This is a genomic window from Pseudomonas profundi, from assembly GCF_008638305.1.
Classification (GTDB): domain Bacteria; phylum Pseudomonadota; class Gammaproteobacteria; order Pseudomonadales; family Pseudomonadaceae; genus Halopseudomonas; species Halopseudomonas profundi.
Map to the genome: position 1 here is coordinate 57,672 of NZ_VTPZ01000011.1, position 89,328 is coordinate 146,999.

Sequence of the window (89,328 nt, forward strand, 5' to 3'; positions counted from 1 at the left end):
ATCATTACCTTTTATTGATGCCTGGATACCGAGCGAATGACGCTCAACGCAATAGCTGATTCCAGCCTGCGTAGCGGTGTCGGATCGGGCCCTGCGGAATGCTCAGACCAATGACCAGCAGACCTGCCACAACACTGGCTATTGAAGCGGAGAACGAAGCCCCGTCAAGCAGCCAGGGCGCCAATACCAGCCAGAAGCCGATTGGCAGATTGAGTATCCGTAGCGGGCGGGCTACCTCGGCCATGGCCAGTACCGACACGGTGATCAACAGCGAGCCCATGAGATGGTCGCTGCTGGCCATTTCGCTGGACGTACCGAACAACAACCGGGTGCACATGAGGGCAACGCCGAGGAGACACACCACCGCGAGCCCAGCCGGCAGATTGACGCCACGAAAACCTTTGAGGGCCATCTCGGATAACGCACCCTCGAATTCAGGCGTATCGTCCTGCCGCGCTCCGTCCATCGCGTCGCCCATGAAGAAAGTCTTCCAGAATGGCTTGCCACGCCGGCGAGCATCCTTGAGAAATTGGCCCATTGCGACCAGCTCGTCCAGGGCGTACGGCATCATTATCAGCATGGCCAACGCCTGCAGCAGACATAGCGTGCACCAAGTATTGATGAATATAGGCTGAGCGATGATAAAGAATATGCTCACCGCTCCCAGCGGCACGACCACTACGCCAAACGCTGCCACCATCCAGGGCATGGTGCGCCAGCGCCGGGCATCACCCATGACCGCCATCAGCAACTCGATCATATAGGCCATGACGCCGATGCCTGCATCGGACACGGGCCAGGCACGCGACATATCGGAGGTGATAATCGTCTCGGTTCCATCGCCGAAAAAAGGATCCCAGGCAGAGCTGGTATGACCAAGCTGGTAGCCTGCGAGATACCGCGCCAGGAGGATGCCGATCACTGCCAGCACCGCGATGGGCAGGCGTTGCAGCCAGGTGGAGGGGTTATAGTCCCATCCTGGCGGCACCGAAGCTTTTTGCATCATTCCTGACATGCTCATGCCTGGCATCATGGGTATAAGCGTGGAGAATGCTATGACCAGGCCACCAACCAGCAGCGCATTGCCGTAGCTGGCCGGAGACGGTGTCCAGAACACCAGCGGGGCGAACATCAGCCAGAGGCCAATCGTTGTGTTGGCCCAGAATGCCCAGCTCATCCGCTTCAATGAAAGAATCGATAGCACGACGATAAGCAGACCACTGATCACGTCATTCCATGTCATGAGCATGGCGCGGGTCGCGACATCGGGCAGGTCGCGCTCGGACGCCAGCCGCGCCAGATCGAAATCGTCAGGTTGGATAGACGAATAACCGAAGATGAATGGCGAACTCGCCAGCCACACGCCCAGCATCATGTTCGCAAAATGACACCAGAGCGTCGCCAGCCGGCGTCGTTCCATCATTTGCATATGTTCGGGCATGCTTTGGTCGCCGCTCATGGCGGTCTGGCGCAAGTATTCACTCTGGTGTTCCAAACGCAGGCGCTCCAGGCGAAGAAATGAATCTACTCTCTGAACCGACAGGGAGATCAGGCGAGCAGTTCCCCGGAATCCCACAACCGGGTGCTGTGTACGGCAGAGCTACGCGCTCTGAAGCCTTGTTATGGTGCTTGGGCGGGACGCGACGGAGTTGCCGCACTAATCCTTGATGCGGAGATTCTTGACCGAGTGCGCGCGCTGCTCGTCCAGCGAGTTGTAATAGGTGTTCTGGGTGGTGCTGAGGCTGTTATGCCTGAGATCCGCCTGCAGGTCCTTCATGTTCCGGCGCGGCGCGTCGAAGGTGGCGGAGGTATGCCGCAACCAATGCAAGGAGGCTGAACGCAGATGATCGACCTCGTCGTCAGTCCAGCCTTCGGCGACCATTTTTTCCAGCGTGCGGTCGAACACCTGCTGCAGCAACAGCCGTAAATGCCGATCAGAGAGCCCGCCGCGACCCTTGAGTGTGGAGAGCAGCGGTTGGTTTTCGTGTGGTGAGGGCAGGGCGGGCAACCCGAGATGGCGGCGATAGCGGGCCAGGTAGTTTTCGATGAAATCGTCACGAACGCTGATCTTCGCGGCCTTGTTGCCTTTACCCACCACGTGGAACCACCAGTTGCCTGCGGTATCCCGGCGGAAATCACCCATCGTTGGCTCCCAGTTATCGCGGCCGACCAGATCGGAAACGCGCAGGTACATGGAGAACAGGGTGGTCAGAATGAATAAGGTTCGTTCGTGGGTTTCATCTTCGTCAGCCATCTGTTCCGCGACCTCGATGACATAATTCCATTGCAACGGTGTCAGCGACCGACCAGCCACATCAAGCGTATTACGCTGTTTATAGATGGATTTCTGTTTGACGGCCCGAAAGGGATTCACTTCAGTAAGACCTTCATCGATCGCGTGCTGGAAAAAGCTGCCGCACACGGCGAATACCTGAGCGACCGAGCCCTGGGACATCTTGTAGGGCCGGCTGGCCAGCTCCTGACTGTTTGCGTCTGTCATCAGGCGGTTGCGCTTGGGCACGGTAACGCTGAAGGGGCGCCAGGCCTGGTTGACCTCGTAACGATCAGAATCGAGTTTCTTGCGGCCACCAATACGTACAAACCGCGATTTGACCATGGGGCCGACCCAGTCGGCTGGCGGTCTGAGACAGAACTCCATAAAGGCTTCGGCATCCCGTCGGCGCAGCTCTAGCAAGGGCTTTTGCGCAATGAGCAGCGCCCACAGCAGCAGGCGTTCGACGTGGGTGCGGTACGATGTATAGGTCGTGGCGTTGCCGGAGTAGGATTTCAGAAACCCGCGTACCGCCGAGTAGCCTTCAATAGCCCGGACTTCATCCGGAAAACCCGACAGATAGGCCCGTACGGCCGGTAATTCTTGGCTGACCTGGCTGAAATTCAATTCGAGGAATCGATCGTAGGTTTCGAACACTGGCGATGGGGAGTTAGGCATTCGCGGGTTTGGGCTGTTATCTGGATATGGAAGGCTCTAGACTGGGGCTTAACGAGTTTATATGCAATATCCGGGTCTAGCTGTTATCGGATATTGCATATAGGTTCTCCTGCCTGGGTATGGCCCTGTTTGAGGATGTTCATGTTTTGCCTGGTCATTAGCCAAACTGCTGGCTGTTTGTTGGAGCTCGCTCACCGGTTGGCAGCATGGCGCAAGACGCCGTGAACCCGTCCCTGGGGGCTTGTTGAAAACATCCCTGTTTTCAACACTTGCTCCATGCTGCCAACCGGCGGCCTTGATCGGGAATCGGTTTGGTGGAGAGCAAAAAGCAGTGTGTGTTCTTATTGGAATCCAGGTGCGAATCAGGCCCTGAACTCTGGATTGGTACGTATGAAGTTTTGAGGCCCGAGAATAGATCTGGCCTTAAACGGCGGGATGGCTACCGCAAGCTTTCGAGAATGCGCGTGCACGGCCACCAGATTCTAAATCTCCTCGGAGGCAGGAGCTTTTTGCAGCTCCAATAATGTAGGCATAGGCATAGGCATAGGCATAGGCGAGTTGGAATCGCGTTTGCGCCGGAACCGAGTTCTGCACGAAGCATCCGTCATAGCCGCTTATTGGTATTGCTAGCGCTTGGTCGGACCATTGCTCGGGCAGTGAGCCAAGGCTGAAATAAATTGTGTCTGGACGCTGTGCTGCTGCGAAATGGTCATACGGTTGAGCTCATTGGAACCTGAAGAGCTTGATGCGATAACTGAGATGTATCTGAGCGCTTTGAATGACCGCCGACTAAAAGAGGCGGTCCAAGAGGCGGTCCGTGATCCACACTGCATAAAGCGCCCTGATCACTCCGGCACCACCCAAATATAAAGTTCGTATAATCTATATTATGTTAAATAACGTATTGGGTGGGCCTGAGTAGCCAAAGGGTTAATGGATCAACCAGATGGTCACGTCTGTCCTCAATGAAGTACTACTGTGAGCTGTTGTGTTGAAAGACAGACTCAAAGGAAAAAATACGATGCGACCAGTCCAAGGGTAATTAGCGTAACGATCACGGCGATCAGCGCAAGCAGTCCATCCCGGGCTATGAGAGCTATGCCAAAGATTGCCAATGCGGCGCCGGCGCTGAGCGCGCTGAACGGTACCAGCTCCATAACCGGGAGCGCCAGAGAGATCAACACACAGGCAATGGCGATCATATACAGCCCTGGCCCTTTGGTGAGCATCTCCAGTCGTGGCTTGAACAGTCGATCTATGAACCGTGCCGCAGGACGGGTTCGTTGCACGGCCTTGTCGAGTTTGTTCTGTTCGATCGAACGGTTCAGCAGAATCTTCGGCAACCAGAACTTCTCACGTCCAAACAGTAGCTGACCCGCAGTGAGCACTACCATGGTACCCATCACTGTGGGCACGCCGGGAATGCCACCGATCACTGGCACCAGCGTGATCAGTCCGGCCAGAAGCAACAAGGGGCCGAATGCACGTGGGCCGATCGTTTCAAGGATAGATCCGAGTGAAGTTTGCTGTCCCTCGGATCTGTCCTCAGCTTCGGCTATACGGTCCAGGAGCTCTTGCATTGTCGTCAGGTCGCTAGCCATATCTCCACCCTCTCCCACTTAGACGCGTTTGATTTCAGTGCTCAGTGTATGGGATTCACCTGGTTCCAGAATCCTTGCGTCCGGACCTGCGTTCGCGGCTTCAATGCAGACCATTCCAAGATAGCCGTCATCAGGAAACTGACTGAGTCGTGCGCTCTTATCAATCCACGGGTTCCATACCACCGCGGATTGACTTCCGCCGCGCGAGACCATGACCCGCTGACTCTCGCCATGCTCAAGCTGAAGCGGTGACGGATGATCGTAGTAGATTCGGTCGACCTCGCCTGAGAATGTTACGGCACCGTGCTGCATGTTGGACGCGACGCCCGATACCTGGTCAACATACGAGGCACCTTCCAGCCCCCAGAGCTGAGTCGAATGAATGCTGTGTACCGGCAGGTAGGTATGCAACGCCTGGCTCAATACCTGTGGTGTGTCACCAACGTTGGTGGTGGTCAGGTTTATCGACAAGCTCTGTCCCAGCAGGAACTCCGCCTGCAGTCGCCACTTCTCGTCAGGCAATTGTTGGCTGATGGTTTTTTCAGGCAGTTCGAGCAGGAGTCGCAGCTGATGGGGCGCGCTGTTCGTGTCGGTGAGTATCCAGGGGCTGGTACGGGCTATGCCATGCGCGGGTCCTGGCCGCTCTCCAGCGAACCACGGCCAACAGATCGGAATACCACCTCGTAGTGGCTTGCCTGGTTCTTCTGGATCAACAGGGCTCATCCACAATAACGGTTCTTCCCCGGCTGGTACGCAGGACACAATGTGAGCGCCCTCCAGAGCTATCCGAGCCTGCACGGCGGGATGGTTGATCTCGAGAAATTCGCGGCCATGTATGTTGCGCACGACACTGATTTCCTTGGAAGCAACCGCCACATCTACGTTCATGAAAGATCCTTTTTGAGCTGAAACCTGTTGGAAACCGTTAGGTTAATGATAGTGCTTGCAGCACTCCACGACGCGTTTGGCCATTTCGGCGCTGTCACACTTGTCGGCTATATCGCTTAGCGATACGACGCCGATGAAATCCTTGTCGTTAGGATTAACCAGCACAACCAGGCGCTGGACTTGCTTCTCGCGCATCTGGCGTAGCACGTCGCTGATTTCGTCCTGCTCATAGCAGAACAGAATATCCCTGGTCATGATGGTGCTGATTTTGTCATCTGCAGCCTTGCCGTGCGCAAGTGTCCGCAGCGCCATATCGCGGTCGGTAATGACGCCCACCAGCGTTTCACCGTCCGCAATCGGCACAAAGCCACTCTCCTGCTCAAGCATCCTTTGTGCGACCTCGCGAATGCTGGTATCGGCATCGGTGAACTCAGGCCGTGAGGTCATTACCTGACTGACTTGCATGGGAGGTCCTCCTGCAGACGATGGGATCGGTTGAGCCCTGTGTCCTATTGGTGACTCGCGCCCCGCGGGAAAGTTGCAGCGACTGACAAGACCTGGGTGACTGCTTTGAAACCGGTGGGGCCAGCTGGATCAGGCTTGGCGGGTGTGAACACTAGCGAACGCTCGGCGGACTCTTTCGATGAGCTACAGTCGGGGTGCTGGCGTTCGGGAGAAAATCGGGGAATGAGCGATAAGGTGCAGGCGTCCCAGGATGGGACGCCTATGCCGAGAGAGGGGATTAGGAGCTGGCGTCGATACGAAAACCCACCTTCAGCACTACCTGGAAGTGCGCAACCTGGCCATTTTCGACATGGCCACGCGTCTCCTGAACCTCAAACCATTCCACGTTATGGACGGTCTTGCTGCACTGAGCGATAGCCGTACGAATGGCGTCGTCGATACTCGTTGTCGAGGAACCAACTATTTCCACTCTCTTGTACACGTGATCTGACATACGAATCTCCAATTCCGGGTTGTCGTATCTGTATGGCAAAGGATGCGATTGTTAGTTCAAACACAAGGGTGCTGCCCCGGTACCGGGGTGTAGCGCTGCCCTCGCCTGCCTAGTACCCATCGGCAACAAGCGGTACCGGGAAAGCCCACTCAGCGTTGGCGAGGGGTGTCACTGCTTGCGTTATCGCGACGATCACTCCCGGTATGCGGCTGGAAGGAGCTTTGTTGCTGCAGAGCGCGCCAGGCCTGACGAAGGAGGCGGCAGGAACCTGCCATTTGTGTTGCTGCTGCCATGGTTTTTCTCCGTAAACGTTGGGGTTTACAGATACTAGTCGCTCAATAACTTATGTCAATGAGAACGATTATCATTTTGTCGTGGCCGACAATGGCTTCATTTTTGTGAAAAAGCCCTGAATTTAGCCGGGCCAGGTTCGGTGCTGTGGGCAGCACCGAGGCGGGTTTATAAGTTCTGCAAGGGGCGTATGCTAACGGCTGGCGACCATCTTCTCGATACAGTGGCGGGAGTCGTCAGGCAGGTGGGTGAACTGAAGACCGGTCCAGTACTGGCCGCCTGCGATGCTCTCGCGACGCCATTTGCTCTCGGCGTCCAGCATGAATTCAGTGATGCCGTTTAGCGTCATCGGCAGGTTCACCTGGAGCGCGTAGGACTTGAACATCTCAATCGGTTTCTCGCTTAACAACATAAGACCTTCGATGTGCAGGTCGACGACTCGACCCAACAGATCGCCAGTATTCAGATCGTAGACCTCAAGGCTGCTGCTCACTCTGTGACGCTCCAGTTTTCGTCTTTCGTTCATTTGTTGCTCATCCACTGTGTTATGCATCACAGACTCCTGGCTGGCACTTGCTTGAGAGTTTGCGGTATTTGCCGGCGGGCTAGAAGTCGCCCGGCTGTGCTTTTAGGTCAACTCAATCACAGTTCATCGATCGGGTATAAAAGGCTGGAACCTGAGTCACATGTCAATATGCCACTATCGAAAATCAATTGCAGCCTTCCCGCCTTATGGTTGCCTTCAAATCGTCCTGAGCAGCTTCAATAGGTCGCACCTACTGTGCAGCAGCTGGTCGGCCCGCTACTCTGGGATAGTCAACCAAGCTGCCGGAGTCACCAGTGAACCTCAAAAAATACGTCCTACCGCTTGTCGCTGCCGCGAGTATGGCCGGCCCTGCCGTTGCCCATGATTATCAGGCTGAAAGCCTTTTTATCGATCACCCCTGGGCCCGCGCCATGCCTCCTACGGCCACGACGGGTGCGACCTATTTTCGGATCGATAACAACGGTGAGACGGGCGACCGCCTGCTGGGGATCGAGACCCCTGCGGCCGAGTCTGCGGAGCTGCATGAACACGTCCATGCCGAAGGTCTGATGAAGATGCAGAAGGCGGCCGACCTCAGTATTGACGCAGACGAGAGCGTTACGCTGGAGCCAGGTGGTTATCACATCATGTTGATCAACCTTCAGCAGCCGCTGGTTGATGGCGAGAAATTCCCCATGACGTTGCGTTTTGAGCAAGCGGGGACGGTGGATGTCGAGGTGGCGGTGCATAAAGAGGCGCCGGCAGCAAAGAAAAAGCCTGCCAAACCCGCACACAACCATGCACAGTGAGCAGCGCTTGGGTCAATTGGTGCGTTCAGTCACGATCGAGTAGATGAAAACGCGGCAACTGCAGCTGCCAACGGATGGCGGCCAGCCTAATCAACAGAACCGAAGACATTGCCAGTGCCACATCCAGGCCCGGCGGCAGCTTCAGCGGCGCAAGCGTGGTGTAAAGCAAGGCGCCGAGAATGCTTGCCGTGGCGTAGATTTCCTTGTGGAAAATCAGCGGAATTTCATTGCAGATGATATCGCGCAGCACACCCCCCGCTACGTCGGTCATGACCCCCATGATCACTGCAGCACTCAGGGGGACTTCCGTGGCCATTGCTACCTGCGTACCGATCACCGTGAATACCGCAAGACCAAAGGCGTCGGCGACCAGCAAACCCGTCTCATGGATAGGCCGGGTCAGACGCACCCACACCACGGTGCCTAGCGCCGCAGCTATCGCCACCAGAATGTAGCTATCGTCGCGGATCCAGACCACCGGGTGACGATCGAGAATGACGTCACGCAACGTGCCGCCGCCCAGTGCGGTGATGATCGCAATGACCAGCACACCCAGCAGATCCATCGACTTTCTGCCAGCCATGAGCGCGCCGGTGATCGCGAAGACCGCGACCCCGAACAGGTCAAATGCATAGAACCATGTCATCCGCCAGGCCCCGCACATTAATGGATTCGCCGAACGCGTCGCGATCCGGATGGCAACCAGGAGCTGGCCTGACCGGACTCGCGACGCCCTTTGCCAGAGTCTAGTCTTCCCGCGTCGGGGTACGCATGGTGACAAACTCTTCTGCGGCCGTGGGATGGATCCCAAGCGTTGCGTCGAATACCGCCTTGGTCGCGCCGGCCTTTACCGCAACGGCAAGTCCCTGGAGGATTTCGCCCGCTTCAGGACCAATCATGTGAATGCCCAGTATGCGGTCGCTATCCTTGTCGACAATGAGCTTCATGAAACTTTGCTCCCCGCGGCCGGCCAGGGTATTGCGCATGGCGCGGAAGCGGCTTTCGTAGATTTTTAGACGATGCCCCCCTGCCCTGGCCTGCTCTTCGGTCATGCCGAGCGTGGCGATATTGGGAATGCAGAACACTGCCGTGGCGATATTGTCGTAATCGACCGGGATGTATTCATCCGGTTTGTAGAGACGGCGGGCGAGCGCCATGCCTTCAGCGAGGGCCACAGGCGTCAGCTGTACGGTGTCGGTAACGTCTCCGATGGCGAAGACCGCCGGATCGCTTGTCTGATACAGCTCATCGACCGCTACAAACCCGTTGTCGTCGAGCTTGACCTGAGTATTTTCCAGGCCCAGCCCAGCCAGATTCGGACGGCGCCCGGTCGCGTAGAGCACGAGATCGGTTTCCAGCGTCTCACCATTTTTGAGCGCTACTTTCAGGCTGCCGTCATCCTGCCGGTCGATTTGCGCCACATCAGCATTGAAACGCACATCCAGCCCCTTGGCTTCAAAGGTATGCGCCATATGCTCGCGCACATCCTTGTCAAAGCCACGCAGGAACAGATCGCCGCGGTACAGCAGACTGGTTTCGCAGCCGAGGCCGTGGAAAATACTGGCGAACTCGACGGCAATATAACCGCCGCCGACAACAACCGTGCGCCGCGGCAGCTCCTTGAGAAAGAACACATCATTGGAACTGATGACGTGCTCGTTGCCCGGGAATTCGGGGATATGTGGCCAGCCCCCGGTAGCGATCAGAATACGTTCAGCGCTGTAGGTGGTATCGCCAACTATCACCGTATGCGAATCGACGAAACGTGCGCGCCCGTCGACCAGGGTCACGCCGGCGGAAACCAGCAGGTTGCGGTAGATCCCATTGAGGCGGGTGATCTCAATGTTCTTGTTCTCCAGCAGACGGCTCCAGGTGAACCCGGCCTGCTGCAGATCCCAGCCGTACCCGGCTGCATCTTCAAAGTCCTCGGCGAAATGCGCGGCGTAGGCAAACAGCTTCTTGGGCACGCAGCCGACGTTTACGCAGGTGCCGCCCAGATAAAGGTCTTCCGCTACGCCAACCCGCGCGCCCAGCGCCGCCGCCATGCGACTCGCCCGAACCCCGCCGGAACCCGCACCGATAACAAAAAGGTCAAAATCGTATTGCGTCATGCTCTGTTCCCGCTGTGCAAAAGCATCAGCATACCTGATCAATTCGCAGGGCGAGACACCCTTTGCTCTGTGCGGAGCGGTCGTGCCGACGCTAAACGGAACGCTGCAACTGAACAGTTACAGCCTATGCGTTGTCGAATTGGCGTATGTACCGGAACTGCGAAATCTCCATTCTGGGCAACCACAGCGCACAAGCCAGCACTTTTTCAGGCTCTGCACGAGGTGCAGCCAGTGACGGAGACGTAGATCGTATATCCGTAACCGCAAGGTCAGCAGACCTTGAATTCTGGAGTTGGGACTATGTCTGATCATTTCTTTTCGCACGCCCCCAAGCGGCTGCTAGCTGCCGTAACGCTTGGTGCTGCGGTAACCCTCGCGGGTTGTGCCGGCACCCCACCACCCACTACGCAACTTGCCGTCGCCAAGCAGGCGGTCACCGACGCGGATACTGCCGAGGGCGCAGAGTACGCGCCAGTGGAGTTGCGCAAGGCAAGAGAAAAGCTGTCCGAGGCCGAGCAGGCCAACCTCGATGAACAATATGACAAGGCCAGACGACTGGCTGAACAGGCCGAATGGGACGCGCGGGTAGCCGAGCGCAAGGCGCGGGCAGAAAAAGCGCGTTATACACTGCGCCAGGCAGAAGAAGGCACCAATGAATTGCGGGAAGAAAGCCTGCGCCGCAGCAATTGAACCCCGGCCCATTTGTTTGCTTTGCAAGGAGTAGCGCCATGCGTAAATATTTCGCTTTACCCGCCTGTTTCGCCGTGAGCCTGCTGGTAACGGCGTGTGCGACCCAGACCAACCCCAATTTCGACAAAGCCCAGCAGAATGTAAGTGATCTGCAGAACCATCCGGATGCCCGCCAGTATGCCGCTATCGAAACCCAGGATGCGGTGTCAACGCTCGAGGAAGCTGAAAAGGCGCTCAATAAAGGCGCGGACCAAAGCAAGGTCGACCATTTATCCTATCTGGCAGACCGCCGAGCCGAGCTGGCGCGCCAGACGATCGTCTTGCGTACGGCTGAAGAGGCATACGAAAGCCTGCCGGAAGAACGCGCGCGAACGCGACTCAAAGCCCGCGACAAGGAGATTGAACAGCTCCGCGAACAACTCAACGCCAAGGAAACCGAGCGCGGCTCGGTCGTGACATTTGAGAGCGTATTGTTTGACGTGAACAAGGCGGATCTCAAACCCGCTGCCAATTCGACCATTCGCACACTGGCAGAATTCCTGAACGACAATCCGCAGCGCAAGATCCTGATCGAAGGTTTTACCGATAGCACCGGTTCGGACGCCTACAACCTCCAGCTATCGCAGGCTCGCGCCGATTCGGTGCGTCATGCGTTAGTGCGTGAAGGCGTCGAACCGGACCGCATCGACACGGTGGGTCTGGGCAAGGCCCATCCGGTGGCCAGCAACGATACTCCCGCATCCCGAGCAATGAATCGCAGGGTTGAAGTCACCATCTCGCATGACGAACAGGAAGTGCCGTCACGCTAGATCGTCTCTGTACCGCGTAATACACGCAACACAAACGCCCGCGTCCGCCAAGGACGTGGGCGTTTGTGTCAGAGCTGTTCATGCAGCTTGGCCCGTGGTCGCGGCCCCTTCCAGGGTAGCGCCTGTTGCAGAACAGTCGCTCATTCACCTTACGAATCCAGCTCCTTGTCCCCTTTGTTCTTGCCGTCCTGTGCGGCGTGTTCGATCACGGCGTTTATTTCCGCGCCAAGCAGCAATACCGCAGCGGAGATATAAAAGAACAGCATCAATACAATGACCGCACCGATGCTTCCGTAGGTCGCGTCATAGTTTCCGAAATTCTGTACGTAATAGCCAAAAGCGAGAGAGGCGGCGATCCAGACGATAACCGCGACCACCGACCCCGGCGTGATGAAGCGGAAGCTCTGTTCCACGTTCGGCGCGATGTAATAGAGAAGCGCAACCACCAGCATCATCAGAAATATCGCGACGGGCCAACGCGCCCAGGTCCATATGGTCACCACGATATCTTGCAGGCCGACCTGCGAGGCCAACCATTCCATGACCTGCGGTCCCATGATCATCATGGCGGCTATAGCGAGCAGCACGATGGCAATACCGATGGTGTAAACGATGGATAGCAGGAAAACCTTCCACGTCGGACGCGCCTCGGTCACATCATAGGCCTTGTTCATTGCGTTCATTAGCGAACGCATCCCTGCGGATGACGTCCAGAGCGCGATCAGAATCCCGAACGACAGTAACCCGCCGTTTTGCGATTGCAGCTGATCAATCACCGGGTTTATCTGCTCCGCTGCGGTTTCAGGCAGTACTGTCGTTGCCTGCGAACGCAACCAGTCGAAAAACTGCGGCAGATGCAGGAAGCCAAGCATTGCCATCAAAAACAGAATGAAAGGAAATATCGAGAAAAGTGCCTGGTATGCCAATGCCGCAGAGTACGACGACATGTCATCCGCACCGAATTCCTTCAGAGTGCGCTTGGCCAGGGTGCCCCAACCAATGTCGCCCGTGTTCAAGATCGCCATACAATTGTCCCCGAATCAGAGTGGTTGAAGTTCTGACGACGCCCGGCGTAGGTAGTTCGGTTTGGTTAAGCCGCGACCGGCCGGAATGGCTGAGACAGAGCCATCGTGTTTGTCGTTTGAGCAATCAGCGATTACCATGCGGCCCGCACCATTGGCTGTGTAACGGAGTAAGGCTGCATGTTCAACTTGATCGCCGTCACGCTGTTGTGGGCGGTTTCCTTCAGCCTGATAGGCGAATATCTTGCCGGTCAGGTCGATAGCTATTTCTCCGTACTGACACGGATCATCCTGGCAGGGTTATTGTTTCTCGCGTTTCTGCGCCCGGCGCAACTACCCCGAGGCATGATTCCCGGCTTGCTGCTGATCGGCGCGTTGCAATTTGGCGTGACCTACATCTGTTTGTATCTGTCGTTCGAGTTGCTGACCGTACCCGAGGTGCTGCTCTTCACTATTTTCACGCCGTTATACGTCGCCCTGGCCGACAACCTGCTACAACGTCGGTTCAGCATTGGCCCGGTCGTAGCAACGCTGATTGCAGTGCTGGGCGCGGCGGTCATCCGTTATGACGGGCTCAGTGATAGTTATATTCGCGGCTTCCTGTTACTGCAGCTGGCAAACATGACCTTCGCCGCAGGGCAAATCGGCTACGCCCATCTGGTACGACACCATCAGGTCGACGTGCGTCAGCAATGGAGCGGGTTTGGATTCTTCTTTATTGGCGCCCTGGTCGTAGCCTTGCCCGCCTGGTTCTTGCTGGGTGATGCGCAAAAGCTGCCGCACAATGCCGTTCAATGGAGCGTTCTGGGTTGGCTGGGTCTGGCCGCCTCGGGCCTGGGATTTTTCTTCTGGAACCGGGGTGCGACGCAGGTCGACGCCGGCACCTTGGGCATCATGAATAACGCGCTGATCCCTGCCGGGCTTGTCGTCAATCTGCTCATCTGGAACCAGGAGGCGGATCTTCAACGGCTCCTGCTCGGCGGGTCAATCATCGGAATTTCCCTCTGGGTAAACGCGCATTGGCCTCGATGGCGCGGCGCGCGCGGCTGATAGCTGTTCGAGTGGAATGCTCTGGAATGGGCGCTACAGGGCTACCAGCAAGGAAACAAGTTCCACCCGAACAGGTGAAGCGCAGCGCGGGCCTGGTCGAAAATCCTGTGTTATGATCGGCTCGGCGAGCAACCAGGGCAGGACCAGTTATCAATCGACTCAGACTTCAGCAGTGCGCTCAGGTATTCACTGCCCCTCTTCTTCTGACCGTATCCGGCTCGGCCGGCATGCTACTGCTTGGCACTGATACTGAACAGGCAGGCGCCGCTGTTGCTGCGTCGGATCCAGTCCAGAAACTCGCATTCATTCTTGCTGCACTCACCACCTTCGCGGGCTTGATCGGCCTCGTCAGGGGACTTTTCAGATTCCTCGGCACACCCACCATGGTGGTGACGGAAAGCCGTCCATGCGAGGCGTGCAATGGCGACGCACCGCAATCGGCGCTGACCTCTGCCGAGTCCAATTGCACCTTGTGTGGATCTGTTCGCAGCCGACCTCTGTAGCGCGAAATTATCAATCGCAGCGCCGGACAGCTGCCTGGCTCGTTATCGACTGACCGGAATCCTCTGTGGACACAGCACTGGCACGTACTTTCCTGGAAATCGTTCGCGGCGGCAGTTTCATCGCCGCCGCGGAGCGTCTGCATTTGACCCAGGCGGCCGTGACTGCACGGGTCCAGTCCCTCGAAGCCCAGCTCAACTGCACATTGTTCATACGCAATCGTTCCGGCGCCAGACTGACCGCTGAAGGTGAAATCTTCGTCGTGCATGCCAATCAGATGGTTCAGGCCTGGGATGCCGCGCAACGCAATCTACCCCTGCCTGAAGGGCATCGCAGCGTTCTCAATCTCGGCGCGGAGCCGAGTCTGTGCAATCCGCTGATGCTGGATTGGGTGGGATTGTTGCGGGAGCAGATACCGACGCACACAGTACGTGCGGAGATGGGTGAAACCCACCAGCTGATGCGGCGTGTTGAGGACGGCACGCTGGACGCTGCCCTGGTTTACCAGCCCGAATACCTGCCTGGACTCCAGGTGGAAGAGTTACTGGAAGAAAAGCTCATCCAGGTGCGCCTTCCGGAAAAACCCGACCCCTATGTGTATATCGACTGGGGCGAAAGCTTTCGTCGGCTGCACGATGCCGCCTTGCCAGAACGCGTTCGCGCTCCGGTCAGCTTCAATCTGGGCCCGCTCGGTTTGCAATACATCATAGAGAACGGTGGCGCGGGCTACTTTCGCACCCGCGTGGTTCAGTCCTATCTCGACGAGGGTGTGCTCGAACGCGTGCCGCAGGCGCCCGAGTTCAGTTTTCCGACCTATCTGGTATATGCCCGCAGGCAGGAGTCCGACGCGCTGCATCGGGCGTTCAGCCTGCTCCGAGAGGTGACCCACAGCAATCGAGGCTGGTCCCGACGTCGCGATACATTCTTCTAATCGCGCCCTGCTCTGCCACCTGCGTTTTCGGGGTTCTAGAGATGCATCAACAGATCCTGATGCAACGCTGCGATCAGGTCGGTCTGGGTAACCAGCCCCACAAGCTTGCCGTCATCCATTATCGGTAACGAATGCAGCCCGTGCCGGGACATCAACGGAATCATGTCAACAATGTGCGTGCGGCTGTCTGCGCTGATCACCGGGCTGGTCATCCATTTACTTACTGGTTGATCGCGCCAGATTTTCATTCGCGCCGCAAACAGCCTGCCGGGCGAGGCGTCGACCTGCCCCATCAGATCGCCCAGGCTGACAATACCCACCAGCACTCCGTTCTGATCTATAACCGGCACGGTCTTTACATGGTGGTGACGCAGCATCTGCAGCGTCTGCAATACGCTTGTTTCCGGCGTAACCGATAGCACATCGCGTGACATGACCTGGGCGGCGCAGGTGTCGCGCATATGTCTGCGCATCGCCGAACGCTCAGTGCTGCGCACGATCTGTTGCAGATCTTCGCGGTTGATATCGACGAACTCGCCGAATTCGTCCAGAGCGCTATCCAGGTCTTCATCGGTGATACCGACTCTGCGCTCAGCGACCGGATCCATCGTGTGATGGGTGTTGCCTGGCTCGGTTGTTTTGGCATGTCTGGCGCCGGTCAAATGGTTGAACACCTGTGTACAAACCGACATGCTGAGCGCAGCAGTCATCACCGGCAGCACCAGCGCCCAACCTGGGCCTTCGATCCAGTTGCCCGCTAAAACCAGCACCAACGCCATGGCACCGCCCGGCGGATGCAAGCAGCGTAGCGGGAACATCAACAGCAGAGTCAGCCCCGCAGCCAGGCAAGCGACTGCAATACTTGCCCCGAATGCCGTAGCCAGTACCGACGCGACGGTCACTGCGACGAGATAGCTGCCGAGCAGCGACCATGGTTGAGCCAGGGCGCCGGACGGAACCGCGAGCAGCAGAATTGCAGACGCAGCCAGCGGGCCGGTCAACGCGACGACGATGTCATGTCCGAACAGGAACTGGCAAAGCCAGGCGCTGGTTCCCAGCGCCAGCACCAGGCCGACCGATAAGCGCAGCCATTCACCAGGCCGCGTTATCATCGCTTGCGGTAGCCATCCAGCGACGCGCGCCGACAGCAGAAAGAATTGTTGCAACATGGGACTCCAGAAAACGAGCTGGCCGCGCAATTCCAGACGCACGCAACCAGCCAGGCGAATCAAAAAGAGTGCAGTTCAGGCATCCAGATAAGCGACCGAAGCATGCTTCAACGGTTCCGCGACCGGCTCGACAACCTTCTCGCAGCGCCGCCCTGTCTCCAGCGTCAGCTGCTCGGCGGCGTCGGGGTCATCGGCAAAGGGAATCAGCGCAGCCTGTTCAATCCGCTCCTCGTCCATACCGCCAAGAACCAGTGTCAGGCACAGTGCGCTGAGCAGCGCAACAGAAAACAGCATCAACACACCCATCAGTTGACCGCCTGCGCAGTCTGCAGGGTTTCCTGCACGGGTGTGGGGCGGCGAATGGTCAGCCAGCAATTCGCTGCCATCAGCAGCATGCCGGCTGCGAAGGTGCCGCCGCCGATCAGGCGCACCACGTAACCCGGGTGGCTGGCCGAGAGCGCCTCGACGAAGGAATAGGTCAGGGTGCCGTCGAGATTGACCGCTCGCCACATCAGACCCTGAGTGATGCCGTTCACCCACATGGCCACGATGTACAAAACGGTGCCGATAGTCGCCATCCAGAAATGCGCATTGATCAGTCCGACGCTGTACATCTCCTTGCGGCCGTACAGCTGCGGCAGCATGTGATAAATAGTGCCGATACTGATCATTGCCACCCACCCAAGTGCGCCGGCATGCACGTGACCAATGGTCCAGTCGGTGTAATGGGACAGGGCGTTCACCGTCTTGATAGCCATCATCGGCCCTTCAAAGGTGGACATGCCGTAGAAGGCTAGCGCGACCACCAAAAACCGCAGGACCGGATCGGTGCGCAGTTTGTGCCAGGCGCCAGACAGCGTCATCATGCCGTTGATCATCCCGCCCCAGCTCGGCGCAAGCAGAATGATCGACATCACCATGCCCAGAGACTGCGCCCAGTCCGGTAACGCCGTGTAATGAAGATGGTGGGGTCCCGCCCAGATGTACAGCGCGATGATGGCCCAGAAGTGCACGATGGATAGCCGGTACGAGTAGATCGGCCGCTCTGCCCGCTTCGGTACGAAGTAGTACATCATCCCCAGGAAGCCGACCGAGAGAATAAAGCCGACCACACTGTGTCCGTACCACCACTGGATCATCGCATCGGTGGCGCCGGCATAGACCGGGTACGCCTCCGTCAAGGATATCGGTACCGAGATGTGGTTGATCACATGAACCATGCCGGTGACGATGATGAAGGCGCCGTAAAACCAGTTGCCGACATAGATATGCTTGACCGTACGCCGTGCAATGGTGCCAAAAAACAGCCAGGCGTAGGCAGCCCAGACCAGTGTCATCCAGGTCGCAATCGGCCAGATCATTTCAGCGTATTCCTTGCTCGCTGTGTAACCCAGCAGATAAGTCGCTATGATCGCCACCAGCGCCAGTTGCCAACCCCAGAATACGAATTGAGCCAGCCGGTCTGATATCAGCCGAACGCGGCTGGTGCGCTGCACCACGTAGAAGGATGTTGCGAAGAGCGCACCGCCGCCGAAGGCAAAAATCACCAGATTGGTGTGAATCGGCCGCAGTCGGCCGAAGCTGACCCAGGGCAGGTCGAAGTTCAGGGTGGGCCAGACCAGCTGAGCAGCGATAAACGCACCGGTCGTCATACCGATCACACCCCATAACAGCGTTGCGATGGTGAACTGGCGGACCACCTGGTAGTTATACGTCGCGGTTGGCTCGGCTGGACGACTCATAAATCTCCCTGGAAGTTGGTTGCAGACAGCTAGGGTCTGTTGACGTTTCATCGCGAGCCGCGTTGCTGTGTCAAATGACGCCATGCAAGGCGCGGGACGCAGGTAATGGTTGTTCCCTTGCCAAGTCCGGCAACGCCGCATGGCGTCATTTGCCACGCAACCCGTAGGGACGGGACCCGTTTAGCGCAGCACTGCGTTACTCGTCGCTCATTTGGAACAACCAAATTTCACTCCTCGCGCCTTGTTCTGCACCAAACGGGCCTTCGTCGCGGCCGCGATGAAACGTCAACAGACCCTAGAAATAGCGCAGCCAAGGCGCTGTTTCAGAAAGGCGGGTATTGTCGGCGCAGAAATGATTCACCACAAACGAATAAAAATTGTGGTTGAGTTCAATAATATTTGATTTAGATCAAGTCGCATCGAAGCAGATCGATGCTATGGGCAGGGATGGCCTGGGCTCCCCAGGGCAAAAGTAAACAGCATAGGCGGCAGGATTGCCCTGCACTTCGCGCCAGGCCCCGGCGGCAGCTGCACCGCCGGGGTTCAGGCTGCGCTCAGCTTGCTTTCAGGCCCAGACGTTTCGCCAACTTGTGCAGGTTACTGGGATCGATATCGAGCATCCGCGCCGCAGCTGCCCAGTTGTCATTCGCACGCTCCAGCGCCGCGCGAAGATGCTGGCGTTGACAGGCATCCGTGAACTGCCTGAGGCTCGCCAACTCCCCTACGCCATCGCCTGGCGTAGCGGAAAGGGAATCAGCTACCGGCTCGTTGACCTGAGCAGTGGACGCGATATCCAGATGCGCCGCTTCGAGGCTGATGATGCCCTGGCGTGAACCATTACGACCGAGCGCCTTGAGCGCGGCGCGGCTGATGACATGTTCGAGCTCGCGGACATTGCCCGGCCATTGATATCCGAGCAGCGCCTGCTCGGCTTCAGGGGAGAGACGGAGACTGCGCACGCCCAGACGGATTCGGTTCAATTCAAGAAAGTGCCCGGCCAGCAGCAGGATGTCATTGCCCCGGTCACGCAGAGGTGGGATCGGCACCGGATAGACCGACAATCGATGATAGAGATCGGCTCGGAAATCTCCGGCCGCCACGGACTCAGCCAACTTTCGGTTGGTGGCGGCAATGATCCGCACATCGACCTTGATCGGCTTGTCTGCGCCGATTCGTTGTATCTCACCATTCTGCAACGTACGCAGAAGTTTGGCCTGAATGGAAAGCGGCAACTCACCGACTTCATCCAGCAGGATGGTTCCTCCGTGCGCTGCGTCAAAGCGCCCTCCCCGGTCTGTCATCGCACCGGAAAATGCGCCCTTCACGTGGCCGAACAGTTCGCTTTCGGCCAAGGTCTCTGGCAAGGCGGCGCAGTTCACATGAATCAGCGGCTTGTCCGCGCGGCGCGAATTGCTGTGCACCCAGCGCGCGAACAACTCCTTGCCGACACCGGTCTCACCCGACAACAGCACCGGAAGCTCGGAATCAGCCACCACGCTCAGCTCTTCGAGAAGCCCGGTGATAATCGGACTGTGGCCAAGCACGTGCTCGTCTATTGCCGGCAGTCCGGGATGCTCGCCGGTTCTGGAAAGGCGCAGCGTGCGGTTTTCCTGTTCCAGTCGGGTGACCCGCACGCAGGCTTCGATCAGTGGAATCAGTGCCTGCAATTCGCGTCTCGCCGCCTCGTCGAACGTGCCGGCGCGCAGCGCATCCATGGTCAACGCGCCCCACAGGCGCCCTTCACCATACAGACTGACGCCCATGCAATCGTGCACGGGCAGCGGCTCGCCAGGTGAACTGTCAAGCAAGCCATCGTAAGGGTCGGGTAACGGGCTGTCCGGATCGAACCAGGTTGGCTCCTTTCTCGATATCAGCGCCGCCAGCCGTGGATGGCTGGCTATCTCGAAACGGCGTCCGAGCGCCTCCTGTACCAGGCCGGCAGCTGCGAGCGGCTTGAGGCAATCCTCGGATCGTTGTAGCAAAACCACGGCGCCGCACTGGAAATGCTCGCGCAACACATGGACCAGCCGCTGCATGCGCACCGCTGCGGGTAGCTCGGCCACCAGGTCAGGCAGTATCAAGGGTTCAATCATGGGTTTAATTAACCATTACAAGGGTTTTATTACCCTTTGAAGAGTGGGTACAAGCGACCCTTTTATACTAATTTTCATTGAAATTCAAATGCTTGAAACATGGCACAGCGCTTGCTCGGTGTATTGAGCAACGAACAACTCTCCCATTGAGATATCGCCATGACACCTGATTACCTGAACACTCCGCTGGGCGATCTGGCCCGCTCCATTCCCGGCGCAACCCGTGTATTTCATGCACACCGGCTGGATTTCTGCTGCAACGGGCATATAACGTTGGCCGAAGCAGCCAATCGCAAGCAGATAAACGCCCAGTCGCTCAGCGCCGAGCTGAGCAGTCTGCAGGCGGATACTTCAACCGGTACCGATTGGCAGCAGGCTGCGCCCTCGGCATTGATCGAGCATATTCTTGAGCGCTACCACGATGTCCACAGGGACCAACTGCCTGAGCTCATCCGGTTGGCTCGGCGCGTCGAGCAGGTGCATGGGCAGCGTCCGAATTGCTCGAACGGTCTGGCTGACCACCTCGACACCATGCAGCAGGAACTTGAGAGCCACATGCTCAAAGAGGAAAAAATCCTGTTTCCGATGCTGATTGAAGGCCAGCAGAACGCAGCGGCAGGTCCCGTCAGCGTCATGCGCTTCGAGCATGACCAGCACGGCGAGTCACTGGACGAGCTGATGAGGCTTACCAATGACATCACTGCACCTGTCGGTGCCTGCAACACCTGGCAAGCGCTGTACCGCGGGCTTGATGAGTTTCGCCAGGATCTGATGCAGCACATTCACCTGGAGAACAATATTCTGTTCGCCTTCAGTCCGCGTCTCGTCGACGCTCCAGCAGATAGCTGCTGCTCTGTCTGCTCTGGCAAGTGAGGAAGGATCCATGGACGGTAATACCGGCTCGTCGCGGCCCTTTGGGCAGCGGCTGGTTGATCGCTTTACAGCTGGCTTCGTCTACAGTGGCCAGAGCGGCAGGAGCAGCGGCCGACCGGCTGGCCAGAATGGCTTCGGTCGTGTCGAGTACAAGCAGGGCACCGGACCACGCAGTCCGAGGCCGGGCAAGACAGCCCGGCTTCGCCAGCGCAATGTCTGGACCTGCTGATGCCTGCCGAACGAACGCATGACCATTGATTGAGCAAGAGAGAACACTATGCAAAGCAGTAGCAGACCGATCGCCCTGTTCGGGTTGAGCTTCCGGCCTTTTTTCCTGGCCGGCGCTGCGTATGCCTTGCTCGCCATCCCCCTGTGGATCGCTGCCTTTCTGGGGTATCTCCCGGACTGGCAGCCCTCTGGCGGCTGGCTGGCCTGGCATCGGCACGAAATGTTGTTCGGCTTTTCGGTAGCCATTGTGGCCGGGTTTCTGTTGACCGCCGTGCAGAACTGGACAGGCGTGCCTGGACTGAGTGGCAAACCTCTGGTGTTGCTGGCAGGACTGTGGTTGGCGGCACGCCTGGCCTGGTTGGTCAACGCGCCCATGTGGCTTCTGCTGCCCCTGGAGTTGGCTTTTCTTCCGGCAGTTGCCATCGCCTTCGGCTGGAATCTGTGGAAGGTCCGTCAGTATCGAAATTTTCCCATTCTGGTGGTGCTCGGACTCCTCGCGCTGTGCAACCTGTGCGCAATGATCGGCATTCAGACCGCAGATGATTCTCTGCAGCGGCGCGGCGTCTTCGGCGCCCTGTGGCTGGTGGCTGCGCTCATGTCGGTGATTGGCGGGCGGGTCATTCCATTTTTCACCCAGCGAGGCCTGAATCTGCCTGCGGCATCGCCTGCTCTGCCCTGGCTGGATACAGCGCTTCTCGTGGGCAGCGTCCTTATAGCAGCGCTGATGCTCAGCGGCCGGGGGCTGGCAGCCAGCGCCTGGCAGATACCGCTGTATCTGCTGGTGGCAGCAGGACAGATTGTACGCCTGGTGCGTTGGTACGATCCGGGCATATGGCGTGTGCCACTGCTGTGGTCGTTGCACGTAGCCTACGCCTGGATGGCCGCGGCGCTGTTGGCGATGGCGATGTGGCATGCGGGCTGGGAAATCGGCCTGAGCCAGGCGACCCATCTGCTCGCCATCGGCGGGATGTCCGGCCTTATTCTCGCCATGCTGGCCCGCGTAACGCTCGGGCACACTGGCCGGCCGCTACAACCACCGAGCTACATGAATCTCGCTTTCATTCTGCTCAGCGTGGCGGTACCGGCGCGGGTCTGGCTGATCGAATGGTCTGCCCTGGCCGGCTTCTGGCTCGCCGTGCTCTGCTGGAGCCTCGCGTTTGCTCTCTACCTCTGGTACTACGCGCCTCTGCTGTGCAAGCCCCGTCCTGATGGTCGACCGGGTTAGTCAATATGCTCGCGGGCGACCGGCTTCCGGACGCCCGGTTCGTGCCTGAACAGCAACTATCCGGGTCGACTTTCTGCTAGTTCCGGGTCCTTATCCTGAACTGCCCCCTCTAAACTGCGTCTCGCGGTCAATCAATACCTCTTTATTTCCCCCGCCTGAATTTGCCCCTACCCCGGTTCGCTGCTATCACTAAAGCACGTGACTCAACTAAAGCGCCGGGGGTTCTATGCAACGCTTAGTCAGCTCCATGAAAATTATCGGCTATGCCGTACTGTTTTTTATGGTGGTTGCCATTGGTTATGCCGCATTCATGTCAATCAAATACTGGAACGGCATCTCTGTATGACTTTCAGGGGTTCCTTTGACAATCTGGCGGACTGAAAAAAATGAATAAAAGACAAACCAGAATATTCGCTATAGCCTCCACGGCGATTTCGGCTCTGGTATTTCTGATCCTCACGGTCGACAGCCATCGGCAATTTCCAGAACTTACCAACGCGGAAACCATTACGCCTCAGGTTACTCACGGCAAGGATGTATGGCATAAATATAACTGCATCAACTGCCATACCCTGTTTGGCGAAGGTGCCTATTACGCGCCAGATCTCACCAAGATTACGCAGCATAGAGGCGAGGCGTATCTGAAAGCCTATATGCGTGATCCATCCAATTTCTATGATGAAGAAATTCATCGCCGGCTCATGCCCAAGCAGGATCTGAGCGAAGAAGAGATCAACGACCTGATCATTTTTCTTGACTGGGTCGCGAACGTTGACAACCAGGGCTGGCCACCCCGTCCAATTCTGGTAACCAATAGCCTCGCGCAGCATACACCCGGAGCGGATGTGACGACTGACCCCAGCGTTACGCCGGTGGAAAGCGGATCCGACCCGCGGGCATTGGGGGAAAAGCTGTTCAACTCGGCGGTGCCCTCCTGTAACGCCTGTCATTCCACCGCGCCGGGCGTGACCATGGCGGGACCCTCCATGGCTGGCCTGGTGGGTCGTACTGAAGAGCTGCTCGCCTCCGGCGATTACGGCGGCGAAGCCGCTGACGTCGAGGGCTATATTCGCGAGTCGATTGTGAGTCCCAGCGCACACCTGGTGCCAGGCAGCATGTTTTCGGCTGACGGCGTGTCGTTCATGCCAACTACTTATCCGGAAAGCCTGACCGAAGAGCAGATAGACCACCTGGTGGCCTATTTGACCTCGCTCAGATGAATCGCGCCGCGCGCCAGAAAAAGTTGACGGAGAACAATCATGCGCTATAAATCCCAGTCGGTTGCTTATTGGTACTTTGCAGTATCGATGGGGCTATTCGGATTGCAGATGGTATTCGGCCTATTATCGGCCACCAAATATCTTGGACCGGATCCACTGTTATACGTCCTGCCTTTTGATGTGACCAAGGTAATCCATACCAACTTGCTGATTGTTTGGGTGCTTGCCGCATTCATGGGCGGTACATATTGGTTGGTACCCGAGGAATCCAGACGCGAATTGCACAGCGTCAAGCTGGCATACATTCAGCTGATACTCTGGGTACTGATGGGCGTCACAGCGATTATCGGTTACCTGTTCCGTTACGGCACCGGTAACAAGTTGCTGGAACAACCATTACCGCAGAAACTGGTCATCGTGTTGTGTATGGGTATCTTCCTTTACAACATCGGTATGACGATCAAGAAGTCCGGCCGTTTTACCACTACCGAAGGGGTGTTGTTACTCGGTCTGGTCAGTTCTGCCGTGCTGTTCATCCCTGCCCTGCTGCACTACGAAAACTACACCGTGTCGATTTTCTATCGCTGGTGGACCATCCACCTGTGGGTGGAAGGCGTCTGGATGATGATCATGGGCTCGTTCCTCGCCTATCTGCTGATCCGCCTGTCCGGCGCGGATCGCGAGGTCATGGAAAAATGGCTGTACGTGATCGTTGCACTGGTATTCATCGCAGGCATTCTGGGTACAGCTCACCACTATTACTGGGTTGGCGTGCCAACCTACTGGTTGCCCCTCGGCGGCCTGTTCAGTGCGCTTGAGCCAGCCGCGCTGGTCGGCATGGCAGTGCTTGCCTACGGTGCCATCCGCCGCTCGGGTATGGCACACCCCAACGCGCTGGCGTTGCACTGGGCGGTGGGCAGTGCTGTCTTCACCCTCTTTGGTGCGGGTCTGCTCGGCCTGGCGCACACCTGGCCGGGTATCAACAAATGGACCCACGGGACGCTGATCACCGCCATGCATGGCCATGCTGCGTTCTACGGCGCTTACGTGATGATCAACCTGGCGATGATCAGCTATGCATTGCCGGCACTGACCCGGGGTCGTCCCGAGGGAGGAACCACCATGGGCTACTGGGCTTTCTGGCTGCAGCTGGCGGGCATGTTCGGCATGACCCTGTCCTTCGCCACTGCAGGCATTGGCCAGGTCTACCTCGAACGGGTAATGGGCATGGGCTATCTGGATGCGCAGCTGAAAATTCAGGTCCACTTCCTCATGCTGATTGCCACAGGAACGATCTTCGTGACCGGGGTAGGCTTGTTCATCTACGACTTCTTCCGGTTCCCGCCACGGCTGATGATCTCGGACGACACGGAACAGCTATCGCCGCGCGAACCGGTCACTGACGATGCGAGGTCCCAGGTTTGACTGTGATGTCCACACAAGCGCCTCCGCAGCAGGGTGAGGCGCCCTTCTATATCCCCAGCGGAGACGAGGTCGAGCTGTTCGAACAGTCGCATGCGCGCAACCTGGCAGTCATGCTCAAAGGGCCGACAGGGTGCGGCAAGACCCGTTTCGTCGAACATATGGCCTGGAAACTGGGCCGACCGCTGGTCACTGTCCAGTGTCATGACGATCTGACTGCCAGTGATCTGGTCGGCCGCTTTCTGATTCGGGCCAACGACACCGTCTGGCAGGACGGGCCGTTGACACGCGCTGTACGCGAAGGCGCCATCTGCTATCTCGATGAAGTGGTCGAGGCGCGCCAGGACACCGTGGTGATACTGCACTCGCTTACCGATCATCGCCGTATCCTGCCCCTGGACAAGACCGGTGAACAGCTCGTGGCGGCTCCCGGGTTCCAGCTGGTGGTGTCCTATAACCCGGGCTACCAGCGGATGTTGAAGGATCTCAAGCCGAGTACCCGCCAGCGCTTTGTGGCAATGGATCTCGACTTCCCGCCGCCTGAGCAGGAAGCCCGGATCGTTGTTACCGAAGGCGCAATAGACGAGCCCACCGCCCACGCACTGGTAGCTCTCGCGCTACGCCTGCGAGAGTTACGTGATCATGGCCTGGCAGAGGTTCCAAGCACGCGTCTGCTGATTGCCGCCGCCAATCTGATTGCCAGCGGCATCCAGCCGCGTACGGCTTGCTACGCAGCGGTAATATCACCTTTGTCCGACGACGAATCACTGGTCGCCGCCATGCGAGACCTTGTCGACGCCACCTTTATCTGAGTAATCATGGCCGAAGCTGAAGACGTAATCACCGACGCCGCGCGCTATGCCACGATTTTCACCCGCAACCTCTGGCGTCGGTATCGTCCCCCTCCTCCGGGTCCGGTGCTGGTCACGCTGAACGACGTTGCCAGTCGCCTGGATCTGCTATGCACTGGCGTATTTGCCAATCGCTACCCGATCCGCGCTGCGCAGGCGGGAGCGCGTTCAACGCTGCTGACGCTATTGTTCAGGCGTGATCCTGCGCCGCGGACCCGCGCTGCCATACCCGCAACGGACGGCTGCAGCATCTGGCTTCCGCGCGATGCGGGCACGCCTGACATGGCGCTGGGATCATCCTGGTACCGAGTGCTTGCACTGCAACAGGCGATGCGCATTCAGCGCGGTAGCGCCACGCTCATCACGGCGAACATGAAACCGCTGGTACGCGATCTGTACCTGCTGCTCGAAGCCTCAAATGCTGACGAAGACCTAAGCCGACTGCTGCCCGGCATGCGCGGCGCGCTTGATATCGCCCGGCAGCAGGCTCTACAGAACCGACCTGAACTGGAACGGTTCTCTCCGCCACGCCAGAAACTCGAGGTATTCCTGCGTCGGCTGCTCGAGCGACCCTGTGGTGATCCGTCAGCGGATCTGCTCTGCGCCACTGCGGAGCAGTCCCTGCGGATGGCCACCAGTCTGGCGCCCGAGTTTGCCCCAGACGAACAATCCGAACGGCTGCTGGGTCTGCATCCGCTTTACCCGGATTGCTGGACCGGTGCACTCAAGCCCGCCCCGGTATTCGATGAGAACAAGACAGGTCCCGCTGGCGCGACCGACGAGACGGACCATGAGCCTGCTGCCCCCCGCAGTGCCAGGCTGGAGCGTCGGCCGACGATACGCGAAGCCAAGGAAGATGAAGACGACGATTCCGGCCCGGGTCCCTGGATGGTGCATCCTGAGGGAGGCCATGAGCATGCAGAGGATCCGATGGGCCTCAAACGCCCGGTTGATCTGGACGATGCTGCCAGCGCCGCGGAATACGGCGAGCTTGTCTCCGAGCTCCCGGAGGCCCGACTGATTTCCACCCCGGGCAGGCCCAAGGAGGTATTGCTGACTGATGATCCGCCGGAGGAGCGTGCACGACGCGTAGCGGGACGCAGTGATCCGCGCGGCAACCGGATTCGCTATCCGGAATGGGATTATCGTAGCAGCAGCTACCGCGATCCCGGTGCCACGGTGCGGCTGCTTGATGCGGTGGCCGGTCCACAGGAATGGGTCGACGAAACGCTGAGGAAGCATCGTCCGATGCTGAATTCCATTCGCCGCCACTTCGAGATGCTACGCGCAGAGCCGGTGCTGCTGCGCCGCAGGCAGGACGGCGACGATATCGATCTGGACGCCTATCTGGAGAACCACGCAGATTTTCGAGCCGGGCTTCCGCGCTCCGATGCACTCTATCAGACCCGCCGCGCCATCCGCCGGAACGTCGCGATCACCCTGCTGATCGACGTTAGCGGGTCGACTGATGCCTGGGTCTCAGGCAACAGACGAATCATTGATGTGGAGCGTGAAGCCGTTCTGCTGGTATGCATGGCATTGGAGAGCCTGGGCGAGCCCTATTCTGTCCAGGCGTTTTCCGGTGAGGGCCCCGGTGGCGTTACCGTACGTGAACTGAAGCGTTTCGAGGAGCGCTACAGCAATGCGGTAGCCCTTCGCATTTCTGCTCTGGAACCGGAACATTACACCCGCGCCGGCGCAGCCCTGCGTCACGCTACCAGCGGCCTGATGCAGCAGGCCGCCGAGCACCGTTTGCTGATCCTGCTGTCCGACGGCAAACCTAACGACATTGATGATTACGAAGGGCAGTACGGCGTCGAAGATATGCGCCAGGCCGTCAACGAAGCATCCCTGCAAGGGATTTTCCCCTTCTGTCTGACCATCGACAGACAGGCCGCAGCCTATTTGCCCAAGGTCTTCGGTGCCCATCGCTATGCACTACTGCCTTCCCCTCAACGGCTACCCGCCGTACTGCTGGAATGGATCAGGCGATTGCTGATCTAGAGCCCTGCACCCTCCAGGGCCAGGCGCGCGGTAGAAGCCATCGGTAGCCTCGGTTATCATCTACCCATAAAGAGGCATGGCTTGATGCAAATCAACTGCTTACCCTCCCACGCACGTCCAAACGCGAATCCAGATCATGCAACTGCCTGCGCAACATCATCATCGAGTCCTCCAGCATCCGATGCTGTCATCATTTCCGGCGGATGTTCAGGCGGAAATGCTGGCAGAGACCGTTTACCGGGAATACCCGGCCCAGGCCCTGATTTTCCGCCAGGGTGATCCGGCCGACCGGTTTTTCCTGGTGCTGGAAGGTGCGGTAAAACTCTTCCGCATATCACCGGATGGTAAAGAAAAGGTGGTTGAGGTTATTCAGGCAGGCCACACCTTCGCGGAAGCCGTCATGTTCATGCAGCGCCCGGTGTATCCCGTCTGTGCCGAGACATTGCAGCCCGTACAGCTGGCAGGCTTCTCGAACAAACTCATGTTGCACAGTCTGGAAAGCAATCCACAGACCTGCCTGAGACTGCTCGGGCATCTGAGTGTGCGTCTGCACCAGCGTCTCGATGAGCTGGAAAACCTGACACTGCAAAATGCCACGCAGCGCTTCGCGCTTTATCTGGTCAGCCAGATCAAGGACCGCTCCGAAGATACCGTGGAGCTGGATCTTGGTCTGCCCAAAGGCTTGATCGCTGCGCGTCTTTCCATCAAGCCGGAAACCTTGTCGCGTGCCATGGCGACACTGCGCGATCTCGGACTGATCGGCAGCCAGGGCCGTCATATCCAGATTCCCAGCGTCAGCAAGCTGCTTGCCGAGTTCGCCTGAGAGTAATCAGCAGGAAGTCGCATCCATGTTCAGGCAAATATTATGGCGCACGCTGGCTTCAGTCAGTCTCGGGCTGGGTGCGCTGGGCATCGTATTGCCGGGGCTGCCTACGACGCCATTCCTGCTGGTTGCCGCCTGGGCTGGATCGCGGGGTTGGCCTGCCCTGGAAGCCCGCCTGTTAGCACATGAACGGTATGGTCCGTTGATCCGCGACTGGCGTAATGACCGCGCGGTACCGCGTAAAGCCAAATGGATGGCTTCGCTGCTGATGCTGAGCAGCGTAATCATGATCTGGTTGCTTCCTGCCCCTGATCTCGTCCGCTGGCTGCTGCCGGTGTTCCTGCTGTGTGTTGCCATCTGGCTCTGGACGCGCCCGGAAAGCTGAAGCCTGGGGGGGGCCGGGCGCGCTGCCCGGGTTCTCAATACCCTGATGGTTAAAGCTACCTTGTTTCGAGGTAGTACATTCGACCCGCCATATTAAATCCGCTTTTAAATCAGCTGCTTACCCTCCGGCACGAAGCTTGCTTTGACATAGATCAAGAAACGAAAAACTTCGTTCACGTTCAATCCAGGAGTACATCAACATGCCCAGCAAGACTTCTGCCTTATGCCTGGCAATCACCCTTGCGGTATTACCGATCGGCGTTGCCCATGCCGAAAGCCATTCCCATGCTCACGGCCACGAAGCGCACCAGACACATGAAATGGGCGAGCACACACTGCGGCTGAACAACGGCAGCCAGTGGGAGACCGATGCCCCACTGCGTAAGGCAATGGGCATCCTGAGGCAAGACATTCACCCGTTAATGCCGGAGATTCACAATGACCGACTTTCTGACGACGGCTATGAAGCACTCGCCCAACAGGTGAATGACCAGGTGAAATACATGATCGAGAATTGCGAACTGGAAGCCGAAGCCGATGCCCAGTTACATCTCATCATTGCCGAGTTGATGGCCGGCGCCAACGCTCTGCAGGGAGAGGCCGAGGATCAGGCGCGGCGCGACGGAGCAATCCGCGTGGTGGGGGCGTTGAACAGTTACGCCGCTTACTTCAACGATGCCAGTTTCAAGAAGCTCGGTCACTGAGCCGCGGTTCGGCTGCCACGGTATACGCATGGATTGGCACGCACTGGCTTACCGGTCCATCCGTGGGTCGACCTTGGCGTAGCGCAGGCGCACTACACCCCCAGGGTTGGCGTTCAGATCACGGCTCCGAAGATTGGGCTTCCTGGGGTGGGGCTTCCTGGGGTTGGCGTGCGGCTCGGCCTGCGTTCGGAGTCGCCTGGCGGGTTTGGTGTTGCTGCGGACCCGGCGTAGCGCAGGCGCACTACACCCCCAGGGTTGGCGTTCAGATCACGGCTCCGAGGATTGGGCTTCCTGGGGTGGGGCTTCCTGGGGTTGGTGTGCGGCTCGGCCTGCGTTCGGAGTCGCCTGGCGGGTTTGGTGTTGCTGCGGACCCGGCGTAGCGCAGGCGCACTACACCCCCAGGGTTGGCGTTCAGATCACGGCTCCGAGGATTGGGCTTCCTGGGGTGGGGCTTCCTGGGGTTGGTGAGCGCCTGCTCGCCGACGGGGTTGATGTGGAATGCGGAACCTGGCGTAACGCAGGCGCGCTACACCCGCGGGTTGCATCAATGCATGGATTGCCCGTGCTGGGTAGAGGCGGCCTGCTGCAATACGTCCTGATCGATATCCTCAAAGCGCAACACTCGCCCGTCGTGCTTTTCGGCCATGGCCTGCGCTGCGGACTCATCGGCGAAACTCGCCAGCGTCGCGCCCATAGCACCTTGCAATGGAATATCGATTACGTAGTAAGCCTGCTTCGCGTCAATCAGATGTGCGTCGTCGGGCGCGCTCCACTCGCTCTGCCCCATATCGTGCACAAACAACGAAACGTCACTGATACGATTTTCCGGCTGCAGCCACCAACCGAGCATTTCTGCGGTTGAGCAGAATTTGCGTACGCCTTCGTTGCCGACGCTCTGTCCTTTCGGGCCTTCAAATTCGCTGATCACCATTCCGCAAACGTGGCATGAGTCTTCCTCATGGAAGGCCACCGGCTCACGTGTTACTTCGTCTTCCTCCTGCTTGCCACAGGCCAACAGGCCCAGACTCAGCATGGCGATTGCAGCCAGGCGGGCGCTGCGTCCGTGAAGATAGTTCATCATTCAAAAGTCCTTAGGGTCACACGACCCGGCGACGGAACAACCAATACGCCAGTAGCAGCGAAATACTTACCCACACAACCAGACATGCCCATAACAGCCAGCCCGAAACAGGCAGATCGTCACCCAAAGTCAGTACGCCGACTGCACTGCTGCCGACGTCAAAGCCAGACAGGTTGATCAGGCGGTAGATATCGGTTGGGTTGAACAGGAGCAGCCAGGGAAGCAGGTCCGGGTTGAACTTGCCCTCGCTGATAACCAGTACAGCCAGCAGCGCCAGATCGAATACCAGTACGAACAGGAACCACAACCCGAGCGCCAGACCGGCGGCTGTGGATTTTTCGCGGGCCAGGCTGCTCAGCACATAGGCCAGCGCCAGAAACACCCATCCCAGCAGGGTAGATGAAATCATGAACCGTCCGAATGCCCATATCAGCAGACTCAACTCGACATCTTCGACCAGGGCTGCAATGGCCAGCGCAGCGCATCCAAAGCCAATCAACGTGGCCAACGCCAGAATCAGCCCATGACCAAAGAACTTGCCCAGCAGTATCTGTCCGCGGCCAAGTGGATAGGTCAACAGCAACATCAGGGTCCCCCCTTCCTCTTCGCCGACAATCGCGTCATAGGCGAGCATCAAGGCGATCAGCGGCATGAGGAACGTCGCGAGACTGGCGAGACTGGCGATGGTAGCCGGGATGGAAGTAAAGCCTACCTGGCCGGAGGCGGCGGCGCCAAACCAGGCAATGCCGACGGCCAGCAGCGCGAATACAAGACTGATCGCCAGCAGCCAGCGATTGCGCAGGCCATCGCTTAATTCCTTGCGCGCAATATTCCAGATCTGGTTCATGCCGGCACCCCGTTTGCCTTGTCCATGTAGTGGCGGTAAAGATCGGTAAGCGATGGCTGGTGAATTTCAATGTCGGTCAGTTTTTCCCCTGCAAGCAGTTGCCGGAGCAGATCGAGCTTCTGATCGCCACGCGCCACGACTTCGATACCGTCGCTGCCAAGCGGCGTAGCGCCATGCCCTGCCGCGTTCCAGCGCTGCATCCAGGATTCCCGGTCGACTACGCCGCTGACGCGGATCCGCTCAGGCAACGCAGCCTCGTGACGCAAACTGGTCAGCGTGCCCACCGCCTGCAGGCGCCCACCAGCCAGAATCGCGCCGCGGTCGATATGCCGCTCAACGCCCGGCAATACGTGTGAACACAGGATGACGCTGCAGCCTTGCTGGCGGAGACCGTCAATCAGGCTATACAGGTCTTCAGTGGCGACCGGATCCAGGCCTACGGTGGGTTCATCCAGCAGCAGCAGGCGGGGCTCGCCGAGCAAGGCCTGTGCCAGGCCGAGTCGTTGGCGCATGCCTTTGGAGTAGGTCCGCACGCGGCGGTCCGCTGCATGGCTCAGCCCGACCTGCTCCAGCAACTGGTCTGTCTGACCGGGTGCGGCATCTTTCAAACGCGCAAAATGACGCAGCGTTTCGCGGCCGCTGAGTTGCCCGTAGAAGGTCACGTTCTCGGGAAGATAGCCCAGGGTGCGGCGCACCTGCGGATCGTTCGGCTCGCGGCCAAGCACGCGCACCTGCCCTTCAGTGGCGTTGAGCAGGCCGAGTATCAGTTTCATGGTGGTGGTCTTGCCTGCACCGTTGTGCCCAAACAAACCAAGGACTTCGCCTTCGCCCAGCGTGAGGTTCAACCGCTCGAGCACGGTCATGGTGCCATAGCGCTGCGTGAGATTCTGGATTTCAACTGCATTCATCGGGTGGTTTCCTGAGCGAGAGCCGGACTGTCCGCCGGTAGCTTCATTAGCGGATGGCTATCCTGCACGCCGGGCGATTTGGTTACCGGGAAAACACGTTGCACCCAGCGCAACAGTTCAATGGCCGGGCTGTTCATCAGCAAGCGCACCTGCGGATAAAGCCAGAGCAGGCGGTCGATGTTGTCGTTCGGCTCATAGGCCACATCGCCCAGCCCGTCATTATCGCGGTCCCACCCCAGGTAATCGCTCCAGTAGTTGCCCTGGCCATCGACCGACCATTCCTGGGTGCGGGTCGCCACGTATTTCACTTGCTGCTGGTTGGCCACAAAGGCGTTGCGGCTGATCTTGTTGTCTTCAGATCCAGCCGTAAGATGTATTCCTAACCCGCTGTTTTCGAAGTGGTTGTTTTCTATGGTATTGAACAGTGAATTATAGATGAACAACGCCTTGCCTTCCGCACCCGAGATCATGCTGTCGCCCGTGTCTCCCTGATGAGCATCGGACACAAAGTTACCGCTTATCGTCGAGTAGGTGATGTAGTTCATCAGAATGCCGTAGTTCTGATCATGCTCGGAGCGGTTCCCGGTAACTGTCAGCTGACGGCTCTGCATCAATGCGTAGCCGGTCCGGGTGTTACGCGTGATATTGCCGATGACAGTGTTGTCATGGGAAAACATGTAGTGCACGCCGTAGCGCAGGTCTTCGAGCGTGTTGCCCTCGATCTGGTTGCCGTTGGAGTTGCCGATGTACACGCCGTCACGTGTGTGACGTACATGGTTGTCGATAATTCGGGTGCCCTTGGTACTGAATAGATGGATACCGTTGCCGCGGTTTTGCGAGCGCATACTCTGGTCGCCCTGGATATCGTTGCCGACCACGCTCACATCACTGGCCTGATCGATCCAGATTCCGAAACCTGGTCCGCGCAGGCGATTGCCTCGCAGAGTCGCCCGATCGGCCTCCGGATGCAAAAAAATGCCAGCATCCAGCTCGGTCAGGTTCTGTCCCCAGTCCGAGAGCGTGCAGTTTTCAAGGGTCACGTCGGGCGTCTTTATCTCAACGACATGACCTGTACCCTGCCCATTCAATATTGCGCCGTCTTCGCAGCGCAGGTGGATTGGCTGATCGATGAGAAACTGGCCCTGATATTCCCCTGCAGGAAGGGACCAGCGGTTGTCACTGTCGGCGGACAGTGGCAAGTCGGTAATACTCTGAGGAGCCGCCTGGGCCACTCCGGAAAAATACAGTAATGCACATAGGGCACTGAGGCGCGTAACCACTCTCGCCGGTTTTTTCGGCACTGCTGTTACCTTCTTCGGATGCCATCGAAAAACAGCCCGGCGGATCGCCGGGCTGCTGAGTCGTGCTGATAACTACGGCTATCAGGCCGGTTCGACCATCATCCGGCCGACCATTTCCATATGCAATGCGTGGCAGAACCAGCTGCAGTAGTACCAGAACAGGCCGGCTTTGTCGGCGGTGAATGTGATGGAAGAGGTCTGCTGCGGGCTGATCTCCATGCTCACACCGTGATTCACCATGACGAAACCGTGGGTCACGTCTTCGATCTGGTCGATGTTGGTCACGGTCACCGTCACCTCATCGCCCTGCTTGACGGTGAATTCGGTAAGCCCATAGGCGGGTGCAAAGGAGGTCATGTAGACACGCACCTTGTTGCCGTCGCGGACCACCTTATTGTCGGCAGTCAGGTTGACGCCATCCTTCTCGGCCATCTTCACGGTTTCGGCGAAGAACGGATCATCGCGGTCCCAGATCTTCTTGGTGCGGATCTGATCGCGGCGAGCCATGATGCAGTCATGCGGCTCAGCGAATGCCGGGCCGTCATGAACCAGCTTCATCTCGTCGCCCGAGATATCGATCAGCTGATCGTTCTCAGGGTGCAGCGGGCCGGTCGGCAGGAAACGGTCCTTGGCGAACTTGCTCAGGACCACCAGCCACTGGCCGTCGGCTTCCGAGGTTTCGGTCAGCGACGCGTGGGTATGGCCTGGCTGGTAATGCACATCCAGCTTCTGTTTGATGTAGTTGACGTCTTCGCCGTTATAGGCACGAATGGCGTCTTCCATGTTCCACTTGACGATCTGACTGTCGATGAACAGGGTGGTGTAGCCATTGCCACGACCGTCAAAGGTGGTATGCAGCGGTCCGAGGCCCAGTTCGACTTCGGCAACAACCACTTCCCGCGGGTCATCAAACTTATCGGCAAACAGATCGTCAAGCCGGTCGATGGCGATCATGGTGACCGTCGGGGACAGTTTGCCGGCCGCGATGAAATATTTGCCATCCGGAGATGTGTTGCAACCGTGGGGGTTCTTCGGCACGGGAATGTAACGGGTTAGCTCGGAGCCGGCACGGCCGTCAACAACAGGTACCTTGGAGTCGCCCAACGTGCTGAAATTACCATCCTTGACGGCTTTCTCGATGCGCGGAATATTGAATACCACCACCCAGTCGCGCTCAGCGCGCATCATGCCACCCAGGTCGGTCGCTTCTTCCGAGTTATAACAGGTTGCCGCGGCGTACTTGCCGGTGTAGTCGGCATCGGTATTGTCCAGGTTACCGTCGACGATGACCTGGAAAGCGACCTCCATGCTCTCGGCGTCCAGTACGTTGAACATGGTATAGGCATTGTCGCCACTCAGATCAAAGCTCGTACCATCATTCGGATGGGGAATGATGAATTCGGCGTTGGCAAAAACGTATTTGGTGTGCGGTACTTTCTGCAGACGCAGGCCGTGAATCGACTGAACGTTGGGGATCGTGGTGATCTTGTCCGTCTTCATGATATCCAGGCGGATACGGGCAACGCGGCTGTTGGCCTTGTCGTTGATAAACAGATATTTACCGTCGTATTTGCCATCTGTCATGGATATGTGCGGATGGTGGCAATCGCCGTTCAGAAACTTGGCACTGTCGCCCATGATCCGTTTGCTTTCGTTGGTCAGGCCCCAGCCGGTTGCCGAGTCGATATTGAATACCGGGATGCGCATGAGCTCGCGCATCGACGGAACGCCCATCACCCGGACCTCACCCTGATGCCCGCCACTCCAGAAACCGTAATAGTCATCCAGCTCGCCGGGGCCTACGTGAGTCTTGGATTTCGCCTCCTTGGCTGCCTGGGCAAAGGCTTCGCGGCTCATGATGGAACTGCCAAGCGCGGTCGCGCCCACGACTGCCGCACCCGTCACGGCGCTGGCACCGAGGAAGCCGCGGCGGCTTAGCCCTTTGGCTTCGAGTACTTCGGTATTCTTCTCTTTGTCACTCATCTTTCTGCTCCTTGGATACAGCTTCAGTCTTCAAACTCGGATGTGAAACGTTTCGTTCAGGGTTACTTCAGGGTTCAACCACATGGACCGGAATCAGCTCGGGGACGGGCTCCTTCTTGCCTTTGCGTGCGCGCTTGTTCTTCAGGATCAAGGGCGGACATTTTTCGTCGTTGTGGTAGGTCATCTGGCAGTCCAGGCAGTAATGGCATTCGTTGTGATTGATATGCCCATCCGGATGAATAGCCTGGATTTCGCATTCCTTGGCACAGAGCTGGCAAGGATCACCGCACTCCTTGCGGCGCTTCAGCCAGTCAAACAGGCGGAACTTTGAGGGGATGGCCAACGCGGCGCCCAGCGGGCAGATGTAGCGGCAATAAACCTTGCGGGTAAAAATACTGATCACCAGCAGGATCACTGCATACAGCACAAACCACCACTGACGGTCGAACCTCAGGGTAATGGCCGTCTTGAAAGGCTCAACCTCAGCCGCACGCTCAGCGACGGCCATGGATTCCAGCGAAATGGCAAAGAGCACCATGAGCACTATGTACTTGATCGCCCATAGGCGCTCATGTACAGCAAAGGGTAGCTCGTACTGTGGCACTTTCAACTTGCGCGCTGCCTCGTTGATCAGCTCCTGCAGGGCACCGAAGGGACATAACCAGCCGCAGAAGACCCCCCGCCCCCACAGCAGAATGCTGGCGGCAGTGAATACCCACAGGATGAAAATGATTGGATCGGTAAGGAACAGCTCCCAGCGGAAGTCTTCAAACACCGCGTGCACGAAGGTCAGCACGTTGACCACCGACAACTGCCCCAGCGCATACCAGCCGAGGAATGTCACAGTAAAGATCAGGTAACCGCGGCGCAGCCAGTGCAGGAAAGTCGGGTGCTTGGTCAGCTTGTCCTGGAAGAACAGGATGCCAAGCAGCACCATCAGCGCAGTGACCACGACGCCGATCTGCCAGCTCTGCTGATACCAGATATTGACCCACATCGGACGGTTGGCCTCTTCGATCGCCGCCAACTCTGCAGCCGTAGGCTCTGGCCGCTCGATGTATTGCTCAGGCAGCTGATACGGCAGCTCGAAACTGGTGAACACGCTGCTCACCGGGCCAGTTTGCCGGCGCACCAGCAATTCCAGCGACCAGGGCGTGCCGGGGTCGAAGCGATGGTTCTCGCGCACAATGAAGATAGACATCTCGTCAAAATCAGGCATGCCTGCAGCGAAGACGTCGGATAACCGCTCGTGGTCCATATCGCGAAAGCTGATCATCTCGCCAAACTGGCGCAGCTGCACCCGGTCGAAAATGCCGCCCCGTACGTAGCCAGACCCTTTGTAGGAGTAGTCGCCACGGCCCATCACAGCGATGGCGTGCTCGCCGGGCTCAAGGTCCTCCATCAGAAACCGGTACTGGTTGTCGCCCAGCAGGTTGCGGCCAACGGTCGGCGGGTTGAGATGCGCGGCATACATATCAATGAAGGTGGCGTCGGCCTGATCCGGAGCGGCTTCGTCTATCCCTTCTGCCTCGGTCCCGCGAAAGGCTTCGTCAATCTCGCCATGGGTGAGATGCAGACGGCGGACTGCGCCGTTACCGGTGAGGGTCGCCCAGTCGGCTTCCTCATACACATCCTCGCGAACCGTGGCCGGCCTGGTTCCTGCGGCGCTGGCGGCGTCAACCAGACCCAGCGATACCGCGACGGTATGCGCCGAACCCATGACAATCTCACTCACCACCATTACGGTGACAGTCGCCCCACTCACAGCATCAACGGTGACTGCGTTCTCGTCCCGCGAACGGCCCACCACGACGCGTTGATTAACCGAAATGCCGTCGTACTTGGCAGTGAAGTCGTGCAGTTTCTGCTCAGGAATGCCAATCAGCAGAATAGGCTCATGGTGTTCCAGTACATAGGCATCGCGGATGACGCCCCGCGGATCAATAATCACATGGACATTTAAAGGTTTGCCGGAATAGGCAGGAATGTTGGTGACATCAATACTCTGATAGGCATAACCCACTACCTCTTCGTCTGCATACAGGGAGCGGACGTTGTACTCACCTTCAGGCTCGGAAATCCTGTCCACGTTGGGTAGCGCTATATCGATCCGCTGCTGGATCAGGTCTGCATAGGCCTGGGCTGCAGCTGCTTGAAAAGCGCCCAGCCCAAGGACAATGCAGATAATAGCTCTGCAGACCCATGCAGCACTGATTGGGTTTGTCATTAATGGAACTCCGGGTACTGAAGAAGTGACTTCGAGGTTTGAGGTAAGTGTAGACATCCATCCGACAGGGGGATTTGATCAGGATCAATTCCCAACCGCCTGCAAAATGCATGCATATCGCCATTTAGCTGCATTTATGCGATGTATCACTGCATTTACTCGCATTTGACGACATGTTACCCACTTTTTAGAGCCCTCTCCCGAGGGCCCGCGGCGCTAGGTCGCAGGCTGAGCGGGAACTCTGGAAAATCCCCTGTTCAGTTCGGCGAATAGTGAAGAACTGACTCAATAACCGCCATACCTATTCCTGGCTATTGACCAGGAAATACGCTGACAAAAAAGCTCCAACCGAAACGGTATATCCAACCATTGATGGTTATATATACCCTTGCGCTATTGGGTCGAAAATACTCTCGGCTATTTTTATCCTTGCAAAACAACAACCTAAGATATGGCACAGTGCTTGCTAATAGTCCTGCACAGGCATCCGATCCGCTTCGGCAGCTTCATTACCCCGAAACGGACCCAGCTCAGGACGAAATATATGAACCATCTTGCAAGCACGACCACACTGCACCATCCCGACAACAGCGGAATCTATTACCGGGCCACCGGTAATGAAACCGAACTGTTCGAACAGGCTGCCCGGCATCAACTCCCGGTACTCATCAAAGGCCCCACCGGTTGCGGCAAGACTCGCTTCGTGCAGCACATGGCCGAACGTCTGGGCCGCAAGCTCTACACCGTAGCCTGCCATGACGACCTGACAACGGCCGACCTCGTCGGCCGCCATCTCATTGGACCTGACGGCACATACTGGCAGGACGGCCCCCTGACCCGCGCCGTACGCGAAGGCGCCATCTGCTATCTCGACGAAATCATCGAGGCGCGCAAGGACACCACCGTTGTCCTGCACCCGCTTGCCGATGACCGTCGCATTCTTCCGCTGGACGCCACAGGCGAGTGCCTCGAAGCGGCCCCCGGTTTCATGCTGGTGGTGTCCTACAACCCCGGTTACCGCAACTTGCTGAAAGGGCTCAAGCCGAGCACCCGCCAACGGTTCGTGGCGATGACCTTTGATTACCCCGAAACGGCTGCGGAAATCGACATTCTTGTTCGCGAAGCCGGCGTCGAGGTTGCTTTGGCAACACGGCTGGTCCAGCTGTGCAACGCATTACGCCATCTCGGCACACATGACCTGGAGGAAGCGCCTTCTACCCGACTGCTTATACATACCGCCCGCCTGATGCGTGCCGGCCTGGATCCCGTCGCTGCCTGCGAAGCCTGTCTGGCCCAGCCGTTGAGTGACGATCCGACCACTCAGGCCGCCATCCTTGACGTGGTCAAGGCGCACTTCGGCACGCACAACCAACCCGCAGCATCCACACAGCGATTGAAAACCAGCGCCTAGGTTCCCTAAGTCTGGTCTGCCACAGCTTTCGAACTACTAACACGATGAGGAAGTAATCATGTCGGAGCGTTTCACCAAGGGCATGGCCCGAAATATCTACTACGGGGGCGGCATGTTTTTCATGCTGCTGTTTATTGGTCTGACCATGGATACGGTGGTAGCGATACCCGAGCGGGAAAACCGCGACAAGCTCACAGCCGAGGTCGCCCATGGCAAAGAGCTCTGGGAAGAAAACAACTGTGTCGGCTGCCACTCGCTGTTGGGTGAAGGCGCCTACTTCGCTCCTGAACTGGGCAACGTGTTTGACCGTCGCGGCATGGGTAACGAAGAAGCCTTCCACGCCTACTTCTCCGCCTGGATGAAGGCACAGCCGATCGGTGTTCCCGGTCGCCGCAAGATGCCGCAATTCAACCTGAGCGAGGAAGAAACCCGCGCCCTGTCCGAATTCCTCATCTGGACATCACGTATCGATACCAATGACTGGCCGCCGAACAAGGAAGGCTGAAGCTGACCCGGTTCCCATTACGCAAGGATAAACACACTATGAAATACGCAAGTCAGTCGGCAGCGAAGCCCTACTTCGCTTTCGCCATGATTTTGTTCGTCGGTCAGATCGTTTTCGGTCTGATCCTCGGCACCCAGTACATCATCGGCGACTTCATGTTTCCGGAGATACCCTTCAACGTGGCCCGCATGGTCCACACCAACCTGCTGATCGTCTGGCTGCTGTTCGGCTTCATGGGCGCGACCTACTTCCTGCTACCCGAGGAAACCCAGTGCGAGCTATATAGTCCCTTGCTGGCCAAGATACTTTTCTGGGTATTCGCCGCGGCCGGCACGCTGACCATCATTGGCTATCTGGCCGTGCCCTACGCAACGCTGGCGGAGCTGACAGGAAACAAATATTTCCCGACCATGGGACGGGAATTCCTTGAGCAGCCGACCATTACCAAGATCGGTCTGGCCCTGGTGTTTATCGGCTTTCTCTTTAACGTCATCATGACCGTGCTCAAGGGTCGCAAGACCGTTGTCAGCATGGTGCTGACCACCGGCCTAATCGGCCTGGCAGCATTCTGGATGTTCGCCTTCTATAACCCCGCCTCGCTGGTGATGGACAAGTACTTCTGGTGGTGGGTCGTGCACCTGTGGGTTGAAGGTGTATGGGAACTGATCCTGGGTGCCATCCTGGCGTTCATTCTGATCCGCACTACCGGCGTAGACCGTGAAGTCGTCGAGAAATGGTTGTACCTGATCATCGCCATGGCCCTGATCAGCGGTATCCTCGGTACCGGCCACCACTTCTTCTTTATCGGCGCACCGGGATACTGGCTGTGGATCGGTTCAGTCTTCTCTGCCATCGAGCCCCTGCCGTTCTTCATGCTGATGGTCTTCGCATTCAGCATGCTCAAGCAGCGTCGCCGCGACCACCCCAACAAGGCGGCCGTCACCTGGGCAGTAGGTTGCACCATCATGGCGTTCCTCGGCGCGGGTGTATGGGGCTTCCTGCACACTCTGGCACCAGTGAACTACTACACCCACGGCACCCAGCTGACTGCGGCCCACGGCCACCTGGCCTTCTATGGCGCCTATGTGATGATCGTGCTGGCAATCATTTCCTACGCCTGGCCGATCCTGAACGGACGGCAAGCCAACAGCTTGCAGGCGCAACGCCTGGAGATCGCCTCCTGCTGGACCATGAGCGTCAGCATGCTGCTGATCACCTTGCTGCTGACCGCTGCCGGCGTGGTACAGATCTGGCTGCAACGCATTCCGGACGACGTCGGTGCGCTAGGTTTCATGGCCACTCAGGACGCGATCACAGTGATCTACTGGATGCGTCTGGCCGCCGGCGTGGGCTTCGGCGTCGGTGTACTCATGTACCTGGCCAGCTTCGTGGCCGCCGCACGCGCCAGCAAGCCGACCGAGCCGCTCGTTGCTGACGTCGCCGCCATGAGCTGATCAGAACGACAATCCGGTGCTGGCAGCTTCCGCTGCCAGCACCACCTACTCATCAACCTGACTGAAGGCGGAGACAACATGATGCTAGCAACGCTTCGCCGGATCAGTCGCAGTGCCTTTTTTATCCTCTTTCTTGTGGCACCTATACTGGATCTGTTTCGTCTCGATCTAAGCAGGGGCCATTTTGTTTTTCTGACCATGGACTGGACCCTGGGGCTTGATCCCCAGACCAGTGCTCTTGATCCCGCCTCCATCACCCTGCACCTGCTGCTGCGTCTGGGCTTGCCCATTCTGTTAACCCTGGGCGTGCTGCTCTGGGTAGTCTGGCGCTGGGGGCGCCTGTATTGCGGCTGGCTATGTCCGCATTTTTCGATGGTCGAATGGATCGACGGCCTGATGGCCCGCTGGCTTGGCCGGCGCTCTGTCTGGGAAAAGCCCTCTGCCCCCCGACGGGCCGGCGCGCGCCTGGTCATGACCCTGATGGTGCTGGGCGGCTCGGCACTCTGGGCCATCACCCTGTTGAGCTACCTGGTACCGCCGATACCTTTGTGGACAGGTCTGGCAAGTCTGGATTTGCCGACCTGGCACTGGTTTTTCATCGGTATCGGCACCGCTCTGTTCTGTATCGAGTTTGCCCTGGCCCGGCATTATTTCTGCAAGTACGGCTGCGCCGTTGGCATCTTCCAGAGCTTAATCTGGGCGGTGAACAGCCGCGCCATGGTGATCGGTTTCAAGCGCGAACGCGCCCGTGATTGCCGCGACTGCAATGCCTGTGACAAGGCATGTCCAATGCGCCTGCCGCCACGCGGCATGAAGCGTCACAAGATTACCTGCACTCAGTGTGGAGTGTGTGTCCAGACCTGCTCACAGGTTCAGGCCGCCAACCCCGCCGGTTCGCTTCTCCATTGGACCAGTGGCGATGACGCCATCGTCATGGACAAGCAACCCAGTACCAAAATCCACGTGATCGAGAAGGACTGAACGATGGAAGAACTCGTAGGCATGCGCTGGCACAATCTGGTAACGCGCCTGGCGCGCACCAGCTATCCCGAAGCTCAGGTTCGCCTTGAGGACCAGGGTCCTCGGCTGGCCATGGTATTCCGCGCGTTGGGCGGCGATCCTGGTCTGGTAATCAAGGCCGCTACCGAGCGCGCCTTCCGACCGCCGCGCCACTGGCTTGAGAAGATCGCCGGGACTGGCCGACAGTACGCGATGGCCTGGCGCGACCACGATAGCGTACGCCTGCCGGCCGTGATCCAGACTTACCCGACCGTCGAGCTGAATAACGACTTGTATCTATGGCTGGTGGCGCTGGCGAGCCAGAGCGGCGCGCCCGCTACAGGCGACTGGCTGGTATGGAACCAGAACCAGGTCGCCGCCACGCTGGAACGATTCCCGGGGCTGGCGTCGCTGTATGAGCGCCTGGCGGCAGAACTGGTCTCGATCCGTCCATCGTTGCACACCTTGTCCAGCACGCAGGCACAGCGTGAGAGCTGTCTGCAGGCGGCTATTCTTGAACCGGGTAGTCAGCAAAACTTGCCCGCGGCCGATGGCGATCCACTTCCTGTGCCGCTGTGGCTGTACCCGGCGCTGCATCAGGATCAGGCCGCCGTGTCGCGTACCGATGACAACGACGGCACCAGCACTGGCGCGCCCAAACCCAAGGAAGGTAAAGGACGCAAGCGTGCAGAATTTATTGATGACATAGACGGACGCGACGGGCTGATTGTATTCCGCCTGGAAAGCCTTTTTTCCTGGTCCGAGTTTGTACCCGTGGACCGTACCGTCGACGACAGTGAAGACGATGAAGCTGATCGCGTCGCCGAAGACCTGGACCACCTGAGCCTGTCGCGCCATGGCGATGCCGGCGCGTCGCGACTGCGTCTGGATCTGGACCTGCCCTCCGCCGCCGAGGACGACATCCCGCTGGGAGAGGGTCGTCTCCTGCCCGAATGGGACTGGCGCAAGGAGCAGCTGATACCCCGGCACTGCAAGGTGATACCCATGCTGCCGAAAAATGCCGTGCCCTGTGCGCTGCCCTCACGCCTGCAACCGCTGGCAGGTGAATTGCGTCGCCGTTTCGAGGCGTTGCGCCCGCAGCAAGGCTGGAACAAGCGCCAGGCTACTGGCCCGCTGCTGGATATGGAGGCATGCATCAATTTCGCCACTGCTCGCCAACGCGGCGAAGCCAACGCCCAACCGGCATTGTGGCGCCAACAATCGCCGCAACAACGCGACCTCGCCTGTCTGGTACTGGCTGACCTTTCATTGTCTACCGAGGCCTATGCTGATAACGAACACCAGGTCATCGACGTGGTCCGGGACAGCCTGGAGTTACTCGGTGAGGCCCTGGATGCCGGCGACGACTCCTTCGCCATGTACGGATTTTCCTCGCGCCGGCGCGATCACGTGCGCTACAGCCTGATCAAGAACTTTGCCGAGCCCTGGGGTGCGCCGATACATGGCCGTATCCAGGCTTTGCGCCCCGGCTATTACACGCGCATGGGCGCAGCCATCCGTCAGGCAACCGAAATCCTCAGGGAGCAGCCGGCGGAGCAGCGGCTATTGCTGATATTGACCGATGGAAAGCCAAACGATCTGGACCTGTATGAGGGTCGCTACGGAATGGAAGACACCCGTCACGCACTGATTGAGGCGCGCCGTGCCGGCCTTGAGCCCTTCTGCGTGACTATCGACCAGGAAGCCGCTGACTATCTGCCCTACCTGTTCGGCCCGCAGCGTTTCCACCTCCTGCAAAAGGCAGCCGACCTGCCAGCACTGCTGCCTCAACTCTATCTGTTATTGACTGGACGCACGCCATGAACGCACGGGAGCGGATACATCTACCGCTGGGCAATGTCGCGACAGAAGAGGAGATACCCGGCGACCTGGCGATGTGGTTTTTCATCTTCGCCGAACTGGCGGTTTTTGCCCTGTTGCTTAGCGGCATGGCCTTCGCCCGCGGCAACTGGCCCGACATGTTCAGCGCGGGGGTGGCCACCCTGCACCCGGAAGCCGGGCTGATCAATACCCTGGCCCTGCTCACGGGAAGCTACTGGGTAGCTCGCGGTGTTGCCGATATGCGTGCCGGCCGGCTGTCCAGGCTACCAGGGTGGTTTTATGCCGGCGCGGGCAGCGGTGTTTTCTACGTCGTGATCAAGAGTGTCGAATACGTTCAGCTATTCAGCGCTGGATACAACCTGCGCACCGACACCTTCTATTTTTTCTACTTCTTCACGACATTCTTTCACATGATGCACGTGGTGCTGGGCATGGTGATCCTGCTGGTGGTTGCCCGACGCTGGCAGCGCGGCGTGTATCAGACTCCCGAAGCGCGCCGGATGGCGGCGGACTCAGCCGCCAGCTACTGGCACATGGTGGATCTGGTATGGCTGATGCTGTTTCCCCTGCTCTATATACTGCCGTGAGGTATGCATGACCACTAAACTGACACACAGCTGGCTGGCATTGCTTGCCCTCACCGGGCTGGGCTGGTGGCTGGGGCATTTCACCGAAGGGAGCTGGCTGCTATGGGCGATCATTCTCCTGAGCGCGATCAAGGGCCAATGGTTGATCGACCATTTCATGGGATTGGCCCAGGGCCCGAAGTTGTTCCGCGCCATTGTCAGCGGCTGGCTGGTTGCTATCCTCGCCAGCATGGCGATGTTCCTGTAGATGCACGGGAGATGCACCGCTGGGATTGCCTGTGTTAAGCCACCGCTCATTCGCGCAAGATAGAACATGACTCAAGACACCATACAATCTACTGACGTATCCGGGACTGCAGACACGAAACCACGTCATTCAATCGTATCCAGAGCCATCATCGCCTGTGCAATCATCATCTGCATAACCCTGCTGGGCATACTCGGCAACAGCTATGTGACCAGCGCACTGGAAGGCGATGCCGAGGCGATCAACGTTGCCGGCAGTTTGCGCATGCAAGCCTGGCGACTCGCGGCGACGGCAGACGCCGATTCTGCGCGCCTGCAGTCCCACGTCGAGAAGATGCAGGCGACCCTTGAGTCTCCGATTTTGCAGGCCGCAATGGATCGGCATCGCGCCTCCGCCCTGCCCGCCTTGCACGAGGCGGTGGTCGATCACTGGCAACGGGGAATGCGACCACTACTCGTCGACAAGACGCCACAAATACAATCACTGGGGGAGCAGGTACCCGTGTTCGTCAACCTGCTGGATGGCATCGTCGCGACCCTGCAGCGTCTTTCCGAACGAAATCTGGCGATGATTCAAAGAGTGCAGCTGGGAACGCTGCTGGTTGTCCTGCTGAGCACCTGTGCGCTTATTCTCGATCTGCGAAAGCACCTCGCCACCCCCTTGCGCCAGCTTACCGCCCTCGCCCATCAGGTAAGCCGCGGTGATTTCACTGGTCGAATGAGAGCGGGCAGCGGAACCGAGCTGGACCTGCTCGCCAGCACCCTCAACAAGATGAATGAAGAACTCGCAAGTCTTTACGCGGACATGGAGACCAAGGTCAACGACAAGACCGCGGAACTGACCCGCACCAACGCCGCGCTGCACCTGCTTTTCGAGAGCGCCCGAACGCTCTACAACCAGCCGGCGGATCCGGTGCGCATGATGGCCCGCTCGCTCGCAGCCGTGCGGCAGGCCCTCGGTTGCGGCCCGGTTTCCCTCTGCCTGAATAGCGGCGCCGGTGGCGGTAATTACGCCGCGGTTACCTCCGAGGGCAGCGAGCCACCGCATTACTGCAAGTTGTCCAGCTGCGCCGAGTGCCCGGCGGACCTGGCTGATTCAGGGCTGGAGTGCATGGATCGGCTGACCAGCTTCGAGCTGCACTCGGGATCGACGCATCTGGGCAGTTTGCGTGTCGAGCAGCCAGTCGGCGAGCCGCTTCAGGCATGGCAGGAGCAGGTGCTGGTTACCCTTGCTGATTTGTACGCAGCCTCCATGAGCCTGGCGAATCTTGGCCAGCAGCAGGCACGTCTGGCCCTTATGGAAGAGCGTGCGGTGATCGCGCGTGAGCTGCATGATTCGCTCGCTCAAGCGCTTTCAGCGCAGAAGCTGCAATTGGCCAGGCTCAAGCGGCAGGTCGAGAACGGCTGCGGACCGAGCGAGTTGGCTGAGACGCGCGAGCAGATAGAACAAGGTCTCGCTGCGGCATACCGCCAACTGCGCGAGCTGCTCACGACCTTTCGCATACAGGTTAACGAGCCGGGCCTGAAACCGGCGCTGCAGGCCACTGTGAAGGAGTTCAGTCGCAACTCCGGCGTAGACATCACACTGGACTACCAGCTTGACCATTGCCCGCTTTCGCCCAATGAAGAGGTCCATTGCCTACAGATTGCCCGCGAGGCGCTGAGCAACGTCATCAAGCATGCGCAGGCCGGCCAGTGCTGGATCCAGCTGAAACAGGATGACAAGGGGATCGTGTCGGTACAGGTCGAGGACGATGGTATCGGGATCGCCGAAACCACCTCGCCCGAAGGTCACTACGGGCTGAGCATTCTCCACGAACGTGCCAGCAGCCTGGGCGGTACGCTCCACATTTACAGAAGAGAAGCTGGCGGAACCAAGATCCTGGTGAATTTCCCGCCAGACTATCGAATCGTTGTCCCAAGGGAACACGCTGCACATGAATGAAACAGATAGCATCCGGATTCTGCTGGTGGACGATCACCCCATGATGCGCCGCGGTCTGCGTGACCTGCTGGCCATGGAGCCTGATCTCGATCCCGCCGGGGAAGCCGGCAATGGCGTTGAAGCCATCCGCCTCGCCCATGAACTCGAGCCTGACCTGATCCTGCTTGATCTCAACATGCCGGGCATGGGCGGGCTGGACATTCTGCGGCAGATGCGTCGCGAACAGATCGATGCGCGCATCATCTTTTTCACCGTATCCGATGATCACGACGACGTACTTGAAGCGCTGCGCAGCGGTGCCGACGGTTATTTGCTCAAGGATATGGACGCAGACCAATTGGTAGAACAGATACGCCTTGCCGCGCGCGGCAAACTGGCACTCAGCGCAGAACTGACCATGATACTGGCTGACGCTATCCGCAACCGGCCCGAGGCTGAAGCCTCCGAACCCCAGGCTCACCTTACCCGGCGAGAGCGGGACGTACTGCGCCAGATCGCCAAGGGCCAGAGTAACAAGATGATCGCCCGTGAGCTGGACATCAGCGAAGGTACGGTAAAGGTGCATGTCAAACGTGTGCTGAACAAACTGGGCATGCGTTCACGTACTGAAGCGGCGGTATGGGTGGTAGAGCAGAACCTCGCCTAGAGGATGGGAGCCAATGTGTTCGCCCATCCTGGGGGTGTAGCGCGCCTGCGCTACGCCAAATTCTCAGCTACAGCTAACCCGCCGACGGACGACTACTACCGGTCACGGCAGCGAAAACACTCACGACAAGCAATCATCTGCTGGGTTTGTCCTCCGAGCTCAGCTATCGCAGCGAGGTGAGTTGGAGAGTTCTGAGTCAGCTTCCGCGAGCCGACAGGGCCGCGCTGACACGCTGCAAGTACGTCCCTGTAAGCTCGTCGATGACATTCCTGTCATCGGACGGTCATCGCAGCCCTGTCGTCCCGCTCCGCCCCAGAGTTTTGAGCTGCCAAACGGAAACAAAAAACGGTTTTAAACTCCGGACCACGCCGATGCTCGGCCAAGCCCGCCGGCTGTCAGGGTGGAGCAAGTGTCGAAAACAGGGATGTTTTCGTCAAGCCCCCATGGATGGGTTCACGGCGTCTTGCGGAGTCCTGACAGGCGGCGGGCGATTGGCTGCGGAGTTTCAGCTCAGCATTTTTGAGTTCCCGCTTCCGGCCCCAAAGATCAGACAGCCTCATCCTGGGCACGACTGTTCTGAATCAGCTCGACAATCTGCACCTCCAGATCGTCCGCCTGCTCTGGCGTGCAATCTTCACCAAATCGTTTACGTACACCGAAATCACTGAGTAAAACGTGAATCTCGGGTTCGACGCCGACATTGTTCAGACAGGCTTTGGCACACTGGAGTTTGCAGCCGTCCACCGCGATTATCTGGCGGCCCGATTTCGCTGTTTTTACCAGGGACGCGACTTTGCCGCCAACGCCAGCGATGCAGGACATCTCGGCAATCCCGGCGCGATCGATCCGCAGAGCAAGCGTATTGGCGAGCTGCGCCACGTTGGAGCAGCCCGAGCACGAATAGATAAGCGGGGAATTTTTTGTAGCAGACATTAGAACCTCCAAAGGGTCTGTTGACGTTTCATCGCGGCCGCGACGAAGTGCCAACAGACCCTTGCCATTGTCATGCTGGGTGCTGGGCCGCTCCTTGACCTGGGTCAATTCCGGACGCTCCGGCCCCCAGCCACTGAATCAGTTGCCACAACCGCGGCGGCAGACGATCAGAATCCAGACTGTCCATCAGATTCTTTATTTCCAGGCCAAGCTCGGTGTCACCCTCAATAATCAGCCTACGACGGAAGAACAGCGTGTCCGGGTCTTCCTGACGGCTGGAAAGTAGCAGGAATTCGCGCCAGTTTCCGCGGATACAGAGATCTGTCGGAGCGCTCCTGTCCAGGCGCAGGCCTTTGTCCGTGCGGGTCACATTCCAGGCCAGGCCGAGATCTGTCACCTCCAGGCGCAACCAGCGTCCGTGCAAACAGTCAAAATCACCGTCGGCAACCGGCTCGGCGAATATCCGGGCCATGGCCTTTTCAATCACCAGCCGCTGGATTGTGAAGGGCACGTGCCGGCTCAATGGAAGTATGGGATCGCCTGCGCGCAATGCCAGGCTCGCCAGGTTCAGCATAAACCTGCCTCCTCTACCCTCAACATACCCGGCTGGCCGTACCAATATCCGTTGCAACCGTCGATTGCGAGCGGCGGCTCGGCGCCTCGTCTGACTTCGTCAAAGGTACGGATGATATCCAGCGTCCCGTTTGAGGCGGGGCTGATACGCAACGCGTCAATGCCCATGGCACGCATCCGGGGGTACTCGGCCAGGAGGTTACTTACCCCGGCGGACATGGTCTGGATCCCGTTAAGCGTAAATAGCGGTTGGCCTTCCTGGCTGGTCATTGGCAGACCATCGGGATATTCCTGACAGATGAAACCGCAGTCATCCTTCGGCCGGTTCTCAGCACGGGCGGTAAAACAGCGCGCTGAATAGGCCAGCGGCAGATGCCCCCAGGCGAACACTTCAATTTCCGGCAAGAGGAAGCCTGCGTCAGCTGCCTGATGCATGACAGCCTGAATCAGCTCGCCGGAACACTCCACTGGCGGCACCCAGCGGACCATTCCCTGCTCCGTCAATTGCTGTAGCGCCAGGGCGTTGTACAGGTTGAGTGACGAGCCGCCAACAAACTCCACGCCCTTGCTGGTGAGGTAGTGCACCGCGGCCATATCATTGGCCTCCACCATGATGTCGCCGTTGTCGCACAACCGCCGTAAACCAGAGAGTTCAGAAGCTGCTTCAATCAATGCCAGGCCTGATATCACTACTTGAGCACCGCTCTCGCTGCGCAGGTCGCGCGCCAGCCCAAGCCAGTCATCCAGCGACAATGCGCGGCGCTTCGAACACACTGTCTCGCCGATATAAATGACATCCAGCGGCTCGCTGGCAACGTCCGCGTAAAAATCCATGATCTGTTGCCGCGTCCAGTAGAACAGGATGGGTCCCAGTGTTAATTTCATTGCTCTCCCCTCTACTGCCAGGCGCGGTGGTAAGCACCCAGAGTGGTTTGACTGCCTTCTGAAACCTTATCGAGTGCCTGCATCCACGCAGGTTCAACCGAATAGCCCCGTGGATTGGAGGCGAACCGGTCCAGCGCCTGGCGCCAGACGCCGGTCACCTGTTCGACATAGGCGGGGCTGCGCTGGCGCCCTTCGATCTTGACCGCCGTCACGCCGATCGCCGCCAATTGCGGTACCAGATCCAGCGTATTCAGACTGGTGGGCTCTTCGAGGGCGTGAAAACGCTTGCCGTTGACCATAAAGCGGCCCTTGCACAGCGTCGGATAGCCGGCCGCTTCGCCCTCTTCGTAGCGGTCAATCAACACATCATTCAGGCGTGAACTCAGGACATCGTCTTCCTGATTCCAGCGCACGGCGCTGGCGGGGGAGCAGACGCCGCAGAGATTCGGGGATTCGCCGGTCACGTAAGAGGACAAATGGCAGCGCCCTTCCGCCATGATGCACAGGCTGCCGAAGGCGAACACCTCGACCGGTACCGGACTGGCCTCCGCCACCTGGCGCACCTGGTTCAATGACAGCACCCGGGGCAGTACCGCTCGGCGAATGCCGTAATGTTCATGGTAATACTGCAAGGCGGCAGCATTGGTGGCCGAGCCCTGCACGGAAAGATGCAAGTTGAGCCTGGGGTGGTGTTTGGTGGCATACGCCAGTACGCCGGGGTCGGCCGCAATCAATGCGTCCACGCCCAGATCCGCAGCGTGATCGACTGCCCGGCGCCAGCGCGCCCACCCATCAGGCAGGGCATAGGTGTTGACCGCAATATAGATCTGACGTCCCTGCTGGCGGACCAGATCGACGCCGCTTTGCAGTTGTTTGTCAGTAAAGTTGAGGCCGGCAAAATGGCGCGCGTTGGTATCGTCGCGAAAACCGGTATAGATGGCATCAGCACCCTGACGCAGCGCCGACTTCAGCGCGGGCAGGCTGCCTGCTGGACAGACCAGTTGCATAGTGGCTCCCTGGTAATGTAAAACGCGAGCCACTTTGCGCTTTTCTGGTCCAGCCGGCCTTGATCATGGTCAATGCATCGGTGCTCGACAGACGTCATACACGCCGGTCGGCACCGTTGCGGGTTAACAGTGCTTATGGTCAGTACGAAGCACATCGGGTGGAGTCAGATAATCGCTGCTGCTGCCCCGACGCTCCTGACCTGCGTCGATCTCCATACGGGCGATGCTACGCAGGTGAACTTCGTCAGGCCCGTCAGCAATGCGTAACGCCCGGGAGCTGATCCAGAGGTCGGCCAGGGGCGTATCCGGTGTCAGCCCCATGGCGCCGAACACCTGCATTGCCCGGTCGATCACATTGCCGAGCATGGCGGGAACCACGGCCTTGATCATGGCGATTTCCCGGCGTGCCTCGCGCGCGCCGCTCTGATCGATCATCCAGGCGGTTTTCAGAACCAGCAGGCGAGCCTGTTCAATTTCCATGCGCGAGCGTGCGATCCAGTCGGAAATACTGCCGTGCTGATGCAGATAGCGACCGAAGGTACGACGTTCCTGCGCTCGATCGACCATCAGTTCGAGCGCCAGCTCAGCCATGCCGATGGCGCGCATGCAATGGTGCACCCTGCCCGGCCCCAGCCGCGCCTGAGCCATCATGAAACCGTCGCCTTCTTGACCCAGCAAATTGCTTGCCGGCACGCGCACGTTACGGAATACCAGTTCGCTGTGGCCCTCCGGGGAGACGTGGTGCATGACCGGGATGTTGCGCACCAGCTCCACACCGGGCGTATCGAAAGGCACGATAAGCATGCTCTGCTGCTTGCGCGCCTCGCCATCCGGGTCGGTCTTGCCCATCACGATCAGGAACTTGCAGTCAGGGTGCGATGCATTGGTAATGAACCACTTCCGACCGTTGACGATATAGTCGTCGCCGTCCCGGCGGATCAACGTCTGGATATTGCTGGCGTCAGAAGACGCAACATCCGGCTCGGTCATGGCAAATGCTGAGCGGATTTCACCCTGGAGCAGCGGCTGCAGCCAACGCTCCCGCTGCTCCGGGGTCGCGAACATATGCAGCAATTCCATGTTGCCGGTATCCGGCGCGTTGCAATTGAACACCTCCGAAGCCCAGCTGACCCGCCCCATGATTTCCGCCAGCGGCGCATATTCAAGGTTGGTCAGGCGCGTGCCTGGCTCGTCGTCACGCAGGGATGGCAGAAACAGGTTCCACAACCCCTCCTCCCGGGCCAGCGCCTTGAGATCCGCCATGAAAGAGACGAGGAACTGGCCCGCCGCGACTTCGCGCTGCCATTGGCCGAGCCGTGGCACGATATGCTGGTCCAGAAACTCACGCACCTTGAGACGCAGCGCCTGGGTGGCGGGACTGTATGCAAAATCCATAATTGCTCCTTTTTAATGGCATGCAGCGCTGGGTTACAGCGTCATGAAGGGTTCAGCCTGCTGGCTGGTGAATTGGTGGATCTCGAAGGGCGAACGCTGCGGACCTGGCATGCCGGGACTGCCCTGCGGCATACCGGGCAAGGTAATGCCGTGGATGGCCGGTTGTTGTCTGAACAGCTCGGCGATAGCGTCGTAGGGCACATGCCCTTCAACATGATAGTTCCCGATGCTCATTGTGTGGCACGAGCCGAGACCGTATGGCAGCCGCGCCTGCTGTTTGATCTGGCCCATGTTGGCGTCGTCAATGATGGTTACCTGTATTCCGTGGCGTTCGAGGTGACGGGCATATTCGTCACAACAGGTGCAATCGGGGTTCTTGTAAAGCGTCGCCTCAGCCGGCACTGCTGCCTGGGCGGGAACCGTCGCGCCGAGTAGCAGGGTCGCGACAAGTGTTGAAGTGAAATTTCGCAACATGGGAAGCCCCGGGTTAAATGAGTTCAGGGTCATTCAATCACCGCTCGTATGCGGCATCCTTGATCTGGCTCAAGGACTGAGGGTTCTGGACTGCTGACAGCTCGGTGGGCGGTCCCGAGGAAGGTCGAACCCAAAAACGAAAACGCCCCGGAACACTGGGTTCCGGGGCGCGTTTGTTGCGGTAGATGGTTAGTGACCGCTGGAGTGGTCTACTGCCTCCTCGGTTTCGAAAATCTCCGCGTCAGCTTCACCGTTGACAGTCAGGATACCGACCAGGCCTTTTTCTGCGCGGGACAGAGCATGGTCGACCAGAATGTACTTGCCTGGGTATTCAGTATCGAACTCAACCATGGTGGCGCCGCCCGGTGGAACCAGAGTGGTTTGCACGTCAGTCAGCGGTGGGCTGGTCAATGAGGCCTGATCGTATACACGGTCGAAGATCTCACCAATTACGTGGAAGCTGGACACCAGGTTGGGACCGCCAACACCGAAAAAGATCCGTACAGTCTCGCCGACATCAGACTCCATGTTGTGGGTTGCAGACAGCGCATCCATGGAACCGTTGAACATCATGTGCTCGGGACGCTCGTCGAGCAGCTTGTCCAGAGAGAACTCCTGCAGGCCGGAAGAACCGTGACGCTGTGCGGTGTAAAGCTCGCCCTGCATCACATAGTACTCACGATCAACCGGGTCCAGACCACCTTCAGGCTCGACCAGAATCATGCCGTACATACCGTTGGTGATGTGCTGAGCAACCATCGGGGTAGCGCAGTGGTAGACGTACAGACCGGGAGCCATAGCCTTGAACGAGAAGCTCTTGGTATGGCCAGGCGCAGCCTGAGTAACCGCAGCACCACCGCCAGGACCAGTCACGGCATGCAGGTCGATCGAGTGGATGTGGGCGCTATCGATGGAGTTTTTCATGTTGATGTTGACGGTATCGCCTACCCGTACACGCATCATCGGACCAGGAACAGTGTTGTTGAAAGTCCAGAACTTGTAGCTGGCACCATCGCTCAGGCGACCTTCGACCTCAGTGGTCTCCAGTTCGAAAGTAACTTCTTTCGCTTCGCGATTGCCGACCGGCTCACCGACTTCGCTTGGGTTCTTTGACAGATCGGGGAAGTTGCTCGCGGTGGTTTCCTGCGGATCACCCACGATCAGCTTGCCAAACATCCCCGCAGCCTTGTGTCCAGGCAAGGTACAGAGGTATTCAAAGGTACCGCTCTTGCTGGCACGGAAAACCACCGCAGTCGCCGAACCCTTGCCACCGATCTGGTCGGATTTCACGCTGAAATCGGGTATCGCGAAATCATGGATAGCGCCATCGCCATTCACGACGTTTACCTGCACCACTGCACCCTCGGGTACGCGCATCTCCGGATTGATCTGGCCCTTGGTTGGGCCAGCTTCGCTGATATATACCAGCTTGCCATCGGCTATATCGGTTCGAAAGGTGAAGACGACATCCGGCACATACTTGACGTCCGCAGTATCGCCGGGGTGGTCAGCGAATGCAGGCGCGCCAAACCCGACGAGCCCGCAGAAGGTAAAAAGATAGAGAAGGAAGGTTCTCATAGTTTCGATCCCAGATCAGGTGAGACCCTGCCACTGCAGAGTCGGAACGTGCCCGGTCGAGAGCGAATCATTCAGCCTGAATTCCAGACCCATCACCCTCTTCCGAACTTCAGGTTCAGGCTACAAGCAGGAAGTTAGCTCACCCTTGATGGATATCAAATCATTGTGCAAGTAGTTGGCTCGAGGCCGCGGTCGTTTGTCGCATGCGGCAAAACCTGCAGGGTAGAGCTGTCGCGGTGTTACGGACGACAATGAGACACCGACAGCACTGGGCAGAAAAAGTGGTAAACCGAAGAGGTGAAGAGCCAGCGGATAAGACGGAATAGGAGGCTGCTACTGGAATGGTGCCCGGAGCCGGAATCGAACCGGCACGGAGTTGCCTCCGAGGGATTTTAAGTCCCTTGCGTCTACCAGTTTCGCCATCCGGGCTAGCAGGTACTAAGTCCAGCAGGTACTAAATAATGGAGGCCGAGGTCGGAATCGAACCGGCGTTGACGGATTTGCAATCCGCTGCATGACCACTCTGCCACCCGGCCTCTGAGGGTGTGCTGCATTGGCGAAACCAACACAACATAAAACTGGAGCGGGAAACGAGACTCGAACTCGCGACCCCGACCTTGGCAAGGTCGTGCTCTACCAACTGAGCTATTCCCGCTTTGGAACGGCGCTCATTCTATCTTTCTGCGCCGGCCTGTCAAGTCATTGATTCAGAAAATATTATCTGTCGTTCTTTTGATCACTATCCATGCTCATATACGGCCATGCAGCACGCAGATACACGTACATCGACCACAGCGTCAGCACTGCAGAGATCATCAGCAACACATAGCCGAGGATCACCCAGTTGGTGATGACCGGCGGATTGGCCAGCAGCACCACCAGTGCAACCATCTGGGCGGCCGTCTTGTATTTCCCCAGTTGAGAGACAGCAACTTGCGCCCGTGCGCCCAGTTCGGCCATCCACTCACGAAGCGCTGAAATGACAATTTCGCGCCCGATAATCACCATGGCCGGGGCAGTCACCCAGAAGTTGGCGTGGCTTTGCACCAGCAGTACCAGCGCCACCGCTACCATCAGCTTGTCTGCGACGGGATCCAGAAAAGCGCCGAATGGCGTGCTCTGCTCGAGTTTGCGTGCCAGATAGCCGTCCAGCCAATCGGTGATGCTGGCCAGAGTGAACACCACGGAAGCCGCCAGATAGCTCCAGGGGTAAGGTAGGTAATACAACAGGATGAAAATCGGGATCAGCCCGACCCGCATCAGGGTTAAAACGTTGGGAATGTTCATGAAGTCTCGGTAACTGGGTTATGCAAGCATTCTAATCACTATGTAGCGCGGCATAAATCTGTTCCGCCAACTTTTTACTGATACCGGGCGCCTTGCCGATTTCGATAGCGCTGGCGCGCTTCAGTTCCTGCAGACCACCGAAGTGTCTGAGCAGGTCACGGCGGCGCTTGGGCCCGACACCCTCGATGCCCTCCAGCGTAGAGGTGTTGCGTGCCTTGCTGCGCCGTTGACGGTGCCCGGTAATCGCGAACCGGTGTGCCTCGTCGCGGATCTGCTGGATCAGGTGCAGCGCCGGCGAATGGCCAGGCAACACCAGCTCATTATGCGGATCGTTGAGATACAAGGTTTCCATGCCCGCCTTGCGGGTCACACCCTTGGCCACGCCGAGCAAAGTCAGATCATGCACCATCAGCTCGCCGAGGACCTCAAGGGCCATGCTCATCTGCCCTTTCCCGCCGTCGACCAGCAGGATGTCCGGCATTTTTCCTTCGCCGTCCTTCAGCCTGTTGAACCGTCGGCTGAGTGCCTGGCGCATGGCGGCGTAGTCGTCGCCGGCAGTGACGCCTTCGATATTGAAGCGCCGGTAATCGCTCTTGATCGGGCCTTCTGGCCCGAACACCACGCAGGACGCGACAGTCGCCTCCCCGCTGGAGTGGCTGATGTCGTAACACTCCAGGCGCGTCGGCATTTCATCAAGCTTGAGCGCCTCCTGCAGTGCCTCGAAGCGTGCCTGCATGTTCTGCTTGTTCGATAGCATGCCGGCCAGCGCTGCGTCGGCATTGGTGACGGCCATGTTCTGCCAGCGACTGCGCGTCCCCCGCACACGGTGACTGATCGCAACGCCGAAACCCCGCGCAACAGTCAACGCCTCAGCAATGACCGGCAAATCGTCATGGGTCGCATTGACGATGATCTCGCGGGGCAGCTCCCGCTCCGCATCGCCCAGGTAGTACTGCGGCAGGAAGGCGGCAAGCACTTCTCCTGGCGTTTGCTCGATAGGCACACGCGGGAAATGATTCTTGCTGCCCAGCACCCTGCCCTGGCGCACCATGATGACGTGTACACAGGCGCCGCCGGGTGAGACCGAGGCGGCAACCACGTCGACATTGCCATGTTCGGTATCAACGTTCTGCTGATCCTGGACCCGGCGCAACAAGGCAATCTGGTCACGCAGTTCAGCGGCGCGTTCGAAATCCAGGTTCTCCGCAGCGGCGTCCATCGAGCGGTGCAGCTCATCGGCGAGTGCATTGCTCCGCCCCTCCAGGAACATCACTGAATGGCGGACATCCTGATCATATTCGAGTTTGTCGACCAGCCCCACGCACGGGCCCTTGCAGCGTTTGATCTGATACTGCAGACAGGGCCGGGTGCGGTTGCGGTAATAGCTGTCGTCACACTGGCGGACCTTGAAGGCCTTCTGCAGCAGGCCGAGGCTTTCGCGAATCGCACCGGCGCTGGGATAGGGACCGAAATAGCGGCCCCTGGCTTTTTTGGTGCCCCGGTGCAGGCCGAGCCGGGGGAAGTCATCCTCGCTGGACAGAAATACGTAGGGATAGGATTTATCGTCCCGCAACAGGATGTTGTACGGCGGCCGCGAAGCCTTGATCAGACTCTGCTCGAGCAGTAGCGCCTCGGTCTCGTTCGCCGTGATGGTGGTGTCGACCTGACGGATCCGCGCAACCAGTGCCTCGGTCTTGGGACTCAGGCCGGTCTTGCGAAAGTAGCTCGACAGACGCTTCTTGAGATTCTTTGCCTTGCCGACATAGAGCAGCGTGCCCTGCTCGTCGAGCATGCGGTAAACGCCGGGTTTGTTGCTTGCGGTAGCCAGAAAGGCCTGCGCATCGAAGTCCGTGTGAATCATGCTCAATAGCGTACGGTTTCGATCATGCCGTGGCGTACAGCAAGCAGCGCCAGCTCGACGTCGCTGTGAATGCCCAGCTTCTCGAAAATGCGGTAACGGTAGGTATTGACGGTCTTGGGGCTCAGACAGAGTTTGTCGGAGATGCTCTGCACCTTCTCGCAGTTAACGATCATCAGCGCGATCTGCATTTCCCTTTCCGACAGGCTGTCGAACGGACAGTCGCTGGATGGATCGTAGAGCTTGCTGATCAGCAGTTGGGCGATATCAGGACTCATATAACGCTGGCCCGCGTGCACCTTGCGGATCGCCGTGACCATCTCATCCAGCGCCGCGCCCTTGGTCACATAACCGGTAGCACCGGCCTGCATCAATCGCGTCGGAAAGGGCTCTTCATCGCACACGGTAACCGCGACGATCTTGAGGTCCTTGTTCTGCACGATGAGTTTGCGGGTAGCTTCCAGGCCGCCGATGCCAGGCATGCGTACGTCCATCAGTACGACGTCCGGCTTCAGCGCACGGGCCTGCTCGATGGCGGATTCGCCACTATCGGCCTCGCCCACGACGGTGAGGCCCGGCACATCGCTAAGCATGCGACTGATGCCCATGCGTACCAGATCATGGTCATCAACCACGAGTACCTTGATCAAATCCCACCCTCTTGCCAGGAAATCCGGTCGACGTATTCTTCCCCCGGGTCTCCGGTAGACCGAGGGGCAGAGCGAGCAGCGCCCGCTCCGTTATTCACTGGCAGCCACAATAACAAACTGGACCGGTAAGGGAAATGAAGCGTCGATAGCCGGATTCGTTCTCCTGCCAGGGGTCAGGATTGGCGGATCTAGCCCGTCGCAGCGAGTTTGCCGCCGGTCAGTTTGGTAGCCAGTTCGTCCAGACAGCCCGGATCATCAATGGTCGATGGGATGCTGTACGCCTCGCCATTGGCCATTTGCCGCATAAGCCGGCGCAGAATCTTGCCGGAGCGGGTCTTGGGCAGGCGGGGCACGATCAGCGCGCCCTGAAAACATGCCAGCGCGCCAATATCCAGGCGGATCAAGGTACGCAACTCGGCGCTGAGCTCGTGCTCGGATATGTCTACGCCGTTCTTGAGTACCACCAACCCCAGCGGCAGCTCGCCCTTGATCTCGTCAGCCACACCGATAACCGCGCACTCTGCTACCGCTGAATGGGAACCGACCACTTCTTCCATTTCGCCGCTGGACAGCCTGTGGCCTGCGACGTTAATGATGTCGTCCGTACGGCCCATGACGAAGACGTAGCCGTCGCGGTCGATATACCCGGCGTCACCGGATTGGTAGTAGCCGGGGAATTTCTCGAGGTAACCGGCGCGGTAGCGCTCGGGATTGCCCCATATGCCTGTGAGACAACCCGGCGGCAATGGCAGCCTGAGGCAGATATTGCCCTGCACGCCAGCTTCAAGCGCCTGGCCGTCGTCATCCAGAATCTCCAGCTGATAGCCCGGCATCGGCCAGGTGGCCGAACCGGGTTTGGCCTGCTGAATTTCATAACCCGCTGGATTCGCCGCGATGGCCCAACCGGTTTCGGTTTGCCACCAGTGGTCGATTACCGGAATGCCGAAGTGCGCATGCAGCCAGTCCCAGGTCGGCGGATCAAGCCTTTCCCCGGCCAGGAACAAGCGCTCCAGACGGCTCAGATCGTAATGTCGCGCCAGCTCCGCATCGGGATCTTCCTTGCGGATCGCCCGGAATGCTGTCGGCGCAGCGAAGAGTGTTTTGACGCCGTATTCCGCGCAGATCCGCCAGAAGGGACCCGCGTCCGGAGTACGTACCGGTTTGCCTTCGTACAGCACCGTGGTGCAGCCTGCCAGCAGGGGACCGTAAACGATGTAGGAATGCCCAACAACCCAGCCCACATCCGACGCAGCCCAGAACACGTCGCCTGCCTGCGCGCCGTAAACCGCCTGCATACTGTAGCGCAGCGCCACGGCATGCCCGCCGTGATCACGCACCACACCCTTGGGCTTACCGGTCGTGCCGGAGGTATACAGCACGTACAGCGGATCGGTTGCATCCACTGGCACGGCTTCGGCCGGGTGCGCACAATCCATGGCCTGCTTCCAGTCGATATCACGGCCGGGGTGCAGCGCTGAGGGGCATTGAGGACGCTGAAACACGACGCAATGGCGAACCGGGTGTGCGGCCTCACTGATTGCGGCGTCTACCAGTGGCTTGTAATTGATCAGCCTGTCGGTCTCGATGCCGCAGGATGTGGTCAACAGAATATCTGCCTTGGCGTCATCGATCCGGACCGCAAGCTCATGCGGAGCAAAACCGCCGAATACTACACAGTGGACCGCACCCAGGCGCGCGCAGCCCAGCATGGCGATGACGGCTTCAGGGATCATTGGCATATAGATCACCACGCGATCGCCTTTGCCTACACCCAAATCTCTGAGCATGCCGGCGCAACGTGCCACCTTGGCGGTCAGGCCGTCATAGGTGATCTGTTGTTTGCAGCCGGTTACCGGTGAATCGTAGATAATCGCCGTCTGGCTGCCCCGCCCTGCCTGAACGTGTGCGTCCAGCGCCAACCAGGACGTGTTGAGCTTGCCGTCGGCGAACCATTGGTGATGACCTTCTTCATTCTGGCTGATGACTTTCGTTGGCGGCGTATGCCACGCCAGTCGGGTGGCCTGTTCCGCCCAGAAGGTTTCCGGCTGATCGATTGATTGGCGATAGTCGTGCTGATAGCTGTGAGTTTGAGTCATGGAGGCGTCCTCTTTCTTATGGCCCCAAGACTAGACCTCAGGCTTCGAAAGGGAACTAGACTTACGTCGGTGCCTACTTAGGTAGACCTAGACTTAGGTCGGATGGGAGCCCGTTGGCCCCCGCGGCAGACTCGCAATACAACAATGACAGGCCATGTCGATGACTAAAGAAGAAGCCTTTTCGCAGGCGGGTAAAACGGCGGTCATGCAGAACGTCCATGGCACCATGACCTTCCTGCAAAGCTACCCGCCGTTTAACGCCATGGAAGCCGGTCATCTCGCCTGGATGGTTGAGCATTGCCAGCTGCGCTTTTATGCCAGGGGCGAGTCGATTATCCGGCCGCAGGAAGGGGCGGTGCAGGACTTCTATGTTGTCAAACAGGGCCTGATCCGCGGCGAACGCCTGGTACCCGGCCAGGAAACACCTGATACCACCTTCGAGATTGGCGTGGGTGAATGCTTTCCGCTGGCAGCGCTGGTGGGCGAACGTGCCACGCGCACCGAGCATATCGCCAGCGAAGACTGCTTTTGTCTGACCCTGCCCCGCGTTCACTTCATCAAGCTGTTTAAGCTATCAACCGTATTCCGCGACTTTGCTCTGCGTGGCGTGAGCAGCCTGCTTGATCAGGTCAACCAGCAAGCGCAGACACAAGCGGCGGAGCAGCTTGGCGAGCAATATTCGCTGGAGACCCGGCTGGATGCGCTGGCAACCCGTGCCCCAATCACCTGTCAGCCTGATACGCCGGTGCGCGAGGCGGTAAAGCGCATGCACGAGGCCAGTGTGGGTAGCATCATCATTACCGACCAAGGGTTGCGTCCGCAGGGGATATTCACGCTGCGCGACCTGCGCGCCATGGTCGCAGACGGCGGTATCGGGCTCGACGCTGCAATCAGCCAGGTCATGACCGGGTCCCCTTTTCATCTGTCGCCATCCCACACCGCATTCGATGCCGCAATCGCCATGACCAGCCGGCATATCGCTCATGTATGCGTGGTCAGGGACGAGGTGCTGGTAGGCGTTCTTTCCGAGCGCGATCTGTTTTCCCTGCAACGAGTCGATCTGGTGCACCTGGCGCGAACCATCCGTCAGGCCTCTGATGTCGAGGCACTGGAAGCCATGCGCGAGGATATTCGGCGCCTGGCTGAAAGCATGCTGGCGCACGGCGCGTCGTCCACCCAGATTACGCGGATCATCACCCTGTTGAACGATCACACGGTGTGTCGGGTAATCGAGCTTTGCATCGAACAGCATGGCGATCCCGCTGTACCCTTCACCTGGCTGGTGTTTGGCAGCGAGGGCCGTAGCGAGCAGACGCTGCATACCGATCAGGACAACGGCATCCTGTTCGAAGCCGATTCCCTCGCCCAGGCCGAGCAGTTTCGTACAAAGTTGTTACCCCTGGCGGACCGTATCAACCATGCCCTGGCCAGATGCGGCTTTACGCTGTGCAAGGGCAAGATCATGGCCAACAACCCCGAGCTCTGCCTGTCGCGCACAGAATGGGCCGAGCGTTTCGATCGATTCATTCGCACCACCACACCGGAAAACCTGTTGTCGTCATCGATCTTCTTCGACTTCCGGGTAGTCTGGGGGGATGCGTCCGGGGCCCACAGGATGTTCGAGGCGGTGCTGGACAAGGTGGCAGGCAACACGCTGTTCCAGAACCGCATGGCACAGAACGCGCTGATGTTCCGGCCCCCGATTGGCCGGTTTCGCGACTTCGTACTGGCGCGCAGCGGTGCAGAGAAAGACACGCTCGATCTGAAAACCCAGGGTTTAACGCCCTTTGTCGACGGCGCCCGGGTGCTGGCGCTTGCCAATGGCATCAGCGAATGCAATACCCTCGAGCGATTCCGGCAGCTGTGTGATGCCGGCGTTATCGAACCGCTGGATGCCGGAGCCTACGAAGAGGCTTATCACTTCATTCAACTGATACGCATGCAGCAACATCAGAAACAGGCCCGGGCAGGTGAACGGTTCAGTAACCGGATTGACCCCGACACGCTGAATCATCTGGATCGGCGCATCCTGCGCGAATCCTTTCGCCAGGCCAAACGGTTGCAATCCAGTCTGGCGCTGAGGTATCAGCTATGAACGCACTGGCCTGGCTACCCAGACTGCGCGCGCCCAAACTGACAGAAGAGCAGCTGGAGCGCCGTGCCGCCCTGCCCCCCGCGCAGCCCTTCGATGACACGCCCTTGCATGACACCCGGTTGGTGGTACTTGATCTGGAGACCAGCGGACTGAACGTACACCGCGATCTGATTCTGTCCATCGGTGCAGTCGCTATTGAACAAGGCGCCATCCATTTTGGGGAACAGTTCGAGCGGACAGTGTTTCGCCCCAACCATCAGGTGACCGAGACGGTGCTGATTCACGGCATCTCGCCCAGCGCAATCGAACAAGGCGGAGCAGCGGGCACTACGTTACTGGATTTCATGGAGTTTGCCGGCCAGTGTGTTTTCCTCGCCTACCATGCCCCCTTCGATCATCGAATGCTGACCCGCGGCCTGCGTCTGGACCTGGGCCATAAGCTGCGGCACAAGTTTGTCGATATAGCCGAGCTGGCACCCATGCTCTGCCCCGAAGCCGAACTCAGCCGCGCCTCGCTGGACGACTGGGCCGCTTACTTCGGGCTGAATAACAGCCAGCGACACAATGCGGCCGCGGATGCGATGATCACGGCTGAAATAGCGCTCATCCTGCTCAGCAAAGCCCGCGCTCAGGGCATCGTGACACTCGCTCAGTTGCATACGCGGCTCGGTCATTGGCGACATCTGCGTCAGGCGCGCAGGGGCGGCCTGTAAGCCCGGGACGCCCGGCAACGACGCCCCGACGAAGGCCAACCCCCTTAACGACGCTTAACCATGGAGTGTCGAGTTCCATCTCGACAGCGGGGCGGACGTCAAACACCGTGGCCGGGATAGAACCCGGCCCTGCATGAACCACGCCCTGACTGAATGGTCACGGTTTCGACTGTAGCCTGCGTGATAACGGCCAATCCCGGCACGTTCGTTAACAAAACGCCTGTGGTCTATAGTCAAACGCGGGGAATCTTGGTAGTTTTCGCGGCTTCATTTATCCCGGAGTATCGGATGAAAAAGTCTGCCTGGTTCAAAACTACCCTCGCTGTGGCGATCGCCACCGTCTCCAGCCACAGCCTTGCCAATGGCCTGACCATCAACGAACAAAGCGCCAGCAGCATGGGCACTGGCTTCGCTGGTCGTTCTTCCTCAGCCATCGATGCCAGCACTGTGTTCGGCAACCCTGCCGGCATGTCCAAGCTGGACCGTGCCGAAGTCAGCGGCGGCTTCGCAGTAATCGACGCCAGCACTGACATCAGTGGCGGAAATAACGGACGCGGCACCAACGACGGTGACATGGTCCCGCTGGCAGCCATCCCCTTCGGTTACTACGTACGGCCTTTGAACGACAAGATGCATTTCGGCCTGGGCATGTACGCACCTTTCGGCGTGATCAGCGATTATGAAGACACCTTCGCCGGGCGCAGTCACGGTCTATACAGCAAGGTACAGGTGATTACCCTGCAGCCGACTCTGAGTTATCAGATCAATGACCGCGTGTCGGTTGGCTTTGGTCCGACTATCAATAAGATTGACGGCAAGCTGACTAGCAACCCTGACCAGTTATTTGGGGCCGAAGTCAATGTCAAGGGTGATGATTTCGGTTATGGCTACAACGCCGGCATCTTGGTCGACGTTACTGACCAACTGGCTTGGGGTCTGACCTACCATTCCAAGGTCGAGTATGAGCTAGAGGGCCGTACCCGTATTACCGGTGCACCCGCTTTCGCTCCGATCAATGGCAGCTACGATGCGACTCTAGACTTCACTTCACCCGAATCCGTCGACACCTCCATTACTTACCAGCTGGATGACCAGTGGACGCTGCACGCAGGAACTACCTGGACGCGCTGGAGCCAACTCCAGGAAATCGTAGTTGAGAACGAGGGTTTTGCTGACCTCCCGGAAGAACTCAGCTGGAACGACACCTGGTCCTTCGCTTTCGGCGCTGCCTATCAGTTGAACCCGCAGTGGGTATTGCGTACCGGTTTTGCTCTGGATGAATCCCCCACTACCGACGCTGACCGCACTGTCCGCATCCCGGTGGGTGACCGCAAGATCCTGTCCCTTGGTGCCGGCTGGAACGCAACTGATGATCTGACTGTGGATGTTGCTTACGCCTACCTGCGTGAAGACAAGTCCGAAGTACATCAAGGAGACTACCACGCCAGCTATCGCAACACGGCCCATGGCCTTAGCACTCAGGTGACGTACCGCTTCTGATGTACCGAATACGCCCCGCATTGCGGGGCGTAATTCTATTGGTCCACCACCCTCCTCCACCAATGCCCCGCTGCAGCCTGCCTATCCACTTCAGCCGCCTCACGCGGATTCGCCGTCAGAAACCGGTCACGGTCGCAGAAATACAGCATCGCAATTTTCTCGGGCATATGAATCAGCCCTCCGGGTTCGTAACACAACCCTTCGGCAACGACCTCGTAGGCCTTGGCGCTATGATCAGGTTCGCCCACGATTCTGCGCGCTGGCGTGTGCTCGAATATGAAATGCGATAGCGTACGAACGATCGGTCGCAAGTAGCCGTTACCATATGCTGAAAGCTCACCAATCAGCAGGTGCCAGCCGAAATCGTCATCGTTCGCCGGGTAGTACCGGGCAAGCCGGTCACGAGCGGCTTCGTATATTTCCGTGTAGCCCACCCATTGCCCATTCACGCCGATCAGATACAACCGCTGATGGTCATCGGCTAGCATTTTTTCAAAGTGGACATTCAATTCACTGATGGGTTTGTTCAGGTGCCACTGAGGAATGACGTGACCCGAATGCATCCAGCGGCGCAACAGCGGCATATCGTCCGGATAGCGCAACTGACGCAGCCCGATAGCCATTTGCTGATAATCGTCCAGTTCATATTGATCCGGAAGCCGGGAAGAATGGGTATCGAGCATGGTCATGCCTCGTATGCTGGCGAGAGGTGTCAGCGTTCCTGCATCGGTTAAAAGATAAACCGCTAACGAAAACATCGCTGGTTTAGCGGTGACGTTCCTCTTATAAAAATAGTGCAGATTAAAAATAGTGCAGCAATCACCGCCAGCATTTTTAATACCGGCCAGATGCAAAAAAGCCCTCATTGCTGAGGGCTTCTTGTTACTGCATGCGAACCTTAGTGGGCGACTGCTGCTCCTGCTCCACGGGGTACACGAATATCCTCGATCAGGTGCTGGATATGCTCCGGCGGTGCCTTGGTGAATGAAGCGACGGCTACTGCAGCAATGAAGTTGAAGATCATGCCGAGCGTGCCAATGCCTTCTGGTGAAATGCCAAACCACCAGTACGCCGCATTATCCATTTCAGGGCTGATGAACTTGAAGAACACGATGTAGCTGAAGGTGAAGGTCAAACCGACGATCATGCCGGCGATGGCCCCTTCCTTGTTCATCTTCTTGGAGAAGATCCCCATGACGATGACCGGGAAGAACGACGCTGCCGCGAGACCGAAGGCAAACGCCACCACCTGCGCCACGAACGCGGGCGGATAGATACCGAAGATGCCCGCAATCAGGATTGCCACCCCCGCGGCAATACGTGCGGCCAACAGTTCTTTCTTCTCACTGATATTGGGCATCATGTTGCTTTTGAGCAGGTCATGCGAGACCGAAGTCGAAATCACCAGCAGCAGACCCGCCGCCGTGGACAGTGCCGCTGCAAGGCCACCGGCGGCGATCAAGGCTACGACCCAACCAGGCAGCCCGGCGATTTCAGGGTTAGCCAGGACCATGATGTCCCGATCCACATACAACTCGGTTTCTGCCGGGGTAGGCTCGTTGGTCACGATACGCTGGCCGTACTCGCCGGTTTCCCCTGCAAAGTTCGGAGCACCAACGAAGGGAGCGCCAGGGCCGTACTGAACGACGCCATCGTCGTTCTTGTCCTGCCAGGCAACCAGGCCTGCGGTTTCCCAGGTTTCGAACCACTCGGGCAGTTCTGTGTAAGCAGTGTTCGGGACGCTGGTAAGCAGGTTGGTACGCGCGAAAGCCGCTACTGCTGGTGCTGTTGTGTATAGAATCGCAATGAATAACAACGCATAACCCGCTGATTTACGGGCATCACGCACGGTTGGAGTAGTGAAGAAGCGAACAATTACGTGCGGCAGGCCGGCGGTACCTACCATCAACGCCATGGTAATAAAGAACACATCGATGGTTGATTTGGTGCCGTCAGTGTATTCATTGAAACCCAGCTCGGTGCCGAGCCCGTTGAGCCTCTCCAGGACCGACATGTCCGTGCCGCTTACCGTGCTACCAAAACCCAGTTGTGGGATGGGGTTGCCGGTAATTAACAGGGAGATATAGATGGCCGGAACCATGTAGGCGAACATCATCACGCAGTACTGCGCCACTTGGGTATAGGTGATGCCCTTCATGCCGCCCAGTACGGCATAGAAGAAGACGATTGCCATGCCGATTATGACGCCGACGTTGATGTCGACCTCAAGGTAGCGTGAGAACACGATACCGACGCCACGCATCTGACCGGCCACATAGGTGAACGAGATAAAAATCACGCAGATAACCGCTACCACACGTGCCGTTTGCGAGTAATAACGCTCGCCAACGAACTCGGGGACGGTGAACTTGCCGAACTTGCGCAGATAGGGAGCCAGACACATGGCGAGCAGAACATACCCGCCTGTCCAGCCCATCAGGTATACGCTGCCATCGTACCCGGTGAAGGAGATAATACCGGCCATGGAGATGAAGGATGCAGCGGACATCCAGTCCGCGCCCGTTGCCATCCCGTTTGCAATAGGGTGAACGCCTTTGCTGGCGACATAGTACTCGCTGGTGCTGCCGGCCCGGGACCATATGGCGATCCCGATATAAAGCGCAAAGGTCGCGCCGACTACCAGATAGATCAGAGTTTGAGTTTCCATTCATTGGCTCCTGTTTTTATTCTTCGTGGACATCGTATTTACGATCGAGGCGGTTCATCTTCCATACATAAACCCAGATGAGTGCCACGAAGGTATAAATAGAGCCCTGCTGAGCAAACCAGAATCCTAGCGGGAAACCGAAAAACCGGATGGTATCCAGTTCATCTACAAACAGAATGCCGGCGCCGAAGGATACTGCGAACCAGATGACCAGCAGAATGAGCATGAATCGCAGGTTCTCCTTCCAATAGCCGCGCGCTGCGTCTTCTTTAGACAAGGACATAACCATCTCCAATTGTTGTTTTTATTGCATAGTCACGTTAGCACCGCAGCGGCAAACGTCGACTACGACTTTCGTAGGAAGTTATCAGGACTCCGCCCAACAAAACCTTATGTGATCTATCATAAACAATAGATAAATTACTGTTTTTACGCAAAATCCCTCACCACTCCAGCTCATATTACGCTGGTGATGCCAGATTGCCTGCTACTAATGTCTTAGTCATTTTTTGTCGAATGCATCGACAAAAGCGTGGCCTGACCCACGCCGCCTGACCCTGCTGCCCACTACCAATTGTCTGCTTTCACGCCTGGGGGTTTGAAGCTATGTCCTCCCCCCGCGAACTGGCTTCTGGCGACCGCTTCAGCTTGCTCAGCGTGAAAGCCCCATACGATGGCCAGGCATGACTGGTCACATTTTAGTCGTTTTTCCTGTATAGTCCTTTACACGACGAAGCAATCCAGCCTAAAGCGCTGCTTCTGACCACACCATGCTTTACCTTCAAGCTGCTGAATTAGAACAATAATAACCCTCGCCAGAGGAGTCACCAGCAGCCGCTTCATTGTTAGAGGAGATAACTTATATGAGAGTCGCCATCATCGGTGCCGGCCCAAGCGGGCTCGCTCAACTGCGTGCATTCCAATCAGCCCAGCAACAAGGCTGCGAGATCCCGGAACTCGTCTGCTATGAAAAACAGGCTGACTGGGGCGGACTATGGAACTACAGCTGGCGCACCGGCCTCGATCAGCACGGTGAACCCGTGCACGGCAGCATGTACCGTTATCTTTGGTCAAACGGACCGAAGGAATGCCTGGAGTTTGCCGATTACACCTTCGAAGAACACTTCGGCAAGCCCATTGCCTCCTACCCTCCCCGTGAAGTGCTGTGGGATTACATCAAGGGGCGTGTCGAAAAAGCCGACGTGCGCAAATACATTCGCTTCAACTGCCCGGTTCGCCAGATAACCTACAGCGAAGATACCGAGCAATTCACAGTAGTAGCGCATGACCACGAAGCCGATGTGGTGACAACCGAAATCTATGATCATGTGATTGTCGCGTCAGGGCATTTTTCCACACCCAACGTGCCGGAGTTTGAAGGCTTCGAGCGTTTCAACGGTCGTATACTGCATGCCCACGACTTCCGTGACGCGCTTGAGTTTCGCGGCCTGGACGTTCTGTTGGTAGGCAGCAGCTATTCCGCCGAGGACATCGGTTCACAGTGCTACAAGTACGGCGCGCGTAGCATCACCACCAGCTATCGCACCCGCCCGATGGGTTTTGAATTTCCAGACAACTGGGAAGAAAAGCCGCTATTGCTCAGAGTCGATGGCAATACCGCTTACTTCAAGGACGGAACATCCAGGCGAATCGATGCAATTGTTCTCTGCACCGGCTATTTGCACCATTTCCCGTTTCTGGACGAGTCGCTGCGACTGAAGACCAATAACCGCCTGTGGCCGCTAGACCTGTACCAGGGTGTGGTATGGGAGAACAATCCGAAGCTGTTCTATCTCGGCATGCAGGATCAGTGGTACACCTTCAATATGTTCGACGCGCAGGCCTGGTATGTGCGGGACGTTCTCCTCGGTCGAATCGCACTGCCGGATCAGACGGCGATGCGCCAGGATAGTCAGGCGTGGCGCGAGCGTGAAGAAGCGCTCGATACCGACGAAAGCATGATCGAATTCCAGGGTGACTACGTACGCACGCTGATCGACCAGACTGACTACCCGAGCTTTGATATCGACGGTGTAAACAAGACCTTCCTGGTGTGGGAGGAGCACAAGCACGAGAACATCATGACCTTCCGTGACTACTCCTACCGTTCACTGATGACCGGCACCATGGCGCCGCGGCACCATACACGTTGGCTGGAGGCGATGGATGATTCCCTGGAGGCCTATCTTGCGGAACCGGAAAAACGCAGCACCACGTCTTCTACCCGCGAGTCTGTCAAAACAGTCTGAGGTCAGGCTAGCGACTTGATTATCTGACCAATGCTGCTGAGCTCTGCAGCAAGCCCGCCTTGTGCGGGCTTGCTGCGTTATGGGTTGTGCAATCCAGGACAAGCATCCAGATGCAAACGTATGCCTGCAAAGCTATTCAGCATCTCAGCGAATCTATCTCGCGTATAGGTACACCCATATCCCGCCAGTGGGCCGGGTGACAGCTGAACAACAGAATCTGATGACGCTGGGCTGCGTCGAACAGGATGCGCTTCATTTGAGCAAAGCGTTGAGCGTCACTATGTACCAGCGCATCGTCGAGAATAATCAACGTCGGGCGCCCTGCTTCCTTTAGCAGGTCTGCGTAGGCGAGCCGACTGATCAACCCCATCTGTTCACGCGCGCCGAAACTGAGCAGATCAAAATCTCCGCGTTCCTGACCCGCACGCACCAACTGCCCCGGCACCAGATTCTCGTCGACCTCCACCGCCGCCTGCGGAAACAACAACTGCAAATAGTGGTTCAGATGTTTCTGAAGCGGCGCCTGAAGTTGCCGCGTAAGTGCCTGGCGCTTGCTGTGTAGCAGGCTAGCCAAGAGGCTGAGCGCTCCGGCACGCTGCTCGAACTGCTGCATCCGGCGTCGCTGCGACGCATACTCCGCAGCGGTCTTGCCCCGGCGCTCTTCCAGCCCGTCGGCATCCTGCGCCTGGAGCTGACTCTGCAGGCGGATGATCTCTTCCTTGCGCTGTTGGTTTGTCAACTGAAGCTGAGCCGCACTGGCCTGAAAGCGTTTGATATCCTGCTGCAGGATATCCGGTCTAGCGGTCTCGATAAGCTTGGCGCGATTATCGAGGCCCTGTTCAAGCTGGGCCTGTTCATGGCGCAGCACAGTAAGTGTTTCGTTACAGTCGCGCTCTTGTTGCTGGCGCTGCGGACTGGCCAGACGCGCCTCAAGCTGGCGACATTCGTGCTCGGCGGTGTGCAGTGCCTGTTGGCACTGAATCAGCCTTTCCTGTAGTTGACGCTCGGCCAGTTCGGCTTCGCGCAGCGCAACGGATGCTTGCTCCAGTTGCTGTTCAGCCACGTCAGGCTGGTTTACATCGGTTGTGAGATCGCCTGCAGGCTGTGCCAGCAACTCCGTTTCGACCTGCCGTACCTGCTCGCGCAGCAACGCCAACTCCTGCTGCAGGGTTCCGACGCCTTGGGGCGCATGGAGTTCCAGCATACGTTCATTGCCGTTGATTTCAGTGCGCAGCGCTCGGGTCTGTTCGACCCGCTGCACCGCCTGAGCGATATTGTCCAGCTGCGCTGCGTCAAGCTCGGCGGCCAACTGCTCACGCGCCCGATCAAGCTGGCGCGCCAGCTCATTGAGATCCTGGCCGCCAGGTGCGATTGTCAGTTTTCCAATGCCCTTGATATGCAGCTCGGTCTTCTGCAACAGGCGCCGCTCACCCTTCCCGCTCAGCACCTCACCATCGAGTATTAACCGGGGCTCCGCATCGAGATCGAATTCCAGTACCGTAGCGATGCTTTGCTGGCGTATCTCCAGATCCCGCAGCGCGTTGGCGAGTTGCTGCAGCCTTTCAAGTTTCTTGTCACCCAGCTGCACCGCCGCGAGTTCGCGTTTTTGGTTCTGAAGCGTGGCATCCAGCGCTGTAGCCTGGTCGAAGGCGGAAGTCAGCTTCACCAACTGGTTACTGAGAGTTTGCCGTTTGAGTTCGAGCCCGCGACGCTGCGCCTGTTGCCGGCTGGCCCGATCAACAGCGCGAGCCAGGTCGTAGGCGGTAGTTGCCTGCTTCAGCGCCTCTCGGGTGCTCAGCTGCTGTTCAGCGAGTTCCTCCGCCTGCTGATGAAGTACATCGCGCGTGCTTTTGCGCTCCGCCAACTCATCAGCTTGTGTCTGGAAGCCGTGCAGCTGCTCGATCACTACCTGCATGTGGTGGCGGCATTTGAGCAATGCTTGCTCGTCTGCGCTTTGCAGCTCTCCCAGCTGCTGGACCTGTGCATATTTTGCCTCTGCCTCAGCTTGCTGAGCACGTAGTGCTTCCCAGGGACGCTCGACATCATCCAGTGCCTGCTGGGCGGTCAGTTCGCTCAGGCGATCGACCTGTAACTGATAGCGGCTCACGCTCTCATCCAGATCCCCCAGCGTTTGAGATAGCGTTTCTACCTGTTCCAGTGCCTCTCGATAACGGCCACGAGGCTTGCCGGTTCGAGTCAGCAATTCTCCCAGTTCGCCCTCCACATGGCTGAGCACTTCGTCACCGCTGCTACTGGTGACTTCGCCCAGAGTTGCACCGAGCACGGACTTGAGGTGGTCACCGGCAAACGCCACAGCTGATCGCAGCTCATGACCGCTGCCCTGTTCAATCCATAACAGCCCAGGGATGCCCCAGTACTCCGACTTGCTGGCGCCCCGCCCGGGGAACTGAAAGCCAAGCATGGCGGCCAGACGATCTTCAGCTTCGTCGCCGGACAGAATTTCTTCTCCGATGCTGAGATCGCAGCGTTTACGCGCCAGGAAGCGCTTCTTTAACCGGAACGCCTCACCGGCATGTTCAAATTCAAGCTCGATTTCAGGGGCGGCGCCGGAATCGCCCCACGGGCGCAAATCATCAACACTGCTGGAACGATGCCGCTCAAAGAACGCCGCGCGGATGCCGGCGGCGATCGTGCTCTTGCCTGACTCGTTTGGGCCGCAAAAAAGGTTCAACCCTGGGTCGAGCTTTCTTATTTCAACGGCCTGCCGGAACTGGCGAAACTGGTTGATGCGCAGATAGCCCAGCTTCATTGCGCTCCCTCTTCGCCCTGTCGGTCACGCAACAGTCCTGAAAGAATCACCAGCGCCTCCCTGGCCGTACCTGCTGCGTCGCCCTGTTGCGCCTGACGCAGCTCTTCAATCACTTCCCCGAGGTAGCCGTCAGCATGTAACCCGCCAATGTCGGCCTCGGTGGGATACAACCGAAGCTCCTGCAGATCATATTCGAGATACCGGTGGAACGCCTCGGCCCTGCTCAGCGCCTGATGCAGACGTTGCTCTCCCGCCAAATCCAGGTGACCGGACAAGGCGATACTGAGTACGGATGGCTGAACCAGTTGTTGTAACTGCTCGGTGAACAGATCCAGATCCGAAGGCAGATCGAGTTGCTGATGCCACTGCAGCCATGGGAACTGTCCGATAGCAGTCGCCGTTACCTGCGGTTCGCTGCCGGGGCGTTCAATGCTGACATCCAATAGCTGACCAGCACCGTTGCTTTTGAAGCGATCCTGCTCCGGCGTACCGCTATACCAGGTGCGCGCATCGATACGCTTGCAACCATGCCAGTCACCCAGCGCCAGATAGTCGAGATTGGCACGCTCGGCCCGATCCGGCGCAATAGGGTTTGGCGAGTCGATATCCTCAGCCAGAATGCCCTGGACGCTGCCATGTGCGATGCCGATACGCAGCAGCCCCGGTGGCGTCTCGGCATGCTCGAACCATTCGGTGAGGTCAATATAGGTATGCCGCTGCGTGAGCGGAGCTGCCAGAATCGCCAGGTGCTGCTCAGCAAAAACCAGCACACCCGGCTGCAGCGCAACGTGCACATTGTCGGGAATTGCCCCGAGCCGCTCGGCGCGGGTCCAGACACTTTCAGCCAGCGCGGCGTCGTGATTGCCCGGAATCATTATCCAGAGCCCTGCATAGCCTTGCATGGCCATGAACAGACGGCGGATGGTCCGGTCCGAAACCGTTTGCGCATCAAACACATCGCCGGCAACCAGTACTGCATCGACTCCCTGCTCATTGGCCAGGCGCGCGATACGCTCCACTGTACTGATCCGCGTTTCTGCAAGAACAGGCCCGTCTTCCGGGCCAAAACGCTCATATTGTCGGCCGATCTGCCAATCGGCGGTGTGCAGAAAACGCGGCATCAGATGTCCTTGAGCTCTTACTATCCAGCAACGCGGCGTCCGGCAAGCAGATAGTGATGTATGGGTCTCAGGCTGGCTGAAGCGTCGCCATATCGATTACAAATCGGTATTTGACGTCGCTCTTCAGCATGCGCTCGTAAGCTTCGTTAATCTGTTCCATCGAGATCATCTCGATATCCGAGACGATACCGTGTTTGGCACAGAAATCGAGCATCTCCTGCGTTTCGGCAATGCCGCCAATCAGTGAGCCGGCAAGTCGGCGCCGACGGAATATCAGGCCAAAGACGTCTGGCGACGGGTGTGGCGTGGCAGGCGCACCTACCAGCGTCATGGTCGCATCACGCTTGAGCAAGGCCATGAAGGCATCGAGATTGTGCGGCGCGGCCACCGTATTGAGGATGAAGTCGAAACTATCGCGATGCGCGTCCATTTCGTCCTGGTTTTTCGACACCACCACTTCGCTCGCACCCAGACGCAGCGCATCCTGCTTCTTGTCCGGCGAGGTAGTAAAGAGTACTACCCTTGCCCCCATTGCGTTGGCGATTTTAACTGCCATGTGGCCAAGGCCGCCGAGCCCGACTACGCCAACTTTCTGACCCGGCCCTACTTTCCACTGACGCAGCGGCGAGTAGGTGGTAATGCCTGCGCAGAGTAACGGTGCCACAGCAGCCAGATTCTCTGTGTGGCTGATGCGCAGGACGAATTTCTCGTCGACTACGATCTTGCTGGAGTAACCGCCATAGGTGTTCTCGCCGCCGGCAACCGGGCCGTTATAGGTACCGGTGAAGCCGTTCTCGCAATATTGCTCCAGACCATCGGAACAGGACGCGCAGGACTGGCAACTGTCGACCATACAGCCTACGCCAGCAATGTCCCCGACCTTGAAGCGACCGACCTGCGAGCCAACCGCCGATACACGGCCGACGATTTCGTGGCCTGGTACGGACGGATAAAGCGTGTTGTTCCACTCGTTGCGTGCGGTGTGCAGGTCCGAGTGGCAGACGCCGCAATAGAGGATATCGATCTGAACATCCTGAGGGCCAGGCGTACGGCGTTCGAAACGAAAAGGCGCCAGCGGCGTATCAGCATTTGTCGCGGCATAGCCAAGTGCATCAGTCATGGGGTATCTCCTGCAGAAAGGTGAGACAGCGCGTTGTGTCATATCTCGACTCAGGGCATGGCTTGCAGTTCCGCGCACGGACTTCCATCGCCATCTGATGCTATATGGAAAGCCGCAATCGGGACCTGCATTTCCATGAGCGTATTAAAGTCGCCTTGCTTGCATGCTGTAGTGCCGCATTCAGCTTTACGGCGCTTCTTCGTCCAACGCTGCCAGCGCGTCGGCGTTGTTCTTGAACGCTTTGGCGAAGATATCCCGGCGCTTTGCCATGTAGAGACTCGCCTCCTCAGCCTGCTGTTCTGATAATGAGGGAACGGCTTTAAGCAAAACGTCGCCCAACGCTTCGGCCAGTTCCAGCATTTTATCGTGACGGTCGGCTTCGGCTTTATCCATGAATAGCTGCTCCGGGTCTCTACTGCTTCGATACACAATTTCAACGGCCATGCTTCACCTCAGGCTGTACGTGAGTCCTTTTGTACCGGGATCAGGCAAACACTGTCCGCGATCTCGGCCGGGACATTGTACTGTATAGGCATACAGCATCATAGAGGGGCAGCCGCATCTGCCAGGCTCAAGGCCCGGCAGCTACATGGTTATAGCGAGGAGAGACTTGCTGAGGCTACGAGCAGACCGGGCCGGCTGGTTTGACAGGCGCTGTCTGACGACCAGCGATAGGAGCACTGAGTATCTTGTATACGTCACTCCACATCGCCTGGGACTGTTTTTTCAGCGCGTCGGAACGCAACATCAGGCGGACTGAAAGCTCCTGAGAGCGCTGTTTATCGGTCAAATATTCCAGCACGTAGTCCAGTTCTTCGTCGGACATGCTGATATCCAGGATACCGGGCTCGAATCCATAATCCGCAAACAGCATCTGATATTTGTGGCTCCATCCTGTGGCAAGCGACGGGACGCCCTGTGACAGGGCGCTGACCAGGCCGTGGAATCGGCTACCGACCGTGCCCCGACAGGCACCCAGGATACCTTTGATGGCAAGCGGATTGGCTTCTATGACGACCGGGATTCCGCCCACAGCCTGAGAGACCTCGCGGGCCAGGTTCAGGTCATCCTCGCCTTCATGAACGAGCATGAAAGGCCTGGCGCCCTTGTCGAGCAGCATCTTAGCGGCGCGTTTCAGGAAGGGCACATAGCCCTTGGCTACCGCTTCGCTGGTCTTGTCCATCATCCGATAGTTCGGAACGATGGCGATCTGGTGGGTCGCGGGATCGAAATAGTCGGGCACCGTGCCTTCCAAAAGGTTGGTGAAATCCGGGCACATCTTGATCTTGTCCTGCTCGCCGACGATGTCGGTGAGATACTTGTAGGAGACCGGTTCGCGGGCAAAGATCAAGTCACAGTTGCCGACGAATTCCTTTACCGCAGCCTTGCTCCGGTCATCCCGAAAGGGGCCGAACGCCTGGGGCATGAGGATGACCTTGGTGCCGCGCTTTTTCCAACGACGGCTGGCACGGGCGAGCTCTTCAGACAGTTCGGCGCCCCACTGATCGGTATAGGCGAAACCCGCTGCATCCAGGACCACGTCAATTTCACTGTCCAGCACTACGCCATACATTTCACGCAGACGGGACGGAACGAAGGCAGCCAGATCACCGAAAGGAATGTTTTTACGCCACAGCCACGCCTTCTGGTACAGGCCAAGCTCGGCTCGGCCACGGTAAGGATAGGGACCGGTTTCTCGGCTCGGTTCCATGACGAGCCTGGCGTTGGGGCAATTACGGCGAAGTTGTTGCACCACTGCATGCAGCATCAGCTCGGCGCCCTTGTTTACAAACCCGGCCTTTCGGATTTCGATATTCATACTAACCTCGCCTCAATTCTTTGATCGTCTCGGGCACGCTGATGAACGCATGAAACATCATGCTCTTGCTCATCATCACGAACAACGCCCGAGTCTTGCTGGACAGCAGCAGGCTGAAATAACCTGCTATGGAATAGGAAATCAACGTAGCAACCGCTGCCCCGGCTACGCCATGACTTCCTATTAAAAAGTAATTCAAAACAATATTGCTGATCGCGCCTAGCCCCTGGGTAAGCAGAGAAAATATGAAGACTTCTTCCATGATGATCCATTTGCTGAACAAGGCCCGCATGAAGACGAATATTGATGCGAATATATGTACTGACAGCACTTGGGCTGCAGCGGAGTACGCATCGCCATACAGCAGATCAATTACCCAGTCGGAAAGCAGAAACACGACGACCGACAAACAGAAGGCTGAAAGAAACAGCAGATCGAAGATAACCTGCATCAGTTTTTTGTATTTCTCTTTATTGTGATCCCGAACGTCAATTATCTTCGGGAAGATGGAAGCCATCAATACTGTCGGAATGAGGTACCAGGCTTCAGATAATTTGGAAGCCGCCGCATATTGACCCACCGCATTGTCACCCAACATATACTGCAACATGATCTGATCTACTTTGAGGTAGATCACAGCAGACAGCGAACCCAGAAAAATAAGAAAGCTCTTGCCAAGCAATTCCTTGCTCAGGGACCAGGAGAAATCGAAGCGGAAGGAGCGCTTCAGTGCCAGGGCATAGATAACCAGAATCAGCGAGGTCAACATGATAATGACCACATGCGCGGCGGCGATCCATACCAGCCCCAATCCCGCGACAGCGAGGATGATCTTGAGTCCGTTTCCGCCCAGCTGGCCAACTGCGCCGGCGATCGCGGCATATTTCGCCTTGACCCGCGCCTGAAACCAGTCGATCAACACTTCAAAGGGTGTGAAAAACAGCGCCAGGCCAATCAGGGCCAACACCAGAAAATCGCGGTCCTCGCCAATGAACCAGGTACCGATCAATATCGCATAGGCGATGAAGGATGCGGCCACCTTGGTCATGAATACTGACGAGAGGATGCGGTCTTCCTGATCAGGTCTTACCCGCAACTCCTTGACCACCAGACCGGTGAGACCGAGGTGGCAAACAATTGTCAGCAAAGCCACCAGGGATAGTGCGTAATTAAGGTATCCAAAATCACCCGGGCCCAGGTAGCGTGCCAGCACGACGGTCGCAGTGAGGCCAACGGCCAGCATCAGGATCTTTTCGCCGAGCATCCAACCGGAATTGGAAAGGTAGCGCCTGAACTCCTGTAACTTGAGTTCCTTCATTCGCCGTGGGCGCCAAGACTGCTATACACGCGCGCCTCGTCGAGGGAAAGCTTCTGTGAATAAGGCACCAGACCTTCTTCTGCAGCGTAGCCAACAGAAATGAACATCACGATGCGCTCATCCGGCTCAAGGTGAAGCAGTTTGGTGGCAGCATCTTCCCGCTCGGGGATGTCCGGCCAGTTGATCGAACAGGAAGCGACTCCCTGGGTTTCCAGCGCAAACATGAATGACATCGCGGCCAACGCACCGTCGATATATATAACGTGCCGGTCACGCACGTGCGGGTAAGCGCGAAGCCGCCCCACCACCGCAACCATTGCCGGAAAGTTATGGCTGAACCCGGCCACGCCCATAGGCAGCTCTGAGACCTGCGCAACAGAGCCCGGGTCATCAAAGATCATGAATTTGTACGGCTGCCGGTTGCAGGCGCTGGGGGATTGAACAGCCATGGCCACAGCGTTGTCGATGATATCGCGGGGTACCGGGCGGTCCTGATACCAGCGCACCGATCGGCGACGCATGCACAGCTCGGTAAACGACTGAAAGTCCACCGGTGGCGCCTGCATATAAGCAGCAAAGGGTACCCTTTCCGAATCAGGATGCCGCAGACTTGAGGCGCAGGAGTACGGTGAAGGTAGTTCTCGGAAGGCAGCGCGAGCAGCATCGATATCCGGATGATTGCCTGTGGTCTCGAAATACGTCTTGAGCACGTCGTGCGCCCAACTGACTTCATCACGATCCACGGTCCCGGCCAGTGAATCCCGATAGGAATCGACTGTCTGCCTGATGTAGTCAACCGCAAACACATCGCGGCGAGGCTGCATGATCAGTCCTTTCTCGATGCGGTGGACGGCGCGCCTGAGGAAGTAATTGACCGACTCAGCGCCCGACTGATTCTCTTCATGCTGAAGATGACCACCCACCACCGCACGCGCCTCGCGATCAAACGCATCGGAGAAAAAGGCATAATGAAAGCGCCGCAATACAGCTGAGCGAGACAACGCACGTAGCCAGGCGAGCGAAAGTTTTCCTTGATACTGCTTCATACTACGAATGCTTTCAGGCCGCAGCACTTTCTTCAGGGCTACTTTCAGCTTTTCCATTTTTTAACTGCACCATGATTAGTTGATATGCTGCGAACCCCAGACCATGAAGTCTATTTGATGTCACCAAAACATCAAGCTTCGCCAACAAACTTGCCACTTGGCTATCGTTATGATTTCAATGACTAAACTTTAAAGGTATATCGCCGATATGACTTTCCAGAGGGCGCGAAGTTTAGTCGGATCCAGGCATTTTTACAATTTGTATACTCTGTCACATTTTGCGCAGAAATAACGGAAAGAAATGCTTGCTCCTCTCTAGCGAGTTTGCTAAAGAGCGTGCTGACTATGTCTGGTGAACCCAGAAGAAGTGTCGCAGCTTCCTCAGCTTTAGCCAAGTAAAGCCGGGCTAGAGCCCTGCCGGCCTGGATAACGGCCATGACCAGCGATACCGGAAATGGCAACAACTATGCTCGCTGCGCCTTACGGCGTGACACTTCCAACCGCTTACCGGCTCCGAAGGAGTAGCGGGTGCCATCCAGGATGACCGTGTGAGGCCCTGCCCAGTCATCCGGCGCCGCCAGCCTCACGCGATCGTGGGTGATCTCGAGTTCCAGCCAATGCCCTCTGAACCGCAGACGTAACCGCATGGACGAGACCTCTTCGGGCAGGCCGACATCGAGCGAAAGGATATCATCGTGAACCTCCAGTCCGGTCTGGCCGCGCTGGACCAGATCCACTGTGCCTGCCATGGCGCCTAGATGTATTCCCTCAGCAGTCGTACCGCCCTGAACGTCAGCAACATCACTTTCCAGTGCCTCGTTCAGTAATGCCCAGGAATGACGGCGGTCTCGTCGCGCCAGGACCCATGAGGAAACGATTCGACTGAGCGTCGACCCATGGGAGGTGCGCTTTTCGTAATATTCGATGCTGCGCGTTTTCCACCCGTCATCCAGTTGATACCCAAGCTGCACAAAAAGGTTATCCAGCTCATGCGCCGAGAACAGGTAGAGCAACATCAATACATCTGCCTGCTTGGATGCCTTGTAACGATTGACTGTATCGCCCTCCGCTTCCAGCAAACGATCCAGGCGATGTATATCGCCGTACTTCGTTCGATATCCATCCCAGTCGAACTCTTCGAGTTGCTCATAGCCTTCAAACTGGCTGATGACTCCATCATCGTGGAATGGCACAAAGAGCTTGCGACTGATGTCATCCCAGCGATCAGGCTCGGCTGATGACAAGCTTAACGCGGCGCAGAGTTCGTTCTGACACTCTGTACCCACTATCCGGTATGCATCGACTGCGCGCTGCAACAGCCACGCAACCATCACATTGGTATAGGCGTTATTGTCCAGCCCAGGCTCGTCCCGCCATGGATACTGATCGTGGAACTCATCCGGCCCCATTACCCCGCGGATATCGTAGCGCTGGCGTTCCGGATTCCAGGTCACGGCACTGGCCCAGAACCGTGCTATCTCAAACAGCATTTCAGCACCGAAAAAACCCATGAATTCCCGGTCACCGGTAACTTCGTAATAGCGCCAGACGTTGTAGGCTACTGCAGCATTGACATGCCGCTGAAGATAAGTGTGATCTTCGATCCAGCGACCGGACTTGGGATTCAGATGCACCAGCTGGCTTTCTTCGCGGCCATCACTTCCGCTCTGCCACGGGTACATGGCGCCCTTGAATCCGGCTTTAGCGGCTAGCCGGCGCGCTTCATCGAGACGGCGATAACGATAGCGCAGCAATGCGCGGGTTATTTCGGGTATACGAGAGTTGATAAAGGGAAAAATGAACAATTCATCCCAGAAGATATGCCCGCGATACGCTTCGCCATGCAACCCCCGCGCGGGCACGCCAACATCCAGATCGATCGTGTGTAACGAAGCTGTTTGCAGGAGGTGAAATATATGCAGCCGCAGAATCATTTGCGCGCGTTCGGTGCCCTCCAACATCACATCGCAGCGATGCCAAAGTCGCGACCAGGCGCCGGAATGCGATTCAAGCAACTCGGCGAAACGGCCAGATCGCTTGATAGCCTGGCGGGCGGCCAGGGCTGGTTCCGAGATTGCGTTGTCCCGGGAAGTATAAAGCCCGACCACTTTTTCTATCCGGGTTGCCACGCCGCGCTGCGCGTCAAAGCCCAAGGTCTGACCGACATAATCGTCCTCGATAACCAGGCCGCGAGCTACATTCAACCGTTGGCCTTGCCGGTACGCTTCGGTGCGTGCGGCCTGAGCGATACGCAAGCGCGACTGACTGGTTTCGCTCACCAGTTCAATTGCTTCGTCGCCCGCCGACCTCGCAGCCAGAGTGACCAGGTGCGTGCTGGAAAGCTGGCTATAACGCGTTACGCCGGCATTGATGACACGGCCGTCCAGCGCCGAGCAAACCGTCATCCGGCCGCTCCAGTTTTCCGGAGTAATATCCCAGCTCAGCGCGGCCAGGTGGGGATCACTCATGTGTACCAGGCGTCGCGTAACGAGTGTGGTTTCCCTTCCATCACGATCGCGGAACCGCAGGTCGCGTTCCAATACGCCGTTCTTCAGATCAAGCTTCTGCTTGTAGCTCAGCACGTCCACCGCAAGGAGATTGAACCAGTCGCCACCCTCGGGCCGGAAACTCAGACACAGCCAGTTAGGCATGTTGACCAGGTCTTCGTTGACGATTTCTCGTCCAGCTATTTCAGTGGCCAGACGATTGTAGCCGCCGGCAAGATAGGTGCCGGGATAATGCATGTCTCCCGCCTCAGCCTCCTCTGCCGCGCCGCGCGTTGCAAAGTAGCCGTTGCCCAGCGTGCACAGCGCTTCACGAAGGCCCTCCTGGGCCGGTTCGAAGCAGTGATATTCCAGCGACCAGGTAGCCATCAGGATGGCTCCCGAAGCTGTGTGAGTCTGGACAGGAATCCCGCAACAGCGCGTGTATCAACAAGACGATAATGCGCAGCCGTAACACAGGGTTCGGCGGCGACCAGAATGCCAATACCGTTTCGCTCCCGCAACGCGATAAAGGCGTCTTCGTCGGTCTCGTCATCGCCCAGGTAGATCGGTATTACCTGGCCGGGGCGGTCAAGATCAAGTGCGTCCAGCAGCCAGCCCAGTGCCTTACCTTTATCCCAGGCCAGGCTTGGTCGTAGCTCGAATATTTTCTTGCCGCCAGCCCGGCGCAACACCGGAGCGACTTGCGCAATCGCCGCATCGACTGCTGCACTGACGGTTTCGACGTTCACATCCGCAACCAGCCGATAATGCACGGCTATGGCGTAGCGCTTGCGTTCTACCAACGCACCATCAATCGGCGCGAGCTTGTCTCGCAGATGTTTTTCGGCCAGATCCAGCGCAGGAATAACACCTTCGGCCTGCCTGTTTTCCATGCGTAAGCCGTTAGGGCCTTTGATATCGAAGCCGTGGCTCCCAGCGTATATCAGGTTTTCAAGGCCAACCAATTGCTCTACATCCTGGCGGTCACGGCCGCTGATAATCGCTACGGTGTGCCGCTCGGCCAACTGGACCAGCGTTGCGCGGGTCGCGTCGCTCAGGACAGCCAGCTCGGGGCGGTCAACGATCGGCGTGAGGGTTCCATCGTAATCAAGGAAGATGGCCGGCTTCGCGCGTTCCAGCCGCTTGGCGATATCGCTGAACTTTGCCAGGGCATCGGGCAGAGACGATTCGATACATGTGCCCGACAGAACGACCTCCTCCAGATCATCTACAACTTCATGTGCGCCACATTCGAGGAGTTGGTCGCGCAACGTACCGCTGCGGTCTATACCGATAACCAGACGGTAACCCGCGTCGCGCGCTGATCGAACGCCGGACAGCGCATCTTCGACACCAAGCGCTTGCTGCGGCGGCACGCCCAATAATTCAATCGCTTTCTCGAAGATATCCGGATGCGGCTTGCCCTTGAGCCCAAGACGGGTCGATTCCACGCCATCCACTCGCGCGTCGAACAGATCGCATAATCCGGTCTTTTCCAGTATGACCAGGGCGTTCTCGCTCGACGTGACAAGGGCGGTTTTCAGACCGCGTTCGCGGAATTTGCGGATAAGCGCAACCGTGGTGTCGAATATCTCGATCTCGCCTTGCTCGAGGAGCTTTTTGAACAACATATTCTTGCGGTTCCCGAGACCACAAATGGTTTCCTCGTCAGGCGAATCTTCAGGCGTACCGTACGGCAGCCCTATGCAACGGGATTCGAGAAAGCTTGTGACGCCTTGATAGCGGGGCTTGCCATCGACGTAGCGAAGGTAATCGGTGTGAACATCGAAGGGCAGAAAAGGATCGCCCCCCTGCGCGGCCCTCTCGAAAAGATAGGAGTCGAACAATGCCTTCCAGGCAGCGCTATGGACTGTGGCGGTTCGTGTAACCACCCCGTCCAGGTCAAATACAGCGGCACGGAATGCTGCGGTTTCGATGGTAACCATACTCGCCCCCTGACTTGGCAGCTGGCATCAATAGGTGCCAATGGAGTGTAGTCGTTCCGAGCAATCTTACTATCGAATGGCCGGCTGGTCGCGGCGGTTTCGCCAATGCTCGTCCGCGATCCTTAGCCCATTATTCAGCGGTCATTCCCTGCGTCTGTAGGCGCCACAGGGTATCGAACTCACCAGCCAGGTTGCGCAACTCCTGGGGCGAGCCATCCTCCACAAGCTGTCCGTTCTTGAGCACAATGATCCGGTCGAAGGCGCCCAAGGTAGAAAGCCGGTGGGCCACAGCAATCACGGTACGGTTCTGCACCAGATTATTGAGTGCGACCTGAATCTCCGCTTCCGACTGGGTATCCAGCGCCGAGGTTGCCTCATCCAGGACCAGGATCGGGGCATTCTTGAGAAATGCCCGGGCAATCCCGAGACGCTGCCGCTGCCCCCCGGAAAGCATCACCCCCCTCTCTCCTACCTGCGTGTCATAACCCTGGGGAAGCTCACGGATAAACTCGTCGCAGAATGCCTGACGCCCAGCTTCGAAAACTTCGCCGTCAGTGGCATCGGGGCGGCCATAGCGAATGTTCTCGCGAATACTGCGGTTGAACAACGCGGTCTCCTGCGGAACAACGGCGATTTTCTCACGCAGGCTGTCCTGGCTGACGCTGCGTATATCCTGCCCGTCAATGAGGATGCGTCCGCTCTGCACGTCGTCCAGGCGCTGGATGAGGTTGATCAGTGTGGATTTACCGGCCCCGGAAGGTCCGACGATTCCCACTTTCTGGTCCGGGTTGATAAGCAGGCTGAAACCATCGAATACCCGACGGTTTCCAGGATAGCTGAAGCTTATGTTATCGAACTGGATTTCGCCTTCCGCTAACGCCAGAGGGGCGGCCGGGTCTTTGAGCCCATGGGGTTGCACAATGATGCGCAAAGTGTCATCGATCGCCCCGATCTGCTGCGTGGTATCAACCAACGCCAAAGCCAGATCACGCGAGCCATGCAGTATCCGAAAAGTCAGCGCGCTGACTAGCACCACATCGCCCGCGGTAACCTGGCCCGACGACCATAGCGATATGGCCCAGATCAACATCCCGCCAGCCATTACCGCAAGGCATATGTCATGTAGAACGCGGGCCTTTTCGAGATACATCCAGCTTCGGCGCTGAGCCAGGGCTTCATAGCCAATCTCCGCAGCCAGACGCTCGCTTTCCCTGTCTCGGGCCGAAAAGGCCTTGATCGTCCAGACGTTGGACACGGCATCAACCAGTTCCCCGCCCACTCGCGCAGCTTGCGCCGCGAACCGCTGATGCTTGGCGCGCCCCTGGATTCCGAAGCCAGTGATCAACGCGGCGACAATGGCGACAAATAGAACGAGTGCTACAGCCATGCGCCAGTCCACCGTGAACAGCAATACCACGGCGCCGAGAAAATCGACTATTGGAGGTATGATTTTCCACGCAAGCCCGCCGTAAATCGCTCCTGCCGAGGCACCGAGTGCCGAAATACGGTTCCCCAGCGACCCGGCAAAATGCTCGTGAAAATATCGCATCGGGTGTCCGGTGAGATGCTTGAACAGATCTACCCGAATATCCACGACACTAGCGATGACGGCGCGACACCCGAGCCAGCCGCCTAACCGCCAGAGTACGTTTTCGATAACTATCAGGCTCAGAAACAATGTCAGAGGAAACCACACCGAGGCAGTCGCCCGGTTACCTTCCGCCATCGCATCAACCAGCAGCTTCATCCCGTACTGTACGGCAACAGCGCACCCAGCCGCCCCCACAATCAGTAAAAACAATCCTCCGAAATGCCACGGCCGCTGGACGATGTAGTGCCAGAGGAATGCCACCGGCCGATTGGGTAATGTGGGCTCGGAAATCGTGGCTGGGCTTTCGAAACTATTCATGGCCGAGGCTGGTTAATATGGCCGGCACGAGTAAGGGATCGAAGCGCGCCTGCTGGGTTTTTAACCCTTCTGCCAGACCCTGATGTATCGGGCGCTTGCCATCAGCGTCCGGAAAGCCGAAAAGGCCCACCGGACAGTGACGTTCGTCCGTCCAACCCGGATAATCCACTATGGGATACAGGCAGATTCCTTCAACAGGAACGCCGTGCTGCATGGCCAGCCAGACCTGCTCGCCAACATAGCGCAACCAGTCTCCACGCAAGTCCCCTTCTGCGCCGGTCTCCGCCACTAGCAGCGGCCGTTTGTAGCGGTGATATATCTCGCTCAGGATGCCCCTCAACGGACGATAATCGGGGCTGCCCCGCTCAATCACCGGTCCGTTGAGATACCACTGATTATCGGAGTAATAATTGACCCCGATGATATCCAGATAGTGCGGCGCGCCGCCCAGTCCAGGCCATAGTTCACCGCAAAGCATATCCCACACCTGGAACTGGGAGAGGCGGAAGTTCTCCGCGTCGCGCACCGGACCAGGACGGTCATTCGAAGCGATGACATGAATTGCAGGGTCGACCTGAACAAAACGTGCGCGAGGATCGACCGCGCGTATCGCGTCCATAGCTGCGATAGTTGCTCTGATTAACTGGTGTTTAAGTTCAAAGCCGCGCCCGCGGGCCATCGGATTGAAATAGGCTTCGTCTCCCCCCGCCCATGACCAAAAGGAGATTTCGTTGAGCGGCGAGTAGTACGGTACCGCGTCAGACTCGTCTTTCACCAGCTTCGCAACAGAAGCAGCGTAGCGTGCAAAGCGCTCGACAAATTCTGGTCGCCAGATATCGATGTGATCCGGCCAGCCGTAGTGGCAGAGATCCCAGATCACCTGCGTCCCCTGACGCTCCGCTGCCCTTAACATGGGTAAAAAACTGGACCAGTCGTATCGCCCGGTCGAGGATTCAATGAGGTGCCAGCGCAGACCGTCGCGCACGCTGTTAATGCCGAACTGATGTAACAGCGCATAATCCTGCGAAGCCCATTGTTCGTGCCCGGTGGCATCCAGCATGTCGAGACGTCGGCCATCACTGCGCCTGTGGTTCGAGCATTCGAACCCGCCCAGTAAAAAACTTTCGAACAGACTTGGCTGGTGCATGGGTATTTCCTCTAGCTTCCCTGCCGAGCCGTACTGGGACGCGGAGCCGTAGTGTCGCCCACGGCCGTTCCTGCGTCAGTTCTCTCTTCGATACGCTTGTAAAGCGCCAAAGCCTGGCCCACTACCTGATCCATGTTGTAGTACTTGTAAGTTCCGAGCCGCCCCAGGAAAGTCACGTTGGCAACCGTATCAGCGAGCGTCTGATAACGCCTGTAAAGTTCGGCATTCTGTGGCCGGGGCACCGGGTAGTACGGGTCACCATCGTCCGATGGAAATTCATAGGAGATACTGGTCTTGCGGTGAACCTGACCCGTCAGATGCTTGTACTCGCTGATGCGCGTATAAGGAACGCTTTCGTCCGGATAATTCACAACTGCGACCGGTTGAAAATGCTCCTGGTCCAGCGTCCGATGTTCGAATTTCAGCGATCGGTAAGGTAATTTGCCGAACCTATAATCAAAAAACTCGTCGATCGGGCCGCAATATATCAAGTGATCAAAGGCGACTTCGTCCCGAATCTCGCAATAATCGGTGTTCAGCATTATCTTGATGTTCGGATGATTCAGCATGGCCTCGAACATTCTGGTATAGCCATGCTTCGGCATCTGCTGAAAGGTGTCGTTGAAATAGCGGTCGTCCGTATTGGTACGCGTTGGCACTCGGGAAGTCACCATTCTATCCAGCTGCGACGGGTCCAGGCCCCACTGTTTGCGAGTATAACCGCAGAAGAATTTTTGATATAACTCGCGCCCGATCTGGCTTATAACGACGTCTTCGCTTGTTTTGATATCCTGGACAGGCTCAGCTTTTGAAGAGAGAAACTCGGCGGCCTCGGCATCGCTTGCCAGGTTCAGTTCATACAGTTTGTTTAAAGTCGTTCTATTAATCGGTATGGGTAGCAACTGCTCATCTACCTGCGCAAGAACCCGGTGCTCATAGGATCGCCATTGGGTAAATCGGGAAAGATAATCCACTATCCGCCGGGAATTGGTGTGGAAGATATGTGGGCCGTAGCGGTGGATCAATACCCCCGCATCGTCGTAGAAATCATATGCATTTCCGCCAATATGCGGCCGTCTGTCGACAACCAGCACACGCTTATTCAATCCTGCAGCGAGGCGCTCGGCGATAACGCTGCCAGCAAAACCAGCGCCAACTACGAGGTAATCGAAGCTGGCGGCCCGGTTAGGCTTAAGCTCCTTGAGATTCAGCGTTTGGGAACTGGAGCCACCAGAAAGGGGGCTGGAAACATCATCGAGTGCTCTTATATCTCGCATTTAATTTTCTCCATCATCAGCTCCCAGGTGTGGTCCCAGGACATATCCCCCAATACAGCGTCGGCAGCGTCACAGAGTTTTTCTGGGTCGCTTGCGATCACCAACGCCTTTTGCACCGACTCGACAAAGCGGTCCGGGGAGTCTGCGATGTACACAACCTCCGTATCTCCGTATGTACGGACCACATCCTTGATGGGCGTGGACACCACCGGACAACCGCCGGCCAGAAATTCCGGCGTTTTCGTTGGGCTGATGAAACGAGTAGATTCGTTCAACGCGAATGGCATGATGGCCACGTCCCAACCTGCCAGATACTCAGGCAATTCGTCGTAGGTTTTGGCGCCTAGATAATGAAGATTGGACCGCTGCGGGAGGCTGGCTGGATCAATCTTGACCACAGGCCCTACCAGCACGATGTGCCATTCCGGACGAAGATCTGCAATTTTCTCCACCAAATAGATATCCAGCCGCTCGTCAATGACGCCATAGAATCCAAGACGTGGCCGTGGAATATCAGCCTGATCGAAGGGTTCAGTTTGAATATGCCGTGCAGAAGAGAAATGAGCGATGTCCACGCTGCTTGGGAACGCATGTACGTTGCTGTGGAAATCCCGTTTAGCCTCCCACAAGCTGTAGCCGCCAGTAAAAACCAGATCCGCGCGTCGCAACAATTCCTGTTCGCGCTGGATCATTTCAAGCGGTGCACCGCGGAATGCCGAAAGCTCATCCATGCAATCATAAATCGTCAGCCGAGGACGCAGCCCATCGGTGATATTCAATGCCATCGGGGTATAGAACCACAGGACTGGTTCCTCCACACCTAGCCTGGAAAGATAGTCTTCAAGAAGGTCACGTTGCAGGCGTTGAACCACCGTTTCTGTGCAACCGCGAGGAAGATGCGGCACCAACACCTGGACGCCCTTTTCTTCCGGCCGCACTTCCAGCCAGGCCTGTATGTCATCCGTTACCATTGGTTCTTCAAAAAAAAGGACATTGAAGTCATGGGCGAATCGACACATCAGATGTTGCGGACGCTGGTAGACGAAGTTCCACCGCAGATGGGACATAACCAGAAGAGTGGGTAAATCGTTGGTAAATGGCAGGCCAGTAGCGGTCAGGCCCGAATTGCGAGATTTACCGATATTGGTTTGGTAGGGACCTGCCCAACTCATATTGCACCCTCGATCAACGATCAGCCGGTGCCTACCGGATCCACTATCCAGGCGCACGGCGCTAAGAAGTCAGCGCAGCCATGCGCAGATAGGTAGACCCGATGAGATAAGAAGTACTTGTCCCAGTCGCGACAACACATCAACAGCTCTGTGGGAAGCAACACCCATACCACGGGCGCCTAGCTTATTGACGCAGCGAACAGGAATCGGTTCCCTGGCGTTGAAAGGTTTCGAATCAGGCTAGCAAGGGCCGATTCGTCAACAGGCATAGCGCTTTAGGCTGCTGAGCGTTCTAGAATTGCCTCAGGTCAGCACCCTCCCGTATTTTCCAGGCGCACAAAAGAACACCCCGACCTGTCTCCAGATCGGGGTGTTCTCG

75 protein-coding genes and 3 tRNA genes are annotated in these 89,328 nt (G+C 57.8%); 28 read left to right on the forward strand and 50 right to left on the reverse strand.

What is annotated here, in order from left to right; all coding sequences use genetic code 11:
* Positions 1 to 43 precede the first annotated feature (43 nt).
* The 7 genes from FZE95_RS14560 to FZE95_RS14590 form a co-directional block, all read right to left on the reverse strand.
* Complete coding sequence (locus FZE95_RS14560) at positions 44 to 1,495, reverse strand: vitamin K epoxide reductase family protein (RefSeq protein ID WP_223825079.1); 1,452 nt, start codon at positions 1,493 to 1,495, stop codon at positions 44 to 46.
* Between the two features lie 162 nt (positions 1,496 to 1,657).
* The gene (locus tag FZE95_RS14565; protein ID WP_190324579.1) at positions 1,658 to 2,950 is read right to left on the reverse strand and encodes a tyrosine-type recombinase/integrase; all 1,293 of its coding nucleotides are present in this window, start codon (positions 2,948 to 2,950) and stop codon (positions 1,658 to 1,660) included.
* A gap of 1,004 nt (positions 2,951 to 3,954) precedes the next feature.
* On the reverse strand, positions 3,955 to 4,551 hold the full coding sequence (locus FZE95_RS14570; RefSeq protein WP_150301601.1) for an exopolysaccharide biosynthesis protein: 597 nt from the start codon (positions 4,549 to 4,551) through the stop codon (positions 3,955 to 3,957).
* Between the two features lie 18 nt (positions 4,552 to 4,569).
* Complete coding sequence (locus FZE95_RS14575; protein ID WP_150301602.1) at positions 4,570 to 5,439, reverse strand: D-hexose-6-phosphate mutarotase; 870 nt, start codon at positions 5,437 to 5,439, stop codon at positions 4,570 to 4,572.
* A 42-nt stretch (positions 5,440 to 5,481) separates the two neighbouring features.
* On the reverse strand, positions 5,482 to 5,904 hold the full coding sequence (locus FZE95_RS14580) for a CBS domain-containing protein (RefSeq protein ID WP_150301603.1): 423 nt from the start codon (positions 5,902 to 5,904) through the stop codon (positions 5,482 to 5,484).
* Between the two features lie 277 nt (positions 5,905 to 6,181).
* Positions 6,182 to 6,397 carry a dodecin gene (locus FZE95_RS14585; RefSeq protein ID WP_150301604.1) on the reverse strand — a complete coding sequence of 72 codons (216 nt, stop codon included), beginning with the start codon at positions 6,395 to 6,397 and terminating at the stop codon, positions 6,182 to 6,184.
* Between the two features lie 484 nt (positions 6,398 to 6,881).
* Complete coding sequence (locus tag FZE95_RS14590; RefSeq protein WP_150301605.1) at positions 6,882 to 7,241, reverse strand: PilZ domain-containing protein; 360 nt, start codon at positions 7,239 to 7,241, stop codon at positions 6,882 to 6,884.
* Positions 7,242 to 7,528: 287 nt separating this feature from the next.
* Between FZE95_RS14590 and FZE95_RS14595 the strand changes: the two genes are divergently transcribed.
* Positions 7,529 to 8,023 (forward strand): copper chaperone PCu(A)C, encoded by a 495-nt coding sequence (locus FZE95_RS14595; RefSeq protein WP_150301606.1) that lies wholly within the window; start codon positions 7,529 to 7,531, stop codon positions 8,021 to 8,023.
* Between the two features lie 25 nt (positions 8,024 to 8,048).
* Here the strand turns inward: FZE95_RS14595 and FZE95_RS14600 are convergent, their stop codons facing one another.
* Positions 8,049 to 8,669: a trimeric intracellular cation channel family protein gene (locus FZE95_RS14600; RefSeq protein WP_150301607.1), complete on the reverse strand. Its 621-nt coding sequence runs from the start codon at positions 8,667 to 8,669 to the stop codon at positions 8,049 to 8,051.
* 100 nt (positions 8,670 to 8,769) lie between these two features.
* On the reverse strand, positions 8,770 to 10,134 hold the full coding sequence (gorA, locus tag FZE95_RS14605) for a glutathione-disulfide reductase (protein WP_150301608.1): 1,365 nt from the start codon (positions 10,132 to 10,134) through the stop codon (positions 8,770 to 8,772).
* Between the two features lie 300 nt (positions 10,135 to 10,434).
* On the opposite strand from gorA, the gene FZE95_RS14610 reads away from it, so the two are divergent.
* Together FZE95_RS14610 and FZE95_RS14615 are read left to right on the forward strand one after the other, a co-directional pair.
* Positions 10,435 to 10,824, forward strand: coding sequence for a DUF4398 domain-containing protein (locus FZE95_RS14610; RefSeq protein WP_150301609.1), 390 nt, complete (start codon positions 10,435 to 10,437; stop codon positions 10,822 to 10,824).
* Positions 10,825 to 10,862: 38 nt separating this feature from the next.
* Complete coding sequence (locus FZE95_RS14615) at positions 10,863 to 11,633, forward strand: OmpA family protein (protein WP_150301610.1); 771 nt, start codon at positions 10,863 to 10,865, stop codon at positions 11,631 to 11,633.
* A gap of 149 nt (positions 11,634 to 11,782) precedes the next feature.
* On the opposite strand, the gene FZE95_RS14620 is transcribed toward FZE95_RS14615, so the two are convergent.
* The gene (locus FZE95_RS14620) at positions 11,783 to 12,658 is read right to left on the reverse strand and encodes a YihY/virulence factor BrkB family protein (protein ID WP_150301611.1); all 876 of its coding nucleotides are present in this window, start codon (positions 12,656 to 12,658) and stop codon (positions 11,783 to 11,785) included.
* Between the two features lie 177 nt (positions 12,659 to 12,835).
* Here FZE95_RS14620 and FZE95_RS14625 point away from each other — a divergent pair, with 177 nt between their 5' ends.
* Both FZE95_RS14625 and FZE95_RS14630 read left to right on the forward strand, forming a co-directional pair.
* Entirely contained in the window at positions 12,836 to 13,705 is an 870-nt protein-coding gene (locus FZE95_RS14625) for an EamA family transporter (RefSeq protein ID WP_150301612.1), read from the forward strand.
* Positions 13,706 to 14,273: 568 nt separating this feature from the next.
* Positions 14,274 to 15,137, forward strand: a complete 864-nt coding sequence (locus FZE95_RS14630; protein ID WP_150301613.1) for a LysR family transcriptional regulator — start codon at positions 14,274 to 14,276, stop codon at positions 15,135 to 15,137.
* Between the two features lie 35 nt (positions 15,138 to 15,172).
* Here the strand turns inward: FZE95_RS14630 and FZE95_RS14635 are convergent, their stop codons facing one another.
* The 4 genes from FZE95_RS14635 to norR all read right to left on the reverse strand — a co-directional run bounded on the left by FZE95_RS14635 (position 15,173) and on the right by norR (position 20,141).
* Entirely contained in the window at positions 15,173 to 16,306 is a 1,134-nt protein-coding gene (locus FZE95_RS14635; protein WP_150301614.1) for an HPP family protein, read from the reverse strand.
* Between the two features lie 75 nt (positions 16,307 to 16,381).
* Positions 16,382 to 16,612 (reverse strand): hypothetical protein, encoded by a 231-nt coding sequence (locus FZE95_RS14640; RefSeq protein ID WP_223825080.1) that lies wholly within the window; start codon positions 16,610 to 16,612, stop codon positions 16,382 to 16,384.
* Positions 16,612 to 18,048: a cytochrome-c oxidase, cbb3-type subunit I gene (gene ccoN, locus FZE95_RS14645; RefSeq protein WP_150301615.1), complete on the reverse strand. Its 1,437-nt coding sequence runs from the start codon at positions 18,046 to 18,048 to the stop codon at positions 16,612 to 16,614. The genes FZE95_RS14640 and ccoN overlap by 1 nt, the downstream gene beginning before the upstream one ends.
* Positions 18,049 to 18,602: 554 nt before the next feature.
* Positions 18,603 to 20,141 carry a nitric oxide reductase transcriptional regulator NorR gene (norR, locus tag FZE95_RS14650; RefSeq protein WP_150301616.1) on the reverse strand — a complete coding sequence of 513 codons (1,539 nt, stop codon included), beginning with the start codon at positions 20,139 to 20,141 and terminating at the stop codon, positions 18,603 to 18,605.
* Between the two features lie 159 nt (positions 20,142 to 20,300).
* Here norR and ytfE point away from each other — a divergent pair, with 159 nt between their 5' ends.
* The 10 genes from ytfE (at position 20,301) to FZE95_RS14700 (ending at position 29,875) form a co-directional block, all read left to right on the forward strand.
* Positions 20,301 to 21,014: an iron-sulfur cluster repair protein YtfE gene (ytfE, locus tag FZE95_RS14655; RefSeq protein ID WP_150301617.1), complete on the forward strand. Its 714-nt coding sequence runs from the start codon at positions 20,301 to 20,303 to the stop codon at positions 21,012 to 21,014.
* 10 nt (positions 21,015 to 21,024) lie between these two features.
* Complete coding sequence (locus FZE95_RS14660) at positions 21,025 to 21,243, forward strand: hypothetical protein (RefSeq protein WP_150301618.1); 219 nt, start codon at positions 21,025 to 21,027, stop codon at positions 21,241 to 21,243.
* A gap of 48 nt (positions 21,244 to 21,291) precedes the next feature.
* On the forward strand, positions 21,292 to 22,467 hold the full coding sequence (locus tag FZE95_RS14665) for an NnrS family protein (RefSeq protein ID WP_150301619.1): 1,176 nt from the start codon (positions 21,292 to 21,294) through the stop codon (positions 22,465 to 22,467).
* Positions 22,468 to 22,853: 386 nt separating this feature from the next.
* On the forward strand, positions 22,854 to 23,687 hold the full coding sequence (locus tag FZE95_RS14670) for a c-type cytochrome (protein ID WP_150301620.1): 834 nt from the start codon (positions 22,854 to 22,856) through the stop codon (positions 23,685 to 23,687).
* 39 nt (positions 23,688 to 23,726) lie between these two features.
* Entirely contained in the window at positions 23,727 to 25,112 is a 1,386-nt protein-coding gene (locus FZE95_RS14675; RefSeq protein WP_150301621.1) for a cbb3-type cytochrome c oxidase subunit I, read from the forward strand.
* A gap of 5 nt (positions 25,113 to 25,117) precedes the next feature.
* A complete protein-coding gene (locus tag FZE95_RS14680; RefSeq protein ID WP_150301622.1) occupies positions 25,118 to 25,921 on the forward strand; it encodes a CbbQ/NirQ/NorQ/GpvN family protein in 804 nt (267 codons plus the stop codon).
* A 6-nt stretch (positions 25,922 to 25,927) separates the two neighbouring features.
* Entirely contained in the window at positions 25,928 to 27,964 is a 2,037-nt protein-coding gene (locus tag FZE95_RS14685; protein WP_150301623.1) for a nitric oxide reductase activation protein NorD, read from the forward strand.
* A 181-nt stretch (positions 27,965 to 28,145) separates the two neighbouring features.
* Positions 28,146 to 28,787 (forward strand): Crp/Fnr family transcriptional regulator, encoded by a 642-nt coding sequence (locus tag FZE95_RS14690; protein WP_190324580.1) that lies wholly within the window; start codon positions 28,146 to 28,148, stop codon positions 28,785 to 28,787.
* Between the two features lie 25 nt (positions 28,788 to 28,812).
* Entirely contained in the window at positions 28,813 to 29,172 is a 360-nt protein-coding gene (locus tag FZE95_RS14695; protein WP_150301625.1) for a YbaN family protein, read from the forward strand.
* Between the two features lie 199 nt (positions 29,173 to 29,371).
* A complete protein-coding gene (locus tag FZE95_RS14700; protein ID WP_150301626.1) occupies positions 29,372 to 29,875 on the forward strand; it encodes a hypothetical protein in 504 nt (167 codons plus the stop codon).
* Between the two features lie 544 nt (positions 29,876 to 30,419).
* Here the strand turns inward: FZE95_RS14700 and FZE95_RS14705 are convergent.
* The 6 genes from FZE95_RS14705 to nosR all read right to left on the reverse strand — a co-directional run bounded on the left by FZE95_RS14705 (position 30,420) and on the right by nosR (position 38,222).
* Positions 30,420 to 30,953 (reverse strand): nitrous oxide reductase accessory protein NosL, encoded by a 534-nt coding sequence (locus FZE95_RS14705; protein ID WP_150301671.1) that lies wholly within the window; start codon positions 30,951 to 30,953, stop codon positions 30,420 to 30,422.
* A gap of 19 nt (positions 30,954 to 30,972) precedes the next feature.
* Complete coding sequence (locus FZE95_RS14710) at positions 30,973 to 31,803, reverse strand: ABC transporter permease (RefSeq protein ID WP_150301627.1); 831 nt, start codon at positions 31,801 to 31,803, stop codon at positions 30,973 to 30,975.
* Positions 31,800 to 32,711: an ABC transporter ATP-binding protein gene (locus FZE95_RS14715; protein WP_150301628.1), complete on the reverse strand. Its 912-nt coding sequence runs from the start codon at positions 32,709 to 32,711 to the stop codon at positions 31,800 to 31,802. Before FZE95_RS14715 ends, FZE95_RS14710 begins: the two co-directional genes overlap by 4 nt.
* On the reverse strand, positions 32,708 to 34,012 hold the full coding sequence (locus tag FZE95_RS14720; RefSeq protein ID WP_223825081.1) for a nitrous oxide reductase family maturation protein NosD: 1,305 nt from the start codon (positions 34,010 to 34,012) through the stop codon (positions 32,708 to 32,710). The genes FZE95_RS14715 and FZE95_RS14720 overlap by 4 nt, the downstream gene beginning before the upstream one ends.
* A gap of 81 nt (positions 34,013 to 34,093) precedes the next feature.
* Positions 34,094 to 35,995 carry a TAT-dependent nitrous-oxide reductase gene (gene nosZ / locus FZE95_RS14725; RefSeq protein ID WP_150301629.1) on the reverse strand — a complete coding sequence of 634 codons (1,902 nt, stop codon included), beginning with the start codon at positions 35,993 to 35,995 and terminating at the stop codon, positions 34,094 to 34,096.
* Positions 35,996 to 36,062: 67 nt separating this feature from the next.
* On the reverse strand, positions 36,063 to 38,222 hold the full coding sequence (gene nosR, locus FZE95_RS14730; protein WP_150301630.1) for a transcriptional regulator NosR: 2,160 nt from the start codon (positions 38,220 to 38,222) through the stop codon (positions 36,063 to 36,065).
* A 544-nt stretch (positions 38,223 to 38,766) separates the two neighbouring features.
* Between nosR and FZE95_RS14735 the strand changes: the two genes are divergently transcribed.
* The 9 genes from FZE95_RS14735 (at position 38,767) to narL (ending at position 47,857) form a co-directional block, all read left to right on the forward strand.
* Entirely contained in the window at positions 38,767 to 39,633 is an 867-nt protein-coding gene (locus FZE95_RS14735; protein ID WP_150301631.1) for a CbbQ/NirQ/NorQ/GpvN family protein, read from the forward strand.
* A gap of 58 nt (positions 39,634 to 39,691) precedes the next feature.
* Complete coding sequence (locus tag FZE95_RS14740; RefSeq protein WP_150301632.1) at positions 39,692 to 40,138, forward strand: c-type cytochrome; 447 nt, start codon at positions 39,692 to 39,694, stop codon at positions 40,136 to 40,138.
* 38 nt (positions 40,139 to 40,176) lie between these two features.
* Positions 40,177 to 41,592 carry a cbb3-type cytochrome c oxidase subunit I gene (locus FZE95_RS14745; protein ID WP_150301633.1) on the forward strand — a complete coding sequence of 472 codons (1,416 nt, stop codon included), beginning with the start codon at positions 40,177 to 40,179 and terminating at the stop codon, positions 41,590 to 41,592.
* Between the two features lie 78 nt (positions 41,593 to 41,670).
* Complete coding sequence (locus FZE95_RS14750; RefSeq protein WP_150301634.1) at positions 41,671 to 42,573, forward strand: 4Fe-4S binding protein; 903 nt, start codon at positions 41,671 to 41,673, stop codon at positions 42,571 to 42,573.
* Positions 42,574 to 42,576: 3 nt separating this feature from the next.
* Positions 42,577 to 44,415 (forward strand): nitric oxide reductase activation protein NorD, encoded by a 1,839-nt coding sequence (locus FZE95_RS14755; RefSeq protein WP_150301635.1) that lies wholly within the window; start codon positions 42,577 to 42,579, stop codon positions 44,413 to 44,415.
* The gene (locus tag FZE95_RS14760; RefSeq protein WP_150301636.1) at positions 44,412 to 45,020 is read left to right on the forward strand and encodes a cytochrome c oxidase subunit 3; all 609 of its coding nucleotides are present in this window, start codon (positions 44,412 to 44,414) and stop codon (positions 45,018 to 45,020) included. The genes FZE95_RS14755 and FZE95_RS14760 overlap by 4 nt, the downstream gene beginning before the upstream one ends.
* 7 nt (positions 45,021 to 45,027) lie before the next feature.
* Positions 45,028 to 45,267, forward strand: coding sequence for a cytochrome C oxidase subunit IV family protein (locus tag FZE95_RS14765; RefSeq protein WP_150301637.1), 240 nt, complete (start codon positions 45,028 to 45,030; stop codon positions 45,265 to 45,267).
* 66 nt (positions 45,268 to 45,333) lie between these two features.
* The gene (locus tag FZE95_RS14770; RefSeq protein ID WP_150301638.1) at positions 45,334 to 47,211 is read left to right on the forward strand and encodes a type IV pili methyl-accepting chemotaxis transducer N-terminal domain-containing protein; all 1,878 of its coding nucleotides are present in this window, start codon (positions 45,334 to 45,336) and stop codon (positions 47,209 to 47,211) included.
* On the forward strand, positions 47,204 to 47,857 hold the full coding sequence (narL, locus tag FZE95_RS14775) for a two-component system response regulator NarL (RefSeq protein WP_150301639.1): 654 nt from the start codon (positions 47,204 to 47,206) through the stop codon (positions 47,855 to 47,857). The genes FZE95_RS14770 and narL overlap by 8 nt, the downstream gene beginning before the upstream one ends.
* A gap of 546 nt (positions 47,858 to 48,403) precedes the next feature.
* Here narL and FZE95_RS14780 read toward each other — a convergent pair.
* From FZE95_RS14780 to FZE95_RS14845, 14 genes are all read right to left on the reverse strand, one after another.
* Positions 48,404 to 48,790: a putative zinc-binding protein gene (locus FZE95_RS14780; protein ID WP_150301640.1), complete on the reverse strand. Its 387-nt coding sequence runs from the start codon at positions 48,788 to 48,790 to the stop codon at positions 48,404 to 48,406.
* A 70-nt stretch (positions 48,791 to 48,860) separates the two neighbouring features.
* Positions 48,861 to 49,364, reverse strand: a complete 504-nt coding sequence (gene ubiT, locus FZE95_RS14785) for a ubiquinone anaerobic biosynthesis accessory factor UbiT (RefSeq protein WP_150301641.1) — start codon at positions 49,362 to 49,364, stop codon at positions 48,861 to 48,863.
* On the reverse strand, positions 49,358 to 50,248 hold the full coding sequence (locus tag FZE95_RS14790) for a U32 family peptidase (RefSeq protein WP_150301642.1): 891 nt from the start codon (positions 50,246 to 50,248) through the stop codon (positions 49,358 to 49,360). The genes ubiT and FZE95_RS14790 overlap by 7 nt, the downstream gene beginning before the upstream one ends.
* Positions 50,249 to 50,259: 11 nt before the next feature.
* Positions 50,260 to 51,255, reverse strand: coding sequence for a ubiquinone anaerobic biosynthesis protein UbiU (ubiU, locus tag FZE95_RS14795; protein ID WP_150301643.1), 996 nt, complete (start codon positions 51,253 to 51,255; stop codon positions 50,260 to 50,262).
* Between the two features lie 123 nt (positions 51,256 to 51,378).
* A complete protein-coding gene (locus FZE95_RS14800) occupies positions 51,379 to 52,650 on the reverse strand; it encodes an acyl-CoA dehydrogenase family protein (protein WP_150301644.1) in 1,272 nt (423 codons plus the stop codon).
* Between the two features lie 33 nt (positions 52,651 to 52,683).
* Positions 52,684 to 53,124: a DUF411 domain-containing protein gene (locus tag FZE95_RS14805; protein WP_150301645.1), complete on the reverse strand. Its 441-nt coding sequence runs from the start codon at positions 53,122 to 53,124 to the stop codon at positions 52,684 to 52,686.
* A gap of 189 nt (positions 53,125 to 53,313) precedes the next feature.
* On the reverse strand, positions 53,314 to 54,702 hold the full coding sequence (nirK, locus tag FZE95_RS14810) for a copper-containing nitrite reductase (RefSeq protein WP_178100997.1): 1,389 nt from the start codon (positions 54,700 to 54,702) through the stop codon (positions 53,314 to 53,316).
* A gap of 342 nt (positions 54,703 to 55,044) precedes the next feature.
* Positions 55,045 to 55,131, reverse strand: a tRNA-Leu gene (locus tag FZE95_RS14815).
* Positions 55,132 to 55,164: 33 nt separating this feature from the next.
* Positions 55,165 to 55,238 (reverse strand) — tRNA-Cys (locus FZE95_RS14820).
* A 43-nt stretch (positions 55,239 to 55,281) separates the two neighbouring features.
* Positions 55,282 to 55,357 (reverse strand) — tRNA-Gly (locus FZE95_RS14825).
* 62 nt (positions 55,358 to 55,419) lie between these two features.
* Positions 55,420 to 55,989, reverse strand: coding sequence for a CDP-diacylglycerol--glycerol-3-phosphate 3-phosphatidyltransferase (gene pgsA / locus FZE95_RS14830; protein ID WP_150301646.1), 570 nt, complete (start codon positions 55,987 to 55,989; stop codon positions 55,420 to 55,422).
* 31 nt (positions 55,990 to 56,020) lie between these two features.
* Entirely contained in the window at positions 56,021 to 57,847 is a 1,827-nt protein-coding gene (gene uvrC / locus FZE95_RS14835; protein ID WP_150301674.1) for an excinuclease ABC subunit UvrC, read from the reverse strand.
* Positions 57,848 to 57,852: 5 nt separating this feature from the next.
* On the reverse strand, positions 57,853 to 58,497 hold the full coding sequence (gene uvrY, locus FZE95_RS14840; RefSeq protein ID WP_150301647.1) for a UvrY/SirA/GacA family response regulator transcription factor: 645 nt from the start codon (positions 58,495 to 58,497) through the stop codon (positions 57,853 to 57,855).
* Positions 58,498 to 58,685: 188 nt separating this feature from the next.
* Positions 58,686 to 60,593 carry a propionyl-CoA synthetase gene (locus FZE95_RS14845; protein ID WP_150301648.1) on the reverse strand — a complete coding sequence of 636 codons (1,908 nt, stop codon included), beginning with the start codon at positions 60,591 to 60,593 and terminating at the stop codon, positions 58,686 to 58,688.
* A gap of 160 nt (positions 60,594 to 60,753) precedes the next feature.
* Here FZE95_RS14845 and FZE95_RS14850 point away from each other — a divergent pair, with 160 nt between their 5' ends.
* The 3 genes from FZE95_RS14850 (at position 60,754) to FZE95_RS14860 (ending at position 64,901) form a co-directional block, all read left to right on the forward strand.
* Positions 60,754 to 62,688 carry a putative nucleotidyltransferase substrate binding domain-containing protein gene (locus tag FZE95_RS14850; protein WP_150301675.1) on the forward strand — a complete coding sequence of 645 codons (1,935 nt, stop codon included), beginning with the start codon at positions 60,754 to 60,756 and terminating at the stop codon, positions 62,686 to 62,688.
* The gene (locus FZE95_RS14855; protein ID WP_150301649.1) at positions 62,685 to 63,401 is read left to right on the forward strand and encodes a 3'-5' exonuclease; all 717 of its coding nucleotides are present in this window, start codon (positions 62,685 to 62,687) and stop codon (positions 63,399 to 63,401) included. Before FZE95_RS14850 ends, FZE95_RS14855 begins: the two co-directional genes overlap by 4 nt.
* A gap of 288 nt (positions 63,402 to 63,689) precedes the next feature.
* The gene (locus tag FZE95_RS14860; RefSeq protein ID WP_150301650.1) at positions 63,690 to 64,901 is read left to right on the forward strand and encodes an OmpP1/FadL family transporter; all 1,212 of its coding nucleotides are present in this window, start codon (positions 63,690 to 63,692) and stop codon (positions 64,899 to 64,901) included.
* A 35-nt stretch (positions 64,902 to 64,936) separates the two neighbouring features.
* On the opposite strand, the gene FZE95_RS14865 is transcribed toward FZE95_RS14860, so the two are convergent.
* The 3 genes from FZE95_RS14865 to FZE95_RS14875 are packed head-to-tail and all read right to left on the reverse strand — an operon-like array spanning position 64,937 to position 67,852.
* Positions 64,937 to 65,767, reverse strand: coding sequence for a GNAT family N-acetyltransferase (locus FZE95_RS14865; RefSeq protein ID WP_223825082.1), 831 nt, complete (start codon positions 65,765 to 65,767; stop codon positions 64,937 to 64,939).
* 32 nt (positions 65,768 to 65,799) lie between these two features.
* On the reverse strand, positions 65,800 to 67,569 hold the full coding sequence (locus FZE95_RS14870) for a sodium:solute symporter family protein (protein WP_150301651.1): 1,770 nt from the start codon (positions 67,567 to 67,569) through the stop codon (positions 65,800 to 65,802).
* Positions 67,570 to 67,585: 16 nt separating this feature from the next.
* Complete coding sequence (locus tag FZE95_RS14875) at positions 67,586 to 67,852, reverse strand: DUF4212 domain-containing protein (protein ID WP_150301652.1); 267 nt, start codon at positions 67,850 to 67,852, stop codon at positions 67,586 to 67,588.
* Positions 67,853 to 68,432: 580 nt separating this feature from the next.
* Here FZE95_RS14875 and FZE95_RS14880 point away from each other — a divergent pair.
* Positions 68,433 to 69,818 (forward strand): NAD(P)-binding domain-containing protein, encoded by a 1,386-nt coding sequence (locus FZE95_RS14880; RefSeq protein WP_150301653.1) that lies wholly within the window; start codon positions 68,433 to 68,435, stop codon positions 69,816 to 69,818.
* A gap of 136 nt (positions 69,819 to 69,954) precedes the next feature.
* On the opposite strand, the gene FZE95_RS14885 is transcribed toward FZE95_RS14880, so the two are convergent.
* From FZE95_RS14885 to FZE95_RS14940, 13 genes are all read right to left on the reverse strand, one after another.
* Complete coding sequence (locus FZE95_RS14885) at positions 69,955 to 72,588, reverse strand: AAA family ATPase (protein ID WP_150301654.1); 2,634 nt, start codon at positions 72,586 to 72,588, stop codon at positions 69,955 to 69,957.
* The gene (locus tag FZE95_RS14890; protein WP_150301655.1) at positions 72,585 to 73,709 is read right to left on the reverse strand and encodes a metallophosphoesterase family protein; all 1,125 of its coding nucleotides are present in this window, start codon (positions 73,707 to 73,709) and stop codon (positions 72,585 to 72,587) included. The genes FZE95_RS14885 and FZE95_RS14890 overlap by 4 nt, the downstream gene beginning before the upstream one ends.
* A 67-nt stretch (positions 73,710 to 73,776) precedes the next feature.
* A complete protein-coding gene (locus FZE95_RS14895; RefSeq protein ID WP_150301656.1) occupies positions 73,777 to 74,829 on the reverse strand; it encodes an NAD(P)-dependent alcohol dehydrogenase in 1,053 nt (350 codons plus the stop codon).
* A gap of 186 nt (positions 74,830 to 75,015) precedes the next feature.
* Positions 75,016 to 75,273 carry a YebG family protein gene (locus FZE95_RS14900; protein WP_150301657.1) on the reverse strand — a complete coding sequence of 86 codons (258 nt, stop codon included), beginning with the start codon at positions 75,271 to 75,273 and terminating at the stop codon, positions 75,016 to 75,018.
* A gap of 175 nt (positions 75,274 to 75,448) precedes the next feature.
* Positions 75,449 to 76,648 (reverse strand): polysaccharide pyruvyl transferase family protein, encoded by a 1,200-nt coding sequence (locus FZE95_RS14905; protein WP_150301658.1) that lies wholly within the window; start codon positions 76,646 to 76,648, stop codon positions 75,449 to 75,451.
* Position 76,649: 1 nt separating this feature from the next.
* On the reverse strand, positions 76,650 to 77,966 hold the full coding sequence (locus tag FZE95_RS14910) for a flippase (RefSeq protein ID WP_150301659.1): 1,317 nt from the start codon (positions 77,964 to 77,966) through the stop codon (positions 76,650 to 76,652).
* Positions 77,963 to 79,069 (reverse strand): nitroreductase family protein, encoded by a 1,107-nt coding sequence (locus FZE95_RS14915; protein ID WP_150301660.1) that lies wholly within the window; start codon positions 79,067 to 79,069, stop codon positions 77,963 to 77,965. Before FZE95_RS14915 ends, FZE95_RS14910 begins: the two co-directional genes overlap by 4 nt.
* A 407-nt stretch (positions 79,070 to 79,476) precedes the next feature.
* Complete coding sequence (locus FZE95_RS19630; protein ID WP_178100993.1) at positions 79,477 to 81,885, reverse strand: glycoside hydrolase family 65 protein; 2,409 nt, start codon at positions 81,883 to 81,885, stop codon at positions 79,477 to 79,479.
* Complete coding sequence (otsB, locus tag FZE95_RS19635) at positions 81,885 to 83,444, reverse strand: trehalose-phosphatase (protein WP_178100991.1); 1,560 nt, start codon at positions 83,442 to 83,444, stop codon at positions 81,885 to 81,887. The genes FZE95_RS19630 and otsB overlap by 1 nt, the downstream gene beginning before the upstream one ends.
* Positions 83,445 to 83,574: 130 nt before the next feature.
* The gene (locus FZE95_RS14925) at positions 83,575 to 85,353 is read right to left on the reverse strand and encodes an ABC transporter ATP-binding protein (protein ID WP_150301661.1); all 1,779 of its coding nucleotides are present in this window, start codon (positions 85,351 to 85,353) and stop codon (positions 83,575 to 83,577) included.
* Positions 85,346 to 86,500: a glycoside hydrolase family 1 protein gene (locus tag FZE95_RS14930; protein ID WP_150301662.1), complete on the reverse strand. Its 1,155-nt coding sequence runs from the start codon at positions 86,498 to 86,500 to the stop codon at positions 85,346 to 85,348. The genes FZE95_RS14925 and FZE95_RS14930 overlap by 8 nt, the downstream gene beginning before the upstream one ends.
* 11 nt (positions 86,501 to 86,511) lie before the next feature.
* Positions 86,512 to 87,777, reverse strand: a complete 1,266-nt coding sequence (gene glf / locus FZE95_RS14935; RefSeq protein ID WP_150301663.1) for a UDP-galactopyranose mutase — start codon at positions 87,775 to 87,777, stop codon at positions 86,512 to 86,514.
* Complete coding sequence (locus FZE95_RS14940) at positions 87,765 to 88,949, reverse strand: glycosyltransferase family 1 protein (RefSeq protein WP_150301664.1); 1,185 nt, start codon at positions 88,947 to 88,949, stop codon at positions 87,765 to 87,767. Before FZE95_RS14940 ends, glf begins: the two co-directional genes overlap by 13 nt.
* Between the last annotated feature and the right edge of the window lie 379 nt (positions 88,950 to 89,328).

Coding starts and splice junctions, on each gene's coding strand:
- FZE95_RS14565 (WP_190324579.1), bottom strand. CDS start 2,950: ATGCCTAACTCCCCATCGCCAGTGTTCGAAACCTACGATCGATTCCTC.
- FZE95_RS14570 (WP_150301601.1), bottom strand. CDS start 4,551: ATGGCTAGCGACCTGACGACAATGCAAGAGCTCCTGGACCGTATAGCC.
- FZE95_RS14575 (WP_150301602.1), bottom strand. CDS start 5,439: ATGAACGTAGATGTGGCGGTTGCTTCCAAGGAAATCAGTGTCGTGCGC.
- FZE95_RS14580 (WP_150301603.1), bottom strand. CDS start 5,904: ATGCAAGTCAGTCAGGTAATGACCTCACGGCCTGAGTTCACCGATGCC.
- FZE95_RS14585 (WP_150301604.1), bottom strand. CDS start 6,397: ATGTCAGATCACGTGTACAAGAGAGTGGAAATAGTTGGTTCCTCGACA.
- FZE95_RS14590 (WP_150301605.1), bottom strand. CDS start 7,241: ATGCATAACACAGTGGATGAGCAACAAATGAACGAAAGACGAAAACTG.
- FZE95_RS14600 (WP_150301607.1), bottom strand. CDS start 8,669: ATGACATGGTTCTATGCATTTGACCTGTTCGGGGTCGCGGTCTTCGCG.
- gorA (WP_150301608.1), bottom strand. CDS start 10,134: ATGACGCAATACGATTTTGACCTTTTTGTTATCGGTGCGGGTTCCGGC.
- FZE95_RS14610 (WP_150301609.1), top strand. CDS start 10,435: ATGTCTGATCATTTCTTTTCGCACGCCCCCAAGCGGCTGCTAGCTGCC.
- FZE95_RS14615 (WP_150301610.1), top strand. CDS start 10,863: ATGCGTAAATATTTCGCTTTACCCGCCTGTTTCGCCGTGAGCCTGCTG.
- FZE95_RS14620 (WP_150301611.1), bottom strand. CDS start 12,658: ATGGCGATCTTGAACACGGGCGACATTGGTTGGGGCACCCTGGCCAAG.
- FZE95_RS14625 (WP_150301612.1), top strand. CDS start 12,836: ATGTTCAACTTGATCGCCGTCACGCTGTTGTGGGCGGTTTCCTTCAGC.
- FZE95_RS14635 (WP_150301614.1), bottom strand. CDS start 16,306: ATGTTGCAACAATTCTTTCTGCTGTCGGCGCGCGTCGCTGGATGGCTA.
- FZE95_RS14640 (WP_223825080.1), bottom strand. CDS start 16,612: ATGGGTGTGTTGATGCTGTTTTCTGTTGCGCTGCTCAGCGCACTGTGC.
- ccoN (WP_150301615.1), bottom strand. CDS start 18,048: ATGAGTCGTCCAGCCGAGCCAACCGCGACGTATAACTACCAGGTGGTC.
- norR (WP_150301616.1), bottom strand. CDS start 20,141: ATGATTGAACCCTTGATACTGCCTGACCTGGTGGCCGAGCTACCCGCA.
- ytfE (WP_150301617.1), top strand. CDS start 20,301: ATGACACCTGATTACCTGAACACTCCGCTGGGCGATCTGGCCCGCTCC.
- FZE95_RS14660 (WP_150301618.1), top strand. CDS start 21,025: ATGGACGGTAATACCGGCTCGTCGCGGCCCTTTGGGCAGCGGCTGGTT.
- FZE95_RS14665 (WP_150301619.1), top strand. CDS start 21,292: ATGCAAAGCAGTAGCAGACCGATCGCCCTGTTCGGGTTGAGCTTCCGG.
- FZE95_RS14670 (WP_150301620.1), top strand. CDS start 22,854: ATGAATAAAAGACAAACCAGAATATTCGCTATAGCCTCCACGGCGATT.
- FZE95_RS14675 (WP_150301621.1), top strand. CDS start 23,727: ATGCGCTATAAATCCCAGTCGGTTGCTTATTGGTACTTTGCAGTATCG.
- FZE95_RS14680 (WP_150301622.1), top strand. CDS start 25,118: ATGTCCACACAAGCGCCTCCGCAGCAGGGTGAGGCGCCCTTCTATATC.
- FZE95_RS14685 (WP_150301623.1), top strand. CDS start 25,928: ATGGCCGAAGCTGAAGACGTAATCACCGACGCCGCGCGCTATGCCACG.
- FZE95_RS14690 (WP_190324580.1), top strand. CDS start 28,146: ATGCTGTCATCATTTCCGGCGGATGTTCAGGCGGAAATGCTGGCAGAG.
- FZE95_RS14695 (WP_150301625.1), top strand. CDS start 28,813: ATGTTCAGGCAAATATTATGGCGCACGCTGGCTTCAGTCAGTCTCGGG.
- FZE95_RS14700 (WP_150301626.1), top strand. CDS start 29,372: ATGCCCAGCAAGACTTCTGCCTTATGCCTGGCAATCACCCTTGCGGTA.
- FZE95_RS14705 (WP_150301671.1), bottom strand. CDS start 30,953: ATGAACTATCTTCACGGACGCAGCGCCCGCCTGGCTGCAATCGCCATG.
- FZE95_RS14710 (WP_150301627.1), bottom strand. CDS start 31,803: ATGAACCAGATCTGGAATATTGCGCGCAAGGAATTAAGCGATGGCCTG.
- FZE95_RS14715 (WP_150301628.1), bottom strand. CDS start 32,711: ATGAATGCAGTTGAAATCCAGAATCTCACGCAGCGCTATGGCACCATG.
- nosZ (WP_150301629.1), bottom strand. CDS start 35,995: ATGAGTGACAAAGAGAAGAATACCGAAGTACTCGAAGCCAAAGGGCTA.
- nosR (WP_150301630.1), bottom strand. CDS start 38,222: ATGACAAACCCAATCAGTGCTGCATGGGTCTGCAGAGCTATTATCTGC.
- FZE95_RS14735 (WP_150301631.1), top strand. CDS start 38,767: ATGAACCATCTTGCAAGCACGACCACACTGCACCATCCCGACAACAGC.
- FZE95_RS14740 (WP_150301632.1), top strand. CDS start 39,692: ATGTCGGAGCGTTTCACCAAGGGCATGGCCCGAAATATCTACTACGGG.
- FZE95_RS14745 (WP_150301633.1), top strand. CDS start 40,177: ATGAAATACGCAAGTCAGTCGGCAGCGAAGCCCTACTTCGCTTTCGCC.
- FZE95_RS14750 (WP_150301634.1), top strand. CDS start 41,671: ATGATGCTAGCAACGCTTCGCCGGATCAGTCGCAGTGCCTTTTTTATC.
- FZE95_RS14755 (WP_150301635.1), top strand. CDS start 42,577: ATGGAAGAACTCGTAGGCATGCGCTGGCACAATCTGGTAACGCGCCTG.
- FZE95_RS14760 (WP_150301636.1), top strand. CDS start 44,412: ATGAACGCACGGGAGCGGATACATCTACCGCTGGGCAATGTCGCGACA.
- FZE95_RS14765 (WP_150301637.1), top strand. CDS start 45,028: ATGACCACTAAACTGACACACAGCTGGCTGGCATTGCTTGCCCTCACC.
- FZE95_RS14770 (WP_150301638.1), top strand. CDS start 45,334: ATGACTCAAGACACCATACAATCTACTGACGTATCCGGGACTGCAGAC.
- narL (WP_150301639.1), top strand. CDS start 47,204: ATGAATGAAACAGATAGCATCCGGATTCTGCTGGTGGACGATCACCCC.
- FZE95_RS14780 (WP_150301640.1), bottom strand. CDS start 48,790: ATGTCTGCTACAAAAAATTCCCCGCTTATCTATTCGTGCTCGGGCTGC.
- ubiT (WP_150301641.1), bottom strand. CDS start 49,364: ATGCTGAACCTGGCGAGCCTGGCATTGCGCGCAGGCGATCCCATACTT.
- FZE95_RS14790 (WP_150301642.1), bottom strand. CDS start 50,248: ATGAAATTAACACTGGGACCCATCCTGTTCTACTGGACGCGGCAACAG.
- ubiU (WP_150301643.1), bottom strand. CDS start 51,255: ATGCAACTGGTCTGTCCAGCAGGCAGCCTGCCCGCGCTGAAGTCGGCG.
- FZE95_RS14800 (WP_150301644.1), bottom strand. CDS start 52,650: ATGGATTTTGCATACAGTCCCGCCACCCAGGCGCTGCGTCTCAAGGTG.
- FZE95_RS14805 (WP_150301645.1), bottom strand. CDS start 53,124: ATGTTGCGAAATTTCACTTCAACACTTGTCGCGACCCTGCTACTCGGC.
- nirK (WP_178100997.1), bottom strand. CDS start 54,702: ATGAGAACCTTCCTTCTCTATCTTTTTACCTTCTGCGGGCTCGTCGGG.
- pgsA (WP_150301646.1), bottom strand. CDS start 55,989: ATGAACATTCCCAACGTTTTAACCCTGATGCGGGTCGGGCTGATCCCG.
- FZE95_RS14845 (WP_150301648.1), bottom strand. CDS start 60,593: ATGACTCAAACTCACAGCTATCAGCACGACTATCGCCAATCAATCGAT.
- FZE95_RS14850 (WP_150301675.1), top strand. CDS start 60,754: ATGACTAAAGAAGAAGCCTTTTCGCAGGCGGGTAAAACGGCGGTCATG.
- FZE95_RS14855 (WP_150301649.1), top strand. CDS start 62,685: ATGAACGCACTGGCCTGGCTACCCAGACTGCGCGCGCCCAAACTGACA.
- FZE95_RS14860 (WP_150301650.1), top strand. CDS start 63,690: ATGAAAAAGTCTGCCTGGTTCAAAACTACCCTCGCTGTGGCGATCGCC.
- FZE95_RS14865 (WP_223825082.1), bottom strand. CDS start 65,767: ATGAGGGCTTTTTTGCATCTGGCCGGTATTAAAAATGCTGGCGGTGAT.
- FZE95_RS14870 (WP_150301651.1), bottom strand. CDS start 67,569: ATGGAAACTCAAACTCTGATCTATCTGGTAGTCGGCGCGACCTTTGCG.
- FZE95_RS14875 (WP_150301652.1), bottom strand. CDS start 67,852: ATGTCCTTGTCTAAAGAAGACGCAGCGCGCGGCTATTGGAAGGAGAAC.
- FZE95_RS14880 (WP_150301653.1), top strand. CDS start 68,433: ATGAGAGTCGCCATCATCGGTGCCGGCCCAAGCGGGCTCGCTCAACTG.
- FZE95_RS14885 (WP_150301654.1), bottom strand. CDS start 72,588: ATGAAGCTGGGCTATCTGCGCATCAACCAGTTTCGCCAGTTCCGGCAG.
- FZE95_RS14890 (WP_150301655.1), bottom strand. CDS start 73,709: ATGCCGCGTTTTCTGCACACCGCCGATTGGCAGATCGGCCGACAATAT.
- FZE95_RS14895 (WP_150301656.1), bottom strand. CDS start 74,829: ATGACTGATGCACTTGGCTATGCCGCGACAAATGCTGATACGCCGCTG.
- FZE95_RS14900 (WP_150301657.1), bottom strand. CDS start 75,273: ATGGCCGTTGAAATTGTGTATCGAAGCAGTAGAGACCCGGAGCAGCTA.
- FZE95_RS14905 (WP_150301658.1), bottom strand. CDS start 76,648: ATGAATATCGAAATCCGAAAGGCCGGGTTTGTAAACAAGGGCGCCGAG.
- FZE95_RS14910 (WP_150301659.1), bottom strand. CDS start 77,966: ATGAAGGAACTCAAGTTACAGGAGTTCAGGCGCTACCTTTCCAATTCC.
- FZE95_RS14915 (WP_150301660.1), bottom strand. CDS start 79,069: ATGGAAAAGCTGAAAGTAGCCCTGAAGAAAGTGCTGCGGCCTGAAAGC.
- FZE95_RS19630 (WP_178100993.1), bottom strand. CDS start 81,885: ATGGCTACCTGGTCGCTGGAATATCACTGCTTCGAACCGGCCCAGGAG.
- otsB (WP_178100991.1), bottom strand. CDS start 83,444: ATGGTTACCATCGAAACCGCAGCATTCCGTGCCGCTGTATTTGACCTG.
- FZE95_RS14925 (WP_150301661.1), bottom strand. CDS start 85,353: ATGAATAGTTTCGAAAGCCCAGCCACGATTTCCGAGCCCACATTACCC.
- FZE95_RS14930 (WP_150301662.1), bottom strand. CDS start 86,500: ATGCACCAGCCAAGTCTGTTCGAAAGTTTTTTACTGGGCGGGTTCGAA.
- glf (WP_150301663.1), bottom strand. CDS start 87,777: ATGCGAGATATAAGAGCACTCGATGATGTTTCCAGCCCCCTTTCTGGT.
- FZE95_RS14940 (WP_150301664.1), bottom strand. CDS start 88,949: ATGAGTTGGGCAGGTCCCTACCAAACCAATATCGGTAAATCTCGCAAT.